The organism is Sediminitomix flava (assembly GCF_003149185.1).
GTDB classification, from domain to species: domain Bacteria; phylum Bacteroidota; class Bacteroidia; order Cytophagales; family Flammeovirgaceae; genus Sediminitomix; species Sediminitomix flava.
The window spans coordinates 1038085-1153427 of sequence record NZ_QGDO01000002.1 but is presented as its reverse complement, the minus strand read 5'-3'; the positions used below and the strand labels follow the sequence as shown (position 1 = coordinate 1153427).

The window sequence follows — 115343 nt, the reverse complement described above, 5'->3', positions numbered from 1 at the left end:
TTAAGTCTTACGGGGCAATCAAATGCTTGCGGTGGCGTAAGAGACACAGGTTCACTTTCTCACCTATTACCAAATGGTCGACTTGTAGCCAATCCTACACACCGAGCAGAGATGGAAAAACTTTGGAAGGTACCTGCTGGAACGATCAATCCGAAACCAGGCTATCATGCATTAGCCATGTTCCAAGCTATGGTGGACGAAAAGTTAAAGGCTTGTCTAATCATGTGTACCAACCCCGCACAAAGTTTACCGAATAACGATCACTACAGAGAAGGAATGAAGAAATCATTCTTGGCTGTGGCTGATATCTTTGAAACAGAAACAACCAAGTTTGCTGATGTAGTTTTACCCGCAGCACTTTACATTGAAAAAGAAGGTGTGTATGGGCAAACTGAACGAAGGTATCAGATTATTGAGAAATTAGTAGACCCTGTAGGAGAGGCGAAGAGTGACCTAGAGATTCTAGTAGAATTTGCTAAAAAAATGGGGCAAGACAAGCTGATAACAGCTCATACATCGGAAGAGGTTTGGGAAGAATACAGAGAACTTTCTTCTCATTCAAAATATAACTTTAAAGGAATTACGAGAGAAAGGCTAAAAAAAGAGAGAGGAATTCAATGGCCTTGTCCCGATGAAAACCATCCTGGAACCAAACGTAGATATACCAAAGGAGACCCATTTGTACCAGAAGGCAAAGACCATTATTTCTATGGGAAACCCGATGGGAAAGCAGTCGTTTTCTTGAGACCTTACAAAAGGGTGAAAGAAGTAACATCAACGACCAAACCTCTTTATCTGACCACAGGTCGAGTAGTGTCTCAGTGGCACACGGGAACAATGACTGGAGGTATCAAAGAACTCAATATTCAAAGTGGAGGTGGCCGATTTATTATGCACCCCGAAGATGCCCGAAGATTGAAGTTGAAAAAAGGAGATTTGGCATCTGTACAAAGTACTTACGGAACGATCACTGGTCATGTAGATATCTCCGAAAATGAAACCCCAGGAGTAGTCTTTGCATCATTCTATGATCCTAAATTCTTGGTCAATAAAATCGTAAATGATGACTATGATCCGATCTCGAAAGAACCAGTTTACAAAGTGACTGCAGTAAACGTATCCAAAGCGACCTCTTTAGATCGTAAAAAATAATCGCCATTTCATGAGTTCTTTAGTAGACGATAATTGTTGTTTATGTAGGAGGGACTTTTCAAGAAATGGGGATGAAAATCATTAATAAGCAAAAATAAACAGAGGTATGAACTTTTTAAGTATCATTGCTATTGTCCTGCTGATTGTAGAGGTCATCATTTTATTCACCCTAAGAAAAAATCGAGCAAATTTAAGTGGTAAAGTAAAGTGGTTGGTGCTCATCGGAATAATCATTATTCCTATTACTGCACTAGCACTAGGAAACTATCATTTGTTTGAGACAAGTAAAGAATCCGAAAGTTGTATGAAATGTCATGTGATGGCTCCTATTGCCCACGATATGCTGGATGAAGAGAGTATGACTTTAGCCGCAAGACATTATAAAAATGGATGGATTCAGAGTTATGAATGCTATAGCTGCCATAAAGATTATGGTTTCCAAGGTACCATGAAGGCAAAGCTAGATGGTTACCGACATCTGATGAGATATGTGACAAAGACCTATCATGAACCAATTCAATATAGAGGTGAATTTAAAAACCAAAACTGTCTGAATTGTCATGAAGGAAAAGAAGCGTTTGTGAGTGTAAAGGAGCATGAGCCAGTATTGGTAAATATGCAAAGTGAAACACCCAATATTAGTTGTTTGAATTGCCATGGTAGAGCTCACCCTGAGCGATCAAGAAGAACCCCAGGACATCCTGACTATGAAAAACTTCTTGAATTGCCAGATCATGCACAACGAAGTGTAGAAGAGCAAAAAGCATATATAATGAGTTTAGAAAAATAGATGAAGCTAAGTCTATGAGAAAGATATTTATAGAAAGCCTTTTCGTGATAGTGGGTATGGCTATTGCAGTACCATATATCATTTCGCCAGGACCACTTCTAATGTTCTTATTCGTGTTTGTCGCACAACCATGTTTTGCCGTAGCAATCATAAGTGCAGCCATTGAAATCTATAGAGATTTAAAAACGAATAAAGTAATTTAAATCCATGAAGGAGAAATAAAAAAAGCTACTAAACCGCAGTTGGTTTGGTAGCTTTTTTTAGTTTATACCTTAGAGTTTGATACCTACAACTAAGATATCATCGGTTTGAGCTTGATGTCCTTTCCAGTCCGTAAACTCTTTTTCCAAAATATCTTTTTGTTGCTCGACTGATTTTGTAGTCAGTGTTGATAAAAATTCTCTAAATCGTTTCTTTAGGTACTTCTTATTTTCAGGCCCTCCAAACTGATCTTGGAAACCATCAGAGTACATATATAACATTTGCCCTTTCTGGTATTTTCCCTCAATGTTGTGATATGTTTTTTTCTTGTGTTGCTCACTACCAATCGGGAACTTTCCTCCTTTTAATCGCTCAATTTCTCCTTCGGTATTAATTAGCAGCGAATTCTGTTTTGCACCTGCAAAAGTATAAGATTGATCTTTTTGATTGAGCAGAACGATACTCATATCCATCCCATCATTTATGTGATGATTAAGCTTTTTTCTTAACCTTTTATCCAATTCTTCAAGAATATGAGATGGGGTATAGATTTTTTCCTTTTGAATAATTTGATCTAAAATATTATGACCCAACATTGTAAGTAATGCTCCAGGTACACCGTGTCCCGTACAATCTGCTAGAATAAAAATACGGATATTCTCTATAGGACTAAACCAATAAAAATCACCTCCTACTGTGTGTTTTGGTTTATTGATAACAAAACAACCTTGGAAGTACTTTCCAATTTCATTCTGTTGTGTGAGAAGTGAATTTTGAATACGCTGTGCATAATTCAAGCTACTTTCAATCAGCTCATTGGAAATAGACAGACGCTCATTCTGTGCTAATATTTCCTCTTGTTGTTGATTTAATTCTTCATTTTGAGCGAGAATTTCTTCATTTAACTTCTTTTCGTTTTTTCTAGCATTTAAAAGTGCTCCGTCAAATTTTCCTTGGAAAGTATACGATATTAAGATAAAGCCAAGAATACAGGCATAGATGAAATAAGACTGATACTCTTGAGGTATTTGACTACTCATGTCGTGTAAGTCAAAAAAGTCAATGCCAACTAAAGTAAAATAAAGCAATACAACCGTGATAATACTTTTTAGGGCAAACTTACTGTTGTAGTACCAAAAAGCGGCACTGATTAAGTTCATAAACCATACAAAAAATGCAGATTTGGCACCTCCACTATAAAAACAGATGACATAAAATAAGAAGTATGTGAGCGTGAGGTGAATATTCACAACTAAATTATATGCCAACTCTTTTCGGTAAAGGGTTGAAATTAATATCCCATGTGCAATACAATAAAACAGAACTAAAACTGCAGCTATTTTAAAGTTAATTGACCAAAAAATAATAGTAAATGCAATAGCACAAAAAGTTGTGGAGAACATGTTTGTGACAAGTGTTTCCGATTTTTGTGATAGTACTTTTTCATCGAGCCTATCTGAGAAGAGATGCTCTTGTAGTTTAGAGATAATTGACCCCATTGTAATAGTTAGTGTTAAAAATATGATTCACATAAAAGTGATAGTATTCAAAAAATATTCAGGTTTAATCACTTACCTGAAATGACGATTCCTAATCCACTGAATGTATCTTATCTGTTACGAACGAAGATCGGATTTGAATAATGTAAATCCAAATCAAAAATAGGATTATTTATTCATCGAAATATCGCGTATATGCTTTAATTAGAGGTGTTTACGGTTGTGAGGTGATAAAAAATGCCCACTGTATTCAGTGAGCATTTTTTAATATTTGAAGAAGGTAGTCTATTGGAAATCATCTTCATCAGGAGCTTCAAAGTTAAGCATTCCACTAAGTAAGTCAGAGAACTGCGTCTTTGAAATCAGTGTCTTTTTACTGAGTTGTGAGTATTCAGATAGACCATGCAAAATGAATTCCATGAAAAATTCTAAGTCACTATTTACATTTTTATGATGACTCGTTACGGTATCCTTCAATGACGGAATATTATTTAGACTTTTCTTAAATTCTTTATCACTTAAATCATTCAATAAATCAAGTGTGTTTCCTTTTCCAAACCACTGAATGATTTCTCGATATGGATTTTGCTCCGCTTTACGTACATCTTCGGGAGAAGGAAAGTACTGTGTAAACATTGTTCTGATGGCTTTACCAAAAAGGTTTTGAGCAACAGCATCGGCACCTTCTTGTTCGCCTTCATAAACCAACTCAATTTTACCAGTAATTGCAGGAATAGTACCAACAAAGTCTGAAAGACGGATATGTGTACTGCTTTCTCCATTGATCAACATTCTGCGTTCAGCACTAGAGTAAAGATTTTCGTAGGCAGAAATGGTAAGACGTGCCGATACACCACTTTTCTCATCTACATATTCACTGTGGCGAGCTTCAAAGGCAATCTGTTCGATTAAGTCTTGAGCCAGAGGACTGATCTTGATGTTTTCTTTCTGTGCTGGTTTGACTTGAGCTTCTTGCTCTGTAATCTTTTTCCCAATCTCAATAGAGTGAGGGTAGTGTGTGATGATCTGACTTTCGATACGGTCTTTCAAAGGTGTCACGATACTACCTCTATTGGTATAATCTTCTGGATTTGCTGTAAACACAAACTGAATATCCAATGGTAATCGGATTTTGAAACCTCTAATTTGAATATCACCTTCTTGAAGAATATTGAACAGCGCTACTTGAATTCGAGCCTGTAAATCGGGTAACTCATTAATTACAAAAATAGAACGATGCGAACGAGGAACTAACCCGTAGTGAATCACTCTTTCGTCATCGTAACTTAATTGCATAGAAGCGGCTTTTATCGGGTCGATATCACCAATAAGGTCAGCTACAGTTACATCTGGTGTTGCTAACTTTTCCGTATATCGTTCATCTCTATGCCACCAAGAAATAGGCGTATCGTCTCCTTTTTCGTCTACGATTTGTTTAGCCGACCAAGATAAGGGTTGTAGTGGATCGTCATTCAATTCAGCGCCTTCTACAACAGGGATATATTCGTCTAATAAGTGCGTCATCAAGCGAGCGATACGTGTTTTCGCTTGACCTCTCAAACCCAATAAATTGATATTGTGCATTGAAAGAATCGCACGTTCTAGCTCAGGTATTACAGTATCTTCATACCCCCAAATACTAGGGAATGGATTGATTTTATTTTGAAGGCAATGAATAAGGTTGTCTCTTAATTCTTGCTTTACTGATTTTGGCTGATAACCCGATGCCTTTAATTGAGCAAGCGTTGTGATCTGCAATTTTTCTTCAGCAGAAAGCTCTGAGTAATTTTTGAATTGCTTAGTCATATTTTGTTGATTGTGTGTTTTCTTGATCTAATTTTTAAATGTCAGATTACATTCTTTTCTTTTTATTCCTCTTGTAATCTTCAAAGATGAGGTCTCCCAAACCTTGTAAGCCACTGAAGTAGGCATTTCCATTATTGACTTCTGTAAACTCCCTCACAAATTGTTGGAGGTATGGGTCAGAGGCAATCATAAAGGTCGTAATCGGGATTTTGAGTCGGCGAGCTTGTGCTGCAAGTGTGAGGGTTTTGTTGACAATCTTTCGATCTAAACCAAAACTGTTTTTATAATAATTGATGCCTTCTTTTATACAAGAAGGTTTCCCATCGGTAATCATAAAAATCTGCTTATTGGCCGTTTTTCTTCTTCGTAAAATATCAAGGGCTAGTTCCAAACCTGCTACAGTATTGGTATGGTAAGGACCTACTTGAAGGTATGGCAAGTCTTTAATATCAATTTGCCATGAGTCATTTCCGAAGACAATAATATCTAGTGTATCCTTTTTGTATTTTCTGGTAATCAGTTCGGATAATGCCATTGCCACTTTTTTGGCAGGGGTAATTCTGTCTTCACCATAGAGAATCATGGAGTGAGAAATATCAATCATCAAAACTGTAGAAGTTTGTGTATAATATTCCTTTTCATAGACTTCCAAATCATCTTCAGTGATTGAAAAACTGCCAATTCCGTGGTTGATTTGTGCATTTCTGATAGAGTCTGTCATGGAGATTTGTCCTAGCGAATCTCCAAACTCATAAGATCTTCTATCCGTCGAAAACTCATCACCAGTCGTACCGCTATAGGGTGTTTTATGTCCTCCTCGGTTTTTCTTTTTGAGTTTCCCAAATATCTCTTCTAAAGCACTTTTTCGGATGTTTCCTTCACTTTTGGCTGTGATTTGTGCTTTGCCATCTTGCGGATTTTCTTTGATGTATCCTTTTTTCTTTAGGTCTTCGTAAAAATCTCCTATGCCATAATCATCTGTGGTCAGATTGTACTGACGATCCAAATTGTTGAGCCAGCTCATGGTTTCACTCACATCGCCACTAGTGATGGTGATAAGCTCTAAGAATATTTTTAGAAGTTGGTCAAAAGGTTCTCCTTCTTGACTCTGTTCGGGTATATAGTTTGAGAATCGGTAACCAATCATAGTTTCTGGACTTGTTTACTAGAAAACTAATTCTTAGCCTTCTTGTTTTGGGCTTTATTCAATATAGAAATAAGTTGGCAGGCAAAAGAAGATTTTAAGTATAAGTTCTACTTTTAATATTTAGTTCTGAAGAGGAAATGTGTTGATAAGTTCTTTGTGAGAATGAGTTAGATCATTTAGATTGATTATTTCTAAACTTTAAGTTTCAAGGCACATTTTAATAAGTAAAAAAGGGTTATCTCAATTTTGTTTGAGATAACCCTATTCGTATTTGCTGAAAAATATGATTTAGACTTCTGCTAATGTTTCTTTTGCTTCTTTTTTCTTATTCCAACCCAATAGTTTGTGACAAGCAAAGTAAGTAATAATAGCCATGATCACTATACTAATCAGTCCTTCCACAGGTTCTACATTTGTAGCCAAAGTAAGTGCATCGGTTTGGAATGCGGCATCTTTATGAGAAACCAAAAGTGCAACTAACAGATTGTTGGCACAGTGGATACCCCAAGCGAGTTCTAGTCCATCATCCTTTAAGGTTAGTAAGCCAAAAAGAAGTCCTAAACTCAAGTACGTTCCCATTGACAACCAAAAACCAAATGCTTCTACTTCAGGGTTTGCAAGGTGAAGAAGTGCAAAAAGCACAGAAGTGATAAGAACCGAAGCAATTTTTGATTTGGTTAGAAGCTGAAAACCTTGTAGTAAATATCCTCTGAATAAAAGTTCTTCAAGTCCTGTTTGTAAAGGAAGAAATAAAATAGAGATCAGAGCAAGGATAGCGAACTTCTGCAAATCAAATTGGAAAGTGTAATCTTCGGGAGCTGCTAAAAGACCAAGTCCGAAAACACAAAGCCAAAGTACTGCCCAAATGTCAAAACCAAACATGAATCGTTTCCATCTGAATTTTGAAGCTCCTGTACTGATACTTGTGAAAGATTTTTTCTGAATCCATTTAATTAACCCTAGAAAGGCAAAGAATCCACCTACAAAAGGAGAAAGGAATAAGGCATAAATCAGGTTCTTACTAAAACCTTGTGCATATAAAAATTCATAATTCCCATTACTCAGCGCTACAATTCCTTCATTGCCTAAAGTCGAAAACAATAGAACTCCAGATATGACTTGCGTACAAACAAATACTAAAAATAGAACTAGAATATATTTCCAAATATTATTTTTTCCGATAAGTGCTTTTTCAAACATGATTTTTAAAATTTGAGTAGGTAAAAAATTTAGACTAATGATTGGTTTACTTCTTCTATTGCTTCAATTTTTGGGAGATAGAACTTTTCTAGCAGATACTTTCTGACAAGTACGAAGTAAATTGGACCCAGTAAAATAGAACCTCCAAGTGCAATGAGGTACATTTTGGATGTGAATTCTTTATCAGCATCCATGGCCATATCCATTCCCCAAAGCATACTGATAAAGTGAATGACAGGAGCCATAACTAAAAGACTCATACAAGTGATGTTGTAATTTCTTCTGAGTTTTTTACCCAAGATCGAATAGGTTTCATTAATGCTATCTCCATTCATAAATAAACGATCTGCCCATCTGAGGAAATAAAGATTGTAGATTCCGATCGCGATAATCAAAAAACAAAGAGCTATAGATGCAATCTTTATCCCAATCTCAGTAGTATAAAGCGTAGAGGCAATCATCCCAACCACAAAGACAAGCATTCCCAAAGTTGAATCCCAGAAAGAGAATTTTTTCAGTTTCCCCCAAGCTGTATCTGCCTGTGCTTTTATCTGTTGTTGTAAAGAATCTTTACTTTCTTTTTTATTTTCTTCAGCGGCATTTAAGTTTTGCCACTGCTGTTTTAATATATCTAATTCGTTCATGATGTTTCTAAGATTAATTTGAGCTTTTTACGAATACGATTCAGCTTAACTCTCAAGTTTCCTTCTGTAATACCTGTGATCTCGGCAATGTCTTGATAAGACTTGTCTTCTAGGTATAGAAAAATGATCGCCTTCTCTACTTTGTTCAGTTGAGCAATGGCACTGTAAAGGTCTTCATAAGGCATCGGTTCTTGTCCTTTTTCGGCAATATGATAGACCTTGTCCAATGAATCCATTTGTTTCGTGCTTGCTTGATGCTCCGTTTTTCTTTTATAAGAAAGTGCTGTATTCAAGGCTACCTTATGAAGCCAAGTAGAAAACTGAGCATCTTTTCTGAATCGCTGATAACCTTGCCAGGCATTGCAAATGATTTGTTGAAATAAATCCTTTCTATCTTCTTCCGCTCTCTCATATATTCTACAAACCTTATGAACGATACCTTGGTGCTTCTCGAGCAGATCTAAGAATTCATTCGTTATTGTATCTTGTTTCACAATGATTGAATTGTTTTCGTTTGAGAAAAAATACACCTGTGCATGCCTTACAGGAGTAATTGACCGTAGAGTAGCTAATTCTTTGTCTTTCTAAAATGGTTAGTAACACTACTTTCAGTTTTGTTACAGTAGTCAGAAAAAAAAATCTAATTTTTTTTTAAATCAGATGTATAGCTAAAAAATACGTCGTTAAAATTAAACCTTTTTAGAATAAGTATTCTACAATTGATGTTTAGAAAACAGGCAATATTTAAAAAGCATGTTTTGGACACTTTTATTTTCCTTTTTCTTACTCGGCAATGGTTTTGAACATCAACTTATACATCCAAAAACAAAGGGTATTCTAAAAAAATATATCACAGAAGAACAGCGTTTGGATGAAATTATGGCTATCGTGAATTATCATAATAAGACAGACAAGCGTATTCAGAAAAAAGAAGAAAAGTTAGCAATCACATTAGAAAATCTATTTCTGGATAAAGGTTCGTCTCGGGAGCAGCTATGGGATGTTTACGAAGACTATATCTCTGTCAGAGATCAGCGAGCTGATTTGGCGATTAGTCAAGGAATTAAAATTCGAGAACTGATTTCTAGTGAGGAATGGGATAAAATGTTGGTTGAGTTGCAGCATGAGTTTAAAAAGACGCGTTATCGTCAAACGGATTATTTGAAAGAGCTTCAAAAATCTGTTGAAGATATGTCCAGTCAGATTAAGCGAATTATAGGGGATGAGCAAGAACAAAAAAAGCTAGAAAATATCGTTTTAGATTTTCAAGAACAGGCAAGCATACTGGCTGAAGAATATGCTCCTATTAATATAGAGGACAATAAAGTTTTGAGTGATAAATATGCTACAGCTAAAGAGTTTAATCAGCTAAAAGAGAAAATCAATCAGCTAGACCGTCAATCCTTTGGAGCATATGTCAAGTTACATCATGAGCTTTCCAATACACTGACCGAGTTGCAGTGGGAGGCTTTACTTTGGCAAGGAATGGATGACTAGAAATATGTAGAATAGAAGTGTTTTTATGGTTATTGATTCAGATACTGAGTTCGAAGTTTCTTTTTCAACAAGGCTATTGTTCTCTTTAATTATAGAGTGAATACAAATGTAAGCCTATGCGATTTCTAACTTTTGTGCTAATCTTCCTATTTAATAGTTTTCTTAGCGTTTCACAAAGTATAGACCTTGACAAAAAATTAGGGCAAGAAAATGCACAAGCAGTAGCCCGAGAAATGGGGATTTATCCAGATGCGATAAAGACGGCTTACTTGCAGCGTGTAGGTGAGCGTTTGGTAGCCGAATTAGATAAACCTTTGTTCGATTACCAGTTTCAGATTGTACCCGATGAAATGCCCAATGCCTTCGCACTGCCAGGTGGCTATATTTATGTGACGACAGGGATTATTCCTTTGCTTGAAACAGAAGATGAATTGGCCTGTATTATTGGACATGAAATCATTCATTCAAATCATCGGCATACCATCAAGCAGATGAAAAAAAGTATTCTGCCCAAGTTATTAGAAGTACCAGGTAATATTTTAGGGATTTTCAGTAGAGATTTAGGAGCCTTGTTCAATGCCCCGATTCAAACATCGAACGCATTGTTATTTGCATCCTATGGTCGGAAATTTGAAACTGAAGCAGACGTTGAGGGAATTAAATTAGCTGCAAAAGCGGGTTATGATCCTTCTGCTATGAATTCGATTTTAGGACGAATGTCTTCAGCTATAGAAGTTGCCACAGGAAACGAAGAGAAGAAAAGTTACTTCAATGATCATCCTTATACGCCAGATCGGATTTCTAAGATTAATAAGGAGATTCATAAATTGAAGGATAGCCCTAGAAGACCTCACGAATCCTCTGATTTTTTGTATGAATGGGATAGCTTGGTTGTAGGAGATTCGCCCTTAACAGGGATTTGTGATGCAAACCAATTTATACATCCTGTCTTAGATTTTAGCATTATTTTCCCCGAAGGTTGGATTGTTGAAAATAAACCCGAAACACTAACAGCGATTCATCCCCAACATGAAGCAGCACTGGTTTTAGCTCTTGACTCTAGTTCCGTAACTCCTGAAGCAGCAGGTCAAGCTTTTTTAGATAGTATCCCTAAAGAATATGCACAAAAAATGGATGCCGCAGAAGTTTATGAGGTTGAAGGAAAGAAAGGTTATTTGATTTCTTTTAGCGAGAAGACCGCACAGGGTTTAGTTCATGCCTATGTATTGTGGTTACCTTTAGGAGAGCACTTATTTAAAATTATAGGTATAACTCCTATAAAGTACCGCTACTACTTAGAAAAGTCTGTGGGCAGTTTACGGACCTTAACTTCAGAAGAGAAAAATGATATTAAGTATAAGTTACTACGAGTAGGCACAGTTTTACATAACGAATCATTGAATGAGTTTGTCCATCGAGAAGAGAATATCTTAAAAGATAGTCTGACGGTGATCATTAATGATAAAAAAGAAATCTCTGATCCATTAGAGCCTGGAGAACACATCAAAGTAGTGAGAGAAGAGAAGTATAATTTAGAGGAAAAAGCAGATTGATGTTTACAATGTTAGGTGTTTAAGATATAAAACGAAAAAAGGATAGCTTAAAAAAGCTATCCTTTGTGATCCGACCAGGACTCGAACCTGGAACCTACTGCTTAGAAGGCAGTTGCTCTATCCAGTTGAGCTATCGGACCGAATTTGAAAAGAATCAGGATGATTCATTCCAAGTGTGGTTCGATAAATAATAGTGATCCGACCAGGACTCGAACCTGGAACCTACTGCTTAGAAGGCAGTTGCTCTATCCAGTTGAGCTATCAGACCATACTGGAATCAACTATTATTTTATAAACTAGATGATTTTGTGATTCGTTCAGGACTCGAACCTGAAACCTACTGCTTAGAAGGCAGTTGCTCTATCCAGTTGAGCTAACGAACCTTTTAAAGAAATAATTCGTCGGGGCGGCAGGATTCGAACCTGCGACCCCCTGGTCCCAAACCAGGTGCGCTAACCGGGCTGCGCTACGCCCCGAATTATTTTCTCTAGCCAAGTGTGGAGAGTGCGAGGATCGAACTCGCGCATCGGAAACCGATGACAGCTTAGCAGGCTGCTGCATTACCACTCTGCCAACTCTCCAGAATTTTGGCAAGAAAAAGAGAACCACTACAAGAGCAGTTCTCTTTGTGATCCGACCAGGACTCGAACCTGGAACCTACTGCTTAGAAGGCAGTTGCTCTATCCAGTTGAGCTATCGGACCTCCATTTTTCGTTCTCATTATTCGTCGGGGCGGCAGGATTCGAACCTGCGACCCCCTGGTCCCAAACCAGGTGCGCTAACCGGGCTGCGCTACGCCCCGAACAATGAATTTACGTACTAAAGTAGAAAAGTTGTGGAGAGTGCGGGGATCGAACCCGCGCATCGGAAACCGATGACAGCTTAGCAGGCTGCTGCATTACCACTCTGCCAACTCTCCGGAATTTTCACGCCTTTTCCGTAAATGCGATGCAAATATAGCATCATTAATTTCATTTCACCAAACCGCTACGAAAAAAAAAGTTAAAAATAAGTAAACATAAAATGCATCTGATTGATATACAAGGAGATTTTTTTTCATAAAATTTTTAGAGAATAGCAAGATTGAATTGCTTTCTATAAATTAGCATATAGCTTGTTGGGAAAGGAAGGGGGAATATACCTCGTCCTTTCATTTTCAAAAATTGGAATAAGTTTTTTGACAATGGTTTTTTCAAAAGATATCGGTGTTCTTGAAATCGGTTTGATTCTTATCTTCATTTTTCTTTATGCCTTGTATTTGCATAGAGTCTATAATGTGGCAAGAATTTTTAAAACAGGGTTTTCAACACTCGCTTATAAGTTAATATTAAGAACTGTTTACTTTATACTCCTGATCATTGCACTGATCGGACCTACTTTCGGTGAAATGAAAAAGGAGATTCAAGATATCGGGAAAGATATTTATATCGCGATTGACTTGTCGGCTTCTATGGATGCACAAGATATAGCGCCTTCGCGTTTGCAGAAAGTGAAGTTTGAGATGAAGAAGTTAATTGATGAATTTTCTTCTGACCGAATCGGATTGATCATATTCTCTGATGATGCCTTTCTTCAAAGTCCATTGACGTATGATAATGCCGCTTTGAAGATGTTCTTAGAGGCAATGAATACTTCTTTGGTATCAAGTAGAGGTACAGATTTCGCTCCGCCATTAGAAATTGCCTATGATAAATTGATCACGGAGGAAGATACACAGAATGATAAACAACAAGCCAAAATCATTATTTTGGTAAGTGATGGAGAAGACTTCGGTAGTTCTGTTTCTTCTATCATAAGTGATATCAAGAGCAAATCAATTAAACTTTTTACACTTGGTGTCGGAACAGAAAAAGGAGGCAGAATTCCTTCGGGGTACCGTTTCAAAAAAGATAAAGATGGCAATGAAGTGGTCACTCGTTTGAATAATACATCACTAAAAGACTTAGCCAAAGCTACTGATGGCAAGTACTTTGAAATAAGCGACAAACGAAATGACATGCAGCGCATGGTCAATAGCATCAAAAATATAGAAGGACAGCTTCGTTCTTCAACACAAGTTGATGCTGCTTCTAACAAATACTATTATTTCTTGACCGTAGCTGTCTTATTAATGATTATTGATGTTTTGATTACTGTAAAGGTGATCAGAATTTAGTCTGATTATAAATTAAAACTCAGAAGAGATATTTTGTGAAAAAGTATCTCTTCTGTTGTAATATTGTAGCATGCGAAAAATTCCGTTTTACATATTATCTGTTATTGTGTTGATCCTGTCGGTAAAGCCTTGTGCTGATGGAGAGGAAAGCATATTGACAGATACTATTGAAGCGAATTGTTTGTTAGATGGAGATCATGAAGATGGGCAATTAGCCTTTGAGTTTTGTTCTCCGTTTTGCCCTTGTGGTTGTGGGGTGTCAATCGAACCGCTTACCTTTTTTACAATTCATATCCCATTCTTTTATAGCTACCACAATATCAATTTTCCCCTTATTTATTCCTTAACAGAATCTTTCTCAGAAGATTTACTCGACCCGCCTCGGCTAGCTTAAGACACACTAGCACTAGGATTTGTTGAAAACTAAAAAAGTCGAAGAAAAGTACGTGATATCTCTTTATAATTAGGTGATTCTTAAGAGGAAATCAATTGCTATCCTTGAATTTTCCTTTTAGTGAAATACTACGAAAAGCTTTTCTTTTGAAAGCATGATAGACAGTACTCAGCTAAATAGGAATATTTTCAGCCTCAATCATAATCTAGTACTAGTATCAAACAAAAAATATAGTGCTTAAAGCATCTCTATTTTTTGTTTCCCACCTTAAGTACATTTTTTAAGAGTAGATTTTATAAGAGATAATGATTCGAAAAATTATTGCTTTTTCGGTTCAGAACAAATTGGCAATTAGCTTCATGATGTTGTTCTGGATTGGAATGGGGATTTTTGCAATGCGTGAAATCCCGATTGATGCAACACCAGATATTACTAACAATCAGATTCAAGTAATTACGACAGCGCCAAGCCTTGGAACGGAAGATATTGAACGTTTTATCACCTATCCTGTAGAGCTTTCGATGGCCAATTTACCAGGAGTGATAGAGCTTCGTTCGGTATCTCGATCGGGTCTGTCGGTAGTTACCGTAGTTTTTAAAGATGAAAGTGGAACTTACCTTCCAAGGCAATTAGTTGCTGAGAAATTAGAAGAAGTAAAAGAAGATATCCCCGAAAGTTTCGGTTCTCCAATGATGGGGCCAATCAGTACAGGATTGAGTGAAATTTATCAGTACTGTTTAGAAGTCGAAGAAGGCTATACTTACTCTCCAACAGAACTGCGTAGTATGCAAGACTGGATTGTCAAGCGTCAGATGGCAATGCTGGAAGGTGTGGCAGAAGTCAATAGTTTTGGAGGGAACTTAAAACAATATGAAGTAGCCTTACATCCACAGCTTTTGCATAATTATGAACTCAGTGTTGTAGATGTGTTTGAAGCCTTGGAGTCGAGCAATGCAAATACAGGTGGTGCGTACATCGAAAAAAATCATCAAGCCAATTTTATCCGAGGAGAAGGTCTACTTACTTCTATTTCAGACATTGAAAATATAGTGGTTAAAGTTATTGGGGGAGCTCCAATTTTGGTGAAAGATATCGCTAAAGTCCAATTTGGTAGAGCTATTCGGTATGGGGCTTTTACCAAAGATGGAAAAGATGCCGTTGGTGGTTTGGTCATGATGCTGAAAGGGGCAAATTCAGATAAAGTGATCAAAAATGTGATTGAACGAGTAGCTCAAATTGAGAAATCTTTACCCGAAGGAGTACATATCAAACCATTCTTAGATCGAACAAAACTAATCGAACGAACCACTTCTACGGTAGCGACAAATCTTATTGAAGGTGGGCTGATCGTGATTTTTGTATTAGTGCTTCTACTCGGGAATTGGCGAGGAGGATTGATCGTCGCTTCTACGATTCCGCTATCACTTCTTTTTGCTTTTATCATGATGTACATCTTTGATGTGTGGGCAAACCTCATGAGTTTAGGAGCAATTGACTTCGGGATTATTGTAGATGGAGCAGTGATTATTGTAGAAAGTATCGTGCTTTCTATGCAGAAATTTTTGAAATCAAAAAGTGAGGACGAAGAAACATCTAAGGATAAGTTAGTGGTTGATTCTTCGAGTAAAATGATGAATGCAGCCTTTTTTGGACAGCTGATTATCCTTATTGTCTTTGTGCCTATTCTAAGCTTGACAGGCGTGGAAGGGAAGATGTTTAAACCTATGGCGCTGACATTTTCATTTGCAATCATTGGTGCTATGATTCTATGTCTGACCTATGTGCCGATGGTTTCTTCTGTGTTTATGTCTTGGAAAGGCATGGATAAATTTAGTTTCGGGGATAAAGTGATTCAGAAGCTCGAAGATTTTTATGCACCTATTGTACAAGCTGCTTTAAAATACCGTAGACCGATTGTATTTACAGCACTTTTAAGTTTTGTGTTATCGCTCTGGCAATTGAATCGGATGGGGGGAGAGTTTATGCCTCAGTTGGATGAAGGGGACATTGCGATGCACGCCATTCTCAAACCAGGTTCGGCACTGAGCGAAACTGAAAATGTAACGAAAAGAATAGAGCAAATCTTATTGGCTGAATTTCCAGATGAATTAGAATCTGTAGCAAGTAAAATAGGTGTAAGTGAAATTCCTACTGACCCAATGCCATTGGATTTAGCTGATGTATTTCTGATACTAAAGCCCGATTCGGAATGGAAAAAAGTAGAGAGTAAGGCTGAGCTAATAGAAAAGGTGGAAGAGGCTTTATCGGTATTGCCTGGAGTAAATCTACAGTTTTCACAACCTATCGAAATGCGTTTTAATGAGTTGATGACAGGGGTGAGAGAAGACATAGCGATTAAGATTTATGGAGAAGAACTTGATGTCTTAGCTCAAAAAGCAAAAGAAGTCAGTCGATTGGTCGCAAATGTAGAAGGGGTTGGTGATATGAATGTGGAAGCAACACAAGGTTTACCACAAATGAATATCCGTTATGATCGAAAACGTTTGGCGCGTTACGGTCTTCATCTCGGAGAAATCAATGATATCATTCAATCTGCGTTTAGTGGTAAAACAGCAGGGCAGATTTTTGAAGGAGAGCGCCGTTTTGATTTGGTATTAAGATTCGAAAAAGATTTCAGATCAGATCTTGAATCACTCCGAAATTTATATGTGCCCACGCCAACGGGAGGGCAAATCAGATTGTCTGAAGTCGCAAAAATTGAGTACCAAGAAGCGCCAATGCAGATCACAAGAGAAGATACACATCGTAGAATCTCTATCGGAATAAATGTGAGAGGTCGAGATGTCGAATCGTTAATTCAAGAAATTGAAGGTGTTTTAGATGAGAAGCTCAATCTGCCAGCAGGTTATTATATCCGATATGGAGGAGCATTTGAAAATTTACAACAAGCCAAAGAACGTTTGTTCCTACTTGTTCCTGTGGCACTTCTTTTGATTTTTATCTTACTTTTCTTTGCGCTCAAATCGATACGCCAAACTACGATGATTTTTATTGCAATTCCGCTAGCAACCATGGGAGGTGTTTGGGCGATGCTACTCCGAGGAATGCCTTTTAGTATTTCGGCAGGAATTGGTTTTATCGTTTTGTTTGGAGTGGCTGTTCTGAATGGTTTGGTATTGATTAGTAGTTTGAATGCTCTGAAAGAAGAGGGCGTAACGGATATCAAGCAGCGTATTTTGTTGGCTACCAAAGAGCGCCTTCGTCCTATCTTATTGACGGCATCTACAGATATCTTAGGGTTTCTCCCCATGGCACTATCAAGATCTGCAGGGGCTGAAGTACAACGACCTTTAGCCACAGTAGTTATTGGTGGTTTGTTTACAGCTACTGTACTTACGCTGATCATTATACCAATTCTCTATTATGTGGTAGAAAAACGAGAAGAAAGAAAAGATGAAGAAGGAAGTGCTTTAGGACTAATAACACCACAGGTGGTTTTACCTACTATTTTGTTTACCCTGTTCTTTTTTCAATCTCAGTTTACCTTCGCACAAGAGTCTGAAAAAGTATGGCGATTGGAAGATGTCTTGAGTACAGCCGTTGCTTATTACCCAACTGTCCAACAAGCCGATTTATCACATCAGGCAGCTTCCGCTTTAAAATCGACAGCTGTAAATATCAACAAGACGCAAGTTTTTATAGGGGAAGATGAGGCTGGAGGTGAAGATTTCGGAATTCGAACAGTTTTTGGCGTTTCTCAGCAATTTGCTTTTCCAACGGTTTACAGCGCTCAGCATCAATGGTTGAATGAGTTGGAAGAATTGCAAGGGAAAAATGTCATCCGTAAAGAAAATGAGCTGAATAGATTGGTCAAAAAAGCATGGTACAAACAGGCTGTCGCTCAGAAAAAGTTTGAATTATTCAGACGTATTGATAGTGTTTATGTAGACTTTGAACAATCTGTAGAACTGCGTTACAATTTGGAAGAAACTTCTCGTACTGAATACCTGAATGCCATGAATACTCGTCAGTTGGTGCAAGTTTTTTATCAGCAAATGCTGACCGAATTACGTTTAGCGCAATTTGATTTACAGCGTTATGTCGGAAGTGCAGAGGTCATTAAGCAATCACTCTTTGATTTGGAAGCCTTTCCGATGATTGATTTGGCGAATTTAGATTTACTTCAAAATCCTGACTTGCAATACTTCAAACAGATGGAGGAAGTGAGTGATAGAGCGGTTAAAATTGAAAAGAATAAATTTCTCCCCGATATCCAATTGCAATACCGTTGGCAAGAGCGGGATGATCCTGGTATGATTAGTCGTTTGTATTCCTATCAAGTTGGTTTGGCGATTCCTTTGTGGTTTGTTCCACAAAAAGGAAAGCTACAGGCTGCAAAGCTGAATAAGCAGCTTACAGAGCAAAAGTATAAAGAAGAAGATATAAGGTTACAAACACTCCTTCAACAGAAAGTTCAAGAATACAGACAGCTACAACAAACCTTGTTCTATTATCAAGAACAAGCACTGCCTTTGAGTGAAGAACAAATAAAACATGCAAAGCTAAGCTATGAAGCTGGAGAAATTGACTATGTAACTTATATCCGAAGTCTGGATAATGCGATGAAAACTCAAAGTATGTATTGGGATACCGTTCATCAATTTTACCAAGTCTTTTCAGATATCGAATACTACTTGGGCGGAGTCTAAAGAACTGCGTTCGCCTCTTTCTTTCATCGAGAAATCCTTAGATCACTTCGTTAACTCTAAGGATAGTTACAAGTTTAGAGCTTAGTTTTTAGACTAGTACTAATTTAAATACGAGAAAAAATGAATTTTAAAATATATATACTGAGCACAGTTTTATTTGGAATGGCGGTAGCTTGTAGTTCTACAGATCAACACGGACATGATGAACATGAACATCATGAAGATGAAAATCAGAATAAAGTTGTATTGACTGAGCGACAGCAACAAGCTATTGGTTTAGAAAGCGGGCAAGTTGAGCAGAAGAACTTGGGAGAAGTATTGGAATTGAGTGGAAGAGTTGAAATTCCTCCTCAACGAAAAGCCACCATCAGTCCAATTATCGGAGGTTTTGTTCGGGAGGTGAAAGTGATTGAAGGTGATCGTGTCAAAAAAGGGCAATTACTAGCTACCTTGGAACATCCCGATTTTATAAACTTGCAGCAAGCCTATTTAGAGCAGTTCAATGAACTCACTTTTTTAGAAAAAGAATATGGTCGAAAGAAAAAGCTCTATGAACAACAGGTTGGGGCAGGGAAGGAATATCAGCGTATTTCTTCAGATTACAATTCTACAAAAGTAAAGTTAAGTGCTTTACATGCTCAGTTGGAGATGCTAGGAATAAACCCTAAACAAGTAGAAAAAGGAGCGCTTGTATCTAAGGTGAGTATCCGAGCAACAATTGATGGAATTATTGATCAAGTGAGTATCAACTTGGGGAGTTTTGCTACAGCACAACAATCTATGTTTGAGATTATCAATCTGGATGATCTTCATATCCACTTTATGGTTTTTGAAAAAGATTTAGGGAGAATCCAAAAAGGAGATGAGATACGTTTTACCACTCCCAATAAAACGGAAGGGGATTTTGTGGCAGAGGTCTATGCACTTTCTTCTAGTTTTAATGAAGAAACAAAAAGGAGTGAGATTCATACACATTTAAAAAAAGGGGATGGTCATAAGTTATATCCTGGAATGTATGTGGTTGGTGAAGTGATTACACAAACCCAAATGTGTTATGTTTTACCTACAGAAGCCATTGTGAAAAAAGATGGAAAGAGTTATGTTTTTATAGAAGAAGATGGTACTGAAGGGGAAGTTCAAGAGGGGAAAGGTAACCATCATGTACATGGGCACAACCATCATGGGCATAAAGAAGGAACAAGTTATCGAATGTCTGAAGTTGTTTCGGGGATTACAGCTCTTGGTTATAGCGAAGTTAAGTTCTTAGAAGAATTAAGTCTTGAAACCAAAATTGTGAAAAAAGGAGCTTATTGGCTTATCGCTGAATTAGGGAAGGCAGAAACTGCTCATGAACATTAATTCAAAGCTTGTAGAATAAGTTGTTGAACTGTTGGTTGTGTTATACAAATGTGTACTTTCTGATCAACAGTTCGACTACATTTTTTAAGATGTATAAGGCATGTTTGAGTGTTTGTGAAACACTGAAATAGGATTGATCTTATTTTTATCTTGAATATAATACGGAATTAAAGCTGTTTTGAAACTATTCTAGCTTCATGTTATTGAGCTGAAAGCGTTTTTTTTATCTTCAACGCATATTTTAATTGTGTTCTTATTAACCCTTGTTCTATGAGAATTCTAAACCAACTATTTTACATTCTATTAGTACTTTCATTATTACTAACTTCTTCGTGTACTACAGATGAAGAGCCTGCAGCAGCATCTATTGATGGTAGCTGGGAAATAGCTGAAGCTACAGCTGGAATCAAATCTATAACGATTGACGGCGTGACAGTGCCATGGGCTAGTGCTTTACCTTTAATCAAAGCTCAAGACCCTACGTTTGACGAAACGCAATTTGAAGCTTTGATCAATACATTTATTGCCACTTCTTTTGTAGGAATGTCTCTCAACTTTAGTGAAGGTGTTGCATCTATAGGTGAAGGTGTTGATGCTGAGACGGCTAGCTATACTTTTGAAGACAATGTATTGACATTATCATTTGATGATAGCGCTGAAACACTTGCCGTAGCAATTTCTGATTTAACATCAGAGGGCGCAAATGCTTCTTTTGATATGGATTTGTATGATGAGGATGACGATGGAAATGAAGATTTAGAAAATTATCAAACGATAACAGTCAATTGGGTATTAGATAAAGTAGTAGCCAACTAACTAATAGCACGATTTTCTTAGTAGAAAAGGTCAAAAGTCACAGTTTATACTTTTGACCTTTTTTATTTTGCATTAAATTCAGAGGATTACCGTGTAATGAACCATAAATCAAAAATATTATAATGACGAGTTTAAAGGATAAAACTGTATTAATCACAGGAGGAAGTAAAGGGATAGGCTTAGGTATAGCTGAATATTTGCTAAAAGAAGGAATGAAAGTGGCAATTACTAGCCGTTCACAATTGGCTGCAGATTTAGCGGTGAAACAGTTAGAGCAATACGGCGAAATTGTAGGCTATGAAGCAGATGTTAGAGATTTGAGTTCTCAAGAAAAGATTGTGGAGAGTATTACTTCTAAATGGGGTAGCTTGGATGTAGTGATTGCAAATGCAGGTGTCGGTCATTTTGCAAATATTGAAGATATGACCGAGCAACAGTGGAATGATACCGTAGATATCAACCTGACAGGAGTTTTTAACACGACTAAGGCTTCAATTCCTGCGCTGAAAAAAAGTAAAGGCTATTTGATGACAATTGCGAGTTTGGCAGGGACTAACTTTTTTGCAAATGGAGCCGCCTACAATGCGAGTAAGTTTGGCTTAGTTGGTTTTACACAGGCAGTCATGCTTGACCTACGTGAGTATGGTGTGAAAGTAACGACTATTATGCCAGGCTCAGTGACAAGTCATTTTAATAACCATGTTCCGAGTGAGGCAGATGCATGGAAAATACAACCTGAAGATATAGGGCAAATGGTAGCTGATCTTTTGAAAATGAATCCAAGAACGCTTCCAAGTAAAATTGAAGTGAGACCGACAACTCCTCCAACAAAGAAGTAATTGATCGAGGCCACAATAATAGAATTACTCAAGTGTTAAGTAGGTGAGGTGGCATATCTATTTCGATTTGAAAAAATTTTAACTATCCTTAGAGTTAGCGGAGCGATCTAAGGATTTCTCTATGAAAGAAGAAGCCTTTAGACTCGAAAAATGCACATACAATAGAGTCAGAAGAACTGCGTCCGCCTCTACTCTCATTTATTAGTTCTTAGAGTAACTCTAAGAACAGTAAAGTTTTATCTCGAAAATATATGTTCTAGTACTTAAGTAAATAGGATTGTTTTTCATTCATAAAAATTCATACACAGCGGGGATTGTGTTCCTTTTTCAAATTGTAGCCTTCATTTCTTTGCTTGATCAAAGAAACGAAGCAAAGAAAATCAAGCCACATAAAAAACGGTCAGCGCACTAGCTCCGCTTCTCCGCTTTTGTGGCAAACAGCCCACTAGTCCATAAAAGGGAGGCTTGTCCCATCGTGCGAAGCTTGGGATGATTTGTGGGGAGGATGATCGAATGGGACTTGATTTTTGCGCGAGTGCAACATTCGTTTTTCATCAAGGAAAATTGGCGGACGCAGTCAAGACTACAATCAAATCAACAATGGACGATTGTACACACTGGGAAAGATCAATTTGAATGAAAATTGAAATTATCCGAAATCAATTGTCCTAGTACTTAAGCGATGAGCTGAAAGTATTGAGATGTAATTTTGAATATAGAAAAGTCAAGACATCAAATGTCTTGACTTTTCTTTTTGATCTCAATTCTAGTATAAGTGTTTTCGATACATTTAATTTTTGAGTAGAAAAATGAGGCATACTATACCTGTTGAAAAGTGATTTCATTTGAGGCTATCTGATGATGGTAAGAATCTTTTGTATTTTTCCATTAAAGTGTCTTCAAATGGTTGTATTTCTATGCTTTATCATTCAAATTTCGAAGGCTAAGATTAAGATGGAGTCTTTCAGTTATAAGTTCATCATTAACAAAATATTCTAGAACAGCTCATTTTTAAATCTTATCTTGGCATATAGTTTGAGTAATAATTCTACTCAATTATATTGCGCATCCTTTAAATTTATTAAGTAAGATTTAAGGATGTAAACACAAAGGGAAGCCAACGACAGAACACTAAAAAGTGGGACTGAGGGGGCGAAGCCCTATCCAATTGAAGGTAAATGCTAGACGTTCTTATCACTTCTAAAACAAGAATCAAGCTTCTGTTGAAGTTTTTTCTTAATCCGAATACCTCATCTTACCTCCGCAGTTTGGAAAGTGAGTTTGGAGAGTCAACCAATGCAATTCGATTAGAGTTGAATCGGATGGAAAAAGCTGGGATGTTACAAACGATCATGGAAGGCAACAAAAAGATTTTTAGTGTCAATAGAGGACACCCACTTTTTGTAGACGTACAACGAATTGTTCAGAAGTATGTCGGTGTCGATATCATCGTAAATAACATTGTAAGAGGCCTAGGTGATTTGAAATACGTTTACCTAACAGGGGATATTGCAAGAGGAATAGACAGTAGTGTAATAGACCTAATCTTGGTAGGAGACATCAACAGAAATTACCTAACAGAAACCATTCAAAAGGCAGAAGCACTGATTTCTAGGAAAATTCGATACCTCATCTATACAGAGGATGAATTTTCGAAAGAAGAAGTAAATAAGCAGCAGAACCTTTTGATTTGGACAAAGTAGGTTAGGGATTTAAAGTGAAAGCGTATGTCAACTCAAGATAATAATGGACTTAAAACGATAAAACGACCTGAGCGTATTCCACATTGGACCGCCATCTATACAAAATCTAGAAGTGAGAAAAAGGTAGCTGACCGACTAGAAGAAGCGGGTTTTGAAGTTTATTGTCCGACACTAACAACACTTCGTCAATGGAGTGACCGAAAGAAAAAAGTAACAGTTCCTGTTTTTTCATCTTATGTTTTTATAAAAGTAGCTCCGCTTGAGCAATCTAAAGTTCTACAAGACTCAGGAGTAGTGAATTTTGTTTTTTGGTTGGGGGAAATTGCGAAAATAAAGGAAGAGGAAATTTTTCAACTGAAACGTATTTTTGAAAACTCCGATCAAATTGCTTCAACTGAAGTAATCAACTTCCAAAAAGGAGATAAGGTAAAAATTCAAGCGCCAAGCTTTTTAGGCCAAGAAGGAATTATTGAAGAAATAAAAGGTAAAACAGTTCATTTGAGAATTGAAGCCTTAATGATGGATTTGAAAGTAGTACTAAAAGCCAATGAATTAGATTTGATTGATTAGCTTTGTAGTAATTCAACCATTGTAAGAGAACATATAGCAGTAGTATAATATCCATGAAGAAGGCACTGATCACAGGGATTACAGGACAAGATGGGGCTTATTTAGCCGAGTTTTTATTGAAAAAAGGCTATGAAGTTCATGGAATAAAAAGAAGGTCATCGTCTTTTAATACCGATCGTATTGATCATTTATATCAAGATCCACATGAAAAGGATATTAAGTTAAAACTTCATTATGGAGATTTAACAGATTCTTTAAACCTAACGAGAATAATTCAGGAAGTTCAACCTGATGAAATATATAATCTGGGTGCCATGTCTCATGTGCGAGTGAGTTTTGAAACACCAGAATACGTAGGGAATGTAGATGGGCTTGGGACGCTGAGAATATTGGAAGCCGTACGTCTTTTAGGTTTAACTGAAAAAACAAGAATCTATCAAGCTTCTACTTCTGAGCTTTATGGTTTGGTACAAGAAGTACCACAAAAAGAAACAACTCCTTTCTATCCTAGATCACCTTATGCCGTAGCTAAGTTATATGGTTATTGGATGACCGTGAATTATAGAGAAGCATATAATATGTATGCTTGTAATGGAATTCTTTTCAATCACGAATCACCTCAGCGTGGAGAGACATTTGTAACTCGTAAGATTACAAGAGCTGCTGCACGTATTGCTTTAGGTTTACAAGATGTTTTGTATTTAGGAAACTTGAATGCGAAACGTGACTGGGGACACGCGAAAGATTATGTTCGTGCAATGTGGTTGATCCTTCAGCAAGATAAAGCAGAGGATTTTGTAATTGCGACTGGCGTAACAACGAGTATTCGTGAATTTGTACGTATGTCTTTTCAAGAATTGGGCATAGAACTTACTTTTGAAGACGAAGGAGTGAATGAAATTGCAAAGGTAAAATCATCCAAGAATTCAGACTTTAAAGTAAAAGAAGGAGACGTGATACTAAAAGTTGATCCTCGATACTTTAGGCCAACCGAAGTTGATTTATTGATTGGAGATCCGACAAAAGCACAAAAACAATTGGGTTGGGAATTAGAATACGATCTACAGGGCTTAGTGTCAGAAATGGTACAATCGGACTTAAAGCTTTTCCAAAAAGACCAATACCTTCAAGAAGGGGGGCATGATGTCTTTAACTATTATGAGTAGTAAAAAGAAGTTGAATTGTTGAGTCGTTCGACTTTTGAATTGAGTTTGCTATAGCCAGTTCCGTAAGTTATCATCTAGCTGAACATTCGTCTTCGTTACGCTAAAACTAAACGAGGACGAAAAAAATGAACAGTTAAAAAGGTTACTTTATTCAGTTCAACAACTCAACAGTTGAACAATTCAACATTAGATCAATGCATAAAAATAGTAGAATATATATTGCAGGTCACAGAGGAATGGTTGGTTCTGCAATTCTAAGAAGATTAAAACAAGATGGCTATCATAATTTTGTTTTAAGGACTTCTAGAGAACTAGACTTGAGAAATCAAGTAGAAGTTGCTTCATTTTTTGAAGAAGAAAAACCTGAGTATGTTTTTTTAGCGGCAGCAAAAGTAGGTGGTATTCATGCGAATAATACCTATAGAGCTGATTTCATTTATGACAATATGATGATTCAGACGAATATCATTCATCAGTCTTATGTTCATGGAGTGAAAAAACTAATGTTCTTGGGATCATCATGTATCTATCCAAAAATGGCTCCACAGCCTTTAAGAGAAGACTATTTGCTGACAGGGGAATTGGAACCTACAAATGAGCCTTATGCTATCGCAAAAATTGCAGGTATAAAAATGTGTGATGCTTATCGTTCACAATATGGTTGTGATTTTATTTCTGTGATGCCTACAAATTTGTATGGACCTAATGATAATTATGACCTAAATAATTCACATGTCTTGCCTGCTTTACTTCGTAAATTTCATGAAGCCAAAGTAAAAGGAGATAAAGAGGTTGTTTGTTGGGGTACGGGATCACCTATGCGTGAATTTCTTCATGCTGACGATCTAGCAGATGCCTGTGTATACTTGATGAATACATATAGCGAAGAAGGCCTTGTGAATATCGGAACAGGAACTGATGTGACCATCAAAGAACTAGCGGAGACCATTAAAGATACAGTAGGCTTTGAAGGAAAATTAATTTGGGATACTTCTAAACCTGATGGAACTCCTCGAAAACTGATGGATGTATCTAAGCTAGAAAGATTAGGCTGGAAATATACAATCGATCTAAAAGAGGGGATCGAAAAAGTCTATCAAGATTTTCAGGAATTAGAAATAGCAAACTAGTAAGGGGATACTATCCTTAGAATTTGCGAAGCTAGCGAGTGCAGTATCTAAGGTTTATCTATGAAAGAAAGAGGCGGACGCAGTTCTTTAGACTCTAAAAATGTATATAAAATCGAGTCTGAAGACTCTGGTATCCATTTGTGAGTTCTTAGAACAACTCTAAGAACAGTAAAACTTTACCCCAAAATCATTTGTCCTAGTACTTACGTTCATTTGTGAGTTCTTAGACCACTTCGTTAATTCTAAGAACAGTGGTTCTTAATCCCGAAAAAAACATTAAGTAGTTAAAAATAGTAACCAATATAAATAATGAAAAGAGTTCTTATTACTGGAGCAGCAGGCTTCCTAGGGTCACATTTATGTGATCGTTTTATCAAAGAAGGGTATCACGTGATCGGTATGGATAACCTATTGACGGGTTCCAAAGATAATATTGAACACCTTTTTGCTTTAGAGAACTTTGAGTTTTACCATCACGATGTTAGTAAGTTTGTACACGTACCGGGAGAATTGGATTATATCTTACACTTTGCATCGCCTGCGAGTCCTATTGACTACCTTAAAATGCCAATTCAAACATTGAAAGTAGGCTCTTTAGGTTGTCATAATCTTTTAGGGTTGGCGAAAGAAAAGAATGCTCGATTCCTGATCGCATCGACTTCTGAAGTGTATGGAGATCCAAATGTACACCCTCAAACAGAAGAATATTGGGGGAATGTAAATCCTGTAGGGCCAAGAGGGGTGTATGATGAAGCAAAGCGTTTCCAAGAAGCGATTACCATGGCATATCATACCTTTCACGGTTTAGAGACTCGAATAGTACGTATTTTCAATACTTACGGTCCGCGTATGCGTCTGGATGATGGTCGTGCACTTCCTGCATTTATGTCACAGGCCTTAAAAGGAGAAGATATTACTGTATTCGGAGATGGTAGCCAAACACGTTCTTTCTGTTATGTAGATGATTTAGTAGATGGTATCTACAGATTATTGTTGAGTGAACACGCACAACCTGTCAATATTGGTAACCCTTCTGAAATTACGATTAAAGAATTTGCAGAAGAAGTAGTGGCTTTAACAAAAACAGGTAGTAAAATTAGTTACCAAGATTTACCAAAAGACGACCCGAAACAACGTCGTCCTGATATTAGTAAGGCCAAAGAAATCCTAGACTGGGAACCTAAAGTAGACCGTAAAGATGGTTTAGCAATCACGCTTCAATACTTTATGGAAAAATTAGGGGTAGAAGTAAAGAGCTAATATTGCTTGATAGTTGAAGCGGCTTTACCTTGTTGAGCTGTTGAAGTGTTTAATTATTAAAGATATTATTATAATTACTTTTTTCAATTCAACGATTTAACAGCTTAACAATCCAACGAGACCTCGTCTCTTATTGACTCCAATTCGTGAGCAAATGCAAAACACCCTTTTGAAATCACACTTTCTTAGTTTTGTGTAGTATAATAGGGTTGAGAATTGGAGTGAATAAGAAGAGAAGTCAAAAAAAAGAAATTTGGCAGATAGAGCGTGATATGAACTGGAAAAAAGGATAGCATTAAGCAGCCCGAATCGTAATTTGATAAGGAGTGGCTTTACTTTCAGTATTTTGGAAGGTGATCATCTTTTTTCTCTTTAGGAAAGGCTGATAAAGCACATCAACCATTGTTGGGAATGCCCAAGATTCATATTTGAGCAAGAGTAAAAACAAGGTCGCATCCTGATAAAAGTGGAAGGTCTTTTTACCTAATCTAGCTTGATAGTTTTTTCCAAAAGAAATAGGAACTAAAAAATTTGATTGTGGTTTTCGTCCAATCGGACTATCGGAAAACCAATAAATTAATCTACGATCAGCGTATAAGCGGTAAACTTTCTTTTTACTTTGAATTGTTGCTTTTTTCGGTAGACTTCCTACACGTTTTTTTCGTGCTTTAGCAAGTTTGTGGGCAAATTCAGGATCGTAAACACCATTCTTTTTCGTGTTTCGTTTTAGCTCACGATATATCGTAGAAACAGAAAGCCCAAGACTGTGCGCAATCTCAGTTTTACTGAGTTTAAGCTTTAAGCCTTCTGCTATCATTTTTCGTTCGATATATCGGAGGTTTTTAGACATGGTTTTGAGGCTAAAGCCTCGGTTTTAGTCAGGTTACGTTTATGATATTGTAGAGACAAGGCATGCCTTGTCTCTACGCTGTGGATAGCTGTTCTGTTATTAGAGTGAAGATTAAACACTAGCCCTAGCTTCTCAAACCATATTCCTCTATAGTCCAAGTTTGCGAATCCACAAAACCAAGGAAATCTTGTATGACCGAATAAAGGTCTTCTGCTTCGGCTTTATAGAGCTCGATTTCGAAGCCTTTCTTGATAAAAGGAAACTGGTAACGATTTTCATAGGCATTTTCATCTTTACGTAATTTCACACTCGCATCATCTTTTTCAAGACTTAAGTCTGCCAACTCTTCGGGATCGGTAGTCACATCCATTAGGGCTTCAAGAGCGGTTACTTGCGCTTCTTTTTTGGCAATGGATTTTTTGAGTTCAGAACGTGAGAGTAACGTTTCTTCTTGTGTGATTTGATTACGTTGTAAATTTGAATTTGCATTGAAGTAGGCTTTGCGTAGTCCATCCATAAAATCTTGGGCTTCAGACGAAGATTCTACAAAGTCAGCAAAGTTTGAAGAATTAAATACACTGTTAAAAGCAATGGTTGCCATAATTAATTGGTGTTAGTTATTCTAAATAAGATTAATTGAATGTACCGAATCTGTTTTTGATGCATCTTTCTGATTTGGTATAGTGCAAGTATAGCTGATGATAATCCTATGAATCAAATTTAAATCTAAAAAATGTAGAAAATAATCTATCTAATTTTATTTTTTATTAGAATATTATAATTCGTAGTAAGAAACTGAGAAGTTAGGCTTTTAAGTTTCTATATATTCAAGAAATTATTAAAGACTCTATTTCCTATAGAAAAGTAGAGTTTAGATTTTAGCATAATGAATCAAGAGTTAAAAGTAACTATTTATTCTCCCGAATCAGCAGCAAAGCATCCGTTGAAACTCATTCGAGAGATTTTCAATGATTTTATAGAGGGTAGAGAATTAGCATGGCGTTTATTTATTAGAAATACAAAGGCGATGTATCGTCAATCTATCTTAGGTTTGACTTGGGCCTTTATTCCACCATTGATTACAGCTTTAGTATGGATATTTTTGAATGGACAAAAAGTTTTTAAAGTGGACGCTCCACCCGTACCTTATCCAGTTTTTGTCATGACTGGTACCATATTATGGTCTTTATTTACAGAGTCTTTATTAAAACCTTTACAAATTGTAGCGGCATCAAAAGCGATGTTAGTCAAGATTAATTTTCCGAGAGAAGCTTTACTCTTAACAGGAATTTATGAGGTATTATTTAGTTTCCTAATAAAGACAGTTTTACTGATAGGAGTTATGATTTGGTTCAGTGTGATTCCTACAGCTAGTATTTTTCTTGTTCCTTTTGGGGTTTTGATGCTTATGTTATTAGGGTATAGTATTGGAGTACTATTAACCCCTTTAGGTCTTTTATACGGTGATGTACAGCGAGCATTACAACCACTTATTCAATTTGGTTTTTATCTAACGCCAATTATATACCCTGTAAATAAAGACGGGTTGATGGGGGTAGTTACAAAAGTTAATCCAGTGGTGCCATTATTAGAGACTACTAGGTTATGGTTAAGTAAAGGTTTTGTTTCCGATTTAGACGGATTTTATGTAGTAAGTATATTAGTCTTCTTTTTAGCATTTATATCTATCGTTCTCTACAAGTTAGCAATGCCACATATTATTGAAAGAGTAGGATCTTAAATTTTAAGAAAAGATGATAGAAGATCAATTACATGTAGATCAAAATACTACAACTTTAGACAGAGAAGTACTTGTTAAAGTTGAGGGAGTATCAAAGAAGTTTTGTAGAAGCTTAAAGAAGTCTCTTTGGTATGGTGTCAAAGATATAGCGAGTGAAATAGTTGGAAAAGATAAAACTCAAGAGCTTAGAGCTGATGAATTTTGGGCGGTCAACGATGTGAGCTTTGAGCTTAGGAGGGGGGACTGTCTAGGACTTATCGGACATAATGGTGCTGGTAAATCTACACTGCTTAAGATGCTCAATGGCTTGATAAAACCCGATAAAGGTACGATCACAATGAAAGGTCGTATTGGGGCTTTAATTGAGTTAGGAGCGGGTTTTAATCCTATTCTTACAGGAAGAGAAAATATTTATAACAATGCCGCTGTTCTAGGTTTTAGTAAAGAAGAGGTAGATGCAAAACTCGAAGACATTATTGAGTTTGCTGAAATTAGAGACTTTATTGATACACCTGTACAAAACTATAGTTCGGGGATGAAAGTGCGTTTGGGTTTTGCGGTTGCTGCACAGATGGAGCCTGATGTATTGATAATTGATGAAGTATTGGCAGTAGGGGATGTAGGATTTAGATTAAAATGTATAAGTAAAATTAGTGAATTAATAAGAAGAACATGTGTGATTTTTGTATCACATTCTATGACTCAAATCTCTAGGGTAAGTACAGGAACTATGTTGTTGGAAAGGGGTAGAGTAAAGTTTTTAGGTGAAATTAGCATGGGTATTCAAAAATACTATGAGCTTTTTTCAAATGAAAATAGGCTAGAATTAGGAGTGGGAGGAGCAACTATTTATGGCAGTGATGTTGCTGTTTCATATAGCAAAAATATGTCAGCAGAATTAAGAATTTCAATAGAATTGAAGCTTAATATATCAAATAAAGCATATTTATGGTTGATGTTATGGGATCAAGAATTAAAGCCAGTAGCGGATATTTATGCAGGGCAAAATGGGATTTGTTTACGGGATACACTAGAAAGTCAATGTATTGAGGTGAACTGTCCTAATATAAACTTAGCTTCAGGTAAATATATGCTTTCAGCAATAATAGTTGATGGTTTTGGCCGTGTTCTGAAAAGAGTGGATAATATGCAAGCCGTGATAATAAGCACAAATGTTCATACCCAAGCGGTAATTAACTATATGTTAGATTCTAATCAAATAACTTTTAAATGAAGATTGTGATATTAGCAGGAGGCTTTGGTACAAGGCTCTCTGAAGAAACCCAATTAATCCCTAAACCTATGGTAGAAATAGGAGGGAAGCCCATTCTATGGCATATTATGAAAATATACTCATCATATGGTTTTAATGATTTTGTAATTTGTTTGGGGTACAAGGCTTATAAAATAAAAGAGTACTTTGTGAACTATTATCGACATCAAGCGGACTTAACTGTTGATTTAAGGGATAATAGTGTTGAGGTACATCGAAATACAGCAGAGCCTTGGAAAGTAACTTTGGTTGACACTGGTTTGAATACAATGACAGGTGGGCGGATTAAAAGGGTTGCACCATATTTGAATAATGAACCATTCATGTTGACCTATGGTGATGGGGTAGGCAATGTTGACTTAACTGCATTAATGAATTTTCATAAGGAACATACTAAGTTAATGACTGTAACAGCAGTTCAACCCTCAGGTAGATTTGGAGCATTAAATTTAATGGGTAATAGGGTAGATTCTTTTGAGGAAAAACCTAAAGGAGATGGCGCCTGGATTAATGGTGGTTTCTTTGTTTGTAACCCTGAAATAATTGATTATATAGACGGGGATGATACGATATGGGAAAGAGAGCCTATGGAACGAATTGCTGCAGATGGGGAAATGGTTGCTCGTTTTCATGATGGATTTTGGAAACCCATGGATACACTGAGAGATAAAAATGAACTAGAGCTATTATGGGAAAAAGGAACAGCCCCATGGAAAATATGGAAGTAGGAAAAGTATTTGGAGGTATTTATATAGGTAAAAAGGTTCTAATAACTGGACATACTGGTTTTAAGGGGACATGGTTATCAATTTGGTTGAAGTTATTAGGCGCTGAAGTATATGGTTATGCTTTGGAACCACAATCAAAGGGAGGTAATTTTATCCGATGTGGACTTGAAAATGAAATATCTCATAAAATAGGAGATATTCGAGATATGCAAATGTTTCAAGAGTATTTAACGCTAATTAAACCAGATATTTGTTTTCATTTAGCTGCTCAACCGCTTGTCTTGGAATCTTATAAAGATCCTCGAGAAACTTTTGAGACTAATATGATGGGAACTGTAAATTTTTTTGAAGCAGTACGAATGACACCTTCTGTTAAGGTAGCAGTGAATGTAACAACAGATAAATGTTATGATAATAAGGAATGGGTTTGGGGATATAGAGAAGACGACCCTATGGGAGGAAAGGATCCTTATAGTGCATCTAAGGGCTGTTCTGAATTAATTACAAGTTCTTATTTATACTCTTATTTTGATCAAAATAACACTTGTGCTATAGCAAGTGCACGAGCAGGAAATGTAATAGGAGGGGGTGATTGGGCTGAAAATCGTATTGTACCAGACTTTTTTAGGGCGATTAATAAAGGGAAAGAAATTTATTTAAGAAATCCTAATGCTACACGCCCTTGGCAACATGTGTTGGATCCGTTAAGTGGTTATTTACAATTAGCAGCTATGTTGTGGGAGAATAAAGAAAGTTACCAAGGAGGTTGGAATTTTGGACCTGCTACCCAAAGTCATTTTAGTGTAAAAGACTTAGCTGAAAAAATGATCCAATATATGGGGCATGGAAGCTTATCATATGTCAATGAAAAATCGATATTACATGAGGCTAATTTACTGAAGTTGGACATATCGAAAGCTGTTAATCATTTACAATGGTATCCTGTATTGGATTTTGATGAAACGGTACGTTTTACAGTAGAAGGATATCAAGCAGATATTCAAAGCAACTTGATATTGAGTGCTCGCCAAAGTCAAATTAAAGAATATATAGCTTTAGCAAGAGAGAAGAACATTCAATGGGCAAAATGAAAATTTTACTAACAGGAGGGACTGGTTATTTAGGTAGTAACCTTTTAAAGCTATTCTTGAAAGAAGGATATCAGATTGTCTTACTTAAGCGTTCAAGTTCAGATTTATCAAGAATATCAACTTATATATCAGATATTACTTGCTATAATTTAGATGAGATAGAACTATGTAAGGTATTTCAAAAGCAAGATATTGAGCTAGTTTTACATGTCGCAACAGATTATGGACGTCAGAAGGAGGAAGATTTAGAACTTATTCAAAGTAATTTATTATTTCCTTTAGAGTTACTGAATTTAGCTATAGAAAATAGTTGTATTTATTTTATAAATGTTGATACATCTTTAGAACGTTTAGTTAATCGTTATTCATTGACTAAAAAAATGTTCAGAGATTGGCTATTGTTAAAGTCAAATCAAATAAAGGTGATTAATACAATTCCTGAGTATTTTTATGGGAAAGAGGATAGTTCATGGAAGTTTATTACAACTATGGCTCAGAAAATTAAGAATGATGAATATATTCCTTTGACTAGTTGTGAACAAAAACGAGACTTCATATATATTGATGATATTATAGAGGCTTATAAATGTATTTTAAAGCACAAGGATAGTTTTGATGAATATATAGATATTCCGATAGGTAGTGGAAATGCAATTGCTCTAAAGGATCTTTTATTTAAAATCAAAGAAATATACCCAGACTCTCAGGCGGTATTAGATTTTGGAGTGTTAGAGCGTCGACAAAATGAGGTTGAAGAACAAAAAGCAGATACATCATTTTTGAATAAGCTAGGATGGTCGAATCTAGTGGACATTAATAAAGGGTTAGAATTAACATTAAATACGAAATAAATGATTTCTTCTTTAACATTAAATACTTTTAAGAAGCCTATAGCAGGTGAAGATTATATTCCTGTTACAGGAAAAGTAATTGAAAAAGATGATTTAGAATTAGGTATGGAAGCAGTAGCTGATGGCTGGCTAACAGCAGGTCGTTTTGCAAGAGAATTTGAAAAAACATTACCTAAGTACATGGGATCAAGGTATTCATTTTTAGTTAACTCTGGATCTTCTGCAAATTTATTAGCTTTTTATACACTGACTTCACCAAAATTGGGAGGACGTCAAATATTGCCTGGGGATGAGGTGATTACAGTAGCAGGAGGTTTTCCTACAACCATAAATCCTATGATTCAATATGGTTGTACACCTGTATTTTTAGATATAGATTTAACAACACATAATATAGATGTAAGTTTACTAGAAGAAGCTATCACAGAGAAAACAAAAGCGATAATGATTGCTCATACTCTCGGAAATCCGTTTAATCTAGAGGTGATTGCAGATATTGCAAAAAAACATAATTTATGGCTTGTAGAAGATAATTGTGATGCTCTTGGAGCTGAGTATTTAGGTAAAAAGACAGGTTCTTTTGGTGATTTAGCAACTTTATCGTTTTATCCAGCCCATCATATTACAATGGGAGAAGGCGGAGCAGTCTTAGTAAATAACCCCAAACTAAAAAAAATTGCTGAAAGTTTTCGAGATTGGGGACGAGATTGCTATTGTGAACCTGGAAAAGATAATACATGTGGATGTAGATTTTCGCAGCAATTGGGTGATTTACCATATGGTTACGATCATAAATATACTTATTCTCATATCGGTTTTAACTTAAAAGTTACAGATATACAAGCTGCTATAGGTTTGTCTCAACTACGCAAGGTTGATAGATTTATAGATCAACGTAGGAAAAACCATAGTGCTTTATATGAGCGTATGAAAGAGTTTGAAGATATTTTTATTCTTCCTGAGGCAACACCTAATAGCAATCCATCATGGTTTGGTTTTTTGATGACATTAAGAGAGGGAACTGCAGAAGATCGACATATGTTAGTGCAATATTTAGAGTCTAGTAAAGTTGGAACACGTTTACTTTTTGGTGGTAATCTACTTCGTCAACCAGCTTATAAAGATATAAAACATAGAGTAATAGGGGAACTGACAAATACAGACATTGTAATGAATAAATCGTTATGGTTAGGAGTATGGGCAGGACTAGATGAGGATCACCTTGATTATATGTATGATGTAGTAAAGAAATATGTTCGATAATATTGATATAAGATGGAGTATACCATACCGAAAGAGCTTTTTACGAAAAGGGATATTGATCTTACATTTATGCATATTCATAACCCTAAGTCAGCAGGGTCAATGTTCCGAAATATTTTAAAGAGAAATTTTAAAGATAACTTTGGTGATGATCTGCCATATGTGAGTTATAAAAAATATGATAAAGAAGATATTAGATCTCTTTTATATTTGTATCCATTTGAGTGTTTTACATCACATAACTATAGTTTGTTATCTTTACCTTTTGACGAACTAAATATTATAGGCATTTCTTTTGTTCGCAATCCAATAGAAAAATTACTGTCTAGCTATTTTTATTTAAAAAATAGATCAATGACATCTGATTGGCATATATTGAGAAATAAAAGTTTAGATGAGGTTATTGATTTCTTATGTGCTAATAGAAATTTTCACCCATTTCTATTAGATACAGGGCAAGCTGACTGGATTTTAGGGCAGGAAACACAAACAATAGACCCTTTTAAAGACTATTTGAATAATGGATCTTTCCATTTATTTCCAACAGAAAGATTTGATGAGGTATGTGTGATACTTGAAACTCTTTACCCTACTAAATTTAAAGACTGTTCTTACACTAAAAGAGTCAATACCTCCGAAAAAGATTTGGTTATATCTGAAGATACTTTATCTAAAATTAATAAACTTCCGTGGCTTAGAGTAGATAACGCATTATATGAAATGTCAAATAATTATCTTTCTGATTTGCAACAAAAAATCTTTTCTCCTAATGAATTTAGTACTAAGCTAGAGGATTTTAGGAATAGGTGTGCAGCACAAAATAAAGATAGTAAGGATAAAAGGGGGCATTTCAATTCTATTTTGAGAAAATTTCTTTCTAACAAACTATTAACTAAGTAATTCATGGAGTTTATACTGTCAATTTGTATACCGACTTATAATAGGGCAGATTCATTAGGTCAATTACTGACATCTATACATAGAAATTTTAATGAAGAACTTAAAGAGAAAGTTGAAATAATAATATCTGATAATAATAGTCCAGATCATTCTTATGAAGTAGTGGCAAACTTTCAAGATCAGTTACCGATAAAGTACTTTAGAAATGGGAGTAATATTGGAGTAACTGCTAATATATTAAAAGTAACGACTTATGCTAAAGGAAAGTATGGATGGATAATAGGAGACGATGATTTATTAGCGGAAGATAGTTTGAAGAATATAGTTGAAACGCTGGAAAATGCTAAAAATACTAAAGGTTTTATTATTGGTTTTTCATATGAGAAATCCGAAATAAAATCGTCCGTTTTAGAAGGTGATTCCAGTTGTTTGAATCATGAATCACAAATATCTGATAAGATTCCTAATAATATTCTTTGGGAAGAATCCTTTTCATATATCAAAAGACCTGATGGCTTTTTAACTTCGATTGTCTCTCATATTTTTTATTTAAAGGATTGGAATAAGTATTTAAATACATATTTAGGGCAGGTTGAGGGGCAAAATAATGCCCTAGAGTCTACAGTTGGAACATTTGCATATTTAATGCTTTGGTCCGATATGTTTGCTGGCAAGAGTTTAGGAGTAATACAAGAACCAGTTATATATTTTTGTATTGGAGAGCAAAAATGGATTGGAAAATGGAAGACTATATCATTTACTTTTTTACTTGATGTATATTCTTATTTCAGAAAATTAGGGGTGTCCGATAATATTATAAGACAATTAACTGAGCAACATTTCAAGAATAATAAGGATACATTAAAAGAAGTTATTCAACATCCAGATGAATATTCAAGTCGTCATTTTTCATTAGGTCAATTAATAAGAAAATATAAGGATTCTGTCGCTTTTTGGTATCTTTTATCTCAAGTTGTTAGCCTTGACCAACAAAATAATGTTAGGAAAGTTACTATATATGGTTTTTCTTCTAAAGGCTTTTATAAGATTTTTTTAAAAAGTTTAATTGTTCAATTTTTGAAGAAAATTTAAGCCATAGATACGGTATTTGGAACTATGTAAAAAATAAATGAGTAAAATGTGATTAAGTAAATAGACAACAATGATATCAAAGTACATTAAATCACTAAAGGTTAATTTAAGGAACTATCTGTTACAAAGGTTGGTGCCATCAAATTTCTATTTTGAAAATGATGGATATTGTCCTATTTGTGAAGAATCCGTAACATTTATGGCAAGGAATCATTGGCTTAGAGATCATTATAAATGCCCTAGTTGCCATTCTTTACCCAGGGAAAGAGCTTTACAAGAAGTTCTTAATAAGTATTACCCTAATTGGAGAAAGTTAAAAATACATGAATCTTCACCTGGGAATCGTGGAGTTAGCCTAAAAATGAAAAATGAATGTGAGAATTATATGGCTTCTCAATTTTTTGTAGACAAACCTTTGGGTATGATAGTTAATGGCTTTAGAAACGAAGATTTAGAACAACAGACTTTTGAAGATCATGAATTTGATATCATAATTACACAGGATGTAATGGAACATGTCTATGAGCCTGAAAAGGCTTTTAAAGAAATTGCTAGAACTCTGAAAACAGGAGGTGCTCACATTTTTACGGTACCTATCATCAATAAACACTTTGAGACAGAGCAATGGGCTGTGAAGGGAGAGAATAACAACCCAATATTTTTAAAGGAAGCAGAGTACCACGGAAATCCTATAGATCCTCAAGGGTCTCCTGTTACTTATCATTGGGGGTATGATATAGTTGATTTCATTCAACAAACATCTAATTTAGAGACCTCAATTGAATATATAAATAATATAGAATTGGGTATAAGAGCTGAGTATATAGAGGTGTTAATTAGTAAAAAATTATAAAATGTCATTATTACGTCCTATAGCGATACATTTGCCACAATTTCACCCCTTCCAAGAAAATGATTTATGGTGGGGTAAAGGGTTTACCGAATGGACAAATGTTACTAAGGCTAGCCCAAAATTTAAGGGGCATTATCAACCACATCTTCCAACAGATTTGGGGTTTTATGATTTAAGATTACCTGAGTCAAGGGAAAGCCAGGCAGAGTTGGCAAAGGAATACGGGATTTATGGTTTTTGCTATTATCATTACTGGTTTAACGGGAAGAGAGTAATGGAAAGACCTGTACAAGATATCCTTAATTCTAATAAGCCTAATTTCCCATTTTGTCTTTGTTGGGCAAATGAAAATTGGACTAGGAATTGGGATGGCAAAGACAAAGAAGTTCTTCTTAAGCAAGATTATAATCATGAAGATGATTTAAATCACATTAGATATTTAATCCAATATTTTAAAGATGATCGATATATTAGAGTAGATGGTAAACCGTTATTTGTCATTTATAAAACTGAACAATTCCCTAATATAAAGAGAACTGTAGATATATGGAGGTCGGAATGTCTAAAAGCAGGTGTTGGTGAAATTTATTTGGCTAGAATGGAGGCTTCTGCTATCGGTATAGATCCTTTAAGTATAGATTTTGATGCAGCAATAGAGTTTCAACCTAGATGGAGAATGTTAAATGAAAATTTAAGAATGTATGGTTCTTTGTCCGATAGACTTAAACATAAGCTTGGTTATGAGGAATCTCCATTTATTAATAATCGAATTTTTTCTTATGAAGAATTTGTAGAAGATGTAATTTCTAAAGAAAAAGTTGACTATAAATTATTTCCAGGTATTACCCCTATGTGGGATAATTCAGCTAGAAGAAATCAAGGAGCAACAATTTTGGAAGGCTCAACACCCGATTTATATGGTAAGTGGCTAGATCACATTGTGAAAAACTTTCAGCCTTATTCAAGTGAAGAAAATTTTGTATTTATTAATGCTTGGAATGAATGGGCTGAAGGAAATCATTTAGAGCCATGCCGTAAATGGGGAAGAGCATATTTAGAAAAAACCCAAAAGGTCTTTTTATCTAGTTCAAGAGTATCTAAAAAATTGAGTTTTGATAGTTAATCCAAAAGTTAGTGTTGTTATACCCAATTACAATCATGTTAAATACTTATCACAAAGAATAGATAGTGTACTTAACCAAACTTACCAAAATTTTGAAGTCATTTTATTAGATGATAAATCAACTGATAATAGTATTGAGGTATTGGAAAAGTATGCTAAACACCCTAAAGTATCACACCTAGTTATCAATGATGAAAATAGTGGTAGTCCTTTTAAACAATGGAAAAAAGGAATTGAGTTAGCTAGAGGGGAGTATATTTGGATAGCGGAGAGTGATGATTGGGCTGAACATTCTTTTTTATCTACAATTATTTCTTTTTTTCAGGATCAAAAAGTTGGTGTTGTTTATACTCAAAGTCTAATAGTTAATGAAGCTGGAAGAATTTTATATAATAATAAAAGGTGGACTGAAGATTTAGAGAAAGGTAGATGGGATAATAATTTCTATAATAATGGCGAAAATGAGTGTAATAATTATTTAATCAAGAAGAATACGATTCCTAACGCTAGTGCTGTTGTTTTTCGTAAGTCCTTAGTTAGAGCTTACCCTCTAGAGTATAGAATGTTAGGCGATTGGTGGTTTTGGATTAAAATATTAAGAAAAAGTAATATTTGTTTTGTATCTGAACCTTTAAATTATTTTAGAACCTCAACACAGTCTACACGAAATCATAACACCTTTGAAAAGGTACATTTGCGAATTCAAGAAGGTCTCAACATACTGAAAGAATTTACAGACCTTGTTCCCAAGGATATTTTGAAAGAGGAAAATATAGTTTTATTTAATAGATATCGAAGAAATATTAAAACTAAAGAATTTCTGAGCAATCAATTATTGGGACAGAATAGCCTGAATTTTTTTTCTCTTAATATTTTTGAGAAAACAGTATTGTATTGCAACTACTTTATTGAGGTAATAAGAAGTAAAGTACAGCTTAAAACAAGATTAAAAATGATTTTTTATGCAAAGTAAGATAAAGTTAGGTATCATTTCCCCTTCTCAAAACGCCTACTCAGAAACATTTATTCAAGCTCACAAAAACCTTATAGATGCTGATATTTATTATTATTACAGTGGTGCGTTACCTAAAAAGTTAGAAAAGAATAATCAACCTCTAAATTCTTTCCCAAATAAAGTTATTTATAAGACTATAGGGCGTATTAAGGGAGATTATTTATTAGATGAAAAAAAGGCTTTTGAACGTTCTCTAATCAATAATAAAATAGAGGTAGTTTTAGCAGAATATGGGACAACAGCAAGCATTATTTTACCTATCGTTAAGAAATTACATCTACCTCTTATTGTACACTTTCATGGTTATGATGCCTCAGTTTATGAAGTTATTGAACGCAATAATAAATATAAAGATGTATTTGAATATGCCTTTAGGGTTGTAGCAGTCTCTAAGGTGATGTACGATGCTTTATTAGGCTTGGGCTGCCCTGAGGAAAAGTTGATTCTAAACACATACGGACCAAATGATACTTTTCAAGATTTAAAACCGACTTTGGAAGACGAGCTATTTGTGGGAATAGGACGATTTGTTGATAAGAAAGCTCCCTATTATACGATTCTTGCTTTTCAAAAAGTTTTAGACAAATTTCCCAATGCAAAATTGGTGTTGGGAGGTGATGGTATGCTTTTAAATACATGTCATAATCTTGTGAAGTTTTTAGATATTGAATATGCTGTTGATCTTTTAGGAGTAATAAAACCAGAAGAATATAGATCGTATTTACTAAAAGCTAGAGCTTTTGTTCAGCATTCTATTACCTCTAATAGAGGAGATATGGAAGGAACACCATTGGCTGTTTTAGAGGCGAGTGCTGCTGGAGTTCCTGTAATCTCAACCAATCATGCAGGAATACCTGATGTGATTCTTCATGAAAAGACGGGTTTATTAGTAGAAGAGCATGATGTGGAAGGGATGGCTAATAATATGATAAGAGTTCTTGAAGATAGAGAATTAGCAGCTCAATTAGGTACTCATGGAAAAAAAAGGGTAAAGAATTATTTCTCAATGAACAAACATATTGGTCATTTAAATAATTTGGTTGAAGAAGCCTGTTATGAACCAACAGTATAATTCTTTAGTTTCTGTCATAGTCCCTTCTTTTAATAGAGCAACTTTAATAGGGGAAACACTTGATTCTGTACTAGCTCAAACGTATCCACATTGGGAATGTATTATAGTAGATGATGGCTCTACAGATGGTTCTCAAGAGGTTGTTAGGAGCTATATAAAAAAAGATAAGCGTTTTAAGTTTTATGAAAGGGTAAGAGAACCTAAAGGGGCTTCAGTTTGTCGAAATATAGGCTTGGAAAATTGCAAAGGTGATTTTTGTCTCTTTGTAGATAGTGATGATCTTTTGAAGGAAAATTGTTTGGAAGATCGCTTAGCCTTTTTTAGAGAAAATAGATCATTAGATGTTGTTGTTTCCCAAGGGTCTATTTTTTATCAGAATATAGGTGATAGCCAAGAATTGTGTAATAAGTTATCCGATACAATAAGTCCTCAAAAAGTAATTGTAGATTATTTACAACGTAATGCAAATTGGCAAACAACAGGTCCGTTATGGAAGACAGAATTCTTAGGTAAAGTGCAATGGGATGAAAAATTTTCGAATTGGCAAGACCGAGAATTTCATATTCGTCAGTTGCTGCGAAACCCCAAAATAGCTTTTAAAGAGGACCCTGATTACTTTCTTAGGAAAGGAGATCAAAGGTCAATTACTAAAGATATACTTCGTTTTGAAAGTGTCGAAAATAGATATATGGCTTTTGAAGGTCTCAAACAAGAACTACCGTTAAAGTTATCTGTGTTGTTTGAACAACAAATAAAAAAAGAGTTTTATTTTCTGTTAGAAACTGTAGCGGTTAGTGATGATTATGAATTAAAAGATTGGAAAAAGATCGGAGAGACACCATTATTACAAAATATTCCAATCTTTTGGGATGTTTACTTCTCAATATTAGAGCTTTTTCAGAAAAATAGAATACCAAAATTGAGAGGGGTCTTGGTGAATATTAGAAAGCACGTAATTAATTAAAATGAAAGATAAGGCTACATTTATAATTTGTACAGAACAAGGAGTTTTAGAGTATAAATCTATTTTATTTGTCAAATCATTAAGACAATTTGGAGGGAAATTTAAAAATGCTGAAGTATTAAGTTATAGTCCTAGAAAAGACTTTCAGCCTTCTTCAAATACAAAAAATATACTTAAAAGCTTAGGAGTACATTTAATTAGTGAAAATCTTAATACTGAATTTGCTCATTATGGTTTTGGAAATAAACCCCTAGTTTGTGGACATGCAGAAAAAAATACGAATTCGGATTTAATTTATTTTTTTGATAGTGATCAGATAATTCTAGAAGAGCCAAGTTTTTTAGAGCTTGCAGAATGTGATATAGCATTGAGACCAGTTGAACAGAAAGGAGTTGGGGCAGAAAGTAGTACTGATCCTAATTTTAAATTTTGGAAAGAGGCTTATAAAACATTGGATATAGTTCCCCCCGCAACTAAAGTTTTAACTGGTTTAGATTTAAAAAATATTTATCCTTATTGGAATGTTGGATTAGTTCCAGTTAAAGCATCTAAAGGTCTATTTCAAGAATGGGAGTCGGTATTTATACACTTGATGAGAAAAAAGATAGTTCCTGACATGGGAATTACATTTATGGATCAAACTAGTTGTGCGTTAACGGTTTTGAAAAAAGATCCACTTCTCAAAGAATTACCACTTTCATATAACTACCCTATCAATGCACAAGATAAAATACCTGAAGTGAATAAAGTCAATGACTTTGGAGAAATTGTTTCAGCTCATTACCATAAATTATTTGATCAGCATGTTCGGGTAAATCCCTTAAATGAGCTATTCTCAAGTAGTGAAAAGACTACATGGGTTGAAGAAGAATTGAAAGTTATGGGGGTATTACCTAAAAATACCATTTCTTATTTCTTTAGAAAAGGTAGGTGTAAAATTAAAGCAGCATTAAAATAACTCTATATTATGATTGATGGTCGTTGTTTTATAGTTGGCTCCCCTAGGTCAGGTACTACATTATTGCAATCATTGCTTGCGAGTCATTCTCAAGTAACATCCTTTCCAGAAACACACTTTTTTTATCACCTTATAGGTACGTATTATAAAAGGAAAGAGATAATAGGTGTAGGTACTGCCGGATGTCCATTAGAGCTTCAGGAATATTTAGAAACTAGAGGTAAACAAAGAATTTTAGAAGAAAGGTTTAAAAGTAGAAGGTATAAAAAAGCAATATCTGATTTTAGTTACGTATTAGATCAGCTCACTCTGGAAGATGGTAAATCTATTTGGTTAGAGAAAACACCAATGCACTTGTATTATATTCCTGTCATCAAAAAATATATTCCTACAGCAAAATTTATTCATATCATCAGAGATGGAAAAGATGTTGTCGCATCTGTTAAAATGAATACTGAAAAGTATGCATTACATTGGGGGGGAGAAAGAAGTTTACAGTCTTGTTTAGATCGTTGGTTATATGATATAGAGCTTAGTGAATCATATTTAGAAGAAAAGGATCATATTTTTATTAAATATGAGGATTTAGTAGCGAGACCAAATATAATTATTAAGAAAATTTGCTCATTTATGAATTTGTCTTTTGAAGAGGATATGCTTCATAAATATGCAACAGAAGCAAAGACTGTTATAGCAGCTAATGAACCATGGAAAACAAAAAATACTGGTCAAATAACGAGTTCAAATAACCAATTATTTACAAGTTATTTGAAATCAGCAGAGCAAGAATATATATTGGAACGAATCAAAGAAATCGATGTGTCATTTTTTAGATAAAAAAGAAGATTGTCATGCTTAATGTTTTAATGGTTGCTAAAGAAGATGATGGCAATCCATTTATTAACCTTTTAGCTGAAGGGCTGAAAGATAAAATTAGCCTGAAGGTCGATATCGATCTCTTTTTTTCACCTAACGATGATTATGATATTATTCATATTCATTGGCCAGAACTCTTGACAAATTGGAAACCTCCTACAACTGAAAAGGCTAGAAATATTATAAACATTCTTAGAAAATGGAAGCGGACAACACGAATAATTATAACTAGGCATAATCTTTTACCTCATTTTGATAGAGAAGCATTTTATGCTTTTTATAATGACTTTTTTTCTTTGGCAGATGCAGTTGTTCATTTGGGGAGCTATTCAAAAGATGAATATGCTAAGCGATATAATTTTTCAAGTAAACAAAAACAAGTAATCATTCCCCATCATAAATATGATATTCCAAAGATACTACCTCAGAAGAAGGTTGCATTAAGTCGGTTAGGTTGGGATTTTGAGAAAAAGAATTTTATTATCCTAGTGTTTGGTAGAATAAGGTCCAAGGAGGAGCAAGATTTAATATATGCATTAAAACAAAACAGTTCTGATAAAAGTATAAAAATTGTTGTACCTAGGTGGGAATATAAACCAACTTATCGGAATTGGAGGAAACGTATTTTATGGGAGGTTCGTCAATTCTTATTAGATAGAGATGATACTTTTAGACTTACGAATAGTTTTATTGAGGAGGACGAAATTCCATTTTATTTTCAAGGAGCGGATCTTGTTTTTATTCCACGAAAAGAAATTTTAAACTCTGGTAATTTAGTTTTAGCTTATTCATATGGAAAGGTAGTTTTAGGACCAGATGTTGGAAATGTTGGAGAAATTTTAAAGGCTACTGGAAATCCAGTTTTTGATAGCAATGATCTATCTAGTCTTGATCAAGGAATAATAAAGGGAAGAGAAAAGTCTAAAGATGGTTTAGGTTATTTGAATCAGAGTTTTGCTAAGGAGCATTGGAATCTAGAAACTATTTCAAATCAATATATAAATACCTATACAGGTCTATTCTATGATAATTTCTCATCAGCATAAGTTTATTTTTATAAAGACCCGAAAAACAGCAGGTTCATCTATTGAAATTGCGCTTTCTTCTATTTGTGGCAGTAATGATATTATAACACCTTTGAATGAGGTAAAAGATGAAAAACATCGAATATCTCTTGGGTTTAAAAGTGCTCAAAACTATCAATTCCCTTTGTATAAATATACAATAGGAGATGTTTACAGAAGATTACTATATGGTTACGTTAAAGAATTTCGAAATCATAATCCTGCGGTATTAGTAAAGAAATTAATGAGGAATGAAAGATATGATTCTTACTACTCATTTGCTGTAGAAAGAAACCCTTGGGATAAAGTCTTATCTCATTATTGGTATTTAGGTGGCGATACAGAGTTTGGTAGTATAAATAATTATCTTGATTCAAGGGCGGTTGAGGTTATTAAAGACTTTAAAAACTATACGGATTCTAGAGGAGAGCTTATAGTGTCTAATATCTATAAATATGAAGAGTTATCAGATATGTTTGAAGATTTAACCAATAAACTATCGTTAAAGAATAGATTAGTTTTACCGACCTATAAGGCGAAGTCAACCCAAAGAATAGATAAACGTCATTATAATGAAGTCTTATCTGTAGATGAAGCTGAAAAGATTAGATTAATTTTTCATAGAGAAATAAATCTTTTAAACTACTCATTTCAAGATATTGAAATGAAGAATCATTAATAGTGAAAAAAGTCAATAAATAGTATTACTTTACAAGACAATAATATTTATTAAAACAACTGATTATTAACGTTTTTTTAACTAAGGAATTCATTCATATACATTTATGAGTAACCAACCCAAATTAGATTTCATTTTAATTGGAGCAATGAAGTCTGGAACTACCAGTTTAGCAGATAATTTAGCTGTTCATCCTCAGATAAATTTTAGTGAGCCTAAGGAACCTCATTTTTTTTGTAATTCAGATTGGCGTAAACGCTTAAAAGAATATGAAAAATGCTTTAAATTAAATGATCAAAATTTATTAAGAGGTGAGGGTACAACTTCTTATGCAAAGTACCCTATGCATCCACATATCGTTGAAGATTTGTATGAGTATAACCCCAATTTAAAAATCATCTATTTGATGCGTGAACCTGTGAGTAGAGCCATTTCGCATTATATCCATTGTGTTTTAAGAAAATTTGAACATGAAAAAGAGATCAATAAAGCTCTACTCAATAATAGTGAATATGTAAATACAGGAAGATACTATATGCAAATTGAGCCGTATCTTAATGTCTTTGGAAGACATCAGGTATTATTACTTCCATTTGAAGAGTATATCCAAAATAGTATAGGTACATATGAAAAAATAGCGAATTTTTTAGAGATTGAAAAAGATCCATTTTTAAAACAAAAAGTAACACATTCAAACCGAGGTATTGGACTTTATAGAGATGATCAAAGAGTTGATAAATTGCTAACAAATTCATCATTAACAAAGCTTAAAGATCTCTTTCCTCAGAGTTTGAGAACTTTTGTTGCTAAAAGTTTATATCAACTGACTAGAAGTAAAGTTTCAGAGGTGCCTAAAGTTAATGATCGTGTTAAAGAATATATTTACAGGGCTTCAAGAGGTGATTTAAATAAAATCGAAGATTTATTAGGGTATAGAGTTGATTCTTGGCATAAGTATTCTTCAAAATCTGTTGAAAATTTAAATATATAACTGTGACAAAGTTAGTGGATTTTATCATAATTGGAGGAATGAAGTGTGGCACAACTTCAATTGCAACATTATTGGATTATCACCCAGAGGTGTGTTTTTCGATTCCAAAAGAGCCCGATTTTTTTACATATGATAATTACAAAAAAGAAGTATCTAACTATCATCAGCTTTTTAGTAATGCTAATAAGCTTTGGGGAGAAGGCTCAACTTCATATACAAAGTTTATAGATGAAGATATCCCAAAAAGGATGTATGAATACAATCCAAGTCTTAAATTGATATACATCCTAAGAGCTCCTATAAAGCGAATTGTATCTCAATATGAGTACAATCAAAAGTTAAAAGGAGGTGAATTTTTTGATATAAATACGATTATTACAGAAAAACCTCATTATATCCGATGTAGTCAATATGCCAAACAGCTAGCGTTATATTTAAAATATTTTCCTTTGGAGCAAATTTTAATATTTACTCTAGAAGAATATCAAGAAAATAGAGAGAATGTAATAAAGAAGCTAGCCCATTTTTTGGATGTAGAAGAAAAAGATTTTGTTCGAGAGAATATTCATTACAATAACTCTGAGTTGGTGAATTCTCAGTTAAATAAACTTACAGGAAGGTTAGTTAATACGACTTTGAGTAAAAGGATTATAAAAGCTTTAAGTCCTCAATTTAAGTCTAAGGTTAAAAATTATTTGAAATATCTTCAGTCAAGTAATAAAAATGTAAAACTTGAAAAGCCAAAATTTAATAGTGAGAATAAAAAGTATTTAGAAGAGCTTTTTAATGAAGAAATGAATGACTTTGAATTATTGACAGGGCAACGATTGTATAACCAAAACTGAATTAAATACTTTGACTATAATCCTTATTTCAAATGAACCATGGGGAGACATTTGGTATTCTAAACAACATTATGCAAACGAATTAAGTAAACTAGGCAATGATGTATATTTTATAAATGCGCCTAAATCTTGGAGTTTTACAGATCTTTTTTCGTGGAGAGTATATCAAACAAAAATTAAAGAGAACCTAAGCGTTATTGATTATCATAATCCATTTCCATTGCGATTCTTTCCATCTTTTATGCTCAGATTGAATGATGCAATAAATAGGCGTAAGCTTAAAAGGGCGTTAAGTAATGAGAAAAAAACGATAATTTGGCAATTCGATCATAATCGTTTTGTGAATACGTTAGGTTTAAGTAAAAAAGAAAGAAGAGTTTACCATATTGCAGACCCCTATATGAATGCGGTAAACAATAAGAAAATTTCAGCATTAGCAGATTTACTTGTTTGTACAAGTACTAAGTATCTTCCTTTTTATCAAAATGGGAAAAAAGAACCACTTTATATTCCACATGCAATTTCAGAGGAAGAGTTTCATATAAGCCCTCAAAAAGTTAAAGCCTTAGAGAAACATTTTGGTGGTTATGTTTTGATGGTAGGAGGGCTAAATCATGATGTAGACTTTGATTTATTAGAACAAATTAGTAACCAATTTTCATTAGTAATACTAGGAAAACTCCAGACCAAAGAGAGTGAAGATTGGGAAAAATGGGGGCTTTTAAAAGAAAAGGATAATGTACATGCGCTAGGTGTTGTTCATGCGAAAGAATTAAAAAATTATATTGCCGCTTCTAAAGTGTGTATTACCGCTTATCAATTTGATTTACAGGAAAAAGGCGGAAATCGCTCACCTTTAAAAATATTGAACTATATCGCGCAGAAAAAGCCAGTCGTTACGTCTATAGATTCTGAAGTGAATGAATTGGATGGAGAACTGATTTTCTGTGAAAAAGATAAAAAATCATATTTAGACCGAATTGCTCAATTAATGCAAACAGAGAAGTTTGATATGAATGAGGAACTCATCATACAATTTTTAGGGGAGCGAACATATCCGAAAATGATAGAAAAGATATTTGAAAAGCTGAATGAGGACTAAAGTAGTATATATCATCTCCAATATAGATAAGGCTTTGGAGTTTGAATGGGTTGCTGAATATTTGAATCAAGAACGTTTTGAACTTAGTTTTATTCTTTTGAATCCGATGGCAAACAGCCATTTAGCAAGGTTTGTCGAAAGTCAAGGTTTAGGACTGAAGTATATTCCATATAGTGGGAAAAAAGATTTAGTATTCGCTTTTTATAAACTATATAAGTATCTAAAATCACTACAACCAGATGTGATTCATTGCCATTTACCCGAAGCGACACTTTTAGGTTTAAGTATTGGTAAAATTTTAGGTATAAAAGAACGGATTTATACACGTCATCATTCGACATTTAATCACGATTATCATCCACATGCTGTTAAGTATGACCTTTGGAGTAATCAGTGGGCTACAAAAATTATAGCCATCACCCAAAATGTGGCAGATGTTTTGATTGAAAAGGAAGGTGTTTCTTCTGACAAAATTCAGATCATCAACCATAGTATTGATATAGATCGCTTTACTTCTGTAAATTCAGAACGAGTAGAAACACTTAAGCAAAAATATGGTATACGTTCAGAAGGCCCAATTATTGGGGTGATTTCAAGATATACGGAATGGAAAGGTATCCAATATATCATCCCAGCATTTAAGCGAATATTGGAACAATACCCTAAAGCACAATTGGTACTTGCCAATGCTCGGAAAGGAGAATATGTAGATCAGTTAGATATATTGTTAGCGGAATTACCTCAGGAGAGTTATATAGAAATTCCTTTTGAAAAAGACTTATATGCCTTATACCAACTATTTGATGTATTTGTTCATACACCAATTGATCCGTATTGTGAAGCATTTGGACAGATATATATAGAGTCTTTGGCAGCAAAAATTCCTTCTGTTTTTACTTTATCGGGTGTGGCTAGAGATTTTGTACAACATGAAAAAGAGGCTTTAGTTGTAGATTTTAAGAGTACAGAACAAATCCATGAAGCCATACTTCGTCTGTTGAAAGATCCTGAGTTAAGTGAGGTATTAAAAGAAAATGGGTTTGAGGTCGTTGATCAAAACTACCGAATAGAGAATAAAATAGATCAGTTGAGTAAAGCGTTTGATGGAAACTAATGTGAAAGTATCGGTCATTATACCTGCATATAATGCAGAAAAATATATAGGAGAAACATTAGAGTCTGTGCTTAAACAAAGTTTCACAGATTTTGAATGTATTATAGTAGATGACGGATCTCCTGACAATCAATCTGAGGTAATCCAACAATTTAAGGACCATAGATTAAGCTATTATAAAAAAGAAAATGGAGGAGTCTCATTAGCTCGAAATTTTGGTCTGTCAAAGGCAAAAGGAGAGTACGTTGCTTTTTTGGATAGTGATGATGTATGGGCTACAGATTTTTTATTAAAACGTGTTCAATTTTTGGAAGGGCATCCTACACATGTAGCGGTGGCTTCGTCAGTTGAATATATAGATGCTAATTCAAGGCCCTTAGGAGAAAAAGTATCAGCTTTAAGTAAACATCAAGATCTACTTACTTTTTCTTCAAATACACAAACCTGTCCATCCTCTTATCTGATACGAAAAAATATCTTAGAAGCGCATCAAATCAGTTTTCATTCAGAGTTATTTAATACAGCAGACCGTTTTTTCTTGCATGAACTCTTTAAAGTTGGTGAAGTAGGGCTGGTAGATGAAGCTGTAATGTATTATCGAATTTTGGTGAATAGTATGTCTCGTAAATACTCTCCAAAATTGATACAAGATTATAAAATTTACTTACGTGATGTTTTATCTAAAAAATTAATACCTAAACCATATGTATCGAGTTACAAAAGCCATTTTCAATATACAATAGGGGCTTATAGTTTTCACTTAGGTATGCGTTTTAGTGCTTTTAGGTATTTATTTTTATCTGCTCTAACGAGTCCATCAAAGTTTGGACAGCTCTTAAAACAAAGAAAAGCTAATTAACATCATTGAACAACGGTTATAATTCCGGAATCTGAATGAAGGTTTTATTTATAGGTTATTGGGGGGCAAAAGAAGGACTTAGTGTAGCTACTATTTATCCACACCTTCGTATTCTTTCAAGCTTCGAGCATATTAAAGAGATATATTATGTCAGTATAGAAAGGGATAATATAGATGTGAATATAAATTTTAATATTCCTAAGTTAATCCATCTTCCCTTATATTCAGGACATACATTAAAAGATAAATTAAAGGATTTTACTTCTTTTCCTGCAGAACTAATTCGTTTTGTACAAACGAAATCGATTGATAAAATTATTTGTCGGGGAGCTCCTGCAGGTGCATTAGGTTATCTTATTCATAAAAAAACGACTGTTCCCTATTATGTAGAGTCTTTTGAACCTCATGCAGATTATATGTTAGAAGCTGGGGTTTGGTCGAAGTGGAACCCTAAGTATATTCTTGAAAAATATTGGGAAAAAAAACAGAAGGATACCGCTAAAGGATTAATGCCTGTTTCAAATGCATATAAAAATCATTTGGTAGAAGAAGGTATCTCAATGGATAAGATACATACAATTCCATGTTGTGTAGACTTAGACACGTTTAATTATAAACACGAAGACCATATTTCTATCAGGTCCCAATTGAATATATCAATGGATTCTGTTGTAGGGGTTTATGTAGGTAAATTTGGAGGGATATATTATGAAGAAGAAGCTTTTCAGCTCTTTAAAGCTTTTTTTGAGTATTATCAAGAACGGGCATATTTAATTATACTTACACCTCAAGAGGAGTTATGTCAAGAATATTTTACTCAATATTCGATTCCTACTGAACAAACTAAAGTAGGTTTAGTCGAACATAGTGATGTCCCTAAATATTTATCGGCCTCAAATTTTGCATTTTCTCTTCATAAACCAAGTCCCTCAAAAATTGGAATATCACCAATAAAAAATGGTGAGTATTGGGCAAATGGTTTGCCAATTATAATTCCAGACGGTATAGGAGATGATTCTAGGATAGTCAGAGAGGAAAAAATAGGTTGTGTCTTAGATACAAAAAATCATTCTATTTTTGAAGATTTAGATCATAGTTTCTTGAATAGATCTAATCAACAAAGGTCTAGTTTAAGTCTAGTTGCTAAAAAGTATAGGTCATTTGAAGTGTCTGAGGAAGTTTATAAACTAGTATATGGGATGTAACCCAAACTCGGTATTCATAATAGATTTTTGTGAAAAAAAACACTATTATATGTTAATTTTTTAGAGTTCAATGAATAATAAAAGCTAAAATTAATGAACCCAACTACTACTACTACTACTACTACTATTTCTCTAGCTATTATAGGCGTTCAAAAAGCCGGTACAACATCTCTTAAAAATTACTTAGGATCAAATCCTAAGTTAGTTACACACCCTCATGAAGAGTTTGCTTACTTTATCAACACCAAGGAACAACAAAATGGATTTCAAAATACCTTAGCTCAATATTGTATTCATATTGATGAATTAAGGGAAAAAAAGTTGGTTGTCAAGAATGTAGGAATGTGTATGAATGAAGAGTCAATTGAAAAGTTGAAGAGTCATTCTCCTGATTGTCATATTGCAATAATATTACGAAATCCCACAGAAAGAGCTTATTCATCATATACTATGGGAGTAGTTAATGGTTGGATGAGTAAATCATTTTCAGAAGTTATAGATGCTATTGAGAAATGGAAAAAAGGGGAATATGATATCATGTATAATCAGTTTGTACGATTAGGCCTATATATTGAACAACTTAGAATGATTTATAAGTACTTTTCAAAGGAACAAGTTAGTATTTATTTATTTGAAGATTTAAAAAGTAATCCTAAGAAAATCTGTCAAGAATTATGTGATATGATAGGTGTAAATAATTCTACTAATTTGAAAACTGATGTTCATAACCAGACATTAGTCCCTAGGTCTAAATTTTTAACATCAATCATTCATCAACTGAGAAATAATAATAGTTCGATTAAACAAATAATAAAAGCGATATTACCTCCAAGTCTATTTAAGTACATTGGTGATGTGATAATCAACTCAAATAAGTCTAATACTCGTTTTCCAAAGATGGATAAACAGACAAGAGAATATTTAAATCGTTTTTATAAGCCATATAATCTTGCCTTACAAGAATTGACGGGTATAGATTTATCTCATTGGAATATGAATGAAGAAGCATAAACACAGATGATTTAAAGATTGATATGCAAATTAATATAGCTTGTGCAATTAATGAATCTTATGCTCCTTATATGGGAGTAATGCTTACTTCTTTATTTGAGAACAATAAAGAAACTGTATTCAATGTTTATATTCTGACACAAGGACTGAGTAAAGGCAACCTAGAAAAAATAGAGCAATTATGTAAAACTTATCAGAATAGCTATACGGTTATAAAAATTGATAGTTCTACTTTCTCGGTTGCAGAATATACAATCAATGCACATATTAGTATAGAAACCTATTTTCGATTAATATTAGCAGAGGTACTTCCTGTTCATTTAGATAAGATTCTTTATTTAGATGTTGATATTTTAGTAGTAGGAAGTATTTTGCCTTTATGGAAAACAGATCTACAAGATAGATCTATTGGGGCGTCAGAAGATATTAGTAAATCTTTTTTTAGAAACTATAAACTAGATTTAGGCCTGAAAAAAGAAAGTCAATATTTTAATGCGGGTGTTTTACTGATTGATTTGAAAAAGTGGCGTTTGAATAATATTTTTTCTAAGGCCTTATCTATCCTTAAAGAGGAGGATTTTTTATTTAGATTTTGGGATCAAGATATCTTAAATATATTATTTGAGGATGATATCACTTTTTTAGATAGAAAATGGAATTACTCTGGTTTGAGCCACTCCAAGAGATATTATAATAGGCAGATATACGATGCTAGAATCATTCATTTCATAGCTGGTGGTAAATTTAAACCTTGGCATGATAGCTGTGAACATCCCTATGCTATACTATTTCAAAAATACCTTTCGGATAGTTTTTTTAGACTTGAAAAAGAAAGTAAGTCAGGTTTTAATGTAGAGGTATTCAAAGCGAGAATTATAAGAAGGTTGAAATATTGGATGATTCAATCCCAATTCCTGAGAATATTTCCTCGGTATGATTGATCTATTTTTTAGTACTTTAGTTTAGGGTAAGGAATCTGAAATTTATGAAGGAAAGTGATTTTGAGTTTCGGATTTTCGTCATCTCATTAGAAAGATCTGAAGAAAGGAGAAACTCTATACAAAAACAGTTTAATGATTTAGGACTATCATTTGAGTTTATTGATGCTATTGATGGTAAATATTTAACTGAGGAAGATATTGCGAAGTATGCAAACCTTGAGGAGGTGAAAGAAAACCCTAGGTGGCTCAACCCATATGCAATTGCATGTGCTTTATCGCATCGGAAGGCATATCATAAGATTCTAGCTGAAAGAATTCCTTATACACTCATCTTAGAAGATGATATGCTCCTTTCATCTAAAAGTGTTGACTTACTACCTTCCATTATTCATGAAATGGATACAGATGAGATTTGTATGCTTTATTATCGTGCTTTCCAGACGATGTATTTAAGCCTTGGGGAAGATCGAAAACTTGATCCTAATTACGAACTGCTATCTCCTATTAATGAAGAAAGTATCCCATTGACTGCAGGGGCTTATATAGTTTCTTTAAAGGCTGTAGAACGATTAGAGCGAATCTTACTTCCTATTCGTTATGCTGCTGATAGTTGGGCAGAATTTTATAGAGAAGGAGGTGTAAATAAGATTAGCTGTGTATATCCTAGACCCTTAAAGGATGCTAATTTTAAAAGTACCATCGATTATTTTAGTACAGATCGTTTAGATTGGCGAAGAAGGTTTGGGGATTGGGTTGATCGAGAGAAAGTGCCATTTCTATATGCATTGTTAAAATGGAAAAGAGCATACAAAGAAAATCAGATGTCAAGAGTGAAACTGGTTGAGCAAGCATCTATTTTTAGAAATAATTAATTTAAAGAAAAGTCCTAAAGTTATAAGAAACTTTAGGACTTTTGTGTTTCAGCGATTTTGAAGTATCATGAATAAAAATAAAGCAATCCTAATACTTGCACCTTATCCCAAATCAATAGCACCTTCTCAGCGTTTCCGATTTGAACAATATTTGGAGCAGTTAGAAAAAGAAGGTCTAGATTATGATTATATCCCTTTTTTGGATTTAGCGACTTGGAAGGTGTTGCATCAAGCAGGTAACTTTGGATCCAAAGCTTGGGGAATACTTAGGGCCTTTTTAAAGCGGTTTAATTTACTTTTTAGTCTCACAAAATATAAGTATGTCTTTATTCATCGTGAAGCTTCGCATATTGGTCCACCTATTTTTGAGTTTTTAATCGCTAAAGTATTTAGAAAAAAGCTTATATATGATTTTGACGATGCGATTTGGTTACCAAATTATTCTGAACATAATGCGAAGTTCCATTGGTTAAAGATGTATGGGAAAGTCAACTATATCATGAAATGGGCTTATAAAGTATCCGTTGGGAATAAATATTTAGGAAAGTATGCAAGTCAGTATAATTCTAATATTGTGATCAATCCAACAACTATAGATACGGAGTATTATCATAATCCAGAATTATATAAAAAAGCTTTAGTGAATGAGCTTGAATTTGAAGGCGAGATACAACAGAAGCCTGTTATAGGTTGGACAGGTACATTAACGACAGCAAAATATCTTGATTTTCTAATACCTGTGCTTCAAAAATTAGAAGAAAATTACGATTTTGAATTTCGTGTGATATCGAATGAGAAACCAAAATGGGATTTAAAATCATTGGTTTATCAAGACTGGAAAAAAGAAACGGAAATAGAAGATTTATGTCAGTTTGATATAGGTGTCATGCCATTGACAGATGACATATGGGCAAAAGGTAAATGTGGTTTTAAAGCCTTACAATATATGGCCTTAGAAGTACCCGCCATTGTATCGCCAGTTGGAGTCAATACAGAAATTGTAGATCATAGTTTAAACGGCTTTATATGTACAACTACAGAAGAATGGTATTTGGCATTAAAAGAACTTTTAGATCATCCTCATCAAAGAAACGAGATGGGACTAGAAGCCCGTAAAAAGATTATTGATTATTACTCTGTACTCAGTAATGCTGCCAATGTCGTAGAATTGTTTAGTTAATCATTCTATTGATAATTATAATGAAGTGTTCTAGTTTTCATTTATCATCAATAATAAGGTAAAACGCCCTTTTTGATTATCAATCTATCTGAGTACTGGAACAGATGGTTTTGGTTATCCTATTTGAAGAGTTAACGAAGTTAGCGAGTGCAGTATCTTCGAATTAAGAAATGGGAATTGAGTCTTGAGACTTGACATTTTAGAAATATATTTTGAGTCTGAAAACTCAACAAATCCTTAAATACTGCACTCGTTCACTTCGTTAACCGTAAGGATAGTGAATGTATTCAATTCGGTATTTTGGTTGTTTAATGAAGTAGAGTCTTTCTCTTTCGTGGAGAAGGGCTTTTCTTTTTGGTTGTAGGAATTCCCTTATATATTAAATATAAACCTATGGTGTAAAAGGGTAGTAATGGTGTTTTAAAACGTTGTAGTACTCCAAAGTTAAAAGAGGTAAAACCAACGATAAAACCAAAAAGAATAGAGTAACTAATACACAGTGCAACTTCGGGATTACTGAATATTTGTTTAAAAAATTTGATAGGTCCTGCTTTGAGTAGAAGGTAAAGTGTCATGATTAAGAATGCAAAGCTTTCTAATGCACCGACAAATTGTACCGGTTTTCGTACTTCCCAAAGGTAAGGTCTGAACAATGTTACATTTACGGCTTCAGGGATGGAGCGTAACATACCGTTGATACTAGCATCTCCCATACCACTCAATTGATAAGAAGAGGCTAGGCCACCTCCATGTCCTTTCATATAAGCACGGCCGTGATCAGTATGGAAACCAATAACTTTTGATTGGGTTTCTTGAAAGGCCTCTGACTCTTCAATTTGATTGGTAATTCCTGAACTGATAGCTAGTAATATCACAGGTAAACTAAGAAATAAAATAAGAGTTGTTCCAACCTTGCCTGCAGTGCCTAAAGATTGTTGATACTTTTGAAATAGCCATATCATAAGACAAGGAAGGAAAGCTGTAATAGTAATCCCTTTGATATCTTTGATGAGTATATACATACATAAGCATATTATCATTGATTTGAGAATATCTTTTTGCTTAAAGAAGAGTTGTGTGCTGTAATACAAAAAGAATCCAATGGCTCCAGAAGTAATTGTTTCTTTTAATACAGATGAACTCCAAAAGAGCGTAGAAGGTATAAAAAGACTAAGTAGAGCTAATTCTTTGTATAGTTGAGGGTATGTACTTACAAAAAACTGATATACCTTCCAGATACCTAAAAACGAAAATAAAGCAAAGAAAAAAGAAGTAGGGAGATAGTTTGCAAAAGTAAATAAACCAATAATTGAAGCAATTTTTGCAACGGCCCAATTAGATGTTTTGGAAAACATCCAAAATCTGCTTGTGTATTGAAAAGTATCATTAGTTAACTCTTTAGCTTCAAGAAAGAATACTTTAACTCCAGTAATCGGATTATCTAAAAAAACATGAAAGATCTTTTTCGCATCTTCAACATATACAAAAGTATCTCCTCCACCATAATAAAAGGCGTAAACCATAGTAAAAGCAAATGCCCCAAAAAGTTTGGCATGTAATCCCCAATAAAAGTATTTTTTAGTGTATTTATTGGTCCATCGTTTTGCAAAGTAGCCAGCAATCCAATAGACAATAGCGAGGTAGATAGGGGCTAATAGAAAATCCCAAAAAGTTAAATATGATTTCAATACTTTATGATGATTCAGTTGATAAATATATGCTCAAGTATGAGCTGTCTATAAGTTTCTAAAGATACTATTTGAATTTCTGATCTTTAGAACTCTCTGATATTTTTTAGTTAATACCATAGGAATTCTTTTCTGTAGGATAAATCACCTCTATATTTTTTGTCTGAAAGTAGCTTTTCCATTTCTGTAAATTCCAATCTTTATATCCTAAGTAAATAACTTTTTGTGGGGAAAATTTTAGGTCTTTTATTGTGGAGTTAAATTGATGTTTATCCGTTAGGATAAGGTAGTCTACACAAATATTTGAGGGTGTATGGTCATATTTCTTTGATTGAAAATAAATTATTTTCTCTCCATTATAATTCCAGAGGTAGAACTTATTTAAACGATCAAGTTCTATGATATCGATTTTACCAAACTGTTGTTGATAGGTATTTGGAAAGATAGCCTGTAGTTGCTTTTCATTGGTAGTTGTAGAGGATGTATAAATGATAGGAGAGAGTTTGTATTCTTTTACAGCAATAAAAAGGTCTTGTTTAGTATACCTGATTTCAAAGAATTCATTGGTGTGGTCTTCGATTTTTTTAAATGTAAAAGAACTTAAAAGTAGAAATCCAGATATAAGACTAATTCTAAGGGATAGGATAGATCTGTATTCAAAAGCTAAGATAATGGTAACAATTAGGAGGTAAAGTAAGATTAGTTCAGAGCTAGAGAGGTAAATGTCTGATAAAGTAGAATAAGGTAAGCTGCTAAAAAAGTGAGCGATGTAGACCATTATATCTGAAAAGAAGTCATATAAATAGGAACAATATAAGGCAATGCTTTCCGAGATTAAGCTGCAAATCAGCGTGAGAAATCCTGAGCCAATCACAAGAGGAATTAGAAAAGTGATTGCAATATTACTGAATAAAAAATAGCTAGGAAACTGATGAAAGTAGTAAAGGCAAAGCGGTAATGTTCCGAGTTGCGCTGCTAATGATATTAGAGAAGCTTCCCAAAGTTTTTGTAGTGGTATAAAAGAAAAGCGGTAGACCTTTATCCATTTTGGGTATAAATATAGTATACCGATCACTGCGGTATATGATAATTGAAATCCGATATCGAATAATAAGTTGGGGTTGATTATCAGTTGGATAAAAGCAGATAAGCCTACGGTATTAAAAGCATCAGTAGGTCTTTGTAGTGCTTTACCTAGTAACCAGATACTTAACATAAGAGCAGCTCTGACGACTGAAGGCGAGAAAGCAGTGATCGTTGCGTAACCCCAAAGTACAGTCATGAAGAAGGTAAAGTAGAAAAAACGAATCAATGGAGGTCTTCTATCCCAATATTTAAAGATCCAAAGAAAAAAGAGGAGAACCAATGAGACATGTAGACCTGAAACAGCCAGAATATGTGCAAGACCAGATTGAGCGAAAGCTGTTTTAGTAGAGTCATTTAAACTACTTTTGTTTCCTAAGAGTAAGGCAATAGCAAGTTCTTGTTGTCTAGGCTCTTTTATGATCTGAAGAAGCTTATTTTCTAAGGTTTTTCTTAAAGCCCAAACATGATGTAAAAGTGTTTGGGCTTTATTTTTTTGAAGTATCTGCCACTGATCGTTGTAAATAAAATGTTGTAGATAAATCTGCTGATTTCGTAGATAGCGTTCGTAACTATTTTGAGCGAAGAGTTTTTGAGGAGCATCTCTGATAAAAATGATATCTCCAAATTCTAGCGTTTTTGAACTTGTATCTTCTTTGGAAAGATATAAATGAACTTTGCCTAAGCTCGCTTTTATTTTTTGGGAGGAATCTTCAAAAGATATTACTTCTGAGTTATAAACTTTAAATTTTTCTGTTTCTTTCTCGTAAGATGTCACTTTAGTAAGATATGAAGTGATTTCTTCTTGATGATAAAGATGATTGGAATGCTTGATTTCTTGATGATTTAGGTAGGTGAATAGTCCTAAAAATACGATAGTACTAATCAGTATAAAGTTTTTTATAACCTTATTTTTTAGGAATAAAATCCCTAAAAAGTAAATAGAAAACCCTAGGTACCCATACATCAAATGCGCAACTCGAAATAGGGATATGGGGCAAAAGTATGCTATCGATATTCCGAGAATTAGGAAAAGGGAAAATCTGATAAATGTGGGAAAGTACATGGGTAAGGATTGTAAAAAATATGTTGAAAAGTCTTTAGGTTTTGTATAAAAGAAAGAGCCGATGTAGTAAAAAGAAGCTTTTTCAGAATCTACACGGAAGATAGAAAATAATAGACATTATGCTGCATTTATTACATATAGGTCACTTATAAGGGAATATTTATCTGTTTTTATAAAAAAACAATAACTCATTTAGAAAATAAGCTATTTTAATTGTTCTTACATTAAGGAACAGAGATTACAACCCAGAGATAATTTCTCCATTGACGCATTCACTTTTAATCCAAAAACTCAACTTCAAGCTATGCTAGTAATAAAAAGAGACGGAAGACGCGAGAGTGTTAAGTTTGATAAAATCACAACCCGAATCGAAAATCTGTGCGATGGTTTAGATCGAAGATTTATAGAACCGATAGAAGTCGCAAAGAAGGTCATTAATGGTCTTTATGATGGCGTGACAACAGTACAACTAGATCATTTGGCGGCAGAAGTTGCTGCTTCACTCACCACAAAACATCCCGATTATGCAAAATTGGCATCTCGTATCACGATCACTAATCTACATAAAGAAACTAGCCCTTCATTTTCAAATACAATGAAACGTCTTTATACCTATGAAGACGAAATTACTCAAGAAAATGCAGCAATGATCTCGAAAGAAGCTTATGAGGTTATTCGAAATAATGCTTCCCGATTGGATAAAGCCATAGACCACAGCCGTGATTTTGAGTTTGATTACTTTGGCTACAAAACACTTGAGCGATCTTATTTATTGAAGATCAATGGACGAATCGTGGAACGTCCGCAACATATGCTGATGCGTGTGGCAGTCGGTATTCATTTAGATGATATTGATGCTGCAATCGAGACTTACCAACTAATGTCTGAAAAGTGGTTTATTCATGCGACTCCTACACTTTTCAATGCAGCAACCCCAAAACCTCAGATGTCGAGCTGTTTTCTACTCACGATGAAGGAAGATAGTATAGAAGGAATTTACGACACACTTAAGCAATGCTCATTGATTTCTCAATCGGCAGGGGGAATCGGTTTGAGCATTCATAAAATTAGAGCAACAGGTTCTTACATTAAAGGAACGAATGGTACTTCGAATGGAATCATCCCGATGCTTCGAGTTTTCAATGATACAGCTCGATATGTAGATCAAGGAGGCGGAAAGAGAAAAGGTGCTTTTGCAATTTATTTAGAGCCTTGGCATGCCGATGTATTTGAATTTTTGGAGTTGAAGAAAAATCATGGAAAAGAGGAAATGCGTGCAAGAGACTTGTTCTACGCCCTTTGGATTTCTGATTTATTTATGAAAAGGGTTGAGGCAAATGAAGAGTGGTCTTTGTTCTGCCCGAATGAAGCTCCTGGTTTGGCGGATTGTTATGGGAAGGAATTTGAACGTTTATATGAAAAGTATGAGCGTGAAGGTAAAGCAAGAAAAACGGTAAGAGCCCAAGATTTGTGGTTCTCAATTATTGAAAGTCAAATTGAGACAGGTACGCCTTATATGCTGTATAAAGATGCCGCAAATAAGAAGTCGAATCAGAAAAATATAGGAACGATCCGCTCTTCGAATCTGTGTACTGAAATTATGGAGTATACAGCGCCAGATGAAATTGCAGTCTGTAATCTAGCATCTGTTTCGCTTCCAAAGTATATAAATAACGGACAGTTTGATCATCAGCGATTATTTGATGTCGTGAAGGTGATGACTCGAAATTTGAATAAAATCATTGATGGGAATTATTATCCTGTCCCTGAAGCCAGAAATTCGAATTTGCGTCATAGACCCATAGGGCTTGGGGTACAAGGTTTGGCAGATACGTTCCAATTGCTCCGAATGCCATTCGATTCTGAAGAGGCGAAGGGCTTAAACGAGGCTATTTTTGAGACGATTTACTTTGCATCATTGACCGCATCTATGGAATTGGCAAAGAAAGATGGAGCATATAAGAGTTTTGAAGGATCTCCAGCATCGAAAGGAATACTTCAGTTTGATATGTGGAATGTGGTACCGAAATCAGAAAGATGGGATTGGATTTCATTGAAGAGAGCAATTAAACAACATGGTTTGAGAAATTCGTTGCTTTTGGCACCAATGCCGACTGCTTCTACATCTCAAATTTTAGGAAACAATGAATGTTTTGAGCCGTATACTTCAAATATTTACAATCGAAGAGTATTGTCTGGGGAGTTTGCGATTGTAAATAAACACTTACTCCGAGATTTGATAGAGCTAGGGCTATGGAATGATGAGATGAAAAATGAGTTGATTGCTGAAAATGGTTCAATTCAAAACATCAGTCGTATTCCTCAGAATTTGAAAGACTTGTACAAAACTTCATGGGAATTGAGCCAAAAAAGTATCATAGATATGGCTGCAGACCGCGGAGCGTATATTTGTCAGAGTCAAAGCTTGAATCTTTTCGTTTCAGACCCTAACTTCGGGAAGTTAACTTCGATGCATTTCTATGCATGGAAAAAAGGACTAAAAACAGGAATGTACTACCTCAGAACGAAAGCCGCTACGGATGCGATTAAGTTTACGGTAGATAAAGAGCAGTTGAAAAAAGCAAAAGAGCAAGAAAAAGAGCAGCAGAATATACAGGGGAACTCTTGTTCGTTGGACGATCCTGATTGTTTATCATGTTCGGGTTAAACTATTTGTAATCAGAATAATAAGACTGAATATTAATCGTTGTATAATAAAACCTTAATACTTTTTCCGCTAAACATTTGTTCGATATGCTAAAAAAAATTCTTTTTACGGTTATGGCGATAGCTGCAGTCGTAGTCCTTGTTGGTTACATCTTCCCCCAAAAGGTTCATGTAGAAGTTGCTCACACGTTCAAAGCTGATAAAACGCTTGTTTACGACCAAATCCATGATTTCAAAAATTGGAATAACTGGTCGCCTTGGTATCAGATAGACCCAAATGCAAAATATGAGTTTTCTGATCGTTCGATAGGCGCAGGAGCTTGGATGAAATGGGAGAGTGACAATAAAAATATTGGCAACGGTCAGATTGATATCATTGAAGAAAGCTTAGGACATGATCTTGTGTTTGAGATCTCAATGCCTGAGTTTGATACCAAAGATCGTGGCGAGTTTATTCTTCATGAAGATGCTGAAGGAATTACTGTCGTATGGTCAATGGAGTCTGATTTTGGGATGAATCCAATCAGAAGGATCATTGGAAGTATGATGGTAGAACCACAATTGGAAAAGAGTTTTACAGATGGTCTAAATAATATCGAAAGCTACTTAGAAAATCAGCGTGCGATCACTGAGGTATCGAAGTAGAATGATACTGAAAGAATAGATAAATCTAGAATATAAAAGCTGAACTGAATAGTTCGGCTTTTTTTATGTCTAACTAGAAAGACCTCCCGAGTCGGAACTGGGAGGTCTTCGTTGAGGAAGTTTTAAAAAAAAACGTTAATCTGAGTACTCCACATGTGGAAATTTAAAGTCTTCAGGAACCTTAATCTCAATGTTTCCTTCTGCGATGGCCTGACAACATAGTCTTTCATCATCATTGAGTCTTCGGATGTCTTTCATCTTTTGTTCAAAAAGTGTAGGAGGAGCAATGTTGCTCGAGCCTTCCTCGATGACCGCCTTACATGATGTACAACGTCCTTTGCCGCCACAAGCATGCATCCAGTCTATATCGGATGCTTGAAGGATTTGAAGTATAGTAGTCTCTTGATTTCCCTTAAATTTTATAACTTTATTGTGGAGATTCGTAATGGTTATATGTGGCATACGCTCTCACGATTTTTCATACTTAACGAAAAGAGTAGCATAATTGTTGTGTAACACATTTTGCTAAAGCCTAAAGTTTATGAGTTCAAAACCTAATCTATCGGCGATTCAGACATACGCTGATAAGTTTGCAGATAAAGTTTGCACCTCTTTTTTTTCTACAAATGAGGTGATTTCAGGAAGCCAAATTGTTTCCTTTACAGGAGTGGAGCAAGTCAATTATTTTATTATTCGTAGAATATTTGAACATTGGCAAGAGGAAATGCTGAAGATCAGAAGTCCATTTTTTGATTATGAGGCAAGTACGGTTAAAAAGGCTTTTGGAAGTTTAATGAATGAGCTTTCTAAAAATATTTCTATTAATGAGCAAGACTTCAAGCCACTAGTAAAAGAAGCCGTTCAAGATACGCTCTATTTTCTTCTGAAACCAGATGAGTATTTGGAAGAATTATTCTCAGCCCAACAGAAACTCATAGACATCAAGCAGTACTTAATTCCTTTGTTCCGATACATGAAGGTACATAAGGAAATGGTTGAGGATTTATCGAACAGATTTACAAGTGACGGAGACTTTATTGAAAGTCAGAAAGTGGCTGCCGTAGCCAAACGAACTTTTGCTTCACACAAATCAAATTGGGAAGAACCTTATCCGATTTTACAGCAATTCAATGATGTGATAACAGTTGGGATATATGAACTATATCCTGATTATGTTTCTCCACAAACAGAGATTCCTGATTCAAATTCAAAAATAGAAGCTGTTTTTGCCTTAGACGATAACCGTGATGAGGAACATCTAATTAATGAAGATGTACCAGAACCTACTACGGTAAGTGAGCAATCTCGTCTTTCTAAATTTATTGATTTAGATACGGCTGAAGAAAAGCCACTAGAGGAAGTTGAGGAGAAAGTACAAGAAGTCGAAATTCCTACTGCTGAGGAAGCTGCTTTAAGTGAAAAAATAGCCGAAGCAAAAGCAGAGGAAAGTGAAGAACAAAGCTTGAATGATCAATTAAAATCTGAAGAGCAGACGCCAACACTTCTAGAAAGTTTACAGAAACAGCAAGGTGTGTCTTTAGCTGAGAGTATCAACTTGAATATGCGTTTCAGATTCCAATCTATTCTTTTTGGTGGGAATATAGCTGATTATACTGCAGCTATCGAAATGGTTGATCAATGCCCGAATTACCATACGGCTTTAACCAATTTGAAAGATATTTATGGTAAAAGATATGAGTGGGATTACAGTTCGGAAGAATTGATGGAGTTTCTTAGCCTTGTGGATGAAAAATTCTAAACACCCTTTCCAAGTAAGTGGAATAATCTTATAATTTATAAATGAAAAAAGCATTCTGTAGAAGTGACAGAATGCTTTTTTCGTTTTAGCACGTTCCCTAATTATTGCTCTTAATTCTGTTTTCTATATCCTGAGAAGAATTTCTTCTGCGTCCTTTTTTCTTAAAGTCAGAACCAAAGTTATAGGTTAGAGACATGTAAACATTTTGTCGAGACCAATCATTGACTAATCTACCGTTGATTTGATTACTGTTGATTGTTCCATTGAAAGTTCGATTGAGAATGTCGTTTATACCCAGATATACCTTATACTTATTTTCTGCGAAGCTTTTACTCAATGCAAAACTAATGTCTGCAATCCAATCATGTTCGATTTGCCCTTCAAGTCCTCCTGTTACGTAATATGCTGAAAGTTCAGAATGTATATCCCAAGGGAGTTCATATTCAAGGCTTGTGTACCACGTCAGAGACCATTTTGATAAATCTAATATTGGCGTTAATTGGTCATCCAAATACTCATTGTAGTTGACTATAAATCCTGTATAACCATCCATTTTCTTATGAAAACTTAGAGGTGCAAAAGCTCGGATATTCCAATTGTTGTAATGATCTATATTGATCAAAGCTCTAGAAATCTGCCCTGTTTCATCATCTTGAGAAATATATTCGAAAAGATGATCACTTGTTTCTTTATAGCCAACACTAAAGAAAGGTTGCTCGTCATAAGTCAAGCTAAATTGAAGGCTATTTGTGTACTGAGGAATGATATTCGGATTTCCTTGTTCTGAGGTGTAAGGGTCGTAATAATACACAAAAGTATTCAGTGAACTGTAAGGCGGACGAGAAATTCGGTAGTTGTAATTGAGGTTTGTGCCGAAGTGTTTACTCAATTTTCGGCCGATACTCATACTCGGAAAAAGCTTTGAGATGATACGAGGCTTTGACTGTGTTTCTGTATTTTGGGAAACACCTTTAGTTTCACTGTACTCCCAGCGCAGACCACCCGAAAAATCCCAGTCTTTGTACTTCGCATCTATTTTAGAATAGAGGGCAAAGATTTCTTCATTGATGGTAAACAGGTTACTTTGAGCTTCATCAAAAATAAATTCATTATTTTCAGAAACATAAGTTTTAAGATCACTTCCCGTTTCTACAACATCGTATTTGCTTCCTGCATAAAATGTAAGATTGTCATTTTTAGTCCATTTATAATCTCCTTTTGCAGTAACGATCTGATAAGTACCGTCTTGTTCGTAGTTCAAATCATCAAAAGGAATCCCTTCTCCGCCAACTTCAAATAAGGTGCTGTTGTTGAAATTTGCATACGAAACGTAGTTCAAATCGAAATTGATTGAATGTTTATCTTTTTCAAATTGATAGTATGGATTGACATTAAATACTGTTGAGTTATTGTCATAACGGGTATTGGTGAGCAACTCATTTTTTTGCTCTGCTTCTGAAATCGTCGTTCTATTTTCATTGATACGTTCAGAATCAGAATGTCTGAGTCTACTGCTAAGGCCAACCGTATGGAATTTATTGAGGTAATAATCTAAGCTTCCTCCCATTCGGGCATATTGCGGATAGTAAGGTGAGTACGTTTTTTGGGTGTAAATGTCATCTTTAACGGTACGTTCAATCTCAAGGTCATCTAACCAAGAACTTCTGCGGTAGCCAGAGTTGAACTGCCAGTTGATTTTATTTTTCAATCCACCAATAGCAAAGCTACTTCCATACTCTTCTTGATTGTCATAACCCAAGTTGAGTTTTACATTTCCATGAGTACCAAACTTTGCATTCTTTTTAAGAATAACATTGATAATAGGACCAGAGCCTTCTGCTTCAAATTCAGCTCCAGGGTTCTGTATTAGTTCTACTTTCTCAATATTCTCGGCAGGGAAATCTTGAAGTAAAGATTCGGTATCCATGTAATTTGTAGATTTCCCATTGATTAAAATACGAATTCCTTGTTGTCCTCCGTAGCTCAATCTACCGTTCATCATGATGACACCAGGAATCTTCTTCATTACGTCTTGAAGGTTGGTATTTACTAGGCTTGAACTCGCCAAGTCTACCACAAGTTTTCCTGCAGTTTCCCGAATATTATTGACGGTAGCTTTTACGGCTACCTCTTCTAGTACTTCTACGTCTTCAGCAAGTTTGAAATCTAGTACTTTGTCTGTGTCTAGTAGAAAAGGATCTGTAGAAAAAGAAGTATAGCCTAGGGTGACAACTTCCATCCAATATTCTCCTTTTTCAATATTAGTGATTTGATAAACACCATTGTCATCGGAGACCGCTGATCCTTCAATCTTTTTACTGTCTTTTGGGTGTAAAATGATGTTACTGTAGGGCAATGATTCACCTTTCTCAGATTTGACATTTCCTTTAATCGTGTATTGGGCAAAGACCAAGTATGTATTGGTCAGTAGAAAAGTGAGTAGTAATAATAGTTTGGTCATGTTTTTATTAAAAAATTAGCATGAAAATAGTCTAGGGTAATTCTAGCTTACAGCTAAAAAGATGTTGTAAAAAAGTAGAGGTTGCAATTTTAATGAAAAAATATCCCCTTTCCCAAAGTTCAAAGGAAAGGGGGATAAGGTATTTTATTCTATAGAAGCTTTGACCATTCGGAAGCTTTCTGTTTTTCCTTCGTACATGATTTTTACAATATAGATACCTGCTCTGAGACTTGATGTATCTATTTGATTATGATTGGAAATGAGATGATCTGTTAAAATCAAATTTCCTGTGAGATCATAGATTTTGACATCTACTTCAGATAGTGTTTTCAAACGAAGGTTTTTAATGAAAAGCTGTGAGGTATTTGGTTGTGGATATGGAATCAGCTTTAGTTTTTCAGAAGGATTGAAGTTGATATTTACGATTGAAGAGTATTCGTAGCCTCCATCAAAATCGACTTGTTTTAATCTGTAGAAGTTCATGCCCATTACTGGCTCTTGGTCTTCATACTCATAAGCAATAATCTGTTCAGAACTTCCATTTCCGAAAACCTCCCCAAGTTTTTGGAAGTTGATGCCATCTACCGAATGTTGAACTTCGTAAAGTTTATTGTCAATTTCAGAAGCTGTTTCCCATTCTAGTAAAACACTATTTTCATTTTTCTTGGCATTAAATGAAATGAGTTGGATTGGAAGTGAAATATCTGTGATACAGACAGGAAGTACATTTCCACATGCCAAACGGATAAAGTCTAGATTTGCGGCATCATTACTAGCTTTTGGGTCTACATTTAAGACCAAATCATTAAAACCAAAGACAGTGGATTGCTCCAGATCAAAAGATACTTTCAATGTACCAAAGCTACTGTCATCAACTTCGTTCCGATCAGTACAATTATCGACAAAGCCAAAATCATCTAGTTTGAAGCCATTTCCATTAAATCCTGAGCCAATTGTTGTTACAGTAAATACAATTGCGCCATTGTTTCCATCAATGCATTCTTCTGAATTACCTGTATTTGTAGGGAAAACAGAGCTGTTTGATCCATCATAAGTTACTTGAATATTTGAAACTGTAAGGTCACTAGGAATCCAAACTTTGTAGTTTGAGAGTGCAGGCGATTTTTCAGATGCGGTTAATTCTAGACAAGCTCTTACTTTTTTACAATCAGCAGAGAAATCTAAGTTTGTCACAATGCTGCTGAATTCAGATGACTTCTTGAGGTTACTTGTAAATCTTAAGATCGAGTTACCTGCGCGTGAAATTAGGAAACCAGATGAAGGACAATCTCCGTTTACGGTAGTGACACCGTTGGCTGTTAGGCTACTGATAGAACCTGAACTGAAGTTACATAAATAAACGATCGCTCCGCTAGAGCCTTGAGGAGAGCCATTTATATTTACTGATCCGCTAGCATCTGAAAAGCTTTCGATATCAAACATGTCATCACTGTTTGGAGAGTTTCCAGCTATACAATCAGAAATGAAGGTATTATATTCGGTACTGCCTTGTGCAAGAAGAAATGATGGTGTTGATCTGCTAAAGTGTGAGTTTCCGTCAAAAGTTAAATTATTGGCGGTGTTTAGCGTAATACCACTGGCATAAACCCTAGACATGTCGTTTAGATTTACGGTCTGACTTGAGCCAACCTCGAAAAGGCCATTGATGACAAATACTCCATTATTTTCTAAAACTTGACTTGAACTGCTAGCATTCATAGCGAGTTTTCCATCGTCTAAAATGGTTAGACAATAATTATAATAACTTCCTGTCAAGTCATCCATTTTAGTTGTTCGTAGTCTGCCACAGTTATACCCAATACCTGTACTTCCAATGCTGAGTTTTTCTGTAGAAATAATATCACCTGTATTTCTTAGAATACCATCCATGGATAGTTCTCCAACATTGATCAGAACATTGGTATTACAGACTTCCATGTCATTAATCACATCGATCTTTTGATCAAAAATCATTTTTCCAAAGTTGACAACTTCTCCACTCAAATCATCATTGAGGTTGTTGTCGGTTTGAATATTGAATTCTCCATCTGAAAGGAAAAATGCATCTTCATCGTTGAAGACTACCGAGCTAGCGCCCAAATTGACCGTATCATTTCCATCAAACTCAAAATTGCCTTCATTAAAAATATTGAAAATTCGATTGTTGAGGTTATTGGGTTTGATCTTAAAACTAGCACCCGTACGCACATAGACCGTCAATTCCGTTTGGTTGTAGTTATTAATACCTGTTAGATCAACATCTACATTTTCGTCAATAATAAGAGTGACAGTTCCCCCGAAAGAAACACTGGAATTAATAGTACGGTCTGTCGTGATTATAAATGTACCGTCTGTGAAGTTTGTAAGTGCATTTCCATTGGTAGCATTGTCGATTTCAGTTTCGGTGGGTTTACCTTCTGGCTCTGCACAGTCGCATGGGTTTACTGTTTGAGCATAGGTATTTAGGCTGAATAGAAGCAAAATGCTTACTATCCAACAAGAGTAAGTTTTTCTCATGTTAGTTTCTTGATAATGGTTAAAGTTTGTATTAGGCCAGCTAAAGTTTGTTTAATAGCTGTTTCTCTATATGCATGAATCAAGAACAGCTACAATAAATTCAATCAATGAAGCAAAAGAGGAAATATTCTTACTTGTGTACCATTTGGTCATTTCAAACTTTAATGCTGTATCTCAAAGTTGAAGATGTGCTTTTCTAAAACATAAGTGTGGGGAACTTTTCCGTAGTTATTCTTGAGCTTTGTACTTTTTCTCTTGATCAAGTGGTAACCTAGTTGTTCTAAACTATTTTTTCTGGTACTCGAAAAAACAACCGTTTTAAGTGTAAGTGGACTTGCTTTTACTTGGTGTTCAAAAAGGTAAAGAAGGTGTTTGAGCTCTTCTAAATTTGTAGTGAAAGGAATAAACGCAATACTTGAAAAGTAGGTAGCGGATGATTGGAATGAATAAACTCTGAAATAGCGAATCGCAACTTTTAATGCTGTGAAGAAGCTATAAAAGTGGAATATTTGAGAAAGAGTGTCAGAATGATGTTGAATTCGTTTTTCGGGTGGAGATAGGTAATGTAGGGCTATGGTTTCCTCTTGTGAAGTGGACAGAATGTATTGGTTTTTGTAGCCAAAGAGACCTTTTCCGTTTTTAAAAGCATAGCCAAGAAAAGCCAAGGCATTTCCAGTCTTCCGATCTGCAAAAACGTAATCTAGCATATCGGGAGCTGAAAAAAAGAGTAAACGAACCGCATCGCTGAGGTCTTGTGGAGTGGCTTTTTTGAACATATCCTCTGTTTAAAAAATGATGAAAAAATGGATAGGATAATTCTGTACTATTCAAGATAATGAAAAGCTTCCAATAAGTGGAAGGACTTGAAGATTTTAAACAATACAAGTCCGATTTGTATTTATTCTATTAACTTACGATTTATATAGGTGCAAAAATTAATCGTCAAACCATGATCTCAAAGCAGGTATATTTTTTATTCACAGCTCTTTTCCTGTTGATAAATTCTACTTCAATGGCTCAATTTCCAGACTTCAGTACTTCTGAAGGTGTATGGGAGGCGCTTTCTGATATCAAAATCAAGAAAGGTTTTGATGAAACCCTTCAAATGGAGGTGTCAGTTGCTTCTTTTGGTCCTAAAGTAGACTTGATTGAGGGGCAAGAAATTACCTTATCGGGTTATGTAATGCCTATTGATACCGAAGACAATACCGTTATCTTATCTTCATTGCCATTTACATCTTGTTTTTTCTGTGGTGGGGCAGGACCAGAAACGGTATTGCAGACAGATTTGGAAAGAGAACGTTCTTGGGTAAATCAATATGTAACAATAAAAGGAAGGCTTAAAGTAAACCGCAATGACTTTCTGAGCCTTTTGTATGAGTTGGAAGAAGTGGAAATGATTGCAGTAGAATAACTTCAGTCTACTAAAAACTTAGAATAAAGCACAGAAAGGGTGTTAAGAAATATTAAACCCCAAGTGCAAAACAGTGAATTTCTTAAATTCAATATTTGAAAGAATTATGGCACTGAAAAGTAGCCTAAGTATTGAGTTTTTAAACGTTTGGAATAGTGGAAAATCCGGTCAATACAAGTGCATTGCACACAAAAATCAATGATGTAATTGCTGAAGTCGGCAAAGTAGTTGTCGGACAAGATTATATGGTCAATAGACTTTTAGTAGGGCTTTTTACCAATGGACACGTTCTTTTGGAAGGGGTTCCTGGTCTTGCTAAAACCTTGACAATTAACACGCTCTCTAACGTTTTACATTTGGATTTTCAACGTATCCAGTTTACGCCGGATCTTTTGCCTACCGACGTTATTGGTACAATGATCTATAACCAACGTGTAGGAGAGTTTGAAGTAAAGAAAGGTCCTGTTTTCTCAAACTTGATCTTAGCTGATGAGATCAACCGTGCGCCAGCCAAAGTGCAAGCAGCTCTTTTGGAGGCCATGCAAGAGAAACAAGTAACAATTGGCGAAGAAACTTACAAATTGGATCGTCCGTTCTTGGTATTGGCAACACAAAACCCAGTAGACCAAGAAGGTACTTATCCACTTCCTGAAGCACAGGTTGACCGTTTTATGCTAAAAGTTTACATCGATTATCCTCAGAAGGAAGATGAGCTTGAAGTAATGAGACGTATGTCAAACCTTCACTTTACGGATGAAGTAAAACAAATTCTATCAAAAGAAGATATCTTTGCGATTCGTGATGCGATCAATCAGGTGAAAGTCTCTGAAACTTTGGAAGAGTATATCATCGATTTGATTTTCGCAACTCGTTTCCCTAAACAATACGGATTAGACAAAGAGGCTGAATATATCCAGTTTGGAGCTTCTCCTCGTGCGTCAATCAACTTGCACAGAGCGGCAAAAGCGATTGCATTTATGGACGGACGTGATTATGTACTTCCAGAAGATGTAAAAGATGTAGCTTACGATATCTTGAACCACCGTATTTTGCTAAATTATGAGGCAGAAGCGGATGGGGTAACTACAAGAGATGTGATTGATAGCATCTTGCGTAAAGTAGTTATCAACAAATAATTGAGCGAAAAAATAAATTTTCATAGAAAAGAGCTCCATCCGTAAGGATTGGAGCTTTTTGTTGTTTTGAAGTTATGGAGGAAAAAACAGCCTTATATATTGTCCCTACGCCTGTAGGAAACCTTGAAGATATTACCTTGAGGGCTATTCGCATTTTGCAAGAGGCAGATGTGATTTTGGCTGAGGATACCCGAAACTCGGGAAAACTTCTAAAGCATTTGGATATTCAAAAGCCGTTGGAGAGCCACCATGCTCACAACGAACACAAAGCTACTGCCCGTTTGATAGAACGAATGCAACAAGGGACAGTGTTTGCTTTGGTTTCAGATGCAGGGACACCAGCTATTTCTGATCCAGGGTTTTATTTGGTTAGAGCTTGTGCAGAAGCAGAGCTTAAAGTTGAAACTCTACCCGGGGCAACCGCTTTTGTACCAGCCTTAGTTAACTCAGGACTTCCAGTAGACCGATTTGTGTTTGAAGGCTTTCTTCCGCATAAAAAAGGGCGTCAGACAAGAATCCAAGTTTTAGCCGAAGAAGAACGTACGATCATTTTCTATGAGTCACCACATCGTTTGCTGAAAACCTTGGGGCAGTTGGCGGAAGTTTTCGGAGAAGAAAGAAATGCATGTGTTTCTAGGGAAATCTCTAAACTACACGAAGAAAATGCCCGAGGTACTTTAACACAACTGATTGCTCATTTTGAAGCCAAAGGAGTGAAAGGTGAAATTGTGCTCTGTGTAGAAGGAAAGCCGATAGAGAAAAAGGAAAAGAAAAATAAATATAAGGATGTAGATTAAACTCATTCTGAAGCTCTAAAAGAAATCTCAATTACTTTTAGAGCTTTTTTTTTATTCAATTGTTGATAATTCAGAGATCGAGCAAAAAATAGAAGTTTAGTGAATTGTTGATCATCACAATTGTTGAACGGAGAGGAATCATAAATTGACTGCTTTTTCGCACTCAAAAGAACTGCATTCAATAAAAATCTATTTTATCCTTAAACTCCATCCCCAAATAGATACTGACTATGTTGAATATCAATTTCAGTAAACTGCGTAAAAAAAGAAGTTACTTCTGGATACTCAGTATATTGAGCGGCTTGATGTCGGCAGCAGTATGGTATACCCCATTTATCATATTAGTCCCAATTATTTTCACACCTTTACTAGAGATTGAAAACCTTCTTTATGAAAGAGGGGCAAAACGAAGTACATGGGCATTATTCAAATTTGTCTTTGTCAGTTTTCTGATCTGTAATTTAGGCGTGTATTGGTGGATTTGGAATGTAGCTTCTTGGTTATCCTTTCTAGCATGGCTCATCAATACCGCTTTACTAACCTTGCCTTTCTTGGTTTATCATACCATAAAAAAGAAGTCAGTAGACAAATTGGGTCCTTTCACCTTTGTCTGTTGTTGGCTTGCCTTCGAGTACCTTCATAAGTATGGACCATTTGCTTGGATATGGTTAGACTTGGGAAATCTATTTTCGGGTGTACCCATTCTTGTACAATGGTATGAATATACGGGAGTTTTAGGCGGCTCTTTGTGGGTAGTTCTTCTGAATGTGTGGTTCTATCAAGTGCTATTCCAACAACGTGGACTTATCGGTTTCTTCTTGGTTTTATTCATTCCATCGGTTTGGTCATTTCTATTGAATTTTGGAACCTATTCTACAGATAAGTCCATCACGGTAATAGCCGTGCAGCCCAATATTGATCCTTATGCACAAAAGCTGAATTATAAGAAAACAAATACTTCCGCCAAGGATACCTATATGGCAAGTGACTTGCAGTTTGAGCGCTTAATGCAACTGTCTGAAAGTGTTTTGAGTCATAAAGTGCGTTTAATCCTTTGGCCAGAAACCTCTATGGTAAGTGGTTTTGAAGATGCTTATATCCGACGGTATGATGAGATTAATACCATTAGAAATTGGTATAAAAAATATCCTTACATCTCAATTTTGGCAGGGGCAGATACCTATACCGTTTATGGAAGTAAGAAAGGGAGTCAAGAAGCGTATCACATAGAAGGCTTGGGGTATATTGATGCTTTCAATGCTGCTCTTTTTACAAAGAAAAGTGCTCCAGTGGAATTCTATTATAAATCCAAGTTGGTTATTGGAGAAGAAACAATGCCTTTTTCTCCAGCCTTATCTTCTTTCGTGCTAGACTTGCATGGAACACCTCGTCCTTCTGTAAAAAATCATGATATAAAGGTTCTCGAAACTGCATTTGGGGTGAAAGTAGCCCCAATTATTTGTTATGAATCGGTTTATGGTGACTATGTAGGAGATTTTGTGAGAAAGGGTGCACAAATTATCACCATTATCACAAATGATGGATGGTGGGGAAATACTAGAGGTTATCAAAAACACCTCAATTATGCGAGACTTCGTGCCATAGAACATCGAAGACCTGTAATTCGCTCAGCAAATGTGGGTGTTTCTGCATTTATTGACACCAAGGGAAGTATTTATCAGAAGTTGGATTATGATACAATGGGAGCTTTAAAAGGAGAAGTTCTATTGAATAATCGATTGACGTTTTACTCAAAGTATGGTGATTACTTAGGTGTAATATCCATGATACTAACCATATTTCTTATCCTTTCACAATTTGTAAATAAAGAAGATGAGGATGAGCAGAAGACATCATCTGGAGATGGGAAAAAGACTTAGAAGTTTTGGTACTTATTGATTTTTCCGCTCAAGATCAACAGAAGATTAACTTTCTGATGGATGTAATACTATACTCAAAAATCAAGAACTCTTTCCGATAGCTTCATGTATCTTATTCTGATAGAAAAGAATATCATAGCTCTATTTTTAGAGAAAGAAGTTTTATGGAAAATTACTACTTGGTCATTGTCGTATTAATGCTACTTTTAGCCATTTTTGATCTGATTGTAGGTGTATCCAATGATGCTGTAAACTTTCTGACTTCTGCTGTGGGTTCAAAAGCCGCAAGTTTCAAGCGAATTATCATCGTTGCTTCTTGTGGTATTTTTCTAGGTGCTATTTCCTCGGGTGGCATGATGGAAATTGCTAAAAAAGGCATTTTCAATCCATCACTTTTCAGCTTTCAGAATATCATTTTTATTTATGTTGTGGTAATGGTCTCAGATATTTTTCTTTTAGATCTATTCAACTCTCTGAAGCTTCCTACTTCCACAACCATATCTATTGTATTTGAGCTATTAGGTGCTTCTTTAGCAACCTCATTTCTGATTGTATATGACCAAGGACTTCCTGTAAATGAATGGTTGGAGTTTATTAATACAAAGAAGGCAGGAGAGATGATTGTCGCCATTTTTGTATCGGTATTGGTTGCCTTTTCGGTAGGATGGTTGGTGCAGTATATTTTGAGGTTGGCAGTCACTTTTGAGTATAAGAAACACATGCGGATAGGAGGTTCTATTTTTGGAGGACTATCGGTATTTATTGTGATCAATTTTATCGTAAATGTGGCCTTCAAGCATTCACCACTAAAAAATAGTGAGATTCTCGTTTTTCTAAGTTCAAATACTCTAGGGCTGTTTCTTATCACTTTTACATTGGCCTTTCTATTTTTCTTTTTAAAGTCTAAAAAAGAAGGATTTGATACTTTTCAGGTCATTACCATGTTGGGAACATTTGCCTTGGCAATGGCTTTTGCTAGTAATGACCTTGTCAATTTTATAGGTGTGCCACTCGCGGGTTTAGAGGCTTTTGTGATTTGGAAAGATACAGGAGTTTCTGCTTCAGCATACAAAATGGAGGTTTTCAATGATGCTACGCAGCAACTTCCTTTTGTCATAGTTCTTTTGGTGGCTGCAGGGATTATTATGTCGCTTGTTTTATGGACATCTAAAAAAGCCAAGAATGTTATTCAGACCACTGTAAACCTGAGTAGACAAGCCGATGGAGTGGAACGTTTTAATGGAAATATAGCATCTAGAGGAGCGATCAAGTTTGTGACTGCGATAACCAAAGTGATAACATCTTTGGTGCCCGAGGCAATCAAAATAGCAATAGAAAGAAGGTATAAGCGAGAGCAGAGGATTAATGTAGGTGCGAAGGAATTGCCACCTGCTTTTGACCTTGTTCGTGCTTCGGTCAATCTCATAGTTGCAGCATGGTTAATCACTTTAGGAACAAGTCTAAAATTACCACTATCGACTACGTACGTTTCATTTATGGTCGTTATGGGTACATCTTTGGCCGATCGAGCATGGAATCAAGATAGTGCGGTATATCGTGTTTCAGGGGTATTTACAGTGATTTTAGGTTGGTTTATTACCGCTCTTACGGCATTGGGTATTTCTGCTCTATTAGCTGTGATCGTATATTATTACGAGTTTGTAGGAGTGGTAATCATTACTATACTTTCTGCTTTTGGGATTTTTATGGTTAACCGATTGACCAATAATGAAGTTGAGGCTGAAATAGCGATTCAGTTACCGACAAATTGGTATGTGATGTCTCAGAAGGAATTGGGGCAGGCGTTGGAAGAACAGTTAAAAGATTTGAGCAATTATGTATTTGATTTTGAACAGAAATTAACGAATGCGATCATCAAATATGACCATAAGACGATCAAAGAGCTGGATGATGTGGTATCGAAACACAATGAACAGAATCTGTATTATCAAGCCGCACTGATTCGTCAACTCAGAAATGTAGAAGTTAAAGATCTGGAAGCAGGGAAAATCCTATTGACATTTTATGTGGAAGAAAATGAAATTCTAAGAGAGTTGAGTGAAGCTATAAAATTAGCAAAACAGCATGTCTTGAATATGCATACTCCTTTGGACGACTTACAAATTGGTACTTTCCATGAGTATATCTCACTTTTTGAGGTATTTAATAATGAGATACAACCATCAAATGGAAATACGCTTTCAGTTCTTCAGCAGCAAAACAAGGCAATAGATGCTTATGTAGAAAAAGGAATTAACCTTCAGCTTCAGGGATTATCTGAGCAAAAATATACCTATAAAAATAGTCGTCTATTCTTAGGATCAATCATCAGACATTTACATGTGAGCGAATACATTATAGGTTTATATACCTTAATTTTTCCACAAGAAGGCGGTGAATAGATTCTTCAAAAAATTAGAGAAGGTCATTCTAAAAACCAAAGAAAAAGCCAAACCTTAAACGAGTAAGGTTTGGCTTGGGGCAAGCCCCTTACTTCTATTAGTCTCTAGCTATAAGAGTAGTAATATCTACTCTAAGAAGTTCTTTGCCAGAAGTGACATAGTAATAATATTGACCATGTCCGAAGCCGTTGCGAGTTACAAGTTCACTAAAGTCAATTCCTTTTGCCTCTTGCCATGTATTGCCGAGGTCTTCAGAGTAAAAAGTTTTAGACATTGTAGGGACAACAATATAGTCTTGATAGATATACACTTCAGTGCTCCAAGTTGAAATATCTAAGTCTGTAACTTCAGCCCATGAGTCACCGCCATCATTCGTTTTTAGCAATGAGTTAAATGTGCCGACAGCATAACCAATTTGCTTATCTAAAAAGGTAAACTTGAAAATATCTCCTAGAATTTCACCATCTGTAATTGTCCATGACTCTCCTCCATCTGTGCTTTTCGCAATGTAATTTGATGATGCAAAATTCAGTGAGGTATTCTCTAAAGCTAAGTACATGCTACCGTCATCTAGGAATGACATTTTTGCCCATATTGGAATACCATAGTCAGAAGAAATACGTCCTTTAGGTATCCATGTCAATTGATTTGAGCTAAAGTCTTCACAGATATAAACTTGGTAGAAGACCTCAACTTCTCCCTCTATTATTTCCTGTTGGAAGGTAAAACCGATTAGTTTACCATTAGGGGCAAGACTAATACCATCCAATCGTTGATCTGAAACAGGGAGCCAGTTTGTGCCTTTGTCATGGCTGATGTAGTATCGCTGATTGGTTCTACTGTAAGTGACAAATGTGTTCGGTGCGATTAAATTTAATTGTTCGAATTTTTCTTCACTATTCGTGTAATCAACAGCTACTTCTTCCCAGTTTTCTCCAGCATCAGTGGTTAGATAGGTGAGTGTATTTTGGTCACTATTGATCTGAATAAAGCCATTTTCTTCATCTATAAAATTGAAGTCAGACATGTTCACTTCATTTTTAAACAAAGTGTCTATAACGGTAATGGTATTCTCAGAGCTGGTTTGTGTTTCTTCTTCGATTGATGTAGACTCTTCACAAGCCGAAAAAGTGAATAATGAGAGTCCAATCATAAATAGACTCATGCTTGATAACATTCTTGTTTTCATTGTGTAAAGTAGAATAAGATGAAATTTAAATTTATCGTATTTAGAAATTATTAAAATAGGTAGTTAGTAGTCTAAGTATTGACAATGAAAAATACATTGTAGACAATGTTATTTATTAGAAGTATTTCAACTGATTGAAAGTCAGTGAGAAAAAATTTGATTTATTTTGAGATCAAGAATGTATAATACTTTTTGAATATTGAAGGGCAAGAAAATGAGTTGTGTTTAATTATTTAGAACTGCTGTAAAGAGTGGAATTTGATTATTTACTATTTTCTTGATGTAAGATTCACAACCTCAAACCAGAAAAAGCGTATTATATTTCAAGTAACCCTAAGTCATTGTTTTTCAGTTTTGTGAAAATGGCAATGACAATAGATTATTCTGAATAAGATGACCAAACGCGAGCATTATGATAGTACTTCACATCGTATCTGATAATCAAGAACAAGCAAATGAGATCATTACAGATCTTCTTCAAAACAAATTGATCATTAATGCAATTTCCTCCAAGATTGAAGAAATGACCACCGATGAAGAAGGAGAAATAGTGAGTAAGTCTAAGTTTTTAATAATGGGAAAGACAAAAGCCTTGTTATTTGAAAAAATAGATACATTCCTGAATAAAAAATACAAAGAGAATATGCCAACCTTGTACTCAGTTCCGATTGTAAATATGGATTGGGATCAAGCTCACGAGCTAGTGGAAGGTACCGCAAAAGTATAATATAGCCACTTTTTCAGTGGAAGTTTATAAAACAAAAAGTCCAATACTTACTTTGTTGTAAGTTTGGACTTTTTTATTGTTTACTACTCTTCAGTAGAAACGTCTTTTTTCTCTTCTTCTTCGTCATCATCATCGTCTAAGATCACAGTATTCTGTCCTGAGCCTACTGTACGACCTCCTTCAGCTGACATTTGACCTACACCAACTGTACGTCCACCTTCTCTTATCGGATCAACATCTTGAGTCTCACAAGCAAAAAGTAGAAAAGCGAGGAAAGAAAATAGTATTAGTTTTTTCATAAGATTAAATAATTGAAGATTTAAAAACTATTCTAAGTTAAACTTTATAATCAGTAGTTTATAAAATTTTGGTTTAATATTACGTTATATCATTTTAGTTGATTTTTGAAATCTTTAGGAATGGGAAAAACAAAAGAGCGTACACGTTTAAAAGATTCGTTTGGGAGATTGAAAGATGAAAGCTTTTATTTCAATGATATCACTCAATTTTTTAATCGAAAAGATAAGAGTAACGCATTTCATGTCATATCGGAAGAAGTGTGTAGCGATCTAGATTTTGAAGAACTGTTTATGTTTCTAGATCGTACAAATTCTAAGGTTGGTCAACAGTACCTTTATCATAAACTACGAACGATACCTCAAGGCGATCATGCTTTGTCATACAAGGAACGGTTGATAAATATTTTTACTGAAGATGAAGAATTTAGGATTGAAACACAGTTAGAATTATCGAAACTGAATAAAAGGGGAGCTTATTCTTTAGCAGATTTATTTCAATCTGAATTTGTACAAGCTCCTAAGTGGTTTTCTATTTTCCCGATGCTTTCCTTTATTGGAGTAACTTCTCTATTATTTTCATTTGCTCAGCCCAACTTATTCATCATATTTTTAGCAACTTTTTCTATCAATTCCATTATTCACTATTGGAATAAAAAAACGGTATATAACTACATCGGAGCTATCCCTCATTTTTTTAGTTTATGCCTAGTCGCAAAAAGGCTTTACAAAAAAGATGTATTCAAACAACTCAATCCTAAGTTGGAAGGTGCCATACAAGAAATGAATCAGATCAGACGTAAAATGGTATTTTTCAGATTGGAGAGTTCAATGCAAGGAGAGTACGGAATTATTCTTTGGTGGTTGATTGAACTCTTAAAAATAGGTTTTCTATTAGAGCCAATTTTTTTATTCTCGGTTTTAAGGCGTTTGGAACATCAAAGAAAGGAATGTGAAGAGGTATTTAGTTTTGTGGGAGAAATTGATTGTTTGTTATCTGTTGCTTCGTTGAGAAGTGGTTTGTCAAGTTATTCATTCCCTTCTTTAAATGCATCAAGAGTAAGTGCAGAACAGGTTTATCATCCTTTAATTCCGAATTGTGTGACGAATAGTATTGATTTAGTAGATAAGTCAATTTTACTGACAGGTTCTAATATGTCGGGAAAAACGTCTTTCATCAGAACAATAGGAGTTAGTGTGCTAACAGGTCTGACAATCAATACTTGTTTTGCAAAATCTATGATATTTCCCCGATTGCGTTTGCATTCAGCAATCCGAATCAGCGACGATCTAATGAATAATAAGAGTTATTATTTTGAGGAAGTACTGAGGATAAAAGAAATACTTGATGCTAGCCATGATAGTTCTAACTTATTTCTTCTAGACGAGATTTTTAAAGGAACGAATACAATTGAACGTATAGCAACAGGAAAAGCTGTTTTATCTAAATTAGCTTCTCCAAATAACTTTGTATTTGTTGCAACTCATGATATTGAACTGACAGAACTATTAGCGAACGATTACGAGCAATATCATTTTAGTGAAGCTGTGAGTGAAAATACAATTGACTTCGATTATAAACTGAAGCAAGGAAAACTGAAAAATAGAAATGCGATTCGGATTCTTCAAGTCAATGATTATCCATCCGATTTGATTCAGGAAGCTTATGCTATTGTGGAAGAATTGGATGTTCATTACGGAGTAAGTAGATAAAAAATAAGATAGTTGTAAAAGCCTAAAGAGGGAGAATCTTCAGTTTGTTTCAATACTGAAGATTCTCTTTTTTTATATAAAACTTAGAGTTTACTAATTCTAAAAAAAGTATTGATCATTCGTTGATAAATCATTGAAATAGGAGCAATTGTTAGTAAAGTGAATATGACAATGTAAGTAGCTCCCAAATGATCTGCCATTACAGAAATACTAAGCAGAAGAAGTATGTGAAGTAGGTAAACTGAAAGTGAAATTTCTCCTATGAATAGAAAGAATGAGTTTATTGCTTTTAGGTTCAAGTTATAAATATAAATAGCTAAAGATGCGTAGGCTGTTAAGGCAAAGAAGTCATTAAATAGTTTGCCAAAATCACCTGCGACTAATGCTAAATAGGCATAAATAGCGGAGCAGATAAGCCCTGTGATAAGGAAAAAGCTATGTCTGAAGTTTTCACCAATCAAGCGTTCTTTTTTGTATACTTTTTCGGCAATCACGATACCCAATGCAAATTCCCAGAAATATTGTAAGAAAAAGCTACTCCAAATACGTTCATCTCCTTTACCAATAAGCAGTACAAATCCTGCCCAGCTTAAGCTTATCACTGAGCTTGTAATTAGGAAAAGGCTGTTTTTTAATTTCGATTTCAGCCAAATGAGTAGATGAAAACTCAAGTAAAATTGAAGAATCATAGACATAAACCAAAGTTGATATCCGTACGAAACCATAATGCTTTCATCAAACATTTTATAGAGAAATATGTGTCCGCCTAAAGAGTATAATGAGTTTTCATAAATTGGAGTGAAAACGGAGATTAGAGCTGAAAGTAATACGATGAAGATATAGGGTACATATACTTTTGAAAGCCTTCTTTTCAGAAATACAGAATATTTGAGCGGCTTTTGGATAAATGAGTAGTAGAGTCCGAAACCCGATAGGAGTACAAAAAGGTGTACACCAGTTCCTCCAAAACAGATGGCTTTATCTAGTGGACTAGGCACATCTAAGTATTGTAGGAAATGAAAAATCATGATTGTGAAAATAGAGTAGCCCTTTAAGAAGTCTACAATTTGAAGTCGTTGCATTTAAATTAGGTTTTAAAGATTGTTGTATGATAGTTCTCTATCCTCCAAAGGGGTAAAAGAGTGTCAGAAATGATTAGGAGGTCTGTATTTTTGGAGAAAATGAAAGTTACACAAGTAAGTAAAGGTATACTTTAGGCATAGAAATTAGGTTATAGTGATCTTTAGGTTAATTAGGTATTTAGTTCACAAACTTGAGAATGCTGTATTTCAGTTCAGTGACTTCGACGAAGAATCATCTTTTATAGATTAGATTGGGTATTTTCTCGATTAATGAAAGTAGAGGAGAAATAAGTTTGAGGTAGTGAAGTGAATCTGTCTTCTGTAAGATTTTTGCTAGACAAAGCATTTCTTTATAAAAAATCCACTCTTCAACTCCCTAAAATAAGGACTGAAGAGCGGATTTTGAGTGTATTTATATTGAAATTATCGAGAGATTAAGCCATTTCGATAGCTGTAATTTCATCCTCAGATTTCACAATATCAAGCATAATAGCTCCAGAAGTGATTGTTTGACCTTCTTCAATAAGAATGTTGTTCACATAACCACTATACTCTGAATAGATACTATTTTCCATTTTCATAGATTCTAGTACAAGTAGTGGTTGGTTACGCTCAACTTTGTCTCCTGTTTTTACAAGGATATCCAATACTTTACCTGGCATTGGTGAAGTCATTTTACGACCAAACTGAAGTTGTTTTTCAGGTGCTTTTTCTACCTTCTCAACTTTTTCTTCTTGTGGCTTTCTAGCTTCCCATTGTGCTTTTTTCAAGTTGCGTAAGTAACCTTTAGCTACTGCAGGGAACAACTCTAGTAACAACTCTTCTTCGTAAGTTTCAGCCAATTTCACATTGCCATACTCCGCAAGGGTAGGGTTGTTTTGCTTTTTGTAGTTGCCCGTATCGAATGGACGTTCTTCTTTAAATCCACAGATTTTTTCTCTGAACTCAGGCTTGATAGAGATTGGTGTTTTACCGTAGTCGCCTTTCACCAAACTTTGGAATTGGTTAGATGTATTTGCATACATGTCTTTACCAGCTTTCAAACTAAGTGCAGCGTTTACTGCTTGTGCACCTACAATTTGGCTAGTAGGAGTTACCAAAGGAGGAAGACCTGCATCCAAACGCACTTGAGGGATCAGCTTCATTGCTTCGTCCAAGATTTCTTCAGACTGCAATGCTTTCAACTGAGCTACCATGTTTGAATACATACCACCTGGTACCTCGGCATCCTTCACCTTTGTATTTGGCTTAGGGAAGTTGAAGTGATCTTCAATTTGGTGACAGATATTCAATAGTTGCTCTTCGTTACCTTTGTTTACTGCCTCAATTGCTTGATCGAATAGTTTATCAACATGTGCTGGCAGTGTATCTGTCAGTGGGTTGAATGGATTAGGGAAACGATCATAAGCATCGAAGTCTTTCAACTCTTTACGTACATCAATCAATTGTTGGTTGATACGTGCAACAGCTTCCATGTTTACATCTAGCTCGATACCCAATTTTTGAGCAAAGACATACATCAACTCGATAGCAACACCAGCAGAACCACCTGCGAAGTTCCAGATACAAGTATCTACGATATCTGCACCACTCATTACCGCAGCCAATACAGCAGCAAGCCCGTAACCAGGCGTACAGTGTGTATGGAAGTCTACAGGAATATTCAATTCAGCTTTGAAACGCTTCACTAAAGTAGCTACACGCATCGGAGGAATCAGACCACTCATATCTTTGATAGAGATCATGTCTGCTCCTAATTTTTGCATTTCTAATGCTTTGTCTACAAAATATTGATCAGTGAAGACAGGCTTAGGAAGTGACTTACCTGTTAAGAAGGCTTTGATACGGTCACCAAAAGTAAAGTTATATTGAGGATCAATTGTGTAACATACGGCACAGTCAGCAATACCGCCGTATTTTTTCACATATTTGATCGTTGATTTTACGTTGTTTGTATCGTTCAATGCGTCAAAGATACGCATGATATTCAAACCATTATTGATTGAAGTTTTACAGAAACCTTCAATAATCTCTTCTGTATATGGGGTATATCCGAAGAGGTTACGACCACGAGAAAGTGCTGTCAATTTACTGATGCCTCCAACAGCTTCGTGGATACTTTTAAGTCGGTGCCAAGGATTTTCTCCTAAATAACGCATTACAGAATCTGGAACAGCTCCACCCCATACTTCCATCGCATAAAAGTTGGCATCTTTGTAATAAGGAAGTAAACGGTCAACTTGAGCCTGTGTCATTCTTGTTGCAAATAGCGACTGTTGTCCGTCGCGAAGCGTCAAATCACGAATTAAGAGTTTTCTTGTCATTGGTTCGAGTGTTAAGTGTTACGTGTCTTAGAAAAAATAAAATCTATTTTTATTTTTTTGGTAGTCCAAAAACGGAAGGGTAAACCTTACTTCACGAATAAATGTAATTTTTAAATGAGAAGCAATGAACAAAACGAAGTGATTGTAACCGATTGAAAAAAAGATATTTAAGAGAATTTTCGTCGGGTATTTGAGTGATTTTGATCACTAAATCAATGTGCCTAATGTCAAGATTTGACCATTTTACGAGAAGGGCGAAAATTCTTTAAAATTAAGGCTTCTGAAAAAATAGTGTCGATTTTACTTCTTATAGAAGTGGTAAGGCTGAAAGAAAAGAAAAATCCCATTGCATTTTCGCCTAATCAAATAGGTATAAATACAATGGGATTTTAGTATAAAAAAAGACAAGAATACTACTCTATTTCTTCATCTGAATTTTGCTGCGCTGAAGGCGAGTCAGTCGGTTTAGCCGTCGTCTTGATTTTAAGATTTTCAGCCTCTATATAAATACGATTCACAGTTGGTATCGCAGTTTTAATATTCTTTTCAATGGTGTCTACGGTTTCTTCCATTTCAGGAGTAGTCAAACCATCTTTAAAGTCTACATCTAAGTTGACTAAAACTTCGTTCGGACCGAAGAACAAAGAAAGTGGTCTGCGGTACTTCTCAACATTAGGGTTAATCTGAAGTATGGTTTCAATTTTAGCCAAGTCTTCACTTCCGAGTCCTTCTCCAACCAAAAGTCCTTTACATTCTGAAGCAAAGAATAGAGAAACACTAATCAATAGAAGTCCGATAAGACATGAACCGATGCCATCAAAGTGAGGATTTCCTGTGTATTGACCGAGCATTAGACAGATCAAAGCGATAGCAAGACCAAGTAAAGCAGCCGTATCTTCAATTACTACGGCAATTGTCGATGAATCTTTACTATCTCGGATAGCTTGGATAAAGCCTTTATCTCCTTTCGTTTTATTGAATTCTTGAAGAGCTACTTTTAGTGCCGTACCTTCAAATATGATTGCAAGCACAAGAACTGCATAGTTCCAAGTGAGGTCTCCTAGTTCTTTAGGGTGAATGATATGTTTGATTCCTTCGTAAAGGGCAATTCCTCCACCTAAGGCAAAAATGAGCATTGCTACAATGAAGCTCCAAAAATAGATTTCTTTTCCATAGCCAAATGGATGTTTGGCATCTGCAGGTTTCTGGCTTCTTTTGATTCCAACTAATAATAAAACTCCGTTACCCGTATCTACTAAAGAGTGAATCCCTTCTGAAAGCATGGAAGATGAGCCTGTAACCCCTGCGGCAATAAATTTACTGATTGCAATTCCTGTGTTGGCGGCTATAGCCCCAAAGATTGCTTTTTTAGATGAACCTGCCATTCTGTTTGTTTAATGAGTATAGCGTTGTTGTTTAATTAAGAACCAAAAGATACAGTATATTTCTCAATTCACAGATGTTTATTTGTAGAGATGTACAAATACCTTGACAGCTTATAGAAAAGCTGATTAACTTTGTGCTGAAAAACAGATTTGATTATGCATAACAGTCCTGAACTAGACGGAAAATATTTAGGTAAAATCACAAAGGATTTTGCCAGACTTTCAAATACGCTGAAAGAAGCTGCTTATCAATTGAAAGCTCGTAAGATTTCGGATTATCCAATCTTTGTAGTGAGTAAAGGTGAGGCGGGTATCGGTCAACTTTTGGTCGGACGTAATGATATAAAAGAGTTGGAGTGGGATTTCAACTTTTCTTTCCTTCAAGAGTTTCTTGATCGTAATATCATTCTTGAGGAAAATGTAAAAAGCTTCCAAGAGTCTTACAAAGATCCAGATGAATTCTGTTGTTTATTTGTGATCGATGAAGACTTTATCAAGTTTATTTATGTGCCTTACCCAGAGGATGAGGATTAAGGTCTCCTAAAAAGAGAAAGCCCCCATTACTTTTAGTGTGAAGTAGCGGGGGCTTTTTCATATATGAGAACGGAATAAATATCGATTTAATTACTCAAGATTTTCTTGTTTACTCGTTGTCTGAACTCCGTTTGATATAAACGACTGATCGGAATTTCTTTTTCTTCAATCTCACAGAAGTTTCCTTCAATAGATTCAATATGCTTAAAGCTGACCGTGTAAGAACGATGTACACGCATAAAGTCTGCTGATGGAAGTTGTTCCGTAATGCTCGTGAGCGTTTGATGAACAATGAGCTTTTCACCACCTTTTGTACATACTTTAATATAGTCTTTCAGGCTTTCAATATAGAGGATATCATTAAAGTAAACCTTCACCATTTTCTTATCTACCTTCATAAAGATATATTCATCTTCATTTTTAGAAGAATTTGAAGAAACAGAGGCCGATGAAGCTTGTGCAGGACTTTTTCTGCTAATTGCTTTATTGACTGCTTTCAAGAATCGGTGGAATGAAATTGGTTTGAGTAGATAGTCACAGACATCCAATTCAAAACCTTCCAATGCATATTCTCTGTGTGCTGTTGTGAAAATCACTAAAGGAGGTTGTTCTTGGGCTTTTACAAAATCCAACCCATTTAGTACAGGCATATTTATATCTAAAAAAATGAGATCAACCTTATTATTTTGGAGATAAGACATCGCCTCCATAGGGTTTGTAAACTCTCCTTTAATATCTAAAGTATCTATTTGCTCAGTAAAAGCCTTAAGTACATCTATAGCTAGTGGTTCATCGTCCACTATGATAGCACGTAGTTTCATAACGTAGGAATCTTTAGTGATACAAAAAATAGGTTGTTTTCATCATCAATCTGAAGCTCGAATCTATCCTGATAAAGTAGTTCAAGTCTTCTTTTGGTGTTGGTTAAGCCAATTCCTCCTGTTTTTGGCGTATGTTCAAGTTGGTTTGCTAGACTTACGTTTTCAGCTTGGTATTTCGGATTGCTGATCTCGAAGTGAAGTTTATCATCTGTTACACTGATCTTAATACTAATTTCAGTCTGATTTGTTTGGTGCTGTACACCATGTTTAAAGGCATTTTCTATGAAAGGCAATAAAATGAGTGGAGGAATAAATTTATCATCCATTTCTCCTGCCAATTCCATATTGATTTTTACACGCTTCCCGAAGCGCAATTGTTCAAGGTCTAGGTAATTCTGAATGTATGAAAGCTCTTTTAATAAAGATGATTTTTTAGTCTTATTGATATCATAAAGAATGTAACTCATCAAATCCGATAATTTCAGAATCACCTCTGGCGCTCTGTCAGATTTTCTTAGGACAAGTGCGTAAAGATTATTTAAGGTATTGAAAAAGAAATGTGGCTGCACTTGCGAACGGAGAAAATCCAGTTCAGTTTCCAGTGTTTTCTTTTCAAGTTCTTTGGTGAGTTTCTGATTTTTTGCCCAGTCGATGACCAACTTGATGGCAGTCGTAAAACCAATTACATAGATATCGCCTAGCATCACGACTGTGCTATGAATGAAACTGTATTTTTCAATAGGCTTATAAGCTTCTGGAAAAACAATAGGAGTGACAAGGTAATAGTTCAACTCTACCCTCAAAATCATCATGACGAATAGCATTCCGAAAAGCGTCACAAAATACGAGAAGTACTTTTTCCTAAAAACAAAAAATGTTAACAGGAAGTATGAATGGAAGTAGCATTCAAAGATATTAATAGGAAAACCAATGAGATTAGATTGGAATGAATAACTGTAATCATTGAAATAAGCTCCCCAGCGCAGAACATTGAAGAGGAAGTACAACGACCAAAAGGTGATGTGATAAATGATGGGGCGTTTATTCAGCAGTCTCATAAAGCGTCTGTATGTAGAGTGATGAGCGCTTTCCTCTAGTTCTATCAATGTGTCAGTCATGCCTTTCATTCTTGTGTTACGTGGAGATTAATTATATAATATTCCAACTAAAACACTCTTTAGCAATGTTTTTCGCTGAATGGAAGACTTTCGCGTACCAAGTCGAAAGTTTGAATGATTCTACAGAAAAGCAGATAAGTCCTGTTGTTTAGCTACGAATATAAGCATATTAGCGAATATTTTTAAATATGAGTTTCGCATAAAGCAATTTTAAAGTGTAGCCCGCACACTTAGCGATTGTGACTTTTTAGTTAAGAGCGTATGATCAGAGTGTTGCTTTTTTGTCTACAATTCCTCAATTAAAATTTTTCCATTAAACCTATCGTTAACATGGATTTTAAAAAACTACTTGTTGTTTTAACTTCGATTTTCATGCTAACCACTGGGGCGCTTCTAGGGCAAGAGCGTACAGTCTCAGGGGTAGTAACTAGTCAGGTAGATAATTTGCCACTGCCTGGTGTCAACGTATTAGTAAAAGGTACTTCAGTTGGTGCCGTAACTGACTTCAACGGTAAATACAAACTTTCATTAGATGCTACTGATGTTGTTCTAGTTTTTTCATCTATTGGTTTCACGACCCAAGAAATTACAGTAGGTAATCAAACAGAGATCAATGTAAGCTTATCTGAAGATGCTGAACAACTTGAAGAAGTTGTGGTGACAGCTCTTGGTGTAGAAAGAAGTGCTGAGAGTTTAACTTATTCTACTCAGCAAGTTACAGGTTCTGAACTTACTCAAGTGAAGGATGCGAACATGATGAACAGTCTTACTGGTAAAGTAGCTGGTCTTCAAATCTCGAAATCAGGTGCAGGTGCAGGTGGTTCTGTAAAAGTAAACCTTAGAGGTAACAGATCTATTGCTGGAAATAACTCTCCATTGTATGTTGTAGATGGTATTCCTATGGGGGGTAGTGGAGCTACGCAGGCTAACTCATTGGAAGATCCAGGACGTGATGGAGGTGATGGTATCTCTAACTTGAACCCAGAAGATATTGAGAGTATTAACGTATTGAGAGGAGCAGCAGCATCAGCGCTTTACGGTTCTAGAGCAGCTAATGGTGTGATTTTGATTACGACTAAAAAAGGAGTAGCAGGATTCTCAAAAGTGACTTTCTCATCAAACTTTACTGCTGAGAGCATTTTGAAAGCACCAGAAATGCAAACAAAATATGCAGCAGATGGTTCGGCAGCAGCTTCTGATCCTTTGACTTTAGATAACTTCTTTGGAACAGGAACTAACTTTGTGAACTCTTTATCATTAACTCACGGTGGAGAGAAGTCACAACATTATTTCTCATATGCGAATACTTCAGCAACAGGTATTCTTCCTACAAATACATTTAGCAAGCATAACTTCACTTTCCGTCAAACAGCATCAATGTTTGATGATAAATTGGAAGTAAATGGTAGCGTGAATTATTTGAGCCAAAAAGGTCATAACAGACCAACGGTGGGTACACCAATGAATGCCATTGCTAGTGCTATGCTTTCTCCAAGAGCAGAGAGTCAATCAAATATGGAGAATAACTATGAAGTGTTCTCAGAAGCAAGAAACTTGAATGTTCAAAATTGGGGATATAATGATACTCAGTATTTAACAGATAATCCTTACTGGGTATTGAATAGAAACACAGTAGATGAAGGAAGAGAGCGTTATATCGTAAACGGTTCAGCAAAATATAACTTTGCTGAAGGAATTTGGGCACAAGCTCGTATCAACTTGGATAACTCTACTGATGTATGGGAAAAGAAAGCTTATGCTGGAACAAACCTTACTACAGTAGGCGAAAATGGTGGATATTACAGAGATGATTATAACAATCGTCAGGTATATGCAGATGCACTTTTCAACATTACAAAACAGTTTGGTGATGTATCATTTACAGGTCTTGCTGGTCTATCAATCTTAGATCAAAGAAATGATTTGAAACGTGTAGATACTGGTAGAGGTACATTGTTATTTGCAAACTATTTCTCGCCTGCAGGTCTTGATGGACAAAAAGTACAATACAGCGAGTTCAATAAGCAAGTACAATCAGTATTTGGAAGTGCTCAGTTTGGTTACAAAGACATGTTGTTCTTAGACCTTACAGCTCGTAATGACTGGTCTTCTACATTACAAGATGGTAATAATTCTTACTTATATCCTTCAGTTGGTTTGTCATCAGTACTTAATAATATGTTTGAACTTCCTGAGGCTATCTCATTGGCAAAAGTTAGAGCAGCATATACAGTATTGGGTAATGACGTAGCTATTGGAGCTACAAATGTTCGTCACAGAATCAACCCTTACACAGGTGTTCTTGAGAGAGCTTCTATTGGACCTTCGGAAGATGGATTGAAGCCTGAGCAATCTTCTTCTTTGGAGATTGGTGGTGAGCTTGGTTTATTCAACGACAGAATCTATGTTGATGTAAACTACTACAAGACGAATACAACGAATCAAATGTTGTTAGTCGATGCTCCTGCTGGTTCTAGCTATGACTTCGTAAGAGTGAATGCTGGTAACATTGAGAACAGTGGTATCGAAGTAATGTTGACAGCTATGCCTGTAGCTACTTCGGATTTCACTTGGAGTACGACAGTTAACTTCTCTAAAAACAAAAACGAAGTTATTGAGCTATTCTCTGACGATAAAGAAAGAATTGAGTGGTTGACAGACGGTAACAATGCAGCATACTCTTTAGGTTTGAAAGAAGGTGGTTCATTTGGTGATATTTATGGTTTCGATTTCAAAAGAACGGAGTCTGGAGAAATTGAAGTTGACGAAAATGGTAATCCACAAAGAGGTACTGAGCGTGTAAAGCTTGGAAACTCTAACCCTGATTTCTTACTAGGATGGAGCAACAGCTTGAAGTATAAAAACTTCAACTTGAATATCTTGATCGATGCTAGAATTGGTGGAGAGATCATGTCATTCACACAGTCATTCATGGATGCTAGAAAAACATCTCAAGCATGGGCTGATGCAATTGATAAAGGTACAGTTACTGTAGAAGGTAAGACATTTGATGCACAAGGCTACTATGATGTAGTTTCTGGTAGAGATGGTATTTCTTCACAGTATATCTACGACGCAACGAATATCAGATTGAGAGAGGTTTCATTTGGTTATACTTTCCCTAATAAGTTAGCCATTTTCGAAGATGTTTCTTTATCTGTTGTAGGTCGTAACTTATTCTTCTTTATGAATGATGCTCCTTCAGATCCAGAAGTGATTCCTTCGGCTGGAAATGGTATGCAAGGTCTTGACTATTTCGGTATTCCAGCTACAAGAAGTGTAGGCGCTAGCTTGAGAATGAGTTTCTAATCATCCAAACCAATCTGAAAAATGAGAAAATTATTTAATAAATATATTCTACCTGCAACAGTAGCCATGGGCATGTTTGCAAGTGCTTGTACAGATAATTTTGAAGAGATCAACGACGATCCAAACTTAATTTCTGATGAGATTCTTGAAGGAGATTACCAATTTGTAATGGCTTTCTATCCTCAATTGGCTAGGTCAATTTATTTTAACTTTGACAATTCTAACTGGAGATGGCAAGTACAGCAAAACCTGAACGGAGATGTATTCTCTGGGTATATGGCACCTCCTACACCTTTTGCAGCCAATAATAATGCAACTCACTATGCATTGATTTGGAACAGCTGGCCATTTAGCATTGCTTATACCAATGTGATGGGACCTGCAAATGAGATTGAAAGAAATAAAGATATCATCAACCCTAAGCTTTATGCGGTTTCTTTAGTGCTTAAAGTAATGGGAATGCACCGAGTAACTGATATCTATGGTCCAATCCCTTATTCAGAATTTGGTAGTTCAGATTTTGCTATTGGTTACGACTCTCAAGAAGAAGTATATACTGCGTTCTTTAATGAGCTAAACGAAGCTATTGCAACATTGGAGGCAGATCAAAGTGAAATTCCTGCTTTCTCAAGTGTAGATGATCTTTATGCAGGTAACTTTACACAATGGTTGAAATTTGCCAATACCTTGAAGTTACGTTTGGCAATGCGTATTTCAAATGTTGACCCTGCAACAGCTAAAGTTCAAGCAGAAGCAGCAATTGCTTCAGGTACTTTTGTGGCAGGTGATATCGCACAAGTAAATTCTGATATTATTCACCCTCTAGCTACTGTAGCACACGGATGGGGTGATATCAAAATAGGTGCGTCTATCGAATCAATCATGAAAGGATTGAATGACCCTCGTTTATCTGTGTTTTTCTCACCTTCAACATTGGAAGGTCATGAAGGAGAGTATTTAGGTATTCGTCAAGGGGTTGATTTACCAGATAAAGATGGTAGCCCATATACACAATACTCAACAGTAAATGAGGCGTATGTAAATGCTAATTCTTCTATCTTGTTAATGACAGGAGCTGAAGCATTTTTCTTGAAATCGGAAGCTGCTTTGAAAGGATGGAATGCAGGTGGATCAGCAAAAGAATTGTATGAAGCTGGTGTGACAGAGTCTTTAGCTCAACACGGTCAGACTGCGGCAGCAAGTGCTTATCTAGCTGATGATACTTCGACACCTTCTGATTATGTAGATCCTAGTCAAGCAGACGGTGCTTATGACATTGCAGCGGTAAGTAGTGTGACTGTTGCTTGGGATGATGCGTTTACAGCAGAGCAACAATTGGAGCAGATCATTACTCAAAAGTGGATTGCAGGGTTCCCTGAAGGTATGGAAGCTTGGGCTGAAGTAAGAAGAACAGGTTACCCTAAAATTTTTCCAGTGAAATATAACAAGAGTGGTGGATCAATTCCTGATGGAACATTCATCAATCGTTTACCTTACCCTGATTCTGAAGCAGGTAATAACCCAGAAGGTTATGCTGAAGCAGTTCAAAAATTAGGTGGTGAGGATACTGGAGGAACTCCACTTTGGTGGCAAAGTAAATAATAGTAGTGTATAAGTGATAGGTGTGAGGTTTTGCCTCACACCTTCCTCTTTTACATTCAAAGACTTAAGTGTTGTCTATTACCGTTAGTACTAATTGATATCCAATATTTTTCTGAGCTTCATTTTTAGGAGAAGCTAAAACGACAAACAGACCTAATTCACAAAGAACTAATCTGATTACGATGAGAAACATTAAATATAAGGTCATTCTACTTTTTGTCTTGATCGGTTTGAAGGGTTTCGCTCAAGAAGTACCTGAAACGAATCAGTCAGAAGTAATGCCCGTACCTAAGGAAATTTCTTTTACAGGAGAGAAATTCAGACTCACGACAGACTTTAGCATCAGTCTTCAAGGGGAATTTGATGAAAGATTATATAAAGGAACAGACCGTTTTTTGAGAAACTTGGATAAACGCACAGGTTTATTCTTTTTCCAAAATAAAATTGACTCAAAAGATATTCATGACAAGGCGCCTTTCGTACTGACGAGTGAGCGAAAAGGGGAGCTTAAAGTAAATGAGGAAGAGGCTTACCGATTGGAAGTAAGTGCTTCAAAAATACAACTGACAGCAACAAACGATTTGGGTCTTCTCCGTGGTTTGGAGACATTGTTACAGACCTTAAAGGTAGATGAAAAGGGGTATTACTTTCCAGGGGTAGTTGTGACTGATTCACCTAGATTCACATGGAGAGGCTTAATGATAGATGTGTCTAGGCACTTCTTACCTTTGGAAGTAATCAAACGAAACATTGACGGTATGGCAGCGGTCAAACTGAATGTGTTGCACCTTCATCTTACAGACGATCATGGCTTTAGGGTAGAAAGTAAAGTTTATCCGAAGCTTCACGAAATAGGAGGAGATGGTAAATACTTTACACAGAAGGAGATTCGTGAGATCGTAAAATATGCCAATGACCGAGGAATTCGAGTAGTACCAGAGTTTGATGTTCCTGGTCATGCAACAGCAATTTTGGCGGCATATCCTGAATTGGCTTCACACAAAGAACAATATATACAACCATTCTTACAGGACTTATTTAAGCACAGAATGACAGAAGATGGTTCTTACCGTTTGGCAGATCGTTCTGGGATTTTTGATGCGACTTTAGACCCAACAAAAGAAGAGACTTACGTTTTCTTGGAGGCTCTTTTCACAGAAATGGCAGGGCTTTTCCCAGATGAATATTTCCATATTGGTGGAGATGAAAATGAAGCACATCAGTGGGATGAAAACGAGGACATCGTTGCATTTAAAGAAAAGCATGGGTACGACAATCACCAACTACAGGGGTATTTTAACAGAAGGTTGCTAGAGTTTATCACACCTTTGGGAAAACAAATGATGGGCTGGGATGAAATCCTTCAACCAGACTTACCAACAAAAGCAGTAATTCAATCTTGGAGAGGACAAGAATCGCTTTACAAAGCTGCTGAAAAAGGATATCAGGTAGTACTTTCAAATGGGTATTACATTGATTTGATGCGTTCGGTAGATCATCACTACAGCATCGATCCGCTAGGAAATAAACCAGAAACACTTTCTGAAGCAGCAAAGGAAAAAGTATTGGGCGGAGAGGCTACACTATGGTCTGAATTGGTAACACCACAAACTGTAGACTCAAGAATTTGGCCACGTATGGCTGCTATTGCAGAACGATATTGGTCGGCAGAGGCTTTACTAGACCCAAATACAATTCATGAACGCTTAGAAGTTGTGAGCAGAAGATTGGAAGAAGTAGGACTTACGCACATGACGAACAGAGAGGCTTTGCTCCGCAATTTGGCAAATGGTTATGAGGTGGAGCCACTAAGAACATTAGTTGATGTTTGTGAGCCAATGAAAGGTTATACACGAAACAAAAATGGCGCTTTATATGAATTCCATTTTGCTTTCACAAAGTTTGCTGATGTAACTATTGCCGATGCTCCTGCAGCGAGAAAGTTCAACAAATTGGTAGATCAGTATTTAGCAACTGGCGAAGGTGCTGAAGATGTAAAATCAACTTTAAGCACTTGGGCTACAAATCATGCAGCTTTGCAACAGCTGATTGTAAACTCACCGATTCTGAAAGAGATCGAGGCATTGTCTGCAAACTTCTCAAAAACATCTCAGCGTGTATTGGAAGTACTTAATTCAGAGGAAAAAATCTCTTATGAAGACTACCAAGCTTTGAGAGCAAGTTTGGAAGAAGCAAGAAAGGAAGGAGGAAGAACAGAGCTTCAAGTAGTTGATGCTTTTGACAAATTGTTGAAGTCGAAAGTAGCGTATATTTCAGCATCAAAGACAACAAAACGTGTTCGAGTAGATGGGAACTTGAAAGAATGGGCAAACAGTTCATGGGATTATTTTGTGAACAGACACGCTTATGGGCAAGACTCATGTAAGTTTGCTTTACAGTGGGATTCGAAATACTTGTATTTGGCATTTGAAGTAGAAGATACAGATTTACAAGCAGAGAAAAAGCAAAGAGATGAAGAAGGCCTGCACCTAGATGACGGTATTGAATTCTTGCTTGATCCTAACTTTGAGCGTTCGGCAGAGTGGCAAGCAGATGATATAGCCTATCACGTAAATGCTGCCAACATCATTTATGATGAGAAAGGAAATAAAGATGGTGTATTCAATAAATCTTGGAATGGCAAAGCACGCACAGCGGTAAAATTGCAAGGCACATTGAATAACATGAACGATACTGATAAAGGGTATACGGTAGAGGTTGCTATCCCTTGGACAGAAATTGGGACTCAGCCGTCCAAGGATTTACAAATCGGAATTAATGTGTGTATTAATGATTCGAATAAGGACACAAAAGCTTACGAATACTATGACTATATGTATCTGAATGTGTTCCATACACCTTCAGGTTTCGCTGAGCTAAAATTATTCGAATAGCTTGTTCATAAAGTAAGTTGAGACTTAAAAAGTAGTTCTCTTTGAACAGATTTAAGACTGTATGAATATTTCATGCAGTCTTTTTTTGTCTTTAAACAGGTATTATATTCTCAAATTCCTGTTTTTAATTAAGTATTAGGATATAAGAAAATAGCTTTATTTTCCATTCATAGAAATTCATGCACAGTGGAGATTATATTCCTTATTCAAATGTTAGTCTTCATTTCTTTGCTTGATCAAAGAAACGAAGCAAAGAAAATCAAGCCACATAAAAAACGGTCACCCCACGGGTCTTCGCTTCTCCGCTTTTGTGGCAAGCTTCCCGCTAATACGCTTAAGAGGGCTGTTTGTCCCATCATGCGGAGCTTAGGCTGATTTGCGGGGAGGATGATTGAATGGGACTTGACTTTTTTTGCTTCGTTTTTTGTGTCAAGACAAAAAATGAAGACTACAATTAAGTAAAAAACAATTGTAGCCACAGTGAAAGATCAATTTGAATGGAAATCGAAATTACCTGAATAGATATGCCCTAGTACTTAAGTAGGAGAACAAAAAGGTACGGATATAACTCTTCAAATAGTTTGTGTAGAGACATGATAAATCGATGTGTCTAAACTTCCCAGATTCGATATTTCTATCAATTACTAATTAATTGTATACTTGCTAGTGTTGTTTTAAACAGAAAGTAATAAGCATGAACAAGCAATTTTTAGTCCTCGGATTCGGAGAAATACTTTGGGATATACTTCCAAACGGTAAGCAGTTAGGAGGTGCACCTGCCAATTTTGCATTTCATTGTAATCAACAAGGCATGAACGGAATCCCTGTGAGTGCTGTTGGAAAAGATGAGCTTGGCGATGAGATTCTGAAACTCTTAAAAGCTAAAAATATAGATAGAAAGGCGATTAGGGTTCTGGAAGACAAAGCAACAAGTACTGTTGATGTAGTTGTGGATAAGGCAGGGAAACCGACTTATCAAATTCATGAAAATGTAGCTTGGGATTATTTGCAACCTAATTCAGACTTAGAAACTTTCTTTTCCACTGCAGATGCGATTTGTTTTGGAACGCTAGCTCAAAGGAGTGACATAACACAGCAAACACTTTTTCAGCTATTCGCTAAAGTAAAACAAGAGGCTTTAGTTGTTTTTGATATCAACCTCAGGCAGCAGTATTACTCTTTAGAAACTATTGAGAAATCACTTCAATTCGCAAATGTATTTAAGCTGAATGATGAAGAACTGATTGTACTGAAAGACCTACTTGTTCTAAAAGGAGATACAGAAGAAGCGCAGCTCAAAGAACTCCTAGACACTTTTAATCTGAAATATATCGCACTCACCAAAGGAGCAGAAGGAAGTCTGATTATGAGTTCTTCTGAAACAACAACATTAGCAACTCCGAAAGTAAAAGTAGTAGACACCGTAGGAGCAGGAGACTCTTTTACAGCCACTATGGTTGCTGGGATATTGAAAGGAGAAGCCCAAAAGGTATTTCATGAGAAAGCCGTAAAAATATCAGCTATGGTTTGTGAGCATCATGGGGCAATGCCTGATTTAAGGAATTAGAGAAGTTATTTATAGATACTTGATTGTTAATTAAAGTTGAAAACTATTCATAGCGTAGAGACAAGGGCAGAGGGCAGATGCAATCCATGCCTTGTCTCTACAGTAGTCTAAATGAGCATTGAGATTAATAAAACGATTAAAAAAATATTGTCTACGAATACTATTAAGCTGTTAGCAAAAGTTAGGTCGTTTTCTTTAATCTCTTCGTGATAAGAAAATCAAAAAAACGACTACTCTTGAAATACGGCTAGTTACATTCAGAATTTTTCTCAGTGAGCCTAAATGTAGCCAGCTAGCTCAAAAATTATTTTCAGTGTATCTAAATACAGCCAAGTAGCTTTCTAATTATTTTTAGCGTACCTGGCTGTATTTTTTGTACCTCAAAGTCTTTCTGAGCCTAGTTAAATGTAGCCAGATACCCTCTGAATAATTTTTAATAAGGCTGGCTGTATTTAGAGGAAGTACCCTCGAAAACAAATTGAGAGAACTCCTGTTTTTCTGATCTAAAGAAGGTAGACTTTTAATAGTTTTGGAGAGCTGTTATATTTGAGTTTACCATTTTAACTATTTAGTCGTTGAATTGAGATGGAGTTTAAAGAACAGGTTATTACATATAAAGATAAAATCGTTTTCATAAAGCTTTCGATGCCAAATTTTAATCGAACACTAAAGCAGTATGTAGAAGATGAAGCCTGTTTTATGTTTGTCAACAAAGGAGAGGTTGGCGTACGTTCTCAAGACGATTATCTGAAGTTGAATAAAGACGTAGGGATGTTGGCAAAATGCCTAAACTACTTTTTTGAGCCTAGTAACAATAAACAGGTTTGTGATGAAGGTATTGAATCTGTAGGCGTATTTCTTTATCCTTCTTTGGTAAAAGACCTATTCGAGTTCGATCTTTCTACTTCCAATTACAATGTGCCTTATAACCTTAAGCAAGTACAGATAGATCGCTTACTCGAAAACTATAAAGAGAGTATCAATATTTTGCTCGATAATCCAGAACTAGCCGATGAGAGTATCATAAAGACTAAGCTGAAAGAGTTTGTGCTTTTGGTGTCTAAGTCTTCGGAAGCTCCTTCCCAACTCGATTTTTTGGCAGCATTGTTTAAACCCAACGAAGTAGCATTCAAAACGACTATTCAGCATAATTTATACGCAGACCTTTCTCTGACCGAATTGGCTGCACTTTGTCATCTGAGTCTTTCTTCTTTCAAGAGAAAGTTCAAGGAAGTCTTTGGAGAAAGCCCCAAACGCTATATAGCCAAAAAGAAAGTGGAAAAAGCTGCGACTCTACTAAAAGCAAATGACCTCAGAGTTTCAGATATCGCCTATGAGGTGGGCTTTGATTCTATGGCTACTTTTAGCCGAAACTTCACAAATACCTATGGCGTTTCCCCTTCCGAATACCGTGTGAGCTAAAGTGAGAAACCTTTGAGCTAAACTGCACGATTGAAGCCTTTCGCATTCACGTACTTTGTTCTGTAAACAATTTTAAAGAACGAAGTCATGAAAAAATCTAAAGTACTCACTACTTATCTTATTATTTCTGGTTTGTTGCTCACTTTTATCGGAGGAGCAACCTTGGCAAACCCAATTGCCATGAAAGCCAGTGCAGGTATTGATATTTCACAAAACATCAGTGTCATCAACGATGTCCGTGCCGCAAGTGCCCTATTCTTGGCAGTGGCATTATTGACCATCATCGGAGCTTTTAGAACCAAACTTACTTACACCTCCAATTTGGTGGTTTCCCTCTTATTCCTTTCGCTTGGTTTAGGTCGTCTGATCAGTATTCTTTCAGATGGAATACCTGTAGATGGACTAGTCAAAGCTACAGGATTAGAATTCATACTCGGCATCATCGGTGTATTTCTTTTCCAAAAGTACAAAAGCGTATCCAACTAATTATTCACTCAATAAATATTGTTTCGCATCATTCTAGTTGAGGAGATTTTGCCCGATTTACATTGTTCATTCTCAAACATGTAGAAGAGCGATGATTGTCCCATCGTGCGGAGTTAGGGTGAGCTAGAAGGGGGGAGATCGAATGGGACTTGACTTTCTTTTGCGCGAGCGCAGCCTTCATTTTTTGTGTCAAGACAAAAAATGAAGGCTGAACTCAGGTAAATGTGATATGATCTCCATTGCGGAAAATTGTTTAAACGAAATATACCTAATCACTTAATTATTCACTCCAAAAAGCTTAAAAACCATGAACAAAATAATAATGATTACGGGAGCCAATGCAGGAATTGGCAAAGAAACAGCCAGACAACTTGCATTGAAAAAAGAGACTGAGAAAATATATATGGCTTGTCGCAATGCTGAAAAAGCGAATGTGGCAAAGAAAGAATTGGAACAAGCTACAGGTCGAAATATTTTCGAGGTCTTGATCATGGATGTTTCAACGATTGATTCGGTCAGAAAAGCTGTACAGCAATTGAATGAACCCATTGATGCCTTGATTATGAATGCAGGAGGAACGGGAGGGAAAAACCCTTCAGAATTGACAAAAGAAGGGGTGACAGCTATAACGGCATCAAACCTACTAGGACATGTGGTTTTGGTAGACGAATTACTAGCTTCAGATAAACTTCAAAATATAGCTCTTTTTGCAAGTTCAGAAGTGGCTAGAGGGGTAAAGAGAATGGGAATGAAAAGACCGAATTTGAAAACGTCATCGGTAGAAGAATTTGTGACAGTATTTGACGGATCTTGGTTTGGGAAAGGTTCAGACCCAATGGAGGTTTATGGGACTGTAAAATATGGTGGAACACTTTGGATGTCTTCTATGGCTAGGAAATATCCTCATATCAAGTTTATAAGTGTAAGTCCGGGAAGTACAAGAGGTACAGAAGGATTTGATGACTTGCCACTGTTACAGCGTGTGATGTTCAAGTATGTTGGGATGCCAATTGTAATGCCGCTTATGGGGCTTTCGCATAGTTTGGAAAAAGGAGCAAAGAGATTTGTAGATAGTATCAGTAATCCATCGTTGAAAAATGGGAGTTTTTATGCCAGTAAAGAGAGTGTACTGACAGGTCCTTTAGTAGATCAGTCTCCTATTTTTACAGATTTGAAAAATGAAATCTATCAAGATAATGCAGATGAAGCAATTCATCAGTTTATCAGAGCATAAGATTTAGAGAATTATAGAGAGATAAGTTGTGCCGTCTTATCTCTCTTTCAGTATTTTGATTATTATAGATGTTTTAAATGAAGATTAAAATTATACGTTAGCAAAACGTTATTTAACTGTAGTAAAGTATTAATCAAAAATATTTCTTCATCGTTTTATTGATCTTAATGTTCATTTGGACTACTGTAGAGACAAGGCATGCCTTGTCTCTACCACTATCCTTAGAGTTAGCGAAGCTTTCTACGAATTCAAAAATCATAAAATACTGTAGAGATGTCGATTTATCGCACCTTTGTTCTATATGAAAGCCAACGGACTTCTTTTTCCACCTAAAATCTGATCATGTTTTGTATCTAGCCATTTGTCGAGGAGAGTAGCATAGACATCTCTGAAATCAACAGAATATTGTAAGTCTCCGTTGGAGTCTAGGTTTACAAGGTCAGTTTCTTGATTGTAGAATCCTGCTTTTTTAAGTTGATTCCCGATAATAATCATATTGTTTGCCGTACCGTGGTCTGTACCAGCCGAACCATTTTCTTTTACTCTTCGTCCAAATTCAGAGAAGACTACAACCAAAGTATTATCAAACTGCCCAGATTTTTTTAGGTCTTGTACGAAAGTACCGACGGCTTCATCAAATTGCCCTAGTAATTGTTGGTGTTTATTTTTTTGATAGACATGTGTATCGAAACCGTTGTGAGTCGCATAATAGACTTTGCTTTTTGCTCCGGCTTTTATAAAACTAGCAACATCTTGCAATTGCTTTCCGAGTTGCGTTTGAGGATAGGAAGATGAACGATCTACTTTACCTATTTTCTCATTCAGATAGTTTGTACTCGAATAGGTACTCGCGAGTGTTTTATACATAAAATCGACATGAGCATTATGAGAATGCCCTTTGTGATTATTGTTTATGTACTTTACATGTTTTGAGCGAATCGTCTTTTGAAGCATATTCAGATTCGGTACAGCCATACCGCTTAATTGATCTCCTTTTAGGGCAAGCGAAAGTCCTTGACTCATTTCGATAGCCATATGTGGTGCAGTACATTCAGCATCCAAATATCTGCCAAGCCATCCATTGTTTTTGTATTCTTGCGCTTCTGATGCTGTGTGCCAAATGTCCATAGATCGGAAGTGTGAACGGTTAGGATTTGGGTATCCTACTTCATTGATGATCGAAACATAGCCTTCATCATAGAGCGATCGAAGCTGTTGGAGGGCAGGGTGAAAACCAATCTCAGAATGTACTTTGAGTATTTCATCTTTGCTGAGAGCTACTTTAGGTCTATACTGATAATACAAATCATTTTGGTAAGGCACAAAGGTATTTAGTCCGTCATTTCCTCCCGAAAACTGAATAATGACAAGCTTCTTACCTTCAAAGTTTTGAGGGATTTCGAAGGCTTTCAGGAAAGAAGGTACAAGAACAGCCGAAGTTGTAAGGCTTGTATATTTTAGAAAATCTCGTCTTTTCATAGTTAGCAAATTTGGTATTCGGGCGTAGACATAAATGAAAGCATTGGGTCAATTCCAAATTTTGTAGGAAGTTGATAATTGGCTTTTGGAAGTGGGACTTGAAATAGAAAATCAGCCAATTCAAAGGGAGTAGCATTGGTTGGTTTGTAAGTCGCAATCTTTCTTTTTTCTAGTGCCATCGGAAGGTTCAGTCTGAAAAGTAGCGTAGAACTGTCAATCCAAGCTCTTCCTTCATTCCAACCTGCTACGTTAGGTGGTTTGAAGAGAATTTGTCCTAAACTTTGCTGAACTCGGATACATTTTTTTGTATCATTGAATTCAAACTGCCCTTGTCTACTCATCCCAACTAAAAGCAGAATCGGAGACTTGATAATTGAGCCTTCGTTCTTTGAATCATAGAACCAAGAAACAGTAAATAAGGCTCTCAGTGTTGGGCTGATTTCATAGTTATTTTCTATGAGTTTATCTGCAATCCATTGGATTTGCTTCTCATCGTCTGTTTCAGAAACGAAATGTTGATGAATTTTACTCGCTACAAAATGAGCAGTTTGTGGCTGTTCTAAAATAATATCAATGATATCGTCGCCATTCCAATTTCCTGTTTGTCCTAGAAATGTTTTTAGACCTGTATCATGTCTTTTTTCATGGAAAACAAATTCACCCAAGCGGTTGCTTCGCCAACCTGTAAAAGCCCTAGCCGCTTCTTTGATATCTTCTTCACTGTATTTGTCTCGCCCCATGGTGAAAAGCTCCATCACTTCTCTCGCAAAATTCTCATTGGGAGCATTCTTTTTATTCTGTTGGTTGTTCAGAAAACGAAGCATAGCCGAAGTTTTACTGACTTCGGTGAGTAGGATTTTGAAGTTTCCGAGTGCATTTTCTCGTATGGTGTTATTTAGTTTGATGGACCAATAGCTGTTATTGATACGACAGGCGAAGTAATCGTGCCAAAAGAAAGTCACTTTTTCACGCAAAGCATTCTCGTCTTTTTGCATTTGTTGGAACCATTGGAAATTGGCGTCTTTCTCCATTTTTCGCATTTCCATTTGTAGATCTTTTTTATCCTCTTGCATCATGCTTTGCATCTCCTCATTGGAGACTTCTTCGCCTAATAATTCTACATTTTTCGCATGTTCAAAAAGATCATGAATATAGTCGTTGAGCTTTGTGTAGGAGTGCCATTGTTGATAACTCAAGCCAAATCCTGCTCGCCAAGACAAATGTTTGATTTTTTCTTTTTCATTCATGAGGCTTCAGTGTTTAATTGTTTGCTTTGACGGTAAGTAGACGGAAGGGTTTAATCTGAAGATAAATAAAAATCTGAACTGAAGTAGATTTGAGGGTATGATATCGTGTCGTGTAACAATGTATAGCTTTTCTTTTCAGCTTTAGTTTGGAGTTATATAGCTGTTGGAATGATGTGGATTGTTATTCTATTTCTAAGATTATTTTTAGCCTTATTTCTATTGAGCTATAAATAGTTACATCATTCAAAAAGTGCTTTTTTAAAAGTTTAGAGAAGTGTTTAAGGCTAAAAAAGCTTGTAAATCAACTTTTTGACTAAGGTGTGTGGCCTTAACTAATTGATAGCTATCTGTTTGTGTTCGTATTTTTATGTCTAATGAACTATGAAAATTAATATTAATTATCTTTTAAAAAATTGCTGACCGAGATAAATACAATTATATTCGCCGAGCCTTATAGTACATTATGAAGACAAAATATAAACTTTTCATCATTCTGTTTCTCGGAATGCATAACCTACTCTACGCACAATCTGACGTCAAACGATCTACAACAAGCATGGAAGAGACAGGTATGTGGTATGGTGCATATCTGAAAATTAGGTTTAGTGAAAAACTAGGTTACTACGGAGAACACCATTGGAGGACAAGAAATGATATTGATAACGTTTGGTCTTTTTCAGGAAGACCTAGACAGATGTATAACCGATTTGGGTTAAACATTATGTTCAATGATTATTTTGAAGCTGTTATCGGTCCAACGCTCGTAATGAATTTTAGTCCTGATATGGATAGCGATGCTTACGATAAAGTAACTTACGAGCCTCGTATATGGCACCAATGGTTGTTCAAAATGCCAAAGATGGGAAGGGTTAAAATGTATCATCAGTTTCGATTCGAACACCGTTGGAAAAGAAAAAATGATGTAGGTGAAGACCATGATTATACCAATAGATACCGATATAAGATTTTTGGTTACATCCCGATTAACTCAAAAGAGATCAAAGAAAAGAGCTGGTACTTTTCTCCAAGTGCAGAGATTTTTATGCATAGTGGCGAGTCAATTGTAAATAATCCGATGGAAGACTTTAGAACCTATAACGGTTTTGGGTATGTGATGAATAATACTTTGACATTCTTTGTCGGGCATATGTTTACCTACGGACAAAAAAGCAGTGGTTATGAATACAAAACGAGTCATATCCTAAGGTTCAATGTCTATATAGGTTTAGATACAAGAAAGATAGAGGACAAACTTCCGAAGATAAATCTTGGTTACTAATATGAAAAAGAAGTCATTTATTTATATCGCTTTAATCGTTTTAGGACTTATCTCTGTGACATTAAACATCGTGTTGATCAATGAGAAGAACGATGCTGTAGAGAATTTAAAAGGAGAGATTGAATATCTTCAGTTAAGAGCAACAGCAGATTCTTATTTGATCATTGATGAATATGATTCAGCCTTAACTATTTATGCAAAAGCAGATAGTCTTAAGCCAGAGTTAGAGATGTTTTTGTATGATAGTACACTTCTTGCTCAGAAAAAAAGTGAGCATAAAAAGCCTGTTGTGATTAACACCGTAAAACTTGACAATACCAAAGGTTTAGTGACTAAACTAAAGACACAAAACAATAATCAGAAAAGTACAATTGAGGAGTTATCTACAAATCTTGATAGCTTAAGTTCAGCCTTGGATGGTGAAAAAGCTAACCTCAATTATGCGAATACTCATGTTGAAAATTTGAGAGCTGAACTTGATGTTGCATTACAGGCTTACCAATACACGACATTTTTCAATATAGATGATGTAGAAATCAAATATATCGGGAGAATGGTAAATGGTAAAGCAAAAGGTTATGGCTATGCTATTCTAGATAGAAAAGGCTTCTACGAAGGAGAATGGCGAAATAATGAAATGCATGGTACTGGTATCTATCATTGGATGAATGGCGATTATTACAAAGGTGACTTTAGAGAAGGAAGGAGAGAAGGAAATGGAACTTACTATTTCAAATCAGGTGAGAAATATGTAGGTGAATGGGAAAATAACCTTCGTCATGGAAAAGGTGAGATGATTGATAGTAAAGGCAAAATATTGCTTAGTGGTAATTGGGAAGAAGACAAGTATAAGAAGAAGTAAGTAGGTGGACATATGAATTCGGGTAATTTCGATTTTAATTCAAATTGATCGTCTATAGTGGGAATTATTTTTCATTGATTTAATAGTAGTCTTCATTTTTCCTTGATGAAAAACGAAGCAAAAAATCAAGTCCCATTCAATCGTTCTCCCCACAAATCAGCGCAAGCTCCGCGTGATGGGACAAACAGCCCTCCTATGCGTGTTTGCGGGTTGTTCGCCACAAAAGCGGAGAAGCGTGGCTGGTGGGGTGTCCGTTTTTTATGTGGCTTGATTTTCTTTGGTTCGTTTCTTTTATCAAGAAAAGAAATGAACACTACAATTAGAATAAGCAATACAATCTCCACTGTGTATGAATGGAAAATAAAACCGTTTTCTTTTGTCCAACTACTTAGTACTATGACATAAGAAAATAGGTACGACTATCCTTAGAGTTCACGAAGTGATCTAAGGATTTAGGTAAGAAGGTAGGAGGTGGACGCAGTATTTATGAGTTCTTAGAGCAACTCTAAGAACAGTAAAGTTTTATCCTGAAGACAATAGCCCTAACAATTAAGTCTTCTGTGTTTTTTCTTTAAGCTTAAGCATAAAAAATAATTCGGCGTAAACTTGAAAATGATATTCGAGTTTACGCCGAAGCTTTTTAAGATAAATTGCAATGAAGTCCCTTTTTTAGGGAAATATTTTAGGTCGGAATTATTCGAAATCAACTGACCAGTTTACTTTCTCAATTGTATTCCAAATGCTTAATGGAGTCCCTTCTCCAGGTATACGCCATAAAGATGTTTGTGCTCCAGAAGCACTAATCACTTCATTGATTTGGTCTACAGAAATTTGATCATATTCAGCACTGATAATATGATGTACAGGTTTTTCACAACCAAGTTCTTGATACTCTTCTGTTCCTACATTTACCCAATAGGTCGCATTTGACATATAAGTATCTCCCCAAACTTCGAGGTAAGTTTGTGGCATATGTCCATCTACATACTGGTCAATAATATCCACACGCATTTTATGATCTTTCGGGTTTCCCCAAGTTGTACAGTATAGTTTGAAGTCATCTGTAGCATAGCCATCTTCTTTTGCATCATTAAGAGCCGAACGGAAAGCGGTAAAGATGTTATGTAGTTCTGTGCTTTTTTCATCAAACTCAATTTCAATATCTGTGACAAAACCTTCATAGCCTGTCTGAGCAGCAGTGTATAAGACTTCAGCTTGTTTACTGTCATTCCCCGGGTAATTATACGCCCAAGCCCAAACTTCAAGACCAGCATCTTTGTACGTTTGAACCAAAGAGGTATCTACAACTTCAGGCCAATTATTTGCGTTAATGCCTCCATCTCCTACTTTTATATAGACTCTACGTATACCAATGTCTGCAATTTTCTGAGCTAACTGAGCATGGTTATACCCTGTTCCTTCAATATACCATAACCAAATTCCAAGCTGATTTTTACCATCTCCAGTAGTTTGAGGTGGGGTATTATCATTGTTGTCGTCATTGTCACTACCTCCATTATTATTCTGATCGTTTTTTGGAGTCTCAGTCTGAGGAGGTCTAGATTTGATGGGTGTACCTTCTTCTTCCGTACAATTAGTTAAAAAAAATGAGAAAAGTACTACATTTAAAAGTATGATGCATTTCTTCATAGTTTATAGAAGTTTTTGTGCAGTAAGCTAAATTTGTTTGTCGCTTAAAGGCAAGTGAAAAGTGAATAGATAAAAATATTGTCGAAGTGCTAAGTTAAAAGGGGATATTCGAAAAAAGCTCCCTTAAAACAGTGAAAATTGAGAAAGAAATTACTGTTATAGAGTTAGGTGAAAATTTCTATTACAGGATTTTAATGAAAAACCCAAAGAAAGATGTCTACAATGAGCCTTCTAGATAAATGGAAAAATCAGTTACCCAAACGTTGTTTCGCTATTGTCGACTGCAATAGCTTCTATGCTTCGTGTGAGCAAGTATTTCGTCCAGATCTTGAAGATAAGCCCGTAGTTGTCTTGTCAAACAATGATGGTTGTGTCATTGCACGGAACAAACAGGCAAAAGAGTTGAACATAGGAATGGGGATTCCATTTTTTAAAATTAGGCATATCATCCAACAAAATAAGGTTACTGTATTCTCATCTAATTATAAGCTCTACGCTAGTTTATCTAAACGAGTAATGCGTGTACTTTCTCGTTTTAGTCCAGAAATGGAAGTCTATTCGATAGATGAAGCATTTCTTGATCTCACAGGAATTGAAGATGTAGAAGCTTATGCACAAGAGATAAAAGAAACAGTGTTAAGAGAAGTTGGTATCCCCGTATCGATTGGTTTAGCTTCTTCTAAAACACTTGCAAAATTAGCAAACCATATAGCCAAAAAAGATGAGCGTAAAGATGGTGTCTGTTTATTAAACCCTGAATTGCAAGATGAATATGCCTCGATGCCCGTCCAGGAGATATGGGGGATAGGAGGGAAAACTGCACAAAAGTTAGAAACAGCAGGTGTTAGGACTGTTGGTTCTTTTATGAAATTGCCAATGGATTGGGTTCGGAAGGAGTTTAAAGTAAATGGTCTACGAACATATCAAGAGCTTTATGGAATTTCTTGTATCCGAATGGAACATGAGTCTTCACCTAAAAAAGGAATTTGTACGACACGTACTTTCAGTAAAAAAATCAATAATTACGAAGGTGTAAAAGAGGCCTTGACTGCTTTTACGGCTAATGTCTGTTATAAACTCCGCAAGCAAAAAAGCTGTGCGAGTCACTTTACTGTATTTCTGCAGACAGATTCATTTAGAGAACAAAATCCGTATTATGGTTCTGTAAGTGGAAGTTTGGACATTCCAACCAATGATACTGTTGTAGCTACTAAAATGGTCATAAGTTTACTTGATCGTATTTTTTATGAAAAGCATAATTACCGAAAGGCAGGAGTTTATGTAGAAGGTATTGTACCCGAGGGACAACGACAATTGTCTTTACATCAAGAATTTCCTGAAGAGCAAGTTCATCAACAACGAAAGCTGATGGATGCTATGGATGTTGTAAACCAGAAGTATGGAAAAGGAAGTCTGTATTTAGCGGCACAAGGTATAAAACCTGCTTTCAAAATGAAGCAAGCCAAGCTTTCACCTTGCTACACAACAGATTGGAATGAGTTGATGACCGTCTGAATTTCCTTTATTTCTGATTGTAACTCTGTGGACTTAAAACTAAAATATCACTAATTAATACCATTTCTCTTTAGAATTTCCTTAAATTCAGACTATAACCAAAAACACGCAAATAGGAAACAACCAATAACCTATTTGAGCTAACATATTAACAACACACACATTTAAACATGCATACAGAATTTAAGATGCAAGACCACAACGATAAACATAATCTTTCAAAGAAAGAGAAGGCACTAGCACGTTTGGCTGAAATGAATAAAGAAGCTGAATTGGGAGGTGGTGAAAAACGAATTGCTGCGCAACACAAGAAAGGAAAACTAACGGCAAGAGAAAGAATCAATCTACTTTTCGATAAAGGAACATTTCAAGAAATTGGAAAATTTGTTCGTCACAGAGAGACTGCTTTTGGTTTAGAAGACGAGCACTACCTAGGAGACGGTGTAGTGACTGGTTATGGGAAAATCAATGGGCGAATGACTTATGTTTTCTCACAAGATTTTACCGTATTTGGAGGCTCGCTGTCGGAATCTCATGCGGAGAAAATCTGTAAAATCATGGATTTAGCCATGAAGAATGGCGCTCCTGTAATCGGGTTAAACGATTCGGGTGGTGCCAGAATTCAAGAAGGAGTGAAATCTTTGGGAGGTTATGCCGATGTTTTCTATCGAAATACAATTGCATCGGGAGTTGTTCCTCAGCTTTCTGCCATAATGGGACCTTGTGCGGGTGGAGCTGTGTATTCTCCAGCCATTACCGATTTCATCATGATGGTAGAAGACACTTCTTACATGTTTGTGACAGGGCCAAATGTCGTAAAAACAGTAACTCAAGAAACGGTAAGTGCAGAAGAGCTTGGCGGAGCTTCAACACATAGTACAAAAAGTGGCGTAACGCATTTCTCTTGTGCGAATGAAGTAGAATGTATCGAGAATATTAAAAAGTTGTTGAGTTACATTCCACAGAACTGCGAAGAAGATGCGCCAATTTATCCTTATGAAGTACAAGCAGATGAATCTAGAGTAGCATTGGATGATATTATTCCTGAAAATGCCAATCAGCCTTATGATATTCGTGATGTAATGAACGGTGTACTAGATGAGGATTCATTCTTTGAAGTTCATAAAGACTACGCTGAAAATATTGTAGTAGGTTTTGGAAGATTAGCAGGAAGAAGTATCGGTATTGTTGGTAATCAGCCAGCTGTACTTGCAGGTGTACTAGATATCAATGCAAGTAACAAAGCCGCTAGATTTGTCCGTTTCTGTGATGCTTTCAACGTTCCCCTTTTAGTATTTGAAGATGTCCCGGGTTTCTTACCAGGAACAGACCAAGAATGGAATGGTATTATTTCAAATGGTGCAAAGTTGTTGTATGCTTTCTGTGAAGCTACCGTCCCTAGAGTAACAGTCATTACACGAAAAGCCTATGGCGGAGCGTATGATGTGATGAATTCAAAACACATAGGGGCTGATATGAATTTTGCTTGGCCAACAGCAGAGATTGCCGTAATGGGAGCAAAAGGAGCCGCAGAGATTATTTTCAGAAAAGAAATAGCGGAAGCCGAAAAGCCTGAAGAAAAACTACAAGAGAAGGTTGATGAATACACTGAAACATTTGCCAACCCATACCGAGCAGCTTACAGAGGTTTTATCGATGAAGTGATAGAACCGAAAGATACTCGACAAAAACTCATGATGGCTTTTGAAATGCTTGAACAGAAAGTGGACAAACTACCTAAGAAAAAGCATGGTAATATACCTTTATAATACAAACCTCCTTCGGGAGGTTTTTTCATTTATAACCCAATCCTTACACATGTAGCTTTTTTACCTATTTGGAAACTCATTTTGTTTTAATCTGAGGTATTTTAGGGATACTATCTAAACTAAACAAACCAAAAATGAGACAACTTTTCTACTATCTATCCATTTTAGCTTTCCTAATGGTTGGCTGTGATGGCGACGACGGGGGAGCGGGAACTTCCTCTTTCACATCTAACTATCGACTCGTCATCGAAAATCAAACAGAACTAGGAGAATACTTTTTATCTGGAGACTTCGATGCGATAATTCCTGGAACTTCTACCGAAATCACATTCTACGCGGGAAAAGGCTCATACCTTTCTTTTGCAACAAAGTTTGTCAAGTCTAATGATGGCTTCTATGCTTTTGAAGCTGGAGGAATCAGTCTTTATGATGAAAATGATAAACCTATTTTCGGAAACATCACGGACAAAATCACGCTATGGGATGCTGGTACAGAAATCAATGAAGCTCCCGGTGAAGGAGAAGGACAGCCTGGAGGTTCTGAAGAAGGTGAAACCGAAGAAAATAATGTGACCAAACTAAACGATGGTTTTAGTTATCCTGAGGTTGAAGAAGTAATCAAGTTTGAAGTCCTTTCAGACTCAATCAAAAACAGGTTTGTATTGCGTATCACAAACCAATCTCAGTTCAGTAATTTATCAACAGGATTAGGACAAGGTGTTTGGGTTGTGCATAAAGAAGGACAGGAACCAATTTTCTCTGCAGAAGGACAAGCCGAAAATGGGTTAGAATTATTAGCCGAGTCAGGTAGTTCTGATTCGTTGGCAACATATCTAGAAGAAAATTCACCTTTCTATTCACCATTTTCACCAGGAATATGGGTATTGCATACAGGAGAAATCGAACCAATTTTTACAGAAAATGCAATTGATAGAGGAGAAGGCTTAGTCTTATTGGCTGAAGAAGGAGATCCTACAGCTTTAGCTGCAAGTCTTGAAGGAAAAGACGGAGTAGTGGCTTACGGCATTTTTAATACTCCAGAAGATACTAACACTGCAGGTGTACTAAGTGAAGGACAACGTTATGTGATTCCGATTACTCCCGAAAAAGATTTATTCTTGAGCTTTGCAACGATGTTAGTTCGTTCCAACGACTCATTCATCTCTTTTGGGGAAGGAGGTTACCCAATTTATACAGGTGATTTACCATTTGTTGGAGATTTGACGGATCGAGTACGCCTTTGGGATGCAGGCTCTGAGCGTAATGAAGCTCCGGGAGCTGGTAATTACCAACCACCAAATGTTGGAGGTGACGACCAAAATAATCCTGTCAATCAAACCAGTGATGATTTTGACTATCCAGCCATAGAAGAATTGATTCGTATCAGTCTTGAAAATAACTAAGTTTCAACTGACAGAATGAATAAATAGGCTGTATTTCGGGAGAAATACAGCCTAATTTTTTAGGCTTTAGTGAAATACAATACTTAGTTAAATTTGAAAGGTGCTATAAGATTAAATGCTGGAATTTCAACTTCAAATTGATGGCCGTCTAGCATTCTTTCCATTACATAGAAACCTTTCATTTGTCCCATATTAGTTCGAAGGTTACATCCAGATACATACTGATACCCTTCACCCGGCTCTATTGTAGGTTGCTGTCCCACAACTCCCTCTCCCGCTACAACTTTCTGAAAGCCGTTACTATCAGAGATATCCCATTTGCGTTTCAATAGTTGAACCGTGTATTCGCTATTATTTTCGATGAAAATATGATAAGTAAATACATGATGTTGGTTCTTATCATCTGAGTAAGAAGGTTGATATTCAGCACGAACTGAGACTTTTACTCCATTTGTAATTGCTGATACCATGTTACATAGCTTTGTTAGTATTGTTTCAACGCTGTATTTGATACTTATCGTATTTTCTATCTGATGATTTTTGTTTTTTTCACTGATATTAGCTAAAATTGTATAAGTACTTATATAATATTGATAACACAAGGAGGAATACATTGGATTTTTACAACAACGCAGGGGTATTGGTTTTTGGCAGTAGATTACGAAGGTTAAGTGAGCGTTTTCTAGCCAATGTTACCAAAGTCTATCAGGCAAAAGGGATTGATTTCGATGCGTCTTGGTTTCCATTTTTCTATTTATTAGATGAACATGAAAGCCTAACGCTAAGAGAAATGTCTGAAACTTTAAAGACAAGTCATTCAGCTGTAAGTCAAATGATGAGCAATCTAGAGCGTAGAGCTTTGGTTGAAATCAAAAAAGACCCTGAAGACAAGCGTAGACGTAATGTTCAATTGACTGAAAAAGGTAAAGAACTTCTTGCACAAGTTCGTCCGATTTGGAATGGTCTGCAAAAAGCAATGGCAGAAATTCTTGAGCAAGATGAATTCAATGCGAAATTGATCTCGATCATAGATAACATCGAAGCGACTTTCGATGAAGAAGAACTTTCAGAGCGAATTTTGAGACAGTTATAAACGCAGCTCTGAAACCCTGAAACCACACACACGATAGAAAGGTAAAGGGGGCTTGTTCCCCCTTTCTACCAAACATTTGATTAAACGATCAACATTCAAGCACATAGTATCATGACAATGTCAAACACGGTATTTGCTTATGGCAAAGACAAATTGAGCGTTGGAATGACCCTTGACCTAGCGAGAGGAAAGGTTAAAGGTACTCTGACTGATGAGGTTAGAGCGAAAGTCATCGCAAGCCGTAAACATGTAGAGAAAATCGTTGAAGCTAAAAAAGTTGTTTATGGAGTAAACACAGGCTTCGGACCACTCTGCACCACAATTATCTCAGAAGAAGACACAAAAGAACTCCAAACTAACATTCTACAGAGCCACAGTGTAGGTATGGGAAATCCTGTATCGGAAGAGATTGTCAAGATCATGATGGTCACGAAGGTACAAGCCCTTTCACAAGGCTATTCGGGAATTGCTCTTGAAACTCTGGAGCGTATTCTTTGGATGCTGGAAGAAGAAATTGTTCCAGTTGTTCCCGAAAAAGGTTCAGTAGGTGCATCGGGAGATTTAGCTCCGCTTTCTCACCTTTTCCTTCCATTAATTGGACTTGGAGAGGTATACTACAAAGGAGAAAGAATGGAGACAGCTCCTGTTTTAGAAAAGTATGGAAAAGAGCCAATCGCATTAGGTCCGAAAGAAGGACTAGCACTCATTAATGGTACTCAATTCATTTTGTCTCATGCAGTGAAAGCTGTTGAGCGTTTCCATAATCTTTTGGAAGCAGCCGACTTGATTGGAGCCATGTCTTTGGAAGCCGCTATGGGTTCTGCAAGACCATTCGAGGCAATTCTTCACGAAATCCGTCCTTTCAAAGGAAACCAACATGTAGCAGAACGTTTAGACAATCTGTTGAAAGATTCAGAAATCTTGAACTCACATGCTGAGTGTGACCGTGTTCAAGATCCTTACTCACTTCGTTGTATGCCTCCTGTCCATGGAGCATCAAGAAATGCTTGGTTGCATCTCAAAGAGATGGTTGAAGTAGAGCTGAACTCAGTGACAGACAACCCGATCATCTTGGATGCAGAAAATACAATCAGTGGAGGAAACTTCCACGGTCAGCCATTGGCAATGGTATTGGATTATGCGACGCTAGCTGCGTCCGAACTAGGTAACATCTCAGACCGTCGTTCTTACTTGATGATTGAAGGTCGATACGGACTTCCAAAACTGTTGATGGAAGATACTGGAATCAATTCTGGTTTCATGATCCCTCAATACACCTCTGCCGCTTTGGTTACAGAAAACAAAACACTTTGTTTTCCAGCTTCTGCAGATAGTGTTCCTACTTCATTGGGTCAAGAAGACCATGTGAGTATGGGATCAATCAGTGGAAGAAAGGCCAATGAAGTGATTTCTAACGTTGAGAAAATCTTAGCCGTAGAATTGCTTTATGCTGCACAAGGTGTTGATTTCAGAAGACCAATGAAATCAACGAAAGTGATTGAAGAGTGCCACAACTTTGTGAGAGAAAAAGTGGCTTTCGCAGACAAAGACAGAATCTTCGCCACAGACTTAAATGTGCTAGAAGAAATGATCCACGATCAATCTTTCGTAAACCACGCAAATAAAACAGCCGAAAAAGAAGGAATCCAATTAAACGGTAAACACGATGAACTATTCAGAATTTATTGAAAAATACGCTAAGCACCCTCATTATAAAGCCCCAACAGGGAATAAATTACATGCAAAATCTTGGCAAACGGAGTC

95 protein-coding genes and 8 tRNA genes (2 of these 103 only partly in view) are annotated in these 115343 nt (G+C 35.7%); 70 read left to right on the top strand and 33 right to left on the bottom strand.

Features of this window, described 5'->3' with window-relative positions; all coding sequences use genetic code 11:
- The 3 genes from BC781_RS11800 to BC781_RS11790 form a co-directional block, all read left to right on the top strand.
- Positions 1–1152, top strand: the 3' portion of a protein-coding gene (locus BC781_RS11800) for a molybdopterin oxidoreductase family protein (RefSeq protein ID WP_109617804.1). 1143 nt of this gene lie to the left of the window's left edge; 1152 of the gene's 2295 nt are visible here — the last part of the coding sequence; the start codon falls outside the window, past its left edge; the stop codon is at positions 1150–1152.
- Between the two features lie 106 nt (positions 1153–1258).
- Positions 1259–1942: a NapC/NirT family cytochrome c gene (locus BC781_RS11795; protein ID WP_109617802.1), complete on the top strand. Its 684-nt coding sequence runs from the start codon at positions 1259–1261 to the stop codon at positions 1940–1942.
- Positions 1943–1956: 14 nt separating this feature from the next.
- Entirely contained in the window at positions 1957–2145 is a 189-nt protein-coding gene (locus tag BC781_RS11790) for a hypothetical protein (protein WP_109617800.1), read from the top strand.
- 69 nt (positions 2146–2214) lie between these two features.
- On the opposite strand, the gene BC781_RS11785 is transcribed toward BC781_RS11790, so the two are convergent.
- The 6 genes from BC781_RS11785 to BC781_RS11760 all read right to left on the bottom strand — a co-directional run bounded on the left by BC781_RS11785 (position 2215) and on the right by BC781_RS11760 (position 8933).
- The gene (locus tag BC781_RS11785) at positions 2215–3642 is read right to left on the bottom strand and encodes a PP2C family protein-serine/threonine phosphatase (RefSeq protein ID WP_109617799.1); all 1428 of its coding nucleotides are present in this window, start codon (positions 3640–3642) and stop codon (positions 2215–2217) included.
- Between the two features lie 285 nt (positions 3643–3927).
- Positions 3928–5448 (bottom strand): magnesium chelatase, encoded by a 1521-nt coding sequence (locus BC781_RS11780; RefSeq protein ID WP_109617797.1) that lies wholly within the window; start codon positions 5446–5448, stop codon positions 3928–3930.
- 46 nt (positions 5449–5494) lie between these two features.
- Positions 5495–6595, bottom strand: a complete 1101-nt coding sequence (locus BC781_RS11775) for a vWA domain-containing protein (protein WP_109617794.1) — start codon at positions 6593–6595, stop codon at positions 5495–5497.
- A gap of 288 nt (positions 6596–6883) precedes the next feature.
- Positions 6884–7795: a CPBP family intramembrane glutamic endopeptidase gene (locus BC781_RS11770; RefSeq protein WP_109617792.1), complete on the bottom strand. Its 912-nt coding sequence runs from the start codon at positions 7793–7795 to the stop codon at positions 6884–6886.
- A 29-nt stretch (positions 7796–7824) separates the two neighbouring features.
- On the bottom strand, positions 7825–8439 hold the full coding sequence (locus tag BC781_RS11765) for a hypothetical protein (protein WP_109617790.1): 615 nt from the start codon (positions 8437–8439) through the stop codon (positions 7825–7827).
- On the bottom strand, positions 8436–8933 hold the full coding sequence (locus BC781_RS11760; protein WP_211323749.1) for an RNA polymerase sigma factor: 498 nt from the start codon (positions 8931–8933) through the stop codon (positions 8436–8438). The genes BC781_RS11765 and BC781_RS11760 overlap by 4 nt, the downstream gene beginning before the upstream one ends.
- A 259-nt stretch (positions 8934–9192) precedes the next feature.
- Here BC781_RS11760 and BC781_RS11755 point away from each other — a divergent pair, with 259 nt between their 5' ends.
- Positions 9193–9936, top strand: coding sequence for a hypothetical protein (locus tag BC781_RS11755; protein ID WP_109617789.1), 744 nt, complete (start codon positions 9193–9195; stop codon positions 9934–9936).
- A gap of 116 nt (positions 9937–10052) precedes the next feature.
- Complete coding sequence (locus tag BC781_RS11750) at positions 10053–11489, top strand: M48 family metalloprotease (RefSeq protein WP_109617787.1); 1437 nt, start codon at positions 10053–10055, stop codon at positions 11487–11489.
- Between the two features lie 66 nt (positions 11490–11555).
- Here the strand turns inward: BC781_RS11750 and BC781_RS11745 are convergent.
- From BC781_RS11745 to BC781_RS11710, 8 genes are all read right to left on the bottom strand, one after another.
- Positions 11556–11629 (bottom strand) — tRNA-Arg (locus BC781_RS11745).
- A gap of 54 nt (positions 11630–11683) precedes the next feature.
- A tRNA-Arg gene (locus BC781_RS11740) sits at positions 11684–11757 on the bottom strand.
- A gap of 41 nt (positions 11758–11798) precedes the next feature.
- Positions 11799–11872, bottom strand: a tRNA-Arg gene (locus tag BC781_RS11735).
- Positions 11873–11890: 18 nt separating this feature from the next.
- Positions 11891–11965: transfer RNA gene (locus tag BC781_RS11730), tRNA-Pro, on the bottom strand.
- Between the two features lie 22 nt (positions 11966–11987).
- A tRNA-Ser gene (locus tag BC781_RS11725) sits at positions 11988–12070 on the bottom strand.
- Between the two features lie 48 nt (positions 12071–12118).
- A tRNA-Arg gene (locus tag BC781_RS11720) sits at positions 12119–12192 on the bottom strand.
- A gap of 24 nt (positions 12193–12216) precedes the next feature.
- Positions 12217–12291: transfer RNA gene (locus tag BC781_RS11715), tRNA-Pro, on the bottom strand.
- Positions 12292–12325: 34 nt separating this feature from the next.
- A tRNA-Ser gene (locus BC781_RS11710) sits at positions 12326–12408 on the bottom strand.
- Positions 12409–12672: 264 nt separating this feature from the next.
- Between BC781_RS11710 and BC781_RS11705 the strand changes: the two genes are divergently transcribed.
- From BC781_RS11705 to BC781_RS11660, 11 genes are all read left to right on the top strand, one after another.
- The gene (locus BC781_RS11705) at positions 12673–13644 is read left to right on the top strand and encodes a vWA domain-containing protein (RefSeq protein WP_109617785.1); all 972 of its coding nucleotides are present in this window, start codon (positions 12673–12675) and stop codon (positions 13642–13644) included.
- Positions 13645–13714: 70 nt separating this feature from the next.
- On the top strand, positions 13715–14038 hold the full coding sequence (locus BC781_RS25410; RefSeq protein WP_146201677.1) for a DUF6660 family protein: 324 nt from the start codon (positions 13715–13717) through the stop codon (positions 14036–14038).
- A gap of 305 nt (positions 14039–14343) precedes the next feature.
- Positions 14344–18708 (top strand): CusA/CzcA family heavy metal efflux RND transporter, encoded by a 4365-nt coding sequence (locus tag BC781_RS11700; RefSeq protein WP_109617783.1) that lies wholly within the window; start codon positions 14344–14346, stop codon positions 18706–18708.
- 120 nt (positions 18709–18828) lie between these two features.
- Positions 18829–20067 (top strand): efflux RND transporter periplasmic adaptor subunit, encoded by a 1239-nt coding sequence (locus BC781_RS11695; protein ID WP_109617781.1) that lies wholly within the window; start codon positions 18829–18831, stop codon positions 20065–20067.
- A 270-nt stretch (positions 20068–20337) separates the two neighbouring features.
- Entirely contained in the window at positions 20338–20883 is a 546-nt protein-coding gene (locus BC781_RS11690; RefSeq protein WP_109617779.1) for a hypothetical protein, read from the top strand.
- A gap of 122 nt (positions 20884–21005) precedes the next feature.
- Positions 21006–21722 carry an SDR family oxidoreductase gene (locus BC781_RS11685; protein WP_109617777.1) on the top strand — a complete coding sequence of 239 codons (717 nt, stop codon included), beginning with the start codon at positions 21006–21008 and terminating at the stop codon, positions 21720–21722.
- 1178 nt (positions 21723–22900) lie between these two features.
- Complete coding sequence (locus tag BC781_RS11680) at positions 22901–23425, top strand: transcriptional regulator (RefSeq protein WP_109617775.1); 525 nt, start codon at positions 22901–22903, stop codon at positions 23423–23425.
- A 24-nt stretch (positions 23426–23449) separates the two neighbouring features.
- Positions 23450–23995: a UpxY family transcription antiterminator gene (locus BC781_RS11675; RefSeq protein WP_109617773.1), complete on the top strand. Its 546-nt coding sequence runs from the start codon at positions 23450–23452 to the stop codon at positions 23993–23995.
- 53 nt (positions 23996–24048) lie between these two features.
- On the top strand, positions 24049–25161 hold the full coding sequence (gene gmd, locus BC781_RS11670) for a GDP-mannose 4,6-dehydratase (protein ID WP_109617771.1): 1113 nt from the start codon (positions 24049–24051) through the stop codon (positions 25159–25161).
- Positions 25162–25355: 194 nt separating this feature from the next.
- Positions 25356–26291 (top strand): GDP-L-fucose synthase, encoded by a 936-nt coding sequence (gene fcl / locus BC781_RS11665; RefSeq protein ID WP_109617769.1) that lies wholly within the window; start codon positions 25356–25358, stop codon positions 26289–26291.
- A 309-nt stretch (positions 26292–26600) separates the two neighbouring features.
- Positions 26601–27551, top strand: a complete 951-nt coding sequence (locus BC781_RS11660) for a UDP-glucuronic acid decarboxylase family protein (protein WP_109617767.1) — start codon at positions 26601–26603, stop codon at positions 27549–27551.
- Positions 27552–27846: 295 nt separating this feature from the next.
- Here BC781_RS11660 and BC781_RS11655 read toward each other — a convergent pair whose 3' ends face one another.
- Positions 27847–28401 (bottom strand): helix-turn-helix domain-containing protein, encoded by a 555-nt coding sequence (locus BC781_RS11655; RefSeq protein WP_109617765.1) that lies wholly within the window; start codon positions 28399–28401, stop codon positions 27847–27849.
- Positions 28402–28525: 124 nt separating this feature from the next.
- Complete coding sequence (locus BC781_RS11650) at positions 28526–29002, bottom strand: hypothetical protein (protein ID WP_109617763.1); 477 nt, start codon at positions 29000–29002, stop codon at positions 28526–28528.
- Positions 29003–29287: 285 nt separating this feature from the next.
- On the opposite strand from BC781_RS11650, the gene BC781_RS11645 reads away from it, so the two are divergent.
- From BC781_RS11645 to BC781_RS11515, 27 genes are all read left to right on the top strand, one after another.
- On the top strand, positions 29288–30142 hold the full coding sequence (locus BC781_RS11645; protein ID WP_109617762.1) for an ABC transporter permease: 855 nt from the start codon (positions 29288–29290) through the stop codon (positions 30140–30142).
- 13 nt (positions 30143–30155) lie between these two features.
- Entirely contained in the window at positions 30156–31376 is a 1221-nt protein-coding gene (locus tag BC781_RS11640; RefSeq protein ID WP_109617760.1) for an ABC transporter ATP-binding protein, read from the top strand.
- Positions 31373–32143, top strand: coding sequence for a glucose-1-phosphate cytidylyltransferase (gene rfbF / locus BC781_RS11635; RefSeq protein WP_109617758.1), 771 nt, complete (start codon positions 31373–31375; stop codon positions 32141–32143). Before BC781_RS11640 ends, rfbF begins: the two co-directional genes overlap by 4 nt.
- Positions 32104–33234 carry a CDP-glucose 4,6-dehydratase gene (rfbG, locus tag BC781_RS11630; protein WP_211323748.1) on the top strand — a complete coding sequence of 377 codons (1131 nt, stop codon included), beginning with the start codon at positions 32104–32106 and terminating at the stop codon, positions 33232–33234. Before rfbF ends, rfbG begins: the two co-directional genes overlap by 40 nt.
- Positions 33231–34085, top strand: a complete 855-nt coding sequence (locus BC781_RS11625; RefSeq protein ID WP_158281449.1) for an NAD-dependent epimerase/dehydratase family protein — start codon at positions 33231–33233, stop codon at positions 34083–34085. Before rfbG ends, BC781_RS11625 begins: the two co-directional genes overlap by 4 nt.
- Positions 34086–35348, top strand: a complete 1263-nt coding sequence (gene rfbH, locus BC781_RS11620) for a lipopolysaccharide biosynthesis protein RfbH (protein ID WP_109617753.1) — start codon at positions 34086–34088, stop codon at positions 35346–35348.
- A gap of 12 nt (positions 35349–35360) precedes the next feature.
- Positions 35361–36248: a sulfotransferase family 2 domain-containing protein gene (locus BC781_RS11615; RefSeq protein ID WP_109617751.1), complete on the top strand. Its 888-nt coding sequence runs from the start codon at positions 35361–35363 to the stop codon at positions 36246–36248.
- Between the two features lie 3 nt (positions 36249–36251).
- Complete coding sequence (locus tag BC781_RS11610; protein ID WP_109617749.1) at positions 36252–37340, top strand: glycosyltransferase family 2 protein; 1089 nt, start codon at positions 36252–36254, stop codon at positions 37338–37340.
- A 361-nt stretch (positions 37341–37701) separates the two neighbouring features.
- Positions 37702–38193 carry a class I SAM-dependent methyltransferase gene (locus BC781_RS25645; RefSeq protein ID WP_211323747.1) on the top strand — a complete coding sequence of 164 codons (492 nt, stop codon included), beginning with the start codon at positions 37702–37704 and terminating at the stop codon, positions 38191–38193.
- 1 nt (position 38194) lies between these two features.
- Complete coding sequence (locus BC781_RS11600) at positions 38195–39316, top strand: glycoside hydrolase family 99-like domain-containing protein (RefSeq protein ID WP_109617745.1); 1122 nt, start codon at positions 38195–38197, stop codon at positions 39314–39316.
- Positions 39306–40289, top strand: coding sequence for a glycosyltransferase family 2 protein (locus BC781_RS11595; RefSeq protein ID WP_109617743.1), 984 nt, complete (start codon positions 39306–39308; stop codon positions 40287–40289). Before BC781_RS11600 ends, BC781_RS11595 begins: the two co-directional genes overlap by 11 nt.
- Positions 40279–41403 carry a glycosyltransferase gene (locus tag BC781_RS11590; RefSeq protein ID WP_109617741.1) on the top strand — a complete coding sequence of 375 codons (1125 nt, stop codon included), beginning with the start codon at positions 40279–40281 and terminating at the stop codon, positions 41401–41403. The genes BC781_RS11595 and BC781_RS11590 overlap by 11 nt, the downstream gene beginning before the upstream one ends.
- Positions 41387–42367, top strand: a complete 981-nt coding sequence (locus tag BC781_RS11585) for a glycosyltransferase family 2 protein (RefSeq protein WP_109617739.1) — start codon at positions 41387–41389, stop codon at positions 42365–42367. Before BC781_RS11590 ends, BC781_RS11585 begins: the two co-directional genes overlap by 17 nt.
- Position 42368: 1 nt before the next feature.
- Entirely contained in the window at positions 42369–43325 is a 957-nt protein-coding gene (locus tag BC781_RS11580; RefSeq protein WP_109617737.1) for a hypothetical protein, read from the top strand.
- 9 nt (positions 43326–43334) lie between these two features.
- Complete coding sequence (locus BC781_RS11575; RefSeq protein ID WP_109617735.1) at positions 43335–44162, top strand: sulfotransferase family protein; 828 nt, start codon at positions 43335–43337, stop codon at positions 44160–44162.
- Between the two features lie 14 nt (positions 44163–44176).
- Positions 44177–45247, top strand: coding sequence for a glycosyltransferase family protein (locus BC781_RS11570; protein WP_109617732.1), 1071 nt, complete (start codon positions 44177–44179; stop codon positions 45245–45247).
- Positions 45225–45944, top strand: a complete 720-nt coding sequence (locus BC781_RS11565) for a hypothetical protein (RefSeq protein ID WP_109617730.1) — start codon at positions 45225–45227, stop codon at positions 45942–45944. Before BC781_RS11570 ends, BC781_RS11565 begins: the two co-directional genes overlap by 23 nt.
- Positions 45945–46050: 106 nt before the next feature.
- Entirely contained in the window at positions 46051–46935 is an 885-nt protein-coding gene (locus BC781_RS11560) for a sulfotransferase family protein (protein WP_109617728.1), read from the top strand.
- 2 nt (positions 46936–46937) lie between these two features.
- Positions 46938–47780 (top strand): sulfotransferase domain-containing protein, encoded by an 843-nt coding sequence (locus BC781_RS11555; protein WP_109617726.1) that lies wholly within the window; start codon positions 46938–46940, stop codon positions 47778–47780.
- Positions 47781–48030: 250 nt separating this feature from the next.
- Positions 48031–48882 (top strand): glycosyltransferase, encoded by an 852-nt coding sequence (locus tag BC781_RS11550; RefSeq protein ID WP_158281448.1) that lies wholly within the window; start codon positions 48031–48033, stop codon positions 48880–48882.
- Entirely contained in the window at positions 48872–49996 is a 1125-nt protein-coding gene (locus BC781_RS11545) for a glycosyltransferase family 4 protein (RefSeq protein ID WP_109617722.1), read from the top strand. Before BC781_RS11550 ends, BC781_RS11545 begins: the two co-directional genes overlap by 11 nt.
- A complete protein-coding gene (locus tag BC781_RS11540) occupies positions 49986–50855 on the top strand; it encodes a glycosyltransferase family 2 protein (protein ID WP_109617720.1) in 870 nt (289 codons plus the stop codon). The genes BC781_RS11545 and BC781_RS11540 overlap by 11 nt, the downstream gene beginning before the upstream one ends.
- 35 nt (positions 50856–50890) lie before the next feature.
- Positions 50891–52060 carry a glycosyltransferase gene (locus BC781_RS11535; protein WP_109617717.1) on the top strand — a complete coding sequence of 390 codons (1170 nt, stop codon included), beginning with the start codon at positions 50891–50893 and terminating at the stop codon, positions 52058–52060.
- Positions 52061–52153: 93 nt separating this feature from the next.
- Positions 52154–53071 (top strand): sulfotransferase family protein, encoded by a 918-nt coding sequence (locus BC781_RS11530; protein ID WP_109617715.1) that lies wholly within the window; start codon positions 52154–52156, stop codon positions 53069–53071.
- A 23-nt stretch (positions 53072–53094) separates the two neighbouring features.
- Positions 53095–54012 (top strand): glycosyltransferase family 8 protein, encoded by a 918-nt coding sequence (locus BC781_RS11525; protein ID WP_109617712.1) that lies wholly within the window; start codon positions 53095–53097, stop codon positions 54010–54012.
- A gap of 44 nt (positions 54013–54056) precedes the next feature.
- The gene (locus BC781_RS11520) at positions 54057–54884 is read left to right on the top strand and encodes a glycosyltransferase family 25 protein (RefSeq protein WP_109617711.1); all 828 of its coding nucleotides are present in this window, start codon (positions 54057–54059) and stop codon (positions 54882–54884) included.
- A gap of 67 nt (positions 54885–54951) precedes the next feature.
- Positions 54952–56064 carry a glycosyltransferase family 4 protein gene (locus BC781_RS11515; RefSeq protein WP_109617709.1) on the top strand — a complete coding sequence of 371 codons (1113 nt, stop codon included), beginning with the start codon at positions 54952–54954 and terminating at the stop codon, positions 56062–56064.
- Positions 56065–56372: 308 nt separating this feature from the next.
- Here BC781_RS11515 and BC781_RS11510 read toward each other — a convergent pair whose 3' ends face one another.
- The gene (locus BC781_RS11510; RefSeq protein WP_109617707.1) at positions 56373–57752 is read right to left on the bottom strand and encodes a hypothetical protein; all 1380 of its coding nucleotides are present in this window, start codon (positions 57750–57752) and stop codon (positions 56373–56375) included.
- A gap of 106 nt (positions 57753–57858) precedes the next feature.
- On the bottom strand, positions 57859–59802 hold the full coding sequence (locus BC781_RS11505) for a ComEC/Rec2 family competence protein (protein WP_158281447.1): 1944 nt from the start codon (positions 59800–59802) through the stop codon (positions 57859–57861).
- A 403-nt stretch (positions 59803–60205) separates the two neighbouring features.
- Between BC781_RS11505 and BC781_RS11500 the strand changes: the two genes are divergently transcribed.
- A complete protein-coding gene (locus tag BC781_RS11500; protein ID WP_109617703.1) occupies positions 60206–62569 on the top strand; it encodes a ribonucleoside-diphosphate reductase subunit alpha in 2364 nt (787 codons plus the stop codon).
- Positions 62570–62655: 86 nt separating this feature from the next.
- Positions 62656–63213: an SRPBCC family protein gene (locus tag BC781_RS11495; RefSeq protein WP_109617700.1), complete on the top strand. Its 558-nt coding sequence runs from the start codon at positions 62656–62658 to the stop codon at positions 63211–63213.
- A 135-nt stretch (positions 63214–63348) separates the two neighbouring features.
- On the opposite strand, the gene BC781_RS11490 is transcribed toward BC781_RS11495, so the two are convergent.
- Positions 63349–63675, bottom strand: a complete 327-nt coding sequence (locus BC781_RS11490; protein ID WP_109617698.1) for a 2Fe-2S iron-sulfur cluster-binding protein — start codon at positions 63673–63675, stop codon at positions 63349–63351.
- 79 nt (positions 63676–63754) lie between these two features.
- On the opposite strand from BC781_RS11490, the gene BC781_RS11485 reads away from it, so the two are divergent.
- Complete coding sequence (locus tag BC781_RS11485) at positions 63755–64972, top strand: hypothetical protein (protein WP_109617696.1); 1218 nt, start codon at positions 63755–63757, stop codon at positions 64970–64972.
- 97 nt (positions 64973–65069) lie between these two features.
- Here the strand turns inward: BC781_RS11485 and BC781_RS11480 are convergent, their stop codons facing one another.
- The 3 genes from BC781_RS11480 to BC781_RS11470 all read right to left on the bottom strand — a co-directional run bounded on the left by BC781_RS11480 (position 65070) and on the right by BC781_RS11470 (position 70726).
- Positions 65070–67433, bottom strand: coding sequence for a TonB-dependent receptor (locus BC781_RS11480; protein WP_109617694.1), 2364 nt, complete (start codon positions 67431–67433; stop codon positions 65070–65072).
- Positions 67434–67577: 144 nt separating this feature from the next.
- Positions 67578–69950 (bottom strand): T9SS type A sorting domain-containing protein, encoded by a 2373-nt coding sequence (locus tag BC781_RS11475; RefSeq protein WP_109617692.1) that lies wholly within the window; start codon positions 69948–69950, stop codon positions 67578–67580.
- Positions 69951–70111: 161 nt separating this feature from the next.
- On the bottom strand, positions 70112–70726 hold the full coding sequence (locus BC781_RS11470; protein WP_109617691.1) for a hypothetical protein: 615 nt from the start codon (positions 70724–70726) through the stop codon (positions 70112–70114).
- A 236-nt stretch (positions 70727–70962) separates the two neighbouring features.
- Here BC781_RS11470 and BC781_RS11465 point away from each other — a divergent pair, with 236 nt between their 5' ends.
- The 5 genes from BC781_RS11465 (at position 70963) to BC781_RS11440 (ending at position 77579) form a co-directional block, all read left to right on the top strand.
- Positions 70963–71364, top strand: coding sequence for a DUF3299 domain-containing protein (locus BC781_RS11465; protein WP_146201676.1), 402 nt, complete (start codon positions 70963–70965; stop codon positions 71362–71364).
- A gap of 182 nt (positions 71365–71546) precedes the next feature.
- Positions 71547–72500 carry an AAA family ATPase gene (locus BC781_RS11460; RefSeq protein WP_109618024.1) on the top strand — a complete coding sequence of 318 codons (954 nt, stop codon included), beginning with the start codon at positions 71547–71549 and terminating at the stop codon, positions 72498–72500.
- 74 nt (positions 72501–72574) lie between these two features.
- Complete coding sequence (gene rsmI / locus BC781_RS11455; protein ID WP_109617686.1) at positions 72575–73297, top strand: 16S rRNA (cytidine(1402)-2'-O)-methyltransferase; 723 nt, start codon at positions 72575–72577, stop codon at positions 73295–73297.
- A 230-nt stretch (positions 73298–73527) separates the two neighbouring features.
- Positions 73528–75177: an apolipoprotein N-acyltransferase gene (gene lnt / locus BC781_RS11445; RefSeq protein WP_109617683.1), complete on the top strand. Its 1650-nt coding sequence runs from the start codon at positions 73528–73530 to the stop codon at positions 75175–75177.
- 164 nt (positions 75178–75341) lie between these two features.
- Positions 75342–77579 (top strand): inorganic phosphate transporter, encoded by a 2238-nt coding sequence (locus tag BC781_RS11440; RefSeq protein ID WP_109617681.1) that lies wholly within the window; start codon positions 75342–75344, stop codon positions 77577–77579.
- Between the two features lie 97 nt (positions 77580–77676).
- On the opposite strand, the gene BC781_RS11435 is transcribed toward BC781_RS11440, so the two are convergent.
- Positions 77677–78768, bottom strand: a complete 1092-nt coding sequence (locus tag BC781_RS11435) for a hypothetical protein (protein ID WP_146201675.1) — start codon at positions 78766–78768, stop codon at positions 77677–77679.
- A gap of 412 nt (positions 78769–79180) precedes the next feature.
- Between BC781_RS11435 and BC781_RS11430 the strand changes: the two genes are divergently transcribed.
- Positions 79181–79495: a divalent cation tolerance protein CutA gene (locus BC781_RS11430; protein WP_109617677.1), complete on the top strand. Its 315-nt coding sequence runs from the start codon at positions 79181–79183 to the stop codon at positions 79493–79495.
- An 83-nt stretch (positions 79496–79578) separates the two neighbouring features.
- On the opposite strand, the gene BC781_RS11425 is transcribed toward BC781_RS11430, so the two are convergent.
- Positions 79579–79794 (bottom strand): hypothetical protein, encoded by a 216-nt coding sequence (locus tag BC781_RS11425; protein WP_109617675.1) that lies wholly within the window; start codon positions 79792–79794, stop codon positions 79579–79581.
- A 120-nt stretch (positions 79795–79914) separates the two neighbouring features.
- On the opposite strand from BC781_RS11425, the gene BC781_RS11420 reads away from it, so the two are divergent.
- Entirely contained in the window at positions 79915–81504 is a 1590-nt protein-coding gene (locus BC781_RS11420) for a MutS-related protein (RefSeq protein ID WP_109617673.1), read from the top strand.
- Positions 81505–81587: 83 nt separating this feature from the next.
- On the opposite strand, the gene BC781_RS11415 is transcribed toward BC781_RS11420, so the two are convergent.
- The 3 genes from BC781_RS11415 to BC781_RS11405 form a co-directional block, all read right to left on the bottom strand.
- Positions 81588–82586 (bottom strand): acyltransferase family protein, encoded by a 999-nt coding sequence (locus BC781_RS11415; protein ID WP_109617671.1) that lies wholly within the window; start codon positions 82584–82586, stop codon positions 81588–81590.
- 434 nt (positions 82587–83020) lie between these two features.
- On the bottom strand, positions 83021–84910 hold the full coding sequence (locus BC781_RS11410; protein ID WP_109617669.1) for a biotin/lipoyl-containing protein: 1890 nt from the start codon (positions 84908–84910) through the stop codon (positions 83021–83023).
- Positions 84911–85323: 413 nt separating this feature from the next.
- Complete coding sequence (locus BC781_RS11405; protein ID WP_109617667.1) at positions 85324–86295, bottom strand: cation diffusion facilitator family transporter; 972 nt, start codon at positions 86293–86295, stop codon at positions 85324–85326.
- Positions 86296–86451: 156 nt separating this feature from the next.
- Here BC781_RS11405 and BC781_RS11400 point away from each other — a divergent pair, with 156 nt between their 5' ends.
- The gene (locus BC781_RS11400) at positions 86452–86829 is read left to right on the top strand and encodes a hypothetical protein (protein WP_109617665.1); all 378 of its coding nucleotides are present in this window, start codon (positions 86452–86454) and stop codon (positions 86827–86829) included.
- A gap of 86 nt (positions 86830–86915) precedes the next feature.
- Here BC781_RS11400 and BC781_RS11395 read toward each other — a convergent pair whose 3' ends face one another.
- Entirely contained in the window at positions 86916–87650 is a 735-nt protein-coding gene (locus BC781_RS11395; RefSeq protein ID WP_109617664.1) for a LytR/AlgR family response regulator transcription factor, read from the bottom strand.
- Positions 87647–88768, bottom strand: coding sequence for a sensor histidine kinase (locus BC781_RS11390; RefSeq protein WP_211323746.1), 1122 nt, complete (start codon positions 88766–88768; stop codon positions 87647–87649). Before BC781_RS11390 ends, BC781_RS11395 begins: the two co-directional genes overlap by 4 nt.
- 330 nt (positions 88769–89098) lie before the next feature.
- Here BC781_RS11390 and BC781_RS11385 point away from each other — a divergent pair, with 330 nt between their 5' ends.
- From BC781_RS11385 to BC781_RS11355, 7 genes are all read left to right on the top strand, one after another.
- The gene (locus BC781_RS11385; RefSeq protein ID WP_109617662.1) at positions 89099–92077 is read left to right on the top strand and encodes a carboxypeptidase-like regulatory domain-containing protein; all 2979 of its coding nucleotides are present in this window, start codon (positions 89099–89101) and stop codon (positions 92075–92077) included.
- 21 nt (positions 92078–92098) lie between these two features.
- Complete coding sequence (locus BC781_RS11380; protein WP_109617660.1) at positions 92099–93679, top strand: RagB/SusD family nutrient uptake outer membrane protein; 1581 nt, start codon at positions 92099–92101, stop codon at positions 93677–93679.
- A 182-nt stretch (positions 93680–93861) separates the two neighbouring features.
- Positions 93862–96573, top strand: a complete 2712-nt coding sequence (locus BC781_RS11375) for a family 20 glycosylhydrolase (protein WP_109617659.1) — start codon at positions 93862–93864, stop codon at positions 96571–96573.
- 694 nt (positions 96574–97267) lie between these two features.
- Entirely contained in the window at positions 97268–98140 is an 873-nt protein-coding gene (locus BC781_RS11370; protein WP_109617658.1) for a carbohydrate kinase family protein, read from the top strand.
- A gap of 585 nt (positions 98141–98725) precedes the next feature.
- Positions 98726–99562 (top strand): helix-turn-helix domain-containing protein, encoded by an 837-nt coding sequence (locus BC781_RS11365; protein WP_211323744.1) that lies wholly within the window; start codon positions 98726–98728, stop codon positions 99560–99562.
- Positions 99563–99649: 87 nt separating this feature from the next.
- Positions 99650–100048 carry a DUF4345 domain-containing protein gene (locus tag BC781_RS11360; RefSeq protein WP_109617657.1) on the top strand — a complete coding sequence of 133 codons (399 nt, stop codon included), beginning with the start codon at positions 99650–99652 and terminating at the stop codon, positions 100046–100048.
- A 307-nt stretch (positions 100049–100355) separates the two neighbouring features.
- The gene (locus tag BC781_RS11355) at positions 100356–101282 is read left to right on the top strand and encodes an SDR family NAD(P)-dependent oxidoreductase (protein WP_109617656.1); all 927 of its coding nucleotides are present in this window, start codon (positions 100356–100358) and stop codon (positions 101280–101282) included.
- Positions 101283–101579: 297 nt separating this feature from the next.
- Here BC781_RS11355 and BC781_RS11350 read toward each other — a convergent pair whose 3' ends face one another.
- Positions 101580–102761: a DUF1501 domain-containing protein gene (locus tag BC781_RS11350; protein ID WP_109617655.1), complete on the bottom strand. Its 1182-nt coding sequence runs from the start codon at positions 102759–102761 to the stop codon at positions 101580–101582.
- 2 nt (positions 102762–102763) lie between these two features.
- The gene (locus BC781_RS11345; RefSeq protein ID WP_109617654.1) at positions 102764–104008 is read right to left on the bottom strand and encodes a DUF1800 domain-containing protein; all 1245 of its coding nucleotides are present in this window, start codon (positions 104006–104008) and stop codon (positions 102764–102766) included.
- Positions 104009–104471: 463 nt separating this feature from the next.
- Between BC781_RS11345 and BC781_RS11340 the strand changes: the two genes are divergently transcribed.
- The 3 genes from BC781_RS11340 (at position 104472) to BC781_RS11330 (ending at position 106554) form a co-directional block, all read left to right on the top strand.
- Complete coding sequence (locus tag BC781_RS11340; protein WP_109617652.1) at positions 104472–105287, top strand: DUF2490 domain-containing protein; 816 nt, start codon at positions 104472–104474, stop codon at positions 105285–105287.
- 1 nt (position 105288) lies between these two features.
- Positions 105289–106149, top strand: a complete 861-nt coding sequence (locus BC781_RS11335) for an MORN repeat-containing protein (RefSeq protein WP_109617650.1) — start codon at positions 105289–105291, stop codon at positions 106147–106149.
- A gap of 105 nt (positions 106150–106254) precedes the next feature.
- The gene (locus BC781_RS11330) at positions 106255–106554 is read left to right on the top strand and encodes a hypothetical protein (RefSeq protein ID WP_109617648.1); all 300 of its coding nucleotides are present in this window, start codon (positions 106255–106257) and stop codon (positions 106552–106554) included.
- Positions 106555–106842: 288 nt separating this feature from the next.
- Here BC781_RS11330 and BC781_RS11325 read toward each other — a convergent pair whose 3' ends face one another.
- A complete protein-coding gene (locus BC781_RS11325) occupies positions 106843–107799 on the bottom strand; it encodes a hypothetical protein (protein ID WP_109617646.1) in 957 nt (318 codons plus the stop codon).
- A gap of 213 nt (positions 107800–108012) precedes the next feature.
- Between BC781_RS11325 and BC781_RS11320 the strand changes: the two genes are divergently transcribed.
- The 3 genes from BC781_RS11320 to BC781_RS11310 all read left to right on the top strand — a co-directional run bounded on the left by BC781_RS11320 (position 108013) and on the right by BC781_RS11310 (position 112486).
- Positions 108013–109314: a Y-family DNA polymerase gene (locus tag BC781_RS11320; protein WP_109617644.1), complete on the top strand. Its 1302-nt coding sequence runs from the start codon at positions 108013–108015 to the stop codon at positions 109312–109314.
- Between the two features lie 254 nt (positions 109315–109568).
- On the top strand, positions 109569–111083 hold the full coding sequence (locus BC781_RS11315) for an acyl-CoA carboxylase subunit beta (protein ID WP_394342331.1): 1515 nt from the start codon (positions 109569–109571) through the stop codon (positions 111081–111083).
- A 134-nt stretch (positions 111084–111217) separates the two neighbouring features.
- Positions 111218–112486 (top strand): spondin domain-containing protein, encoded by a 1269-nt coding sequence (locus BC781_RS11310; RefSeq protein ID WP_109617642.1) that lies wholly within the window; start codon positions 111218–111220, stop codon positions 112484–112486.
- An 83-nt stretch (positions 112487–112569) separates the two neighbouring features.
- Here BC781_RS11310 and apaG read toward each other — a convergent pair whose 3' ends face one another.
- Positions 112570–112956, bottom strand: a complete 387-nt coding sequence (gene apaG / locus BC781_RS11305; RefSeq protein ID WP_109617640.1) for a Co2+/Mg2+ efflux protein ApaG — start codon at positions 112954–112956, stop codon at positions 112570–112572.
- A gap of 98 nt (positions 112957–113054) precedes the next feature.
- Between apaG and BC781_RS11300 the strand changes: the two genes are divergently transcribed.
- The 3 genes from BC781_RS11300 to hutU all read left to right on the top strand — a co-directional run.
- Positions 113055–113579 (top strand): MarR family winged helix-turn-helix transcriptional regulator, encoded by a 525-nt coding sequence (locus BC781_RS11300; protein ID WP_109617638.1) that lies wholly within the window; start codon positions 113055–113057, stop codon positions 113577–113579.
- A 111-nt stretch (positions 113580–113690) separates the two neighbouring features.
- Positions 113691–115268 carry a histidine ammonia-lyase gene (gene hutH / locus BC781_RS11295; RefSeq protein WP_109617635.1) on the top strand — a complete coding sequence of 526 codons (1578 nt, stop codon included), beginning with the start codon at positions 113691–113693 and terminating at the stop codon, positions 115266–115268.
- Positions 115246–115343: the beginning of a urocanate hydratase gene (gene hutU / locus BC781_RS11290; RefSeq protein WP_109617633.1), read on the top strand. It continues 1576 nt past the right edge of the window; 98 of the gene's 1674 nt are visible here — the first part of the coding sequence; it begins with the start codon at positions 115246–115248; its stop codon lies beyond the right edge, outside the window. Before hutH ends, hutU begins: the two co-directional genes overlap by 23 nt.

Coding starts and splice junctions, on each gene's coding strand:
- BC781_RS11795 (WP_109617802.1), top strand. CDS start 1,259: ATGAACTTTTTAAGTATCATTGCTATTGTCCTGCTGATTGTAGAGGTC.
- BC781_RS11790 (WP_109617800.1), top strand. CDS start 1,957: ATGAGAAAGATATTTATAGAAAGCCTTTTCGTGATAGTGGGTATGGCT.
- BC781_RS11785 (WP_109617799.1), bottom strand. CDS start 3,642: ATGGGGTCAATTATCTCTAAACTACAAGAGCATCTCTTCTCAGATAGG.
- BC781_RS11780 (WP_109617797.1), bottom strand. CDS start 5,448: ATGACTAAGCAATTCAAAAATTACTCAGAGCTTTCTGCTGAAGAAAAA.
- BC781_RS11775 (WP_109617794.1), bottom strand. CDS start 6,595: ATGATTGGTTACCGATTCTCAAACTATATACCCGAACAGAGTCAAGAA.
- BC781_RS11770 (WP_109617792.1), bottom strand. CDS start 7,795: ATGTTTGAAAAAGCACTTATCGGAAAAAATAATATTTGGAAATATATT.
- BC781_RS11765 (WP_109617790.1), bottom strand. CDS start 8,439: ATGAACGAATTAGATATATTAAAACAGCAGTGGCAAAACTTAAATGCC.
- BC781_RS11755 (WP_109617789.1), top strand. CDS start 9,193: ATGTTTTGGACACTTTTATTTTCCTTTTTCTTACTCGGCAATGGTTTT.
- BC781_RS11750 (WP_109617787.1), top strand. CDS start 10,053: ATGCGATTTCTAACTTTTGTGCTAATCTTCCTATTTAATAGTTTTCTT.
- BC781_RS11705 (WP_109617785.1), top strand. CDS start 12,673: ATGGTTTTTTCAAAAGATATCGGTGTTCTTGAAATCGGTTTGATTCTT.
- BC781_RS25410 (WP_146201677.1), top strand. CDS start 13,715: ATGCGAAAAATTCCGTTTTACATATTATCTGTTATTGTGTTGATCCTG.
- BC781_RS11700 (WP_109617783.1), top strand. CDS start 14,344: ATGATTCGAAAAATTATTGCTTTTTCGGTTCAGAACAAATTGGCAATT.
- BC781_RS11695 (WP_109617781.1), top strand. CDS start 18,829: ATGAATTTTAAAATATATATACTGAGCACAGTTTTATTTGGAATGGCG.
- BC781_RS11690 (WP_109617779.1), top strand. CDS start 20,338: ATGAGAATTCTAAACCAACTATTTTACATTCTATTAGTACTTTCATTA.
- BC781_RS11685 (WP_109617777.1), top strand. CDS start 21,006: ATGACGAGTTTAAAGGATAAAACTGTATTAATCACAGGAGGAAGTAAA.
- BC781_RS11680 (WP_109617775.1), top strand. CDS start 22,901: ATGCTAGACGTTCTTATCACTTCTAAAACAAGAATCAAGCTTCTGTTG.
- BC781_RS11675 (WP_109617773.1), top strand. CDS start 23,450: ATGTCAACTCAAGATAATAATGGACTTAAAACGATAAAACGACCTGAG.
- gmd (WP_109617771.1), top strand. CDS start 24,049: ATGAAGAAGGCACTGATCACAGGGATTACAGGACAAGATGGGGCTTAT.
- fcl (WP_109617769.1), top strand. CDS start 25,356: ATGCATAAAAATAGTAGAATATATATTGCAGGTCACAGAGGAATGGTT.
- BC781_RS11660 (WP_109617767.1), top strand. CDS start 26,601: ATGAAAAGAGTTCTTATTACTGGAGCAGCAGGCTTCCTAGGGTCACAT.
- BC781_RS11655 (WP_109617765.1), bottom strand. CDS start 28,401: ATGTCTAAAAACCTCCGATATATCGAACGAAAAATGATAGCAGAAGGC.
- BC781_RS11650 (WP_109617763.1), bottom strand. CDS start 29,002: ATGGCAACCATTGCTTTTAACAGTGTATTTAATTCTTCAAACTTTGCT.
- BC781_RS11645 (WP_109617762.1), top strand. CDS start 29,288: ATGAATCAAGAGTTAAAAGTAACTATTTATTCTCCCGAATCAGCAGCA.
- BC781_RS11640 (WP_109617760.1), top strand. CDS start 30,156: ATGATAGAAGATCAATTACATGTAGATCAAAATACTACAACTTTAGAC.
- rfbF (WP_109617758.1), top strand. CDS start 31,373: ATGAAGATTGTGATATTAGCAGGAGGCTTTGGTACAAGGCTCTCTGAA.
- rfbG (WP_211323748.1), top strand. CDS start 32,104: ATGGGAAAAAGGAACAGCCCCATGGAAAATATGGAAGTAGGAAAAGTA.
- BC781_RS11625 (WP_158281449.1), top strand. CDS start 33,231: ATGAAAATTTTACTAACAGGAGGGACTGGTTATTTAGGTAGTAACCTT.
- rfbH (WP_109617753.1), top strand. CDS start 34,086: ATGATTTCTTCTTTAACATTAAATACTTTTAAGAAGCCTATAGCAGGT.
- BC781_RS11615 (WP_109617751.1), top strand. CDS start 35,361: ATGGAGTATACCATACCGAAAGAGCTTTTTACGAAAAGGGATATTGAT.
- BC781_RS11610 (WP_109617749.1), top strand. CDS start 36,252: ATGGAGTTTATACTGTCAATTTGTATACCGACTTATAATAGGGCAGAT.
- BC781_RS25645 (WP_211323747.1), top strand. CDS start 37,702: ATGAAAAATGAATGTGAGAATTATATGGCTTCTCAATTTTTTGTAGAC.
- BC781_RS11600 (WP_109617745.1), top strand. CDS start 38,195: ATGTCATTATTACGTCCTATAGCGATACATTTGCCACAATTTCACCCC.
- BC781_RS11590 (WP_109617741.1), top strand. CDS start 40,279: ATGCAAAGTAAGATAAAGTTAGGTATCATTTCCCCTTCTCAAAACGCC.
- BC781_RS11585 (WP_109617739.1), top strand. CDS start 41,387: ATGAACCAACAGTATAATTCTTTAGTTTCTGTCATAGTCCCTTCTTTT.
- BC781_RS11580 (WP_109617737.1), top strand. CDS start 42,369: ATGAAAGATAAGGCTACATTTATAATTTGTACAGAACAAGGAGTTTTA.
- BC781_RS11575 (WP_109617735.1), top strand. CDS start 43,335: ATGATTGATGGTCGTTGTTTTATAGTTGGCTCCCCTAGGTCAGGTACT.
- BC781_RS11570 (WP_109617732.1), top strand. CDS start 44,177: ATGCTTAATGTTTTAATGGTTGCTAAAGAAGATGATGGCAATCCATTT.
- BC781_RS11565 (WP_109617730.1), top strand. CDS start 45,225: ATGATAATTTCTCATCAGCATAAGTTTATTTTTATAAAGACCCGAAAA.
- BC781_RS11560 (WP_109617728.1), top strand. CDS start 46,051: ATGAGTAACCAACCCAAATTAGATTTCATTTTAATTGGAGCAATGAAG.
- BC781_RS11545 (WP_109617722.1), top strand. CDS start 48,872: ATGAGGACTAAAGTAGTATATATCATCTCCAATATAGATAAGGCTTTG.
- BC781_RS11540 (WP_109617720.1), top strand. CDS start 49,986: ATGGAAACTAATGTGAAAGTATCGGTCATTATACCTGCATATAATGCA.
- BC781_RS11535 (WP_109617717.1), top strand. CDS start 50,891: ATGAAGGTTTTATTTATAGGTTATTGGGGGGCAAAAGAAGGACTTAGT.
- BC781_RS11530 (WP_109617715.1), top strand. CDS start 52,154: ATGAACCCAACTACTACTACTACTACTACTACTATTTCTCTAGCTATT.
- BC781_RS11525 (WP_109617712.1), top strand. CDS start 53,095: ATGCAAATTAATATAGCTTGTGCAATTAATGAATCTTATGCTCCTTAT.
- BC781_RS11520 (WP_109617711.1), top strand. CDS start 54,057: ATGAAGGAAAGTGATTTTGAGTTTCGGATTTTCGTCATCTCATTAGAA.
- BC781_RS11515 (WP_109617709.1), top strand. CDS start 54,952: ATGAATAAAAATAAAGCAATCCTAATACTTGCACCTTATCCCAAATCA.
- BC781_RS11505 (WP_158281447.1), bottom strand. CDS start 59,802: ATGTATGGGTACCTAGGGTTTTCTATTTACTTTTTAGGGATTTTATTC.
- BC781_RS11500 (WP_109617703.1), top strand. CDS start 60,206: ATGCTAGTAATAAAAAGAGACGGAAGACGCGAGAGTGTTAAGTTTGAT.
- BC781_RS11495 (WP_109617700.1), top strand. CDS start 62,656: ATGCTAAAAAAAATTCTTTTTACGGTTATGGCGATAGCTGCAGTCGTA.
- BC781_RS11490 (WP_109617698.1), bottom strand. CDS start 63,675: ATGCCACATATAACCATTACGAATCTCCACAATAAAGTTATAAAATTT.
- BC781_RS11485 (WP_109617696.1), top strand. CDS start 63,755: ATGAGTTCAAAACCTAATCTATCGGCGATTCAGACATACGCTGATAAG.
- BC781_RS11480 (WP_109617694.1), bottom strand. CDS start 67,433: ATGACCAAACTATTATTACTACTCACTTTTCTACTGACCAATACATAC.
- BC781_RS11475 (WP_109617692.1), bottom strand. CDS start 69,950: ATGAGAAAAACTTACTCTTGTTGGATAGTAAGCATTTTGCTTCTATTC.
- BC781_RS11470 (WP_109617691.1), bottom strand. CDS start 70,726: ATGTTCAAAAAAGCCACTCCACAAGACCTCAGCGATGCGGTTCGTTTA.
- BC781_RS11465 (WP_146201676.1), top strand. CDS start 70,963: ATGGCTCAATTTCCAGACTTCAGTACTTCTGAAGGTGTATGGGAGGCG.
- rsmI (WP_109617686.1), top strand. CDS start 72,575: ATGGAGGAAAAAACAGCCTTATATATTGTCCCTACGCCTGTAGGAAAC.
- lnt (WP_109617683.1), top strand. CDS start 73,528: ATGTTGAATATCAATTTCAGTAAACTGCGTAAAAAAAGAAGTTACTTC.
- BC781_RS11440 (WP_109617681.1), top strand. CDS start 75,342: ATGGAAAATTACTACTTGGTCATTGTCGTATTAATGCTACTTTTAGCC.
- BC781_RS11435 (WP_146201675.1), bottom strand. CDS start 78,768: ATGAAAACAAGAATGTTATCAAGCATGAGTCTATTTATGATTGGACTC.
- BC781_RS11430 (WP_109617677.1), top strand. CDS start 79,181: ATGATAGTACTTCACATCGTATCTGATAATCAAGAACAAGCAAATGAG.
- BC781_RS11425 (WP_109617675.1), bottom strand. CDS start 79,794: ATGAAAAAACTAATACTATTTTCTTTCCTCGCTTTTCTACTTTTTGCT.
- BC781_RS11420 (WP_109617673.1), top strand. CDS start 79,915: ATGGGAAAAACAAAAGAGCGTACACGTTTAAAAGATTCGTTTGGGAGA.
- BC781_RS11415 (WP_109617671.1), bottom strand. CDS start 82,586: ATGCAACGACTTCAAATTGTAGACTTCTTAAAGGGCTACTCTATTTTC.
- BC781_RS11410 (WP_109617669.1), bottom strand. CDS start 84,910: ATGACAAGAAAACTCTTAATTCGTGATTTGACGCTTCGCGACGGACAA.
- BC781_RS11405 (WP_109617667.1), bottom strand. CDS start 86,295: ATGGCAGGTTCATCTAAAAAAGCAATCTTTGGGGCTATAGCCGCCAAC.
- BC781_RS11400 (WP_109617665.1), top strand. CDS start 86,452: ATGCATAACAGTCCTGAACTAGACGGAAAATATTTAGGTAAAATCACA.
- BC781_RS11395 (WP_109617664.1), bottom strand. CDS start 87,650: ATGAAACTACGTGCTATCATAGTGGACGATGAACCACTAGCTATAGAT.
- BC781_RS11390 (WP_211323746.1), bottom strand. CDS start 88,768: ATGACTGACACATTGATAGAACTAGAGGAAAGCGCTCATCACTCTACA.
- BC781_RS11385 (WP_109617662.1), top strand. CDS start 89,099: ATGGATTTTAAAAAACTACTTGTTGTTTTAACTTCGATTTTCATGCTA.
- BC781_RS11380 (WP_109617660.1), top strand. CDS start 92,099: ATGAGAAAATTATTTAATAAATATATTCTACCTGCAACAGTAGCCATG.
- BC781_RS11375 (WP_109617659.1), top strand. CDS start 93,862: ATGAGAAACATTAAATATAAGGTCATTCTACTTTTTGTCTTGATCGGT.
- BC781_RS11370 (WP_109617658.1), top strand. CDS start 97,268: ATGAACAAGCAATTTTTAGTCCTCGGATTCGGAGAAATACTTTGGGAT.
- BC781_RS11365 (WP_211323744.1), top strand. CDS start 98,726: ATGGAGTTTAAAGAACAGGTTATTACATATAAAGATAAAATCGTTTTC.
- BC781_RS11360 (WP_109617657.1), top strand. CDS start 99,650: ATGAAAAAATCTAAAGTACTCACTACTTATCTTATTATTTCTGGTTTG.
- BC781_RS11355 (WP_109617656.1), top strand. CDS start 100,356: ATGAACAAAATAATAATGATTACGGGAGCCAATGCAGGAATTGGCAAA.
- BC781_RS11350 (WP_109617655.1), bottom strand. CDS start 102,761: ATGAAAAGACGAGATTTTCTAAAATATACAAGCCTTACAACTTCGGCT.
- BC781_RS11345 (WP_109617654.1), bottom strand. CDS start 104,008: ATGAATGAAAAAGAAAAAATCAAACATTTGTCTTGGCGAGCAGGATTT.
- BC781_RS11340 (WP_109617652.1), top strand. CDS start 104,472: ATGAAGACAAAATATAAACTTTTCATCATTCTGTTTCTCGGAATGCAT.
- BC781_RS11335 (WP_109617650.1), top strand. CDS start 105,289: ATGAAAAAGAAGTCATTTATTTATATCGCTTTAATCGTTTTAGGACTT.
- BC781_RS11330 (WP_109617648.1), top strand. CDS start 106,255: ATGAAAAACGAAGCAAAAAATCAAGTCCCATTCAATCGTTCTCCCCAC.
- BC781_RS11325 (WP_109617646.1), bottom strand. CDS start 107,799: ATGAAGAAATGCATCATACTTTTAAATGTAGTACTTTTCTCATTTTTT.
- BC781_RS11320 (WP_109617644.1), top strand. CDS start 108,013: ATGTCTACAATGAGCCTTCTAGATAAATGGAAAAATCAGTTACCCAAA.
- BC781_RS11315 (WP_394342331.1), top strand. CDS start 109,569: ATGAATAAAGAAGCTGAATTGGGAGGTGGTGAAAAACGAATTGCTGCG.
- BC781_RS11310 (WP_109617642.1), top strand. CDS start 111,218: ATGAGACAACTTTTCTACTATCTATCCATTTTAGCTTTCCTAATGGTT.
- apaG (WP_109617640.1), bottom strand. CDS start 112,956: ATGGTATCAGCAATTACAAATGGAGTAAAAGTCTCAGTTCGTGCTGAA.
- hutH (WP_109617635.1), top strand. CDS start 113,691: ATGACAATGTCAAACACGGTATTTGCTTATGGCAAAGACAAATTGAGC.